At 72.6% G+C, this 111,435-nt stretch carries 110 protein-coding genes and 1 tRNA gene (2 of these 111 running past the window's edge); 39 read left to right on the forward strand and 72 right to left on the reverse strand.

All coding sequences use genetic code 11. The annotated features are described in order from the left end of the window. On the reverse strand, window positions 1–77 hold the 5' end (the start) of the coding sequence (locus tag BJ958_RS11255; protein WP_179726917.1) for a cupin domain-containing protein. The gene continues 337 nt to the left of window position 1, outside the view; the window shows 77 of its 414 coding nt (coding positions 1–77); it begins with the start codon at window positions 75–77; its stop codon lies beyond the left edge, outside the window. Between the two features lie 512 nt (window positions 78–589). On the opposite strand from BJ958_RS11255, the gene BJ958_RS11260 reads away from it, so the two are divergent. After that, window positions 590–3,055 (forward strand): SCO7613 C-terminal domain-containing membrane protein, encoded by a 2,466-nt coding sequence (locus BJ958_RS11260; RefSeq protein WP_179726918.1) that lies wholly within the window; start codon window positions 590–592, stop codon window positions 3,053–3,055. Window positions 3,056–3,101: 46 nt separating this feature from the next. Then, window positions 3,102–3,593, forward strand: a complete 492-nt coding sequence (tpx, locus tag BJ958_RS11265) for a thiol peroxidase (RefSeq protein WP_179726919.1) — start codon at window positions 3,102–3,104, stop codon at window positions 3,591–3,593. A gap of 16 nt (window positions 3,594–3,609) precedes the next feature. Here tpx and BJ958_RS11270 read toward each other — a convergent pair whose 3' ends face one another. Then, complete coding sequence (locus BJ958_RS11270) at window positions 3,610–3,912, reverse strand: MGMT family protein (RefSeq protein ID WP_343052641.1); 303 nt, start codon at window positions 3,910–3,912, stop codon at window positions 3,610–3,612. A gap of 358 nt (window positions 3,913–4,270) precedes the next feature. Continuing rightward, window positions 4,271–5,479: an adenylyltransferase/sulfurtransferase MoeZ gene (gene moeZ / locus BJ958_RS11275; protein WP_343052642.1), complete on the reverse strand. Its 1,209-nt coding sequence runs from the start codon at window positions 5,477–5,479 to the stop codon at window positions 4,271–4,273. Window positions 5,480–5,643: 164 nt separating this feature from the next. Between moeZ and BJ958_RS11280 the strand changes: the two genes are divergently transcribed. Genes BJ958_RS11280 through BJ958_RS11295 form a run of 4 tightly spaced genes read left to right on the forward strand, consistent with a single transcriptional unit; the run spans window position 5,644 to window position 7,849 of the window. Beyond that, window positions 5,644–6,294, forward strand: a complete 651-nt coding sequence (locus BJ958_RS11280) for a TetR family transcriptional regulator (RefSeq protein ID WP_179726922.1) — start codon at window positions 5,644–5,646, stop codon at window positions 6,292–6,294. Window positions 6,295–6,343: 49 nt separating this feature from the next. Beyond that, complete coding sequence (locus BJ958_RS11285) at window positions 6,344–6,574, forward strand: DUF3107 domain-containing protein (RefSeq protein ID WP_179726923.1); 231 nt, start codon at window positions 6,344–6,346, stop codon at window positions 6,572–6,574. 56 nt (window positions 6,575–6,630) lie between these two features. Beyond that, window positions 6,631–7,449 (forward strand): protein phosphatase 2C domain-containing protein, encoded by an 819-nt coding sequence (locus tag BJ958_RS11290; RefSeq protein WP_179726924.1) that lies wholly within the window; start codon window positions 6,631–6,633, stop codon window positions 7,447–7,449. A 28-nt stretch (window positions 7,450–7,477) separates the two neighbouring features. Then, on the forward strand, window positions 7,478–7,849 hold the full coding sequence (locus tag BJ958_RS11295) for a hypothetical protein (protein WP_179726925.1): 372 nt from the start codon (window positions 7,478–7,480) through the stop codon (window positions 7,847–7,849). An 8-nt stretch (window positions 7,850–7,857) separates the two neighbouring features. Here BJ958_RS11295 and ligD (BJ958_RS11300) read toward each other — a convergent pair whose 3' ends face one another. Then, window positions 7,858–8,775, reverse strand: coding sequence for a non-homologous end-joining DNA ligase (gene ligD, locus BJ958_RS11300; protein WP_179726926.1), 918 nt, complete (start codon window positions 8,773–8,775; stop codon window positions 7,858–7,860). Further along, window positions 8,775–9,704, reverse strand: a complete 930-nt coding sequence (gene ligD / locus BJ958_RS11305; RefSeq protein WP_343052643.1) for a non-homologous end-joining DNA ligase — start codon at window positions 9,702–9,704, stop codon at window positions 8,775–8,777. Before ligD (BJ958_RS11305) ends, ligD (BJ958_RS11300) begins: the two co-directional genes overlap by 1 nt. Before the next feature lie 35 nt (window positions 9,705–9,739). On the opposite strand from ligD (BJ958_RS11305), the gene ku reads away from it, so the two are divergent. Continuing rightward, entirely contained in the window at window positions 9,740–10,639 is a 900-nt protein-coding gene (gene ku / locus BJ958_RS11310) for a non-homologous end joining protein Ku (RefSeq protein WP_179726927.1), read from the forward strand. 211 nt (window positions 10,640–10,850) lie between these two features. After that, the gene (locus BJ958_RS11315; protein ID WP_179726928.1) at window positions 10,851–12,134 is read left to right on the forward strand and encodes an HNH endonuclease signature motif containing protein; all 1,284 of its coding nucleotides are present in this window, start codon (window positions 10,851–10,853) and stop codon (window positions 12,132–12,134) included. A 59-nt stretch (window positions 12,135–12,193) separates the two neighbouring features. Here BJ958_RS11315 and BJ958_RS11320 read toward each other — a convergent pair whose 3' ends face one another. Together BJ958_RS11320 and BJ958_RS11325 are read right to left on the reverse strand one after the other, a co-directional pair. Beyond that, the gene (locus BJ958_RS11320) at window positions 12,194–14,026 is read right to left on the reverse strand and encodes an FHA domain-containing protein (protein WP_179726929.1); all 1,833 of its coding nucleotides are present in this window, start codon (window positions 14,024–14,026) and stop codon (window positions 12,194–12,196) included. Between the two features lie 5 nt (window positions 14,027–14,031). After that, window positions 14,032–15,351: a protein kinase domain-containing protein gene (locus BJ958_RS11325; RefSeq protein ID WP_179726930.1), complete on the reverse strand. Its 1,320-nt coding sequence runs from the start codon at window positions 15,349–15,351 to the stop codon at window positions 14,032–14,034. Between the two features lie 106 nt (window positions 15,352–15,457). Between BJ958_RS11325 and BJ958_RS11330 the strand changes: the two genes are divergently transcribed. Both BJ958_RS11330 and BJ958_RS11335 read left to right on the forward strand, forming a co-directional pair. Continuing rightward, on the forward strand, window positions 15,458–16,159 hold the full coding sequence (locus tag BJ958_RS11330) for a vWA domain-containing protein (protein ID WP_179726931.1): 702 nt from the start codon (window positions 15,458–15,460) through the stop codon (window positions 16,157–16,159). After that, window positions 16,156–17,037, forward strand: a complete 882-nt coding sequence (locus BJ958_RS11335) for a protein phosphatase 2C domain-containing protein (protein WP_179726932.1) — start codon at window positions 16,156–16,158, stop codon at window positions 17,035–17,037. Before BJ958_RS11330 ends, BJ958_RS11335 begins: the two co-directional genes overlap by 4 nt. A 10-nt stretch (window positions 17,038–17,047) precedes the next feature. Here BJ958_RS11335 and BJ958_RS11340 read toward each other — a convergent pair whose 3' ends face one another. Together BJ958_RS11340 and BJ958_RS11345 are read right to left on the reverse strand one after the other, a co-directional pair. Further along, window positions 17,048–18,610 (reverse strand): hypothetical protein, encoded by a 1,563-nt coding sequence (locus BJ958_RS11340; protein WP_179726933.1) that lies wholly within the window; start codon window positions 18,608–18,610, stop codon window positions 17,048–17,050. 2 nt (window positions 18,611–18,612) lie between these two features. Next, window positions 18,613–19,425: a protein kinase domain-containing protein gene (locus BJ958_RS11345; protein ID WP_179726934.1), complete on the reverse strand. Its 813-nt coding sequence runs from the start codon at window positions 19,423–19,425 to the stop codon at window positions 18,613–18,615. A gap of 149 nt (window positions 19,426–19,574) precedes the next feature. On the opposite strand from BJ958_RS11345, the gene BJ958_RS11350 reads away from it, so the two are divergent. Genes BJ958_RS11350 through BJ958_RS11360 form a run of 3 tightly spaced genes read left to right on the forward strand, consistent with a single transcriptional unit; the run spans window position 19,575 to window position 22,930 of the window. Continuing rightward, complete coding sequence (locus BJ958_RS11350; RefSeq protein ID WP_218865704.1) at window positions 19,575–21,191, forward strand: FAD/NAD(P)-binding protein; 1,617 nt, start codon at window positions 19,575–19,577, stop codon at window positions 21,189–21,191. A 37-nt stretch (window positions 21,192–21,228) separates the two neighbouring features. Next, entirely contained in the window at window positions 21,229–21,663 is a 435-nt protein-coding gene (locus tag BJ958_RS11355; protein WP_179726935.1) for a hypothetical protein, read from the forward strand. A 1-nt stretch (window position 21,664) separates the two neighbouring features. Then, window positions 21,665–22,930 carry an FHA domain-containing protein gene (locus tag BJ958_RS11360; protein ID WP_179726936.1) on the forward strand — a complete coding sequence of 422 codons (1,266 nt, stop codon included), beginning with the start codon at window positions 21,665–21,667 and terminating at the stop codon, window positions 22,928–22,930. On the opposite strand, the gene BJ958_RS11365 is transcribed toward BJ958_RS11360, so the two are convergent. From BJ958_RS11365 to BJ958_RS11380, 4 genes are all read right to left on the reverse strand, one after another. After that, entirely contained in the window at window positions 22,923–24,947 is a 2,025-nt protein-coding gene (locus BJ958_RS11365) for a cation:proton antiporter domain-containing protein (protein ID WP_179726937.1), read from the reverse strand. The two genes, BJ958_RS11360 and BJ958_RS11365, sit on opposite strands and share 8 nt — an antisense overlap. Before the next feature lie 317 nt (window positions 24,948–25,264). Then, complete coding sequence (locus tag BJ958_RS11370; protein ID WP_179726938.1) at window positions 25,265–26,335, reverse strand: ABC transporter permease; 1,071 nt, start codon at window positions 26,333–26,335, stop codon at window positions 25,265–25,267. Further along, window positions 26,332–27,231, reverse strand: coding sequence for an ABC transporter ATP-binding protein (locus tag BJ958_RS11375; protein WP_179726939.1), 900 nt, complete (start codon window positions 27,229–27,231; stop codon window positions 26,332–26,334). The genes BJ958_RS11370 and BJ958_RS11375 overlap by 4 nt, the downstream gene beginning before the upstream one ends. Before the next feature lie 60 nt (window positions 27,232–27,291). After that, complete coding sequence (locus BJ958_RS11380) at window positions 27,292–32,214, reverse strand: NAD-glutamate dehydrogenase domain-containing protein (protein WP_179726940.1); 4,923 nt, start codon at window positions 32,212–32,214, stop codon at window positions 27,292–27,294. Window positions 32,215–32,276: 62 nt separating this feature from the next. Between BJ958_RS11380 and BJ958_RS11385 the strand changes: the two genes are divergently transcribed. Continuing rightward, entirely contained in the window at window positions 32,277–32,759 is a 483-nt protein-coding gene (locus BJ958_RS11385; protein WP_179726941.1) for a DUF2505 domain-containing protein, read from the forward strand. 1 nt (window position 32,760) lies between these two features. Then, window positions 32,761–33,243: a DUF2505 domain-containing protein gene (locus tag BJ958_RS11390; protein WP_179726942.1), complete on the forward strand. Its 483-nt coding sequence runs from the start codon at window positions 32,761–32,763 to the stop codon at window positions 33,241–33,243. Here the strand turns inward: BJ958_RS11390 and BJ958_RS11395 are convergent. Continuing rightward, window positions 33,240–33,425, reverse strand: a complete 186-nt coding sequence (locus BJ958_RS11395; protein ID WP_179726943.1) for a hypothetical protein — start codon at window positions 33,423–33,425, stop codon at window positions 33,240–33,242. The genes BJ958_RS11390 and BJ958_RS11395 overlap by 4 nt on opposite strands. Window positions 33,426–33,442: 17 nt before the next feature. Continuing rightward, window positions 33,443–34,915: a wax ester/triacylglycerol synthase family O-acyltransferase gene (locus BJ958_RS11400; RefSeq protein ID WP_273520545.1), complete on the reverse strand. Its 1,473-nt coding sequence runs from the start codon at window positions 34,913–34,915 to the stop codon at window positions 33,443–33,445. A 143-nt stretch (window positions 34,916–35,058) separates the two neighbouring features. On the opposite strand from BJ958_RS11400, the gene BJ958_RS11405 reads away from it, so the two are divergent. Together BJ958_RS11405 and BJ958_RS11410 are read left to right on the forward strand one after the other, a co-directional pair. Then, window positions 35,059–35,427, forward strand: a complete 369-nt coding sequence (locus BJ958_RS11405; RefSeq protein ID WP_179726945.1) for a hypothetical protein — start codon at window positions 35,059–35,061, stop codon at window positions 35,425–35,427. Next, the gene (locus BJ958_RS11410) at window positions 35,424–36,758 is read left to right on the forward strand and encodes a hypothetical protein (RefSeq protein ID WP_179726946.1); all 1,335 of its coding nucleotides are present in this window, start codon (window positions 35,424–35,426) and stop codon (window positions 36,756–36,758) included. Before BJ958_RS11405 ends, BJ958_RS11410 begins: the two co-directional genes overlap by 4 nt. Window positions 36,759–36,777: 19 nt before the next feature. On the opposite strand, the gene BJ958_RS11415 is transcribed toward BJ958_RS11410, so the two are convergent. Together BJ958_RS11415 and BJ958_RS11420 are read right to left on the reverse strand one after the other, a co-directional pair. After that, entirely contained in the window at window positions 36,778–37,977 is a 1,200-nt protein-coding gene (locus BJ958_RS11415; protein ID WP_179726947.1) for a nucleotide-binding protein, read from the reverse strand. Between the two features lie 16 nt (window positions 37,978–37,993). After that, window positions 37,994–38,605 (reverse strand): hypothetical protein, encoded by a 612-nt coding sequence (locus BJ958_RS11420; protein ID WP_179726948.1) that lies wholly within the window; start codon window positions 38,603–38,605, stop codon window positions 37,994–37,996. A 158-nt stretch (window positions 38,606–38,763) separates the two neighbouring features. Between BJ958_RS11420 and BJ958_RS11425 the strand changes: the two genes are divergently transcribed. Continuing rightward, complete coding sequence (locus tag BJ958_RS11425; protein WP_141797979.1) at window positions 38,764–39,015, forward strand: helix-turn-helix domain-containing protein; 252 nt, start codon at window positions 38,764–38,766, stop codon at window positions 39,013–39,015. Between the two features lie 4 nt (window positions 39,016–39,019). Here the strand turns inward: BJ958_RS11425 and BJ958_RS27810 are convergent, their stop codons facing one another. The 3 genes from BJ958_RS27810 to sigE are packed head-to-tail and all read right to left on the reverse strand — an operon-like array spanning window position 39,020 to window position 41,583. After that, window positions 39,020–40,432, reverse strand: a complete 1,413-nt coding sequence (locus BJ958_RS27810; protein WP_179726949.1) for a trypsin-like peptidase domain-containing protein — start codon at window positions 40,430–40,432, stop codon at window positions 39,020–39,022. 57 nt (window positions 40,433–40,489) lie between these two features. Further along, window positions 40,490–40,972: an anti-sigma factor gene (locus BJ958_RS11435; protein WP_179726950.1), complete on the reverse strand. Its 483-nt coding sequence runs from the start codon at window positions 40,970–40,972 to the stop codon at window positions 40,490–40,492. Further along, window positions 40,969–41,583, reverse strand: a complete 615-nt coding sequence (gene sigE, locus BJ958_RS11440; protein ID WP_246319036.1) for an RNA polymerase sigma factor SigE — start codon at window positions 41,581–41,583, stop codon at window positions 40,969–40,971. The genes BJ958_RS11435 and sigE overlap by 4 nt, the downstream gene beginning before the upstream one ends. A 183-nt stretch (window positions 41,584–41,766) precedes the next feature. On the opposite strand from sigE, the gene BJ958_RS11445 reads away from it, so the two are divergent. Both BJ958_RS11445 and BJ958_RS11450 read left to right on the forward strand, forming a co-directional pair. Next, window positions 41,767–42,423 (forward strand): O-methyltransferase, encoded by a 657-nt coding sequence (locus BJ958_RS11445; RefSeq protein WP_343052644.1) that lies wholly within the window; start codon window positions 41,767–41,769, stop codon window positions 42,421–42,423. A 104-nt stretch (window positions 42,424–42,527) separates the two neighbouring features. Beyond that, entirely contained in the window at window positions 42,528–43,490 is a 963-nt protein-coding gene (locus BJ958_RS11450) for an acyl-ACP desaturase (protein WP_179726952.1), read from the forward strand. A 9-nt stretch (window positions 43,491–43,499) separates the two neighbouring features. Here the strand turns inward: BJ958_RS11450 and BJ958_RS11455 are convergent, their stop codons facing one another. From BJ958_RS11455 to ileS, 7 genes are all read right to left on the reverse strand, one after another. Further along, window positions 43,500–45,074, reverse strand: coding sequence for a leucyl aminopeptidase family protein (locus tag BJ958_RS11455; RefSeq protein WP_179726953.1), 1,575 nt, complete (start codon window positions 45,072–45,074; stop codon window positions 43,500–43,502). Beyond that, a complete protein-coding gene (locus BJ958_RS11460; protein ID WP_141797973.1) occupies window positions 45,061–45,228 on the reverse strand; it encodes a DUF3117 domain-containing protein in 168 nt (55 codons plus the stop codon). The genes BJ958_RS11455 and BJ958_RS11460 overlap by 14 nt, the downstream gene beginning before the upstream one ends. A 114-nt stretch (window positions 45,229–45,342) precedes the next feature. After that, a complete protein-coding gene (locus BJ958_RS11465) occupies window positions 45,343–46,008 on the reverse strand; it encodes a DUF6278 family protein (protein ID WP_246319037.1) in 666 nt (221 codons plus the stop codon). Window positions 46,009–46,015: 7 nt separating this feature from the next. Further along, complete coding sequence (locus tag BJ958_RS11470; protein WP_179726954.1) at window positions 46,016–46,744, reverse strand: LOG family protein; 729 nt, start codon at window positions 46,742–46,744, stop codon at window positions 46,016–46,018. After that, on the reverse strand, window positions 46,741–47,838 hold the full coding sequence (dapE, locus tag BJ958_RS11475) for a succinyl-diaminopimelate desuccinylase (RefSeq protein WP_343052646.1): 1,098 nt from the start codon (window positions 47,836–47,838) through the stop codon (window positions 46,741–46,743). Before dapE ends, BJ958_RS11470 begins: the two co-directional genes overlap by 4 nt. Before the next feature lie 71 nt (window positions 47,839–47,909). Next, entirely contained in the window at window positions 47,910–48,296 is a 387-nt protein-coding gene (locus tag BJ958_RS11480) for a hypothetical protein (protein ID WP_179726955.1), read from the reverse strand. 145 nt (window positions 48,297–48,441) lie between these two features. After that, a complete protein-coding gene (gene ileS / locus BJ958_RS11485) occupies window positions 48,442–51,657 on the reverse strand; it encodes an isoleucine--tRNA ligase (RefSeq protein ID WP_179726956.1) in 3,216 nt (1,071 codons plus the stop codon). Between the two features lie 280 nt (window positions 51,658–51,937). Between ileS and BJ958_RS11490 the strand changes: the two genes are divergently transcribed. The 3 genes from BJ958_RS11490 to BJ958_RS11500 are packed head-to-tail and all read left to right on the forward strand — an operon-like array spanning window position 51,938 to window position 53,799. Then, entirely contained in the window at window positions 51,938–52,420 is a 483-nt protein-coding gene (locus BJ958_RS11490) for a DinB family protein (RefSeq protein ID WP_179726957.1), read from the forward strand. A gap of 7 nt (window positions 52,421–52,427) precedes the next feature. Next, on the forward strand, window positions 52,428–52,958 hold the full coding sequence (locus BJ958_RS11495) for a mycothiol transferase (RefSeq protein WP_179726958.1): 531 nt from the start codon (window positions 52,428–52,430) through the stop codon (window positions 52,956–52,958). A gap of 46 nt (window positions 52,959–53,004) precedes the next feature. After that, window positions 53,005–53,799, forward strand: coding sequence for an acyl-CoA thioesterase domain-containing protein (locus BJ958_RS11500; RefSeq protein ID WP_179726959.1), 795 nt, complete (start codon window positions 53,005–53,007; stop codon window positions 53,797–53,799). Here the strand turns inward: BJ958_RS11500 and BJ958_RS11505 are convergent, their stop codons facing one another. Beyond that, window positions 53,800–54,204 (reverse strand): hypothetical protein, encoded by a 405-nt coding sequence (locus BJ958_RS11505; protein ID WP_179726960.1) that lies wholly within the window; start codon window positions 54,202–54,204, stop codon window positions 53,800–53,802. A 58-nt stretch (window positions 54,205–54,262) separates the two neighbouring features. Between BJ958_RS11505 and dapD the strand changes: the two genes are divergently transcribed. Further along, window positions 54,263–55,201, forward strand: a complete 939-nt coding sequence (gene dapD / locus BJ958_RS11510; protein ID WP_343052649.1) for a 2,3,4,5-tetrahydropyridine-2,6-dicarboxylate N-succinyltransferase — start codon at window positions 54,263–54,265, stop codon at window positions 55,199–55,201. A 52-nt stretch (window positions 55,202–55,253) separates the two neighbouring features. Further along, window positions 55,254–56,141, forward strand: a complete 888-nt coding sequence (locus BJ958_RS11515; protein ID WP_179726962.1) for a VldE C-terminal domain-containing protein — start codon at window positions 55,254–55,256, stop codon at window positions 56,139–56,141. Here the strand turns inward: BJ958_RS11515 and BJ958_RS11520 are convergent. After that, window positions 56,134–58,041 carry an ATP-binding protein gene (locus BJ958_RS11520; protein ID WP_179726963.1) on the reverse strand — a complete coding sequence of 636 codons (1,908 nt, stop codon included), beginning with the start codon at window positions 58,039–58,041 and terminating at the stop codon, window positions 56,134–56,136. The genes BJ958_RS11515 and BJ958_RS11520 overlap by 8 nt on opposite strands. Window positions 58,042–58,104: 63 nt before the next feature. Between BJ958_RS11520 and BJ958_RS11525 the strand changes: the two genes are divergently transcribed. After that, on the forward strand, window positions 58,105–58,494 hold the full coding sequence (locus BJ958_RS11525; RefSeq protein ID WP_179726964.1) for a cupin domain-containing protein: 390 nt from the start codon (window positions 58,105–58,107) through the stop codon (window positions 58,492–58,494). Between the two features lie 11 nt (window positions 58,495–58,505). On the opposite strand, the gene dapC is transcribed toward BJ958_RS11525, so the two are convergent. Both dapC and fdxA read right to left on the reverse strand, forming a co-directional pair. Then, window positions 58,506–59,621: a succinyldiaminopimelate transaminase gene (gene dapC / locus BJ958_RS11530; RefSeq protein ID WP_179726965.1), complete on the reverse strand. Its 1,116-nt coding sequence runs from the start codon at window positions 59,619–59,621 to the stop codon at window positions 58,506–58,508. Window positions 59,622–59,639: 18 nt separating this feature from the next. Next, window positions 59,640–59,966, reverse strand: coding sequence for a ferredoxin (fdxA, locus tag BJ958_RS11535; protein ID WP_179726966.1), 327 nt, complete (start codon window positions 59,964–59,966; stop codon window positions 59,640–59,642). A 79-nt stretch (window positions 59,967–60,045) separates the two neighbouring features. Between fdxA and BJ958_RS11540 the strand changes: the two genes are divergently transcribed. Next, window positions 60,046–61,014 carry a GNAT family N-acetyltransferase gene (locus BJ958_RS11540; RefSeq protein ID WP_179726967.1) on the forward strand — a complete coding sequence of 323 codons (969 nt, stop codon included), beginning with the start codon at window positions 60,046–60,048 and terminating at the stop codon, window positions 61,012–61,014. On the opposite strand, the gene BJ958_RS11545 is transcribed toward BJ958_RS11540, so the two are convergent. After that, window positions 60,969–61,502 (reverse strand): GNAT family N-acetyltransferase, encoded by a 534-nt coding sequence (locus tag BJ958_RS11545; RefSeq protein ID WP_343052650.1) that lies wholly within the window; start codon window positions 61,500–61,502, stop codon window positions 60,969–60,971. The two genes, BJ958_RS11540 and BJ958_RS11545, sit on opposite strands and share 46 nt — an antisense overlap. Next, window positions 61,495–62,880: a cystathionine beta-synthase gene (locus BJ958_RS11550; protein ID WP_179726968.1), complete on the reverse strand. Its 1,386-nt coding sequence runs from the start codon at window positions 62,878–62,880 to the stop codon at window positions 61,495–61,497. The genes BJ958_RS11545 and BJ958_RS11550 overlap by 8 nt, the downstream gene beginning before the upstream one ends. Before the next feature lie 37 nt (window positions 62,881–62,917). Between BJ958_RS11550 and BJ958_RS11555 the strand changes: the two genes are divergently transcribed. Beyond that, entirely contained in the window at window positions 62,918–63,937 is a 1,020-nt protein-coding gene (locus BJ958_RS11555; protein WP_179726969.1) for a GDSL-type esterase/lipase family protein, read from the forward strand. A gap of 84 nt (window positions 63,938–64,021) precedes the next feature. Here the strand turns inward: BJ958_RS11555 and BJ958_RS11560 are convergent, their stop codons facing one another. Beyond that, window positions 64,022–64,852, reverse strand: coding sequence for a Bax inhibitor-1/YccA family protein (locus BJ958_RS11560; protein ID WP_179726970.1), 831 nt, complete (start codon window positions 64,850–64,852; stop codon window positions 64,022–64,024). Window positions 64,853–64,974: 122 nt separating this feature from the next. Further along, a complete protein-coding gene (locus BJ958_RS11565; RefSeq protein ID WP_179726971.1) occupies window positions 64,975–65,658 on the reverse strand; it encodes a class I SAM-dependent methyltransferase in 684 nt (227 codons plus the stop codon). Window positions 65,659–65,773: 115 nt separating this feature from the next. Between BJ958_RS11565 and BJ958_RS11570 the strand changes: the two genes are divergently transcribed. Together BJ958_RS11570 and BJ958_RS11575 are read left to right on the forward strand one after the other, a co-directional pair. Beyond that, window positions 65,774–66,388: a ClpP family protease gene (locus tag BJ958_RS11570; RefSeq protein ID WP_179726972.1), complete on the forward strand. Its 615-nt coding sequence runs from the start codon at window positions 65,774–65,776 to the stop codon at window positions 66,386–66,388. After that, the gene (locus BJ958_RS11575; protein ID WP_179726973.1) at window positions 66,385–67,020 is read left to right on the forward strand and encodes a ClpP family protease; all 636 of its coding nucleotides are present in this window, start codon (window positions 66,385–66,387) and stop codon (window positions 67,018–67,020) included. The genes BJ958_RS11570 and BJ958_RS11575 overlap by 4 nt, the downstream gene beginning before the upstream one ends. Here the strand turns inward: BJ958_RS11575 and BJ958_RS11580 are convergent. Further along, on the reverse strand, window positions 66,996–67,301 hold the full coding sequence (locus BJ958_RS11580) for a helix-turn-helix domain-containing protein (RefSeq protein ID WP_179726974.1): 306 nt from the start codon (window positions 67,299–67,301) through the stop codon (window positions 66,996–66,998). The genes BJ958_RS11575 and BJ958_RS11580 overlap by 25 nt on opposite strands. Window positions 67,302–67,373: 72 nt before the next feature. Next, complete coding sequence (locus BJ958_RS11585; protein ID WP_218865709.1) at window positions 67,374–68,045, reverse strand: TetR/AcrR family transcriptional regulator C-terminal domain-containing protein; 672 nt, start codon at window positions 68,043–68,045, stop codon at window positions 67,374–67,376. 106 nt (window positions 68,046–68,151) lie between these two features. Between BJ958_RS11585 and BJ958_RS29305 the strand changes: the two genes are divergently transcribed. Next, window positions 68,152–68,787, forward strand: coding sequence for a DUF4386 domain-containing protein (locus BJ958_RS29305; RefSeq protein ID WP_379145620.1), 636 nt, complete (start codon window positions 68,152–68,154; stop codon window positions 68,785–68,787). On the opposite strand, the gene BJ958_RS11595 is transcribed toward BJ958_RS29305, so the two are convergent. The 5 genes from BJ958_RS11595 to BJ958_RS11615 all read right to left on the reverse strand — a co-directional run bounded on the left by BJ958_RS11595 (window position 68,747) and on the right by BJ958_RS11615 (window position 71,161). Further along, window positions 68,747–68,820, reverse strand: a tRNA-Leu gene (locus BJ958_RS11595). The genes BJ958_RS29305 and BJ958_RS11595 overlap by 41 nt on opposite strands. A 16-nt stretch (window positions 68,821–68,836) precedes the next feature. Beyond that, on the reverse strand, window positions 68,837–69,403 hold the full coding sequence (locus tag BJ958_RS11600; RefSeq protein ID WP_179726975.1) for a peptide deformylase: 567 nt from the start codon (window positions 69,401–69,403) through the stop codon (window positions 68,837–68,839). Beyond that, window positions 69,400–69,924, reverse strand: coding sequence for a glycine cleavage system transcriptional repressor (locus BJ958_RS11605; protein ID WP_343052651.1), 525 nt, complete (start codon window positions 69,922–69,924; stop codon window positions 69,400–69,402). The genes BJ958_RS11600 and BJ958_RS11605 overlap by 4 nt, the downstream gene beginning before the upstream one ends. Before the next feature lie 47 nt (window positions 69,925–69,971). After that, window positions 69,972–70,571 (reverse strand): hypothetical protein, encoded by a 600-nt coding sequence (locus BJ958_RS11610; protein WP_179726976.1) that lies wholly within the window; start codon window positions 70,569–70,571, stop codon window positions 69,972–69,974. Continuing rightward, complete coding sequence (locus tag BJ958_RS11615) at window positions 70,568–71,161, reverse strand: RNA polymerase sigma factor (RefSeq protein WP_179726977.1); 594 nt, start codon at window positions 71,159–71,161, stop codon at window positions 70,568–70,570. Before BJ958_RS11615 ends, BJ958_RS11610 begins: the two co-directional genes overlap by 4 nt. Before the next feature lie 508 nt (window positions 71,162–71,669). Between BJ958_RS11615 and BJ958_RS28520 the strand changes: the two genes are divergently transcribed. After that, window positions 71,670–71,795 (forward strand): hypothetical protein, encoded by a 126-nt coding sequence (locus tag BJ958_RS28520; RefSeq protein ID WP_273520582.1) that lies wholly within the window; start codon window positions 71,670–71,672, stop codon window positions 71,793–71,795. A gap of 15 nt (window positions 71,796–71,810) precedes the next feature. Here BJ958_RS28520 and BJ958_RS28525 read toward each other — a convergent pair whose 3' ends face one another. From BJ958_RS28525 to eno, 5 genes are all read right to left on the reverse strand, one after another. Further along, window positions 71,811–73,181 carry a helix-turn-helix domain-containing protein gene (locus BJ958_RS28525; protein WP_179726978.1) on the reverse strand — a complete coding sequence of 457 codons (1,371 nt, stop codon included), beginning with the start codon at window positions 73,179–73,181 and terminating at the stop codon, window positions 71,811–71,813. A gap of 279 nt (window positions 73,182–73,460) precedes the next feature. Next, window positions 73,461–74,402: a Ppx/GppA phosphatase family protein gene (locus BJ958_RS11625; RefSeq protein WP_343052652.1), complete on the reverse strand. Its 942-nt coding sequence runs from the start codon at window positions 74,400–74,402 to the stop codon at window positions 73,461–73,463. Window positions 74,403–74,418: 16 nt separating this feature from the next. Beyond that, window positions 74,419–74,928, reverse strand: coding sequence for a DUF501 domain-containing protein (locus BJ958_RS11630; protein WP_179730126.1), 510 nt, complete (start codon window positions 74,926–74,928; stop codon window positions 74,419–74,421). Window positions 74,929–74,936: 8 nt separating this feature from the next. Further along, the gene (locus BJ958_RS11635) at window positions 74,937–75,536 is read right to left on the reverse strand and encodes a septum formation initiator family protein (RefSeq protein WP_273520585.1); all 600 of its coding nucleotides are present in this window, start codon (window positions 75,534–75,536) and stop codon (window positions 74,937–74,939) included. Window positions 75,537–75,553: 17 nt separating this feature from the next. Next, window positions 75,554–76,831 (reverse strand): phosphopyruvate hydratase, encoded by a 1,278-nt coding sequence (gene eno / locus BJ958_RS11640; RefSeq protein ID WP_179726979.1) that lies wholly within the window; start codon window positions 76,829–76,831, stop codon window positions 75,554–75,556. A gap of 139 nt (window positions 76,832–76,970) precedes the next feature. On the opposite strand from eno, the gene BJ958_RS11645 reads away from it, so the two are divergent. Beyond that, on the forward strand, window positions 76,971–77,366 hold the full coding sequence (locus tag BJ958_RS11645) for a DUF202 domain-containing protein (protein WP_218865711.1): 396 nt from the start codon (window positions 76,971–76,973) through the stop codon (window positions 77,364–77,366). Here the strand turns inward: BJ958_RS11645 and BJ958_RS11650 are convergent. The 7 genes from BJ958_RS11650 to BJ958_RS11680 all read right to left on the reverse strand — a co-directional run bounded on the left by BJ958_RS11650 (window position 77,356) and on the right by BJ958_RS11680 (window position 84,959). After that, window positions 77,356–80,082 carry a fumarate reductase/succinate dehydrogenase flavoprotein subunit gene (locus BJ958_RS11650; RefSeq protein ID WP_218865713.1) on the reverse strand — a complete coding sequence of 909 codons (2,727 nt, stop codon included), beginning with the start codon at window positions 80,080–80,082 and terminating at the stop codon, window positions 77,356–77,358. The two genes, BJ958_RS11645 and BJ958_RS11650, sit on opposite strands and share 11 nt — an antisense overlap. Then, a complete protein-coding gene (locus BJ958_RS11655) occupies window positions 80,079–80,861 on the reverse strand; it encodes an ABC transporter ATP-binding protein (protein ID WP_343052653.1) in 783 nt (260 codons plus the stop codon). Before BJ958_RS11655 ends, BJ958_RS11650 begins: the two co-directional genes overlap by 4 nt. Beyond that, complete coding sequence (locus BJ958_RS27825) at window positions 80,858–81,739, reverse strand: ABC transporter permease subunit (RefSeq protein WP_218865715.1); 882 nt, start codon at window positions 81,737–81,739, stop codon at window positions 80,858–80,860. The genes BJ958_RS11655 and BJ958_RS27825 overlap by 4 nt, the downstream gene beginning before the upstream one ends. After that, window positions 81,736–83,133 (reverse strand): ABC transporter substrate-binding protein, encoded by a 1,398-nt coding sequence (locus BJ958_RS11665; protein WP_179726980.1) that lies wholly within the window; start codon window positions 83,131–83,133, stop codon window positions 81,736–81,738. The genes BJ958_RS27825 and BJ958_RS11665 overlap by 4 nt, the downstream gene beginning before the upstream one ends. A gap of 11 nt (window positions 83,134–83,144) precedes the next feature. Continuing rightward, on the reverse strand, window positions 83,145–83,438 hold the full coding sequence (locus BJ958_RS11670) for a 4Fe-4S dicluster domain-containing protein (RefSeq protein WP_179726981.1): 294 nt from the start codon (window positions 83,436–83,438) through the stop codon (window positions 83,145–83,147). Beyond that, a complete protein-coding gene (locus tag BJ958_RS29025) occupies window positions 83,435–84,190 on the reverse strand; it encodes a UTRA domain-containing protein (RefSeq protein WP_218865717.1) in 756 nt (251 codons plus the stop codon). Before BJ958_RS29025 ends, BJ958_RS11670 begins: the two co-directional genes overlap by 4 nt. A 145-nt stretch (window positions 84,191–84,335) precedes the next feature. Beyond that, on the reverse strand, window positions 84,336–84,959 hold the full coding sequence (locus tag BJ958_RS11680; protein WP_179726982.1) for a TetR/AcrR family transcriptional regulator: 624 nt from the start codon (window positions 84,957–84,959) through the stop codon (window positions 84,336–84,338). A 68-nt stretch (window positions 84,960–85,027) separates the two neighbouring features. Between BJ958_RS11680 and BJ958_RS11685 the strand changes: the two genes are divergently transcribed. After that, window positions 85,028–85,954, forward strand: coding sequence for a sterol desaturase family protein (locus BJ958_RS11685; RefSeq protein WP_343052654.1), 927 nt, complete (start codon window positions 85,028–85,030; stop codon window positions 85,952–85,954). Continuing rightward, window positions 85,903–86,883 carry a hypothetical protein gene (locus BJ958_RS11690; protein ID WP_179726983.1) on the forward strand — a complete coding sequence of 327 codons (981 nt, stop codon included), beginning with the start codon at window positions 85,903–85,905 and terminating at the stop codon, window positions 86,881–86,883. The genes BJ958_RS11685 and BJ958_RS11690 overlap by 52 nt, the downstream gene beginning before the upstream one ends. A gap of 15 nt (window positions 86,884–86,898) precedes the next feature. Here the strand turns inward: BJ958_RS11690 and BJ958_RS11695 are convergent, their stop codons facing one another. Further along, window positions 86,899–87,600, reverse strand: a complete 702-nt coding sequence (locus BJ958_RS11695; RefSeq protein ID WP_179726984.1) for a ferritin-like fold-containing protein — start codon at window positions 87,598–87,600, stop codon at window positions 86,899–86,901. Between the two features lie 255 nt (window positions 87,601–87,855). On the opposite strand from BJ958_RS11695, the gene BJ958_RS11700 reads away from it, so the two are divergent. Then, entirely contained in the window at window positions 87,856–89,328 is a 1,473-nt protein-coding gene (locus tag BJ958_RS11700) for a DEAD/DEAH box helicase (RefSeq protein WP_179726985.1), read from the forward strand. Window positions 89,329–89,728: 400 nt separating this feature from the next. On the opposite strand, the gene BJ958_RS11705 is transcribed toward BJ958_RS11700, so the two are convergent. From BJ958_RS11705 to BJ958_RS11715, 3 genes are all read right to left on the reverse strand, one after another. After that, window positions 89,729–90,574 carry an exonuclease/endonuclease/phosphatase family protein gene (locus BJ958_RS11705; RefSeq protein WP_179726986.1) on the reverse strand — a complete coding sequence of 282 codons (846 nt, stop codon included), beginning with the start codon at window positions 90,572–90,574 and terminating at the stop codon, window positions 89,729–89,731. Window positions 90,575–90,680: 106 nt separating this feature from the next. Further along, window positions 90,681–91,421, reverse strand: coding sequence for a L,D-transpeptidase family protein (locus BJ958_RS29030; protein ID WP_179726987.1), 741 nt, complete (start codon window positions 91,419–91,421; stop codon window positions 90,681–90,683). A 5-nt stretch (window positions 91,422–91,426) separates the two neighbouring features. After that, window positions 91,427–92,218 carry a ParA family protein gene (locus BJ958_RS11715; protein ID WP_179726988.1) on the reverse strand — a complete coding sequence of 264 codons (792 nt, stop codon included), beginning with the start codon at window positions 92,216–92,218 and terminating at the stop codon, window positions 91,427–91,429. Between the two features lie 38 nt (window positions 92,219–92,256). On the opposite strand from BJ958_RS11715, the gene BJ958_RS11720 reads away from it, so the two are divergent. After that, on the forward strand, window positions 92,257–93,018 hold the full coding sequence (locus tag BJ958_RS11720; protein WP_179726989.1) for an SDR family NAD(P)-dependent oxidoreductase: 762 nt from the start codon (window positions 92,257–92,259) through the stop codon (window positions 93,016–93,018). A 2-nt stretch (window positions 93,019–93,020) separates the two neighbouring features. On the opposite strand, the gene BJ958_RS11725 is transcribed toward BJ958_RS11720, so the two are convergent. The 6 genes from BJ958_RS11725 to BJ958_RS11750 form a co-directional block, all read right to left on the reverse strand. After that, entirely contained in the window at window positions 93,021–93,629 is a 609-nt protein-coding gene (locus BJ958_RS11725; protein WP_179726990.1) for a MarC family protein, read from the reverse strand. Beyond that, window positions 93,626–94,498: a PHP domain-containing protein gene (locus BJ958_RS11730; protein ID WP_179726991.1), complete on the reverse strand. Its 873-nt coding sequence runs from the start codon at window positions 94,496–94,498 to the stop codon at window positions 93,626–93,628. The genes BJ958_RS11725 and BJ958_RS11730 overlap by 4 nt, the downstream gene beginning before the upstream one ends. 32 nt (window positions 94,499–94,530) lie before the next feature. Next, window positions 94,531–96,186 (reverse strand): bifunctional lysylphosphatidylglycerol flippase/synthetase MprF, encoded by a 1,656-nt coding sequence (locus BJ958_RS11735; protein WP_179726992.1) that lies wholly within the window; start codon window positions 96,184–96,186, stop codon window positions 94,531–94,533. 93 nt (window positions 96,187–96,279) lie between these two features. After that, the gene (locus BJ958_RS11740; RefSeq protein WP_179726993.1) at window positions 96,280–98,235 is read right to left on the reverse strand and encodes a CASTOR/POLLUX-related putative ion channel; all 1,956 of its coding nucleotides are present in this window, start codon (window positions 98,233–98,235) and stop codon (window positions 96,280–96,282) included. A gap of 79 nt (window positions 98,236–98,314) precedes the next feature. After that, on the reverse strand, window positions 98,315–99,010 hold the full coding sequence (locus BJ958_RS11745) for a DUF6758 family protein (RefSeq protein WP_179726994.1): 696 nt from the start codon (window positions 99,008–99,010) through the stop codon (window positions 98,315–98,317). A gap of 61 nt (window positions 99,011–99,071) precedes the next feature. Further along, window positions 99,072–99,632 (reverse strand): histidine phosphatase family protein, encoded by a 561-nt coding sequence (locus tag BJ958_RS11750; protein ID WP_179726995.1) that lies wholly within the window; start codon window positions 99,630–99,632, stop codon window positions 99,072–99,074. Window positions 99,633–99,980: 348 nt separating this feature from the next. Between BJ958_RS11750 and BJ958_RS11755 the strand changes: the two genes are divergently transcribed. Next, window positions 99,981–101,159, forward strand: coding sequence for an MFS transporter (locus tag BJ958_RS11755; RefSeq protein WP_179726996.1), 1,179 nt, complete (start codon window positions 99,981–99,983; stop codon window positions 101,157–101,159). Here BJ958_RS11755 and BJ958_RS11760 read toward each other — a convergent pair. From BJ958_RS11760 to BJ958_RS11790, 7 genes are read right to left on the reverse strand one after another with little or no spacing between them, the layout of a single operon-like run. Continuing rightward, window positions 101,122–101,697, reverse strand: coding sequence for a hypothetical protein (locus BJ958_RS11760; protein WP_179726997.1), 576 nt, complete (start codon window positions 101,695–101,697; stop codon window positions 101,122–101,124). The genes BJ958_RS11755 and BJ958_RS11760 overlap by 38 nt on opposite strands. Window positions 101,698–101,701: 4 nt before the next feature. Continuing rightward, window positions 101,702–103,354, reverse strand: a complete 1,653-nt coding sequence (locus tag BJ958_RS11765; RefSeq protein WP_179726998.1) for a choice-of-anchor P family protein — start codon at window positions 103,352–103,354, stop codon at window positions 101,702–101,704. After that, window positions 103,351–104,058, reverse strand: a complete 708-nt coding sequence (locus tag BJ958_RS11770; protein ID WP_179726999.1) for an ABC transporter ATP-binding protein — start codon at window positions 104,056–104,058, stop codon at window positions 103,351–103,353. The genes BJ958_RS11765 and BJ958_RS11770 overlap by 4 nt, the downstream gene beginning before the upstream one ends. Continuing rightward, on the reverse strand, window positions 104,055–104,870 hold the full coding sequence (locus BJ958_RS11775; protein ID WP_179727000.1) for an ATP-binding cassette domain-containing protein: 816 nt from the start codon (window positions 104,868–104,870) through the stop codon (window positions 104,055–104,057). Before BJ958_RS11775 ends, BJ958_RS11770 begins: the two co-directional genes overlap by 4 nt. A gap of 1 nt (window position 104,871) precedes the next feature. Continuing rightward, window positions 104,872–106,830 carry an ABC transporter permease gene (locus BJ958_RS11780; RefSeq protein WP_179727001.1) on the reverse strand — a complete coding sequence of 653 codons (1,959 nt, stop codon included), beginning with the start codon at window positions 106,828–106,830 and terminating at the stop codon, window positions 104,872–104,874. A gap of 6 nt (window positions 106,831–106,836) precedes the next feature. Continuing rightward, window positions 106,837–108,312, reverse strand: coding sequence for an ABC transporter substrate-binding protein (locus BJ958_RS11785; protein WP_179727002.1), 1,476 nt, complete (start codon window positions 108,310–108,312; stop codon window positions 106,837–106,839). After that, a complete protein-coding gene (locus tag BJ958_RS11790; RefSeq protein WP_179727003.1) occupies window positions 108,312–109,808 on the reverse strand; it encodes an ABC transporter substrate-binding protein in 1,497 nt (498 codons plus the stop codon). Before BJ958_RS11790 ends, BJ958_RS11785 begins: the two co-directional genes overlap by 1 nt. A gap of 132 nt (window positions 109,809–109,940) precedes the next feature. Here BJ958_RS11790 and BJ958_RS11795 point away from each other — a divergent pair, with 132 nt between their 5' ends. Continuing rightward, window positions 109,941–110,432: a DUF6174 domain-containing protein gene (locus BJ958_RS11795; RefSeq protein WP_179727004.1), complete on the forward strand. Its 492-nt coding sequence runs from the start codon at window positions 109,941–109,943 to the stop codon at window positions 110,430–110,432. 19 nt (window positions 110,433–110,451) lie between these two features. Here the strand turns inward: BJ958_RS11795 and BJ958_RS11800 are convergent, their stop codons facing one another. After that, window positions 110,452–111,435: the 3' portion of a MaoC/PaaZ C-terminal domain-containing protein gene (locus BJ958_RS11800; RefSeq protein ID WP_179727005.1), read on the reverse strand. The gene runs 66 nt beyond the window's last position; only the last 984 of its 1,050 coding nucleotides appear in the window; its start codon lies beyond the right edge, outside the window; it ends in the stop codon at window positions 110,452–110,454.

Raw genomic sequence — 111,435 nt, forward strand, 5'->3', positions numbered from 1 at the left:
CAGGTCTGCCGGTACCACCCGCCCTCGGGGTGTGGCTGCAGGTCGAGCTGGACGGCGAGAGGTGGACGGTCGGCCATGCGCCCAGTCTGCCGGGAGCGCACCCCGGCCAAAAAGGTGAAGGGCCCTCGTGAGTATGAGTCACAAGGGCCCTTCGGGTGACCGGTACTGGTGACGCTCCCGGTCGACCACCCGGCTGCTGCGATCCCGCGAACCTCGTCACCCGGCTCGCGCGGCCGGCGTCCCCGTGAGGGGCCGCCTCGCTCCGACCCGAAGGTCTCGGCCTGGCCGGCTGGATCGATGCCTTCCGGCTGATCCCGCTCTCCCGGAGGAGTGCGTGGGAGAAGTTCTACGCCCGTCCATCGCCGCGCCACAAGGGGTTCTGCCCAGGTTTTTCGAGGGTTTCTCGTCATCCACCGGTGCGCGGCGTGTCGTCCACAGGTCGCCCGGTTGCTGTCCACAGGACGACCGCTCGTCGTCCCCAGATGGTGGGCAGGCCTGTGGACAAACCGGGCCGCTGAGTACCGGCACTCAGACGGGACTGAGTGGCTGCCTGCTGCCGGACGAGTACGCGGGATGGCGCAATGGAGCCATGCGCTACGCCGACCCGCTCCTGTGCCCCGACTGCCGCTCCGGTCTTCCCGCGGGCGCCCCCGTGTGCCCGACCTGCCACCTGCTGGTCCGCCACCCGCTGGCCGTCGAGCTGTTCGGCGCCCTCCAGCGGGCCGACGGGCTCCTCGCCCGGCTCCGCACGGCGAGCGACGCCGTCCACGCCGTGCCGAGCTCGCCGGCCGCACCGGTGCCGGCCGGGAGCGCGCCGGCGGCCGGGCTGCCGACGTACCCGGCTCCCCCGCCGGCGCCGCCCAGCCCCGCGGGCGTCTCGTTCGCCTCGGTCCCGAAGATCCTGCTCGGGCTCGGGGCGTTCTGCCTGCTCGTCGCGGCGGTGATCTTCCTGGCGGTGTCGTGGTCGACGCTCGGCGTCGGCGGACGGACCGCCGTGCTCGCCGGCCTGACGCTCGCGGCCGGCGCCTCCGCCCTGCTGCTGCACCGTGCCGGGCTGCGGATCGCCGGGGAGTCCCTGGTCGTGGTGGCGCTCGGGATGCTCGCCCTCGACGTCGTCGGTGCCGGCACCGCCGGCTGGTTCGGCGACGCCGGAGCCGCTGCGATCGCCTGCGCCACGGGCGGCGTGGTCGCACTCGCGGGCGTTGCGCTCGGCCTGGTCCGCGTCGCCGGCCGGCCGCGCCTGGTCGCACCGCAGGTGATCGCCGGCATCGGCATCGTGGTCGGGTACGCCGGCGCGGTCGGCGCCACGGACCACTGGCTCGTCGCTGGTCACGTCGTCACCGCGGTGGGCGTCGCCGTCGTGCTGCTGGCCCGGCGCGTCGACGCCCCGGTCCTGCTCTGGAGCGGCGCCGGCGGGTCCGCCCTCACCTGGCTGGGCACCGCCGGCGCCGGGTTCGTCGAGTCCGTCCTGACCCCGGACCTCCACCAGCTGTGGGCCGACGGCTCGGGCTGGTCGCTGCTCGCCAGCGCCGCCGTCCTCCTCGTCCCCGGCGCCGTCGCGCGGCACCACGACCTGCTCCTCGCCGGCGCCAGCGGCGCCGCGATGCTCGTCACCGTCGTGCTCACGCTGCCGTGCGTCGACACCGACGCCCGCACGGTCGGCCTCGTCGCCCTCGGTACGACGGCCGCCTGGGTCCTCGCGCTCGGCGTGCTCCCCCGGCCCGTCCGCGTCATCGCCTTCGCTCCTGCCGGGGCCGGGTGCCTGGTGCTGCTGGCCCTGGCGGCCGAGACCGCCGGCACCGCGCTGGACCGCTGGAGCCGGGTGAGCGACGTCTTCGACCGGTCGTTCGGCGTCCGGCTGACCTCGCCCGACGCCGCCACCGAGCCGCTGCTGCTGGTGCCCTCGCTGCTGACCGTGCTCGCGTGCGTCGCGCTGGTCGACCGCGACCGCGCCCGGCGCTCACTGCCTGGCTGGGCTCGCGTCGCGGGCGTGGTGACCGGGCTCGGCGCCGCCACCACCGTGGCGTCGTACGACGTCCCGCTGGCCGCGCCCGTCGCCGTCCTCACCGCCACGGCGCTCGGCGTTCTCGCACTGTCCCTGCTGACCGCCGGCGCCGAGGCGACCGCGTGGGCGCTCGCCGGCTCTGCGGTGACGGCCGGGGTCGCACTGGGCGCGCTGCCGAGCGACGGCCTGGTCCTCGCGAGTCTCGCGCCCCTCGCGGCCGCTCTGACCGGGATCGCGGTCGCGGGTCGGCAGCCGGCCACCCGGGTCGTGGCCGGCGTCGGGGCGCCGGCCGCCCTCGGTCTCGCGACGGCGGCCGCCGCGATGGTGGTCGCCGACGACGCCGCCTGGGTGTCGGTGCCGGTGCTGCTCGCCGTCGGGGTGCTCGCGCTGGCACTTCCCCGCCTCGAGGTCGAGCTCCCTGCGGTCGCGGTGGCGGGCCTCTCCCTCCCCGTGTCGCTCGTGACCGCCTCGGACACGGGCGGCTACGCCGCGCTGTGGCTGACCGTCGCCGGCTGCCTCTTCGGCGCCACCGCCCTGCTGCACGAGTCCCGCCGCGGCTGCGCGGTCGTCGGCACCGCCCTGCTCCTGCTGGCGAGCTGGGTCCGGCTGGCCGACCTCGAGGTGAGGGCGCCGGAGGCGTACACGCTGCCGCTCGCCGTCGGCCTGCTCGGCCTGGGCGCCTGGCGGCTGCAGCGCTCGACCGCCGTCGGCACCCTGGAGGCTCTGCTGCCCGGGTTGCTGCTGGCGACGATCCCCTCGCTGCTGTGGGTGTTCGGAGACCCGGTGTCGCTGCGGGCGCTGGCGCTCGGTGCCGGCTGCCTGGTGCTGACGGTCGCGGGGGCGACGATGCGCTGGAGTGCCCCGCTGGTGGTGGGCGCGAGTGTCGGTGCCGCGGTGGTGCTGCGCGAGCTCGGGCCGTACGCCGGGGAGTTCCCGAAGTGGGTCTGGATCGGCCTGGCGGGCGCGTTGCTGACGGTCGTCGGCATCACCTGGGAGCGTCGGCTCCTCGACGTCCGCCAGGCGGTCGGCTTCCTCGGCCGGCTCCGGTGATGGACGGGGTGGCGGAGGGCTCGTGGCGACCTGCTAGACAAGACGCATGGCTACCACTGCACTCGGGGGCAACCCCGTCAACACCGTCGGCGAGCTGCCCGCCGTCGGCTCCGCCGCCCCGTCGGTCTCCCTGGTCGGCGCGGACTTCGGCTCCGTGACCCTCCCGGAGGGCCAGCGCACGGTCCTCAACATCTTCCCGAGCATCGACACCGGCGTGTGCGCCGCGAGCGTGCGGAAGTTCAACGAGCTCGCCGCGGGCCTCGAGAACACCGCCGTCATCAACGTCTCCCAGGACCTGCCGCCGGCCCTCAACCGGTTCTGCGGCGCCGAGGGCATCGAGAACGTCCAGGTCGGCTCCGCCTTCCGCTCCTCCTTCGGCGAGGACTACGGCGTGAAGATGACCGACGGCAAGCTCGAGGGCCTGTTCGCCCGCTCGATCGTCGTGCTCGACGCCGACGGCACGGTGCTCCACTCACAGCTCGTCCCCGAGATCGCGACCGAGCCCGACTACGACGCCGCCGTCGCGGCGCTCGCCTGATCCACCCCGGCCGGGGCTAGTCCCCGGTCTCCGGGTCCCAGAAGGCCCGGCGCATGTCGAGGGCGCCGCTGCTGTTGCGCAGCGGCGTCCCCTCGGCGAGGTAGTGCTCGCGGGCCCGGTCGTCGTGGCTCGGTGGGAGCGTGCCGTCGGCACGCACGACCCGCCACCACGGCACCGGGCCGCCGTACCTCGCCATGACGGACCCCACCTGGCGCGGTCCTCCTCCGGCGACGGCCGCCACGGCGCCGTACGTCGTCACCCGTCCCGGCGGGACCTGCTCGACCAGGTCGAGCACCCGCTCGACGTATCCCTCGTCCACGACGCCGATCATGCCGTGGCGCCGGACACGCAGAGAGCCCCGTCCGGTCCGAACGGGGCTCCCGATGCTCCCTCGGTGCAGCCCGGGTGCCCGGGCGCCCTCCGATTGGTGCGACGCGGCAGCACGGCCGCGTGCCAAGAACAACGACGACACCGCGTCGCGGTCACGGCCCGCACCTCGACCGCGGGGTGCCGGCGACGAATTTCCGCCGCGACCCTTGCGTGGCACCACGATCTTCGTGTGGGCTACGTCCCTGCGCCGGATCGTTCGCAAGCGCCGGCGCTGCTCGGGCCGGGGACAAGAACGGGCCCCGCGATCCAGGAGGATCGCGGGGCCCGTTCGACGTGCCGGGCTGTGCTCAGTAGCTGGGCTGGCTCGGGTCGATCTGGTTGACCCAGGCCACCACGCCACCGCCCACGTGGAGGGCGTCGTCGTACCCGGCACCCTTGACGATCGCCAGGCACTCGGCCGAGCGGACGCCGCTCTTGCAGTGCAGGACGACCTGCTTGCCGGAGTCGACCGGCGGCAGCTGGGCGAGGGCGGTGCCGTTGAGGAAGTCGCCCTTGGGGATCAGGACCGCGCCGGGGATGTGGTTGATCTCGGCCTCGGCGGGCTCGCGCACGTCGATCAGGACGAAGTCGCGGCTGCCCTCCTCCTTCTCCTTGATCATCGAGGCGAGCTGGGTGACCGAGATGGTGGCGTCGACGGCGGCGTCGGCGGCCTCCTCGGAGATCGCACCGCAGAAGGCGTCGTAGTCGATCAGGCCGGTGACGGTCGGGTTCTCACCGCACAGCGCGCAGTTGGGGTCCTTGCGGACCTTCAGCTTGCGCCACTCGAGCTCGAGTGCGTCGTAGATGACCAGCTTGCCGATGGCCGGGTCGCCGGCGCCGATGAGCAGCTTGATGGCCTCATTGACCTGGATCGAGCCGATGCTCGCGCACAGCACGCCCAGCACGCCGCCCTCGGCGCAGGAGGGGACCATGCCCGGCGGCGGCGGCTCCGGGTAGAGGCAGCGGTAGCACGGGGCGTCGTCGGCCATGGTGGGCGCGAAGACCGAGGCCTGGCCGTCGAAGCGGTAGATCGAGCCCCAGACGTAGGGAATGCCGAGGAAGTACGCCGCGTCGTTGACCATGTAGCGCGTGGCGAAGTTGTCGGTGCCGTCGACGATCAGGTCGTAGCCACGGAACACGTCCATGACGTTGTCGTTGTCGAGCCGCTCCTCGTGGAGGACCACGTTGACGAGCGGGTTGATCTCGAGGATCGACTCCTTGGCGGACAGGCCCTTCGGCTTGCCGAGGTCGGACATGCCGTGGATGACCTGGCGCTGCAGGTTGGACTCGTCGACCTCGTCGAACTCGGCGATGCCGAGCGTGCCGACGCCGGCCGCGGCCAGGTAGAGCAGCGCCGGGCTGCCGAGGCCGCCGGCGCCGATCACGAGCACCTTGGCGTTCTTGAGGCGCTTCTGACCGTCCATCGCCACGTCGGGGATGATCAGGTGACGGCTGTAGCGGCGGACCTCGTCGATGGTCAGCTCGGCGGCCGGCTCGACCAGCGCGGGAAAGCTCACGGTGTTGCTCCTCGAGTACTGCAGGTGGATTGGGGGTCCAGGGCGGAACGCCCGGGCGGCCCCGGGTTGTTCCCTCGACCCTGCCATGGTCCCTGTCCGGTCCAGGGGCCGGGCGCCACGTCCCGCCATCCGGACCCCGGCTACCAGCGAGTAGTCTCGTGTCCGTGGTGACCGAGCAGTACGACCTGGACGAGCCGCGGCCGCGCGGCGTACGACTCCCGCGGCGTGAGCGACGCGCTCAGCTGCTGTCCGCTGCCCTCGAGGTCTTCGTCGCCCAGGGCTACCACGCCGCGGCGATGGACGACATCGCCGAGCGGGCCGGGGTCTCGAAGCCGGTGCTCTACCAGCACTTCCCCGGCAAGCTCGAGCTCTACCTCGCGATCCTCGACGCCGCCTGCGACTCGATCATCGCCAACTGCCGCAAGGCGCTCGACTCGACCCACGACAACAAGCAGCGGGTGGCGGCGACCATCGACGCCTTCTACGCCTACGTCGGTCACGACACCGGTGCCTTCCGGCTCGTGTTCGAGTCCGACCTCACCAACGAGCCCGCCGTCCGCGGCCACATCGACCGGGTCACCACCGAGTGCGCCGACCTGATCGCGACGGTCATCGCCGAGGACACCGCCCTGCCGCCCGCAGCCTCCCAGCTGCTCGCCGTCTCCCTCGTGGGAATGGCCCAGGTCAGCGCCCGGTTCTGGCTGACCGAGAACGAGGGCGCCATGGCCGGCCTGGGCCGCGACGAGGCGACCGCCCTGGTGGCGGGACTCGCGTGGCGCGGCATCCGGGGCTACCCCAAGACCGACGAGAGCTGACCGACCAGCCTCTGGCTAGGCTGGCGTCCCCACGAACGAGGAGTGTGACATGACCGTCGAGGTCAAGATCGGTGTGCAGAACACCGCCCGTGAGCTGGTCATCGAGACCGACGAGTCCAACGAGGCCGTCGCGAAGCTGGTCGCGGACGCCATCGCCGCTGCCGACGGCGTGATCACGCTGACCGACACCAAGGGCAAGGTCACCGTCGTCCCGGCCGCCAAGCTCGCCTACGTCGAGATCGGCCGCAGCACCGCCGGTCAGGTGGGCTTCCGGAGCTGACGCTCCCGGGAACTCCGGCGCCCCTCCCGGGCGTTGAACAGGCACGACCCCGGGAGGTGAGCACCCTGCTCCAGTTCCGCTTCGCCGCGCGCAGCGAGACCGGTCGCGTGCGCACCAACAACGAGGACGGCGGCTTCGCCGGCCCCTACCTGCTCTGCGTGGCCGACGGCGTCGGTGGCGCCGAGGCCGGCGAGATCGCCTCGGCCACGACGTCGTACGTCGTCAGCGCGCGGGCCCTGGCCCACCCCGGTCACGAACCGGCGCGGCTGCTCGGGGCGGCCACCCGCGAGGCGCACGCCCAGCTCGCTGCCGGGATCGCCGCCGACCCGCGGCGCACCGGCATGGCGACGACGCTGACCGCGGTGCTGACCGACGGTGTCCACACCGCGCTGGCCCACGTCGGCGACTCGCGGGCCTACCTGCTGCGCGACGGCGAGCTGAGCCAGCTCTCGCACGACCAGACCCTGGTGCAGTCGATGGTCGACGACGGGCAGCTGACGCCGGCCCAGGCCGCCGCGTCGCCGTACCGCAACGTGGTGCTGCAGGCCGTCGACGGCGAGCACGTGCCCGACCCCGACCTGCTCATGCTGGACCTGCGGCCGGGCGACCGGCTGCTGCTGTGCAGCGACGGCCTGAGCGACGTCCTCTCCCCCGCCGCGATCGCGCTCGGGCTCGGCCTCGACAGCAGGTCCATGGCGGTCGACCGGCTGGTGCTCGCCGCGCTCGACGGCGGCAGCCGCGACAACGTGACGGCGATCGTCGCCGACGTCGTCGACGCGCCGCCGATCTCGGCCAACGGCCAGGTGCTGGGCGCCGCGATCGACCTCACGAACGTGGTCGACCCGGCCGCCGTACGCCCGCTGCGCTCTGCCTGACGTCCGTCCCTGGCCCTACACTGGAGGCGTGAGCGCGAAGCGGTCCTTCGAGTACGCGCGCCTGTGGGTGCCGCTGTACGACACTGCCGCGCTCGCCGTCCTCCGGCCGGTCTACCTGATCGAGGCAGCCGACGGCTTCGAGGGCATCGCCGCCGAGAAGAACACCACCCTGATGGGCCTGTTCAACGAGCTCGGCCGGGCCGGCTGGCGGATCGACACCACGGCGCAGCGGGTCGAACACCCCTCGCCGGAGCTCCAGTTGCTCATCGATGCCACCCTCGACGAGGCCGACCACGCGATGGCCCCCGACGAGGTGGCGCACGCGGTCGGCTCGGGTGGCGATCCGGCGGGTGCGGTCACCGAGTTCGACGTCTACCCGATGCGGCGCCGCCACTCCTAGCGGTCGGCTCAGGCGAACAGGTCGCCGTACTCCTCGACGCGCTCCAGCACCTGGGTCGGCGTGAACTGGTCGAGCCCGAGCGGGTCCTGTGCCCCCTCGGCGACCTCGTCCCACCCGACGGGGGTGGCGACCTGGGGGCGCGGGGTGCCCCGCAGGGAGTACGGCGCCACCGTGGTCTTCGAGCCGGCGTTCTGGGACCAGTCGAGGAACACCTTCCCCCGCCTGCGCGCCTTGGTCATGGTGGCGGTGACCAGGTCGGGACGGGCGGCCTGGAGCTCCTCGGCGATCTCCTTGGCCAGCTCGCTGGTCTCGGCCGACGGCAGCGGCTCGGCGAGAGGTGCGTACAGGTGCAGGCCCTTGCTGCCGCTGGTCACCGCGAGGGCGTCGAGGTCCCGCTCGGCGAGCGCCTCCTGCACCAGCAGCGCGACCTGGCAGCACTCGTGCAGACCGGCCGGCTCGCCGGGGTCGAGGTCGATGACGATCCGGTCGGCGCCGACCGGCTCGTCGTCCTCGTCGACGGTCCACTGGTGGACGTGCAGCTCGAGGGCGGCGAGGTTGACCGCCCAGACCAGCGTCGGGAGGTCCTCGATGATCGGGAAGACGAGGGTGTCGCCGTGCCGGCTGGGGCCACGGCTGCCGGTGGTGGGCACCTCGGCGGTGCGCACCCAGCTCGGGGTGCCGCGCGGTGCGTTCTTCTCGAAGAAGCTCAGGTCGCCGACACCGTGCGGCCAGCGGATCCGGGTGACCGGGCGACCGGCGAGGTGCGGCAGCAGGACGGGTGCGATCCTCACGTAGTAGTCGAGGACCTCGCCCTTGGTGGTGCCGGTGCTCGGGTAGAGCACCTTCTCCAGGTTGGTCAGCCGCAGAGTGCGGCCCTCGACGTCGACGTGGACCTCGGTCTGGGGGTGCTCGGCCTTCTTCGGCATCACAGGTCCTCGGGGCTCAGATCGGTGCGCACGCCCTGGTACGACGGCTGCCGGAGCCGCTCGTAGCCCAGCCCGTGCGTGTCGACGTCGACGACCACGACCGGCTCCACCCACGTCGTGCCCTCGGCGTCGACCCGCGGCACCTCGTCGGCGAACGGGCTGGAGGCGCGCGCGAGCGGGGACAGCAGCGCGGCGAGGGCGCGGGACTGCTTCGGCCCGATGCCGCTGCCGACCCGGCCGCGGTAGGCGAGCCCGCCGGCGGTCGGCTCCCCCACCAGCAGCGCGGCCAGCCGGTCGCTCGTGCCGACCTGCGCGCGCCAGCCGCCCACCACGAACGACCCGCGGTGCCGGTGCGGGAACTTCAGCCAGTGGTGGCTGCGCTCCCCCGGGCGGTACGTCGAGTCGCGGCGCTTGCTGACGATGCCCTCCAGGCCCTGGGCGCGGGTGGCCTCGAAGAGCATGGCGCCGTCGTCGTACTCGACCGGGACCTGCCAGCCGGAGCGAGCGAGGTCGAGGCCGGCGAGACGGCGACGCCGCTCGTCGAGGGGGAGGCCACAGAGGTCCTCGCCGTCGAGGCGGAGCAGGTCGAAGACCATGTAGGTCGCGGGGATCCGGGCCGCGAGGCGCGCGACCGCGGCGGCGTTGCGCACGTGCATCCGCTCGGCGAGCACCCGGAAGTCGGGGATCCCGCGCTCGTTGAGGGCGATGATCTCCCCGTCCACCACCAGGTCGCGCACGCCGGCCGGCGGCGTGACCAGCTCCGGCCAGGCCGGGGTGATCCGGTTGCCGTTGCGGCTGGTGAGGGTGACCGCGCCGCCGTCGAGGGCCGCGAGCGCGCGGACGCCGTCCCACTTGACCTCGTGGCACCACTCCTCGCCCCGCGGCACGTGGGTGCCCGCGGTGGCGAGCATCGGGCGGAGGTCGGGCACGCGCCCATCATGCCGGTACCGCGTAGGCTCGTCCCATGCGTGCGATCTGGAAGGGGGCCGTGTCCTTCGGCCTCGTCAGCGTGCCGGTCAAGCTCTACAGCGCGACCGAGAGCCACGACGTCTCGTTCCGGCAGGTCCACGCCAAGGACGGTGGCCGGATCAAGTACCAGCGGGTGTGCTCGATCGACGGCGAGGAGGTGCCGTACTCCGACATCGCGAAGGGCTATGAGACCGAGGACGGCGAGATGGTCATCCTCACCGAGGACGACATGGCCAACCTGCCGATGACCTCCTCGCGGGAGATCGCGGTCGAGAAGTTCGTGCCGAGCGACCAGATCGACCCGATGCTCTTCGAGAAGTCCTACTACCTCGAGCCCGAGGGCACCGGCGCCAAGCCGTACGCACTGCTCCGCCAGGCGCTGCTCGACGCCGACCGGATGGCCGTCGTGACCGTCGCCCTGCGCCAGCGGGTGACCACCGCCGTGCTGCGGGTGCGCGACGACGTGATCGTGCTGCAGACCATGATGTGGCCCGACGAGATCCGCAAGCCGGACTTCACCGTCGAGACCGGCGAGGTCAAGGACGCCGAGGTCAAGATGGCCCACATGCTCGTCGAGACCCTGTCCGGCGACTTCGATCCCGACGAGTTCGAGGACGACTACGCCGACGCGGTCCAAGCCGTCGTCAAGGCGAAGATCGAGGGCGGCGAGGTGCAGCGCACCGAGACCTCGGCCAAGACCGGCGGCGAGGTGGTCGACCTGCTGGCCGCTCTGCAGCGCTCCGTCGAGGCGGCCAAGTCGTCGCGCGGCGAGACCGAGGAGAAGCCGGCGGCGAAGAAGGCGCCCGCGAAGAAGGCGCCCGCCAAGAAGGCCGCGAAGAAGACCGCCAAGAAGGCTCCCGCCAAGAAGACCGCCGCGAAGAAGAAGGCCAGCTGAGCCCCTCGGTTGCTTAGCCGGTCGGGTTCCGAAAGGGCAGCGACGAGAAGGTGGGGAGGTGGTCGGGTTCCGCGGTCGGGCTGCGGTCCCGCAGGCACATTCGTGACGGTCGGTGACGTCGCTTCTCCACACCCCGGGAATCGAGTTTCCCCTGTCCCCAGGCGGGTTTCCGGCGCTGGATTGTGTCGGGGGTGGGTGGGAGAATTCAGTCATGGATCTCGGAACCAGGCCCCGTTCGACAGCCCCGGTGCTGTCACGGTTGAGCGCCGGGATCCAGGCCCGCAACCAGCTCCTCGTCGAGGAATGGGCAGCGATCGTCGAGTGGGCCGGCGACCACATCGTCACCGGACCCGAGGGTGCCGCGACGATCACCGAGGGCTACCTCGACACCGGCGTGCCGATCGCCGGGGCGGGTGCCCCGCTGGTCAGCGAGTTCGCGTTGATGGAGCTCGTCACCGTCCTCGGGCGCACCCCCGACAGCGGGAAGGCCTACGTCGGGCGGGTGATCGAGTGCGCGTGGCGGCTCCCCAACGTCTACGAGGCGGTCGTGGCGGGACGGTTGGCTCCGTGGCGTGCTGAGCGGATCGCGGACCTCACCCGGGGTCTTGGTGCTGAGGCGGCGGGGTTCGTGGACCGGCAGCTGTGGAACGCCTCCGGCATCGGGTGGGCCCAGCTCGAACGCCTCGTCACCGAAGCCGTGCTCCGCTACGACCCCGAACGCGCCGAGGCCGACCGGGCCAAGGCTGCCGACCACCGCCACTTCGACCTCAGTGACGTGGACGAGCACGGCCTGGTGCACCTCGACGGGCTGATGGATGCCGCCGACGGGCACGACCTCGACCAAGCCGTCGCCCGTCGCGCGGACGTGCTGGGCCGGTTGGGTGACGAGAGCTCGTTGGACGTGCGCCGGTCGAAAGCCGCTGCCGAGCTCGCCCGGCAGGACCTCGCCCTCGACCTGCTGGTCCCGGACCCCGCCACCGGGGAGGTCGTGGCGACCGTCCCCGGTCGCAAGGTGGTCCTGAACGTGCACGTCACCGACACCACCCTTGCTGGCCGGAACCCGGTCGGGCGGTGGGACGAAGGCCGCTGCCCCGTCACCACCGGCCAGATCCGCGAGTGGCTGCGTTCGAAGAGCACCACGATCATCGTGCGGCCGGTCATCGACCTCGCCGACCATCTCCCCGTCGGCTCCTACGAGATCCCCGACCGACACAAGACCCGGGTCGCGTTGCGTGACCACACCTGCCGCTTCCCGCACTGCGCGCGTCCCGCGACCCGGTGCGACATCGACCACCACCAGCCCCACGGCCAGGGTGGCCCGACCTGCCCCTGCAACCTGGTGCCGTTGTGCCGGCGGCACCACCGCGCCAAGACCCACTCAGCCTGGCGTTACGACACCCCGGCGCCGGCGACCTATGTGTGGACCAGTCCCAGCGGGTTCCGGTTCCGGGTCGACCACCGCGGCACCCACCCGGTGCACCCACCCGACCGGTAGCGACCCCGCCCCACCCCCCGCAGGACTCCACGTCTGCGGGGGCGGTGGCACGTCCGCGTTCAGTCGGTCTCGGCCTCGGCCTTCTCGATCAGGTCCTTCACGGTGTCGATCGACCGGATCCGCCCGCTCGTGACGGTGCTGCCCTCGTCGGCGAACAGCGAGGTCGGGATGCCGATCAGCTCTCCGTCCTCGTTGATGGCCATGCCGCCGGAGTTGCCGGGAGCGATCCGGGCGTCGGTGTCGAGCTCGGAGCGCGGCCCCAGGTCGGGGTCGTCCAGGACGGTGGAGATGACGCCCGTGGTCACGGTGATCGACTTGCCGTCGCCCGCCACCGCCGGGAAGCCCAGCACCTTGACGCTGTCGCCGGCCCGCAGGTCGCCGGAGCTGCCGATCGGGACGGTCGGGAGGTCCAGCTTGCCGTCGAGCGGCTTGCCGTCGGCCTGCGCGTAGATCTGCACGACCGCGGCGTCGAGGTTGCCGTCGGCCTCGACGACCCGGGCCCGGTAGGCGGCGGGCGCGTTGGTGTCGGTCATGCCGTCGGTCAGCGAGATGAGCAGGTAGTCGGGGTTGGCGATGCGCACCTCGTCGCCGTACTTCTCCGCGAGGCCGGGAGCCTCGGGCTCGGCGACGTGGGCGTTGGTGAGGATCAGGCCGTCGGAGCGGATGATCGAGCCGGAGCCGTGGTAGGTGCCGGTGCTCGAGGGGTCGTCCAGGCTGTGGCTGTCCGCGGTGATCTTGACCGTGGCCGCCTTCGCGGCCTCCAGGACGTCGGTGCCGCCACCGTCCCTCCTGACCGGCTCGTCGCGGCCCACCAGGAACGCCACCCCGATGGCCCCCGCGACCAGCAGCAGTGCCGCGGCGATGCCGCCGAGGATCGCGAGCCGCCTGCCGAGCCGGCGCCGCGCGATCCGCCGCTCCTCCTCCGCGGCGGACAGGATCGGCACGAGGGTGAGCTCGGGGCCGGCGACCGGGTGCCCGAGGCGCAGCCCGAGCCGTTCGTCGAAGCGGGTCGTGGTGACCCGGCGCCCGTCGTGGAAGGTGCCCTCGTTGGAGAGGTTGGTGTAGGTCCAGCCGCCCGGGACCGGGTCGATCCGGCCGTGCACCCGCGAGCAGGCCGGGTCGCCGATCACGACGGTGCAGTCGCTGCGCCGCCCGACGGTGATCGGGGTCGGGTGCCGGAAGCGGTGCTCGCGGCCCTCCGCGACCAGGAGCAGGTCGGGGCCCGTACGTGGCGCGGGTCCGGCCCCGGGCGGGCCGGATGGGCGCGGCATGGCGAGGATCTGGGTGGCGTCGTTGCCCGAGATCGCCGGCGGCAGCCCGGGCGCGGCGGCCGGGCGGGCGCCGGGGGCAGGCGCCGACGGCACCGGCACGCCCGCGGGCGGCGCCCACGGTGACGGCGTGCCCATCGGCGGGGTGGCCGGCGGCGGCATCGACGGGGGCATCGACGGGGGCATCGACGGGGGCATCGACGGGGCCGGCGCCACCGGGAACGGCGGCCGGGTCGCCTCGTCGACGACGTACGACGGCGCGGCCGGCGACGAGGGGGTGGCCGGCGGCGCGGCGGGCGCGACGGGCGTGGCCGCGGCGACGTCGTACTCCTCGGCGGGGATGATCGCCAGGGTGGCCCCGGGGGCGGGCGGGCCGCAGCGGACCGTGACCCGCCGCTCGATCGGGTACTCGGTGACCCGCTCGTCGTCGACGTACGTGCCGAACTGGCTGCCGTTGTCGACGAGCACCCAGCCGTAGTCGCTCGCCTGGAGCTCGGCGTGCTGGCGGGAGACCGAGCCGGCGGTGAGCACGACGTCGGCCTCGATGGCGCGCCCGATCCGGTAGACCTGCTTGCCCTCCAGACGCAGGACCCGGCCGTCGACCTCGACGACGAGTGCGGACACGACGCTCACCCCTGCCCGTCGGGCGCCGGTCGGCGTACCTGCACCGTGGCGTTGCGGATCTGGATCCGGGCGCCCGCCACCAGCTCGATGGTGCGGTCCGGCTCGAGAAGGAAGTTCTGGCCGCCCGGGTAGGCGACCGGCCAGGAGAAGTCGGAGGCGTTGTACAGGCCCCAGCGGTCGCGGGCGTCGGGGTGCTGGCGGACCTGGCCGAGCACCTGCGGGTGGTCGACCCCGGAGGTCAGGTGGTCGGAGCGGATCGTGGTCTGCGGGCCGACGGCGACGGTGCGGCGCCCGACGTGGAGCAGGTACGGCGGGCGGACCTGGGTGCCGTCCTGCCAGCAGGTCACGCTGTCCTCGCCGGGGCTCCAGAAGTTGGTCGTGCCGCAGGTCGGGCAGGCCAGCATGCCGTCGCGCAGGCGGTCGAGCGCCTTGATCCACTGTCCCTCGGTGACCCGGGCGCCGGGGTTGTCCATGCCGTCGACGAACGCCTGGACGAACAGGTCGCGCAGGAACTGCGGGTAGATGTTCCAGTACTGCTGGACGATCTGGGCGGGCCTGTTCTCGGCGCGCGTGGGATGCATGCAGAAGAGCGGATCGGTGCCGAAGTGCGTCATCAGCCAGTGCGCGTCGCGCATGCCGGCATCGGTGCGCGCGCCCTCGAGCGGGTGGCCGAGGAAGAGCGAGTAGAAGAGCAGCACGGCCAGCGAGTGCCGGTCGGTGTCGGTGTTGGGCAGGGTGCGGTACGTCGTGTCGCGGACCACCTCGGGCGCCATGAAGTAGGGCGTCCCGAGGACCCGGCCGGTGCCGTTGTCGATCCCGACGTTGTCGTTGTCGCAGATCAGCACGTCGCCGTTGCCCGGGTCGAAGAAGACGTTGCCGAACGAGATGTCGCGGTAGCACAGGCCGCGGGCGTGCAGCCGCAGGAAGCTGTAGCTGAGCTGGCGGCACAGCTCGATGATCGAGGCGAAGGAGACGTCGAGCGGCTTGCCGTCGCGGTCGGCGTTGAGCAACAGATAGCTGAGCTCGAGGTAGCGCGGGTGCCGCAGGTGCATGACGTAGCCGAAGCTCGGCTCGGTCCCGACCCGCGCCATGCTGAGCGGCCACAGGAACCGCTGGTGCGGGGAGCCGATCTCGACGAGCTGCTGCATCTCGTCGTACTGCTGGGCGGTGGCGCTCTCGGGCTTGTACCACTTGAGCGCCAAGGGCTCGCCGGAGTCGCGGCGCACCTCGAACACGTAGCCCTGGCCGCCCTGGCCGAGCAGGGACGTCACCCGGGCGCGCCCCAACGGCCCGAGGTCGACCTCGACGCCCTCTGCCAGCACCATGGGTGTGACCGACCTCCGTTATCGCGTTCCCTGACCCGTGACAGGCTATAACCTGAACAGTTCGGGGAGAGTTGAAACCCGACGCCCTGGTGGAAGGAGGCCCGCGATGAGCGACCGGCTCGGTGGCGCCCTGGCGCGCAAGCCGCTGCACTTCATCTTCGTGCTCGACGTGTCGGGCTCGATGCTGCGCGGCGGTCGCATCCAGGCGCTCAACAACGCGATCACCGAGGTCCTGCCCCACCTGAAGGACGAGGCGCGGGCCAATCCGCACGCCGAGATGCTGATCCGGGTGCTGGCCTTCGCCAACGAGCCCCAGTGGATCATCGAGGAGCCGACCCCGGTCGACCAGATCCACTGGAAGCGGCTGGAGGCGGTGCCGCGCGGGTTCACCGAGCTCGGCAGCGCGCTGCAGACCCTCGCCGGTGCGCTCGACCACCTCGACGAGTCCAACAGCGCGTTCCCGCCCGCGATCATCCTGGTCTCCGACGGCCGCCCCACGCAGAGCAGCGGCGTGACCTTCGCCGAGGGCCTGCAGGCGCTGCTCAACAACCGCTGGGGGGCGACCGCCGTACGGCTGGCCCTCGGGGTGGGCCGTGACGCCGACATGCACTCGCTGCGCCGGTTCATCGGCGACGAGGACGTGCCGCTGCTGCGTGCGGACAACCCCGAGCAGCTCGTCGAGTACATCGTCTGGGCGTCCAAGGCGGCCAGCAAGGTCGCCTCGCGGCCCGTCGTCGGTCCCGGCTCCGGCGTGACCGCGGTTCCGCCGAGCCCGATCGGCGACCCGATCTGGAGCACCCTGGGATGACGGACCGGCCGGACGCCGATCCGGTGTGGACCACCCTGTCGGGTACGACGATCGGCTCGGTCCACGTCCGCGACCAGCTGCCGATCCAGGACGCGGTCCTCACCTGGAGCGACCAGGCGCTGGGCCACGCGGTGATCGCCGTCGCCGACGGGCACGGGCACAAGTTCCACTTCCGCAGCGACACCGGTGCGGCGCTGGCGGTCGTCAGCGCGGTCGAGGAGCTGCGCCGGGTCGTGCCCGAGCTGACGGCGGCCGACGAGTCCGCCCGCGACCGCGTGTCGCAGGCCGGCGCCGCCATCGTGGAGACCTGGACGGCGAAGGTCCGCCACCACCTCGAGGCGAACCCCTACTCCCCCGCCGAGGACGAGCTGGGCGCCTCCGCCGACCCGCTGCGGGCCTACGGGTCGACCATCCTGGCCGCCGCGGCTGCCGGCGACGTGATGGTGTTCTTGCAGATCGGCGACGGCGACTCGGTGCTGGTCTCCAGCGACGGGGCGGCCTCGCGGCCGCTGCCCGAGGATCCCGACCTCGACGGCCTGCACACCAGCTCGCTGTGCCAGCCGCGCCCCCTCGACGCACTGCGCGTCGGTGTCGTCGACGCGGCCGCCGACCGGGCGGCCCTGGTGTTCTTGTGCACCGACGGCTTCGGCCGCTCCCGGGTCGACGCCCAGGGCTGGTGGCGCCAGACGGGTGAGCAGCTGCTGGAGTTCGCCCGGGCCCGCGGCCTGGGCTGGGTGCGCGAGCAGCTGCCCGAGTGGCTGGCCGAGCCCGCGCTGATCGGTGGCGACGACACCACGATGGCGCTGCTGGTCCGCAACGACGTCGCCGGGATCGACCGCCCGGACCTGGCCGACACCGTCCCGGTGCCGGAGGCCTGAGCCGGCTGGATCAGTTGTCGGAGGGCCACCACTTCTCGAGGCCGTCGAGGTCGCCCTCGAAGTTGCGGGCGACGCCGTAGCAGTAGCAGTCGTCGGCGTTCCAGTCCCAGTAGATCGTGGCGGTGTCGCCGGAGCTGTCGAGGTAGGCGTAGTAGCCGCCCTCGGTCGGCCCGTCGCCGAAGCGCCAGGTGCCGCCGCCGCCCTGGGTGCCGGCCTGGTCGTACTGCTTCTTGTAGTACCTGCGGTCGGCCTTCATCTGCTTGCGGGTGGAGTAGCGGCCGACGCTGACGATGATCCCGCTGTCGTCGGTCTCGCAGCTGCTCTCCTCGGTCTCGCCGGTGAAGAAGGTGCGCTCACGGGTGCACTTGGCGACGTCCATGTTGATCTTGATGAACTCGATCAGCTTGGGGTGGGCCGGCGCGGTGGGCTCGGTGACGCGGGGCGAGGTGCTGGTGAAGCTGGCGACCACCGCATCGATGGTCGCGGTGCCCTCGCCCTCGAGGAGCGCGGACTGCTTGGCTCCCTGGCTGTCCCAGTAGACGACGGCCGGGTCGGTGGTGCCGCCCCGCTCGGGGTCGTACTCATAGAGGGCGGTGGCGCCGTTGTCGGCGCTCATCGTGCCGGCCCGGTAGTCGAAGCGGGCGGTGCGCGCCGCGGTGAACGCGTCGTCGTCCTCGTAGGTGACCAGGCGCAGCGTGCCGGTGCTGACCGTGCAGGTCACCACCTCGCTCTCCCCGTCGCCCGGCTTGCCGGCCTTGCAGTCGGTGACACCGGCCGAGATCTTGCTGGCCAGGGTGCCGTAGCGCTCGTCGAGGGAGGCCGCGTCGACCTTGACAGCGGGCTCCTTCGGTTCGCTGGACTCGGTCCTGCGCGGCCCGGGGTCGTCCCCGCCCCCGCTCAACGCGATGACACCGGCCACGCCGCCGCCGACCACGACGACGCCCGCCACGGCGGCGGCGACCCAGATGCCGGCGCCCCGCCTCTTCGCCGGCGGGGTCGCGAAGCCGGCGGGCGGGGCGTAGCCGCCGGGCGCCGGGGAGTACGACGCCGGCGCGGTGTACGGGTTGGGTGCGGAGGTCGGCCCGGAGGTCGGGAGCCCGGTCGGGGCGACGGTCGGCTGCGGGGGCGCGGGCGGCGCCGGCGGCCAGGCGGTGGGCGGGGGTGACTGGTACGGCGGCCCGGACGGCGCCACGGTCGGGGGCGGCAGCTGGCCGCTGGCCGGGCGGCTGGACCGGTAGCGCAGCACGACGGCGGCGGGGACCGCGCCGACGGCGTACCCGAGCACGGCGGCGGCCCAGCTCGACGCGGCCTGGTCGTCACCGCCGCGGTCGCGGGCCAGGCGCAGCCCGGCCTCCTCGACGGCGCGGGCCGGGTCGGCGCCGCCGTCGATCATCTCGCCGAGCGGGTTGAGGACGCCGAAGCGCACGGCGTCGACGAGGAGGTTGATGTCGCCGGTCGTCGCCTGGTCCTCGGCCAGGACGTCGTCGAGGACGCCCCGGAAGCCCGTGGCGTCGTCGAGGATGCCGCGGCCGTGCTCGTTGACCAGCTCGCGCAGGACGTCGTGGAGCTCCATCCTCAGACCGCCGACCCCAGCTCGGCGCCGAGACCGGCGATGCGGTCGGCCACCTCCGCGGCGGTGCGCGGGCGGGCGGCGACGTCGGCGGCGAGACAGGCCTCCACCAGCTCGCGGGCGGCCGGTGGCAGGTCGGGCGACAGGCTGGGCTGGGAGGCGAGGATCGAGCGCACCAGCAGCAGCGGCTCGGTGTCGCGCAGCTCGCCGTAGACGCCGGAGCCGGTGATCGCGAAGTGCAGGGTCGCGCCCAGGGACCAGATGTCGCTGGCCCGCGAGGCCTGTGCGCCGAGCATGATCGCGGGGTCGGTGAACTCCAGGCCGATCTGTCCGAGCCCGGTGGTCACCATGCCCGGCGACAGCAGCTGGGAGAGCCCGAGGTCGGCGAGGCGGCCGCCGTCCTCGGCCAGCAGCACGTTGGCCGGCTTGATGTCGCGGTGCGCGATCCCGCGCTCGTGGAGCGCGTGCGCGGCCAGGGCGGCGTCGCGGACCGCGGCCACCCGCTGCGCCGTGCCGATCTCGACGTGCGGCCGCTCGAGGGAGCCGAGCGGCAGGAACTCCATCGCGTAGTAGAACGCCCCGCCCTGCCGGCCGGCGTCGTAGACCGCGACCAGCCGGTCGGAGTCGGCGACGCTGAAGTGCTTGAGCTCGCGGGTCGCACGGCGGAAGGCGTCGTCGGAGGTCGGTCCGGCGATCACCTTGACCACCACCTCGCCGGCCGGGATCCCCAGGCGGGCCGGGGCCGTCGCGAGGTAGTTGGTGCCGTAGTTCGACTCGCCCAGCGGGCGCACGAACTCGTAGTCTGCGATTCCCTGCACGCGGATCCTCCAGCGCCTCGTCGTCCAGCCGGTGCATCGGCCCGGGTCCAGCATGTCACGCGAACGCCGCCGGCAGCAGCGATTCCCCCGGCACGGAAGGGGTAACCGGTGTAGCGTTCCGGACGCCGTCAGCGACCCAGGAGGCACCGTTGATCGACCCCACCGCGGCATCCGTGGTCCCGACCACCGATCCCTCGACGTACCTGCCCGCCCAACCGATCTCGGGCGACCTCAACGACCAGCTGCTGCAGACGGACTTCTGGACCGACGACATGGTCGCGGCCGCCGGGATCCCCATCGTCGACGTCCCGTTCGTCACGATCGGCGGCGGCATCGGCAGCTTCGTGACCGTCGACTACCTGCGCATCGCGGGCGTGCCGACCTCGCAGATGCGGGTGCTCAGCACGCTCGACTTCCCCTGGCAGACCTACGAGTACCTCACCCGGGTCTCGCAGGTCCCCCGCCCCGAGCGGATCCGCTCCGACTCGGCGTCCCGGCCGGACAACATCTGGGGCTTCCCGTCGTACGGCTTCGCCGAGGGCGTGCGGCACTTCAGGCCCAAGGTGCTCTGGCAGCTGTTCAGCGAGCCGATCTTCGAGGACTACTACACGCCCAAGGCCGGCAACGTCTTCGAGCAGCTCGAGCGCGAGGCGAAGCGGATCTCGTACGACGAGATGCTGGTCAAGGGCCTGGTCCGCATCGTCCGGCGCCGGTACGGCGGCGGGTACTTCACGATCCTGACCCCGCCCGAGGGCGCCTCGGCCACCAAGCGGGTCGCCTTCCGCTCGCAGTACGTGCACCTGGCGGTCGGCTACCCGGGCCTGAAGTTCCTGCCGGAGCTGCAGCGCTACCGCACCGAGAACAACGACTACCGCCACATCGTCAACGCCTACGAGGCCCACGAGCACGTCTACGAGCGACTGGTGCAGACGCCGTCCACGGTGCTGGTGCGAGGCGGCGGCATCGTGGCCTCGCGCATCCTGCAGCGACTGATGGACGACCGCGAGAAGCACGGCGCGCAGACCAGGATCGTGCACCTGTTCCGCACCTACATCCACGGCACCAACGACGGCTACGGCAACGAGGAGGACCAGCGCCCCGGCGGTGGCCGGACCCGGGTGACGATGCGTCGGCGCGGCGGCGACGGGTGGGCCTACCAGGGGTTCAACTACCCGAAGTCGGTGTGGGGCGGCCAGCTCAAGGCGCAGGTGCGCAACCTGGAGGGCGAGCAGCGCGCCGAGCTCTACAAGCGGATGGGCGGCACCAACACGCCGTACCGCAAGAGCTGGCAGCGGCAGATGAAGCAGGGCCGGCGCGAGGGCTGGTACACCTGCGTGGTCGGCACCGTCGACGAGATGCGGCCCAGCGGCGAACGGATCCTCAACCAGGTCCGCACCGCGCAGGGCGTCGTACCGCTGGAGGTCGACTTCGTCATCGACTGCACCGGCCTCGAGGCGGACATCGCCGAGCACCGGCTGCTCAAGGACCTGCTCGACCACGGCGGCGCCAGCCGCAACCCGGTCGGCCGGCTCAACGTCGACCGGAACTTCGAGCTGATCGGCACGGCGTCCGGCGGCGGCGTGATGTACGCGTCCGGCGCGACCACGCTGGGCGGCTACTTCCCCGGGGTCGACACCTTCCTGGGCCTGCAGGTCGCGGCGCAGGAGATCTACGGCGACCTCAACAAGCGCGGGTTCTGCAAGCGGATCGGGCCGGTGCGCTCGACGCTGCAGTGGTGGAAGTGGCTCGCCGGGAGCGCCCCGTGAGCCGGCTCGTCGCGACGACCCAAGGAGTGAGTGCCTGATGCTGCCCACCCTCAACGGCCGGATCCAGACCCGGATCTTCATGCTCGTCGTCTTCGGCGGGCTGATCACGCTGGTGCTGACGCCGATCCTGCCGGGCGACCCGGACTACCGCACGACGTACCTCATCCTCGCGGCCGTGCTCGTGCTCGGCGTGCTCTGGGAGCTCGTCTACCACGCGATCCAGCAGCTGCGGTGGGAGAAGGACTGGCCCACCATGTTCGGCCTCATCACGGCGCTCAACGAGGGCGCGCTGGTCTGGCTGCTGCTCGACCTCGAGCTCGTGCCCGGCATCGACTACCCGTACGACGGCGTGCCGTTCTGGGCGTTCTTCATCGACTTCTCGGTGATCTGGCTCGTCATCTGGATCTGGACCAACGGCCCGATGCGAGTCCCGTTCATCCGCTGGCGCTTCTTCGGTGGAAGGATCATTTGAGATGACGCACACCTCGGCAGACGACTGGACCGCGGCGACGGTGGTGCCCGGTCCCGGCGGCGGCACCCTGGCCCGGTTCGGTCCGGTCGTGCTCCTCGTCGGGTCCGACGACCCGGAGGTCGTGCGGCCCTACCTCGAGCACGCGGAGATGGTGGCGGCCAACGGCGGTCAGGGGCGCCAGCTGATCCGCGGGTTCGCGCTGATGCTGTCGACGTCGATCGACCAGTCCCCCGGCTTCGCCGCGATCGCGCCGCACACCACGGGCCTCGCGGTCTTCGTCGACGGCGACGTCGTGGTGAGCGTCGACGGCGAGGAGATCAGCGGCGCGCAGTCGCTGGCCTGGGTGGAACGGCTGATCCCGTGGCCGGTCACCTCGGTGTCGGCCGCGCTCCCGGGCGCTGCTGCCCCGGCGGAGGGGACGGCGTACCGGCTCGACGGTGGGGTCGTGCCCGCCGGGGGCTTCCTGGTGCCCACCACCGGCGGTACGCCGGCCGAGCCGGTCCTGCGCCCGTCGACGCAGGTGCGCGCGCCGCAGCCGCCGCCGGACGTCGAGGCACCGCCCGTCGTGGAGCCGGTCGTGGAGCCGGTCGTGGAGCCCGTCGTCGAGCCTGTCGTCGAGGCACCGCCCGTCGTGGCACCGGTGGCCGGCCGGCCACTGCCGCCGACCCCGGCCGACGAGCACGTGAGCTTCCAGTCGGTGCTGATGAGCGACGTCGAGGACGACGTCGACGACTTCGAGCCGCTGCCGATCGTCGAGGATGCCGCCCAGGTCCACGACGACCACGCCCACGAGCAGGTGCGCGGCGTCTACTGCAAGAACCAGCACTTCAACGACCCGCGCGTGCTGTTCTGCGGGATCTGCGGGATCAACATGGTCCAGCAGACGCCGGTCCTCGTGAACGGGCCGCGTCCGCCGCTCGGCGTGATCGTGCTCGACGACGGCGCGGTGTTCCAGCTGGACACGCCGTACCTGCTGGGTCGCGACCCGGCACCGGACGAGCGGATCGTGGCAGGCGAGTTCCGGCCGCTGCCGATCATCGACCAGTCCAACCAGGTCTCGCGGGTGCACGCCCGGCTCGAGCTGCGCGGCTGGGACGTCGTGCTGGTCGACAACAACTCGACCAACGGCACCTACGTGCACCTGCCGAAGACCCCCGACTGGGTGCGGATGCCGCCCGGCAGCGAGCAGGTCCTGGTGCAGGGCACCCGGGTGCGGATCGGGCACCGCACGCTGGCGTTCAACACCCACGCAGGCGCCGTCAGCTGACGACGGTCGCCTCCGCTGCCAGCGGCACGGCCGCGAAGTCGACGGGGGCGGCGTCGAGCTCGGCGCGGACCCGCACGGCTGCGGTGCTGGCGTCCAGGGCCCCCACCACCACGGGCGCGGCGGCCAGCGGATCGGCGTCGGCGCCCGGGTCCGCGAACCGGACGCCCCGCGCCTCCAGCGCCGCCCGCGCGCCCGCCTGGCGGCGGCCGCCGTCGCCGCGCAGGTCGAGCGTGGTGCCGCGGGCGAGGGCCAGCCGGGCGCCGTGGACGAGGGCGGCCTCGCCGTTGCTGCCGGCGCTCCAGTCGACGACGACGGGCGCGTCGGGCTCGGGGGTCGTCGTACCGCTGGCGACGACCACGACCGGCGACTCGTTGGCGGCCACGACGGCGGCGAGCGACGGGTCGTCGGACCAGGCGACCAGGCCCTGCGGGGCGAGGGCGCCGATCAGCTCGACCAGGTCCTGCTGCACGTCGGCGCTCGGGTGGGCGATGACGCGGACGGGGACGCCGAGCTCCTCGCCCCGGTGGACGAGCACCTGCTGGCGCTCCATCGAGGCGGCCATCTCGGCGAGGTCCAGCGAGAGGCCGCTGCCCACCTCGAGCGGGCGACCCTGCGGGGTGAGGTCGGCGAGCACGATCTCCGCGGGCCGGGCCCCGGCCAGGGCGGCCACCGCCAGCTCGACGGGCAGCCGGTTGTCCTGGCCGTCGCGGGCCAGGACGAGGATCCGGTCGACGGCCTCGTCGCCGAGCGCCGCGCGCTCGGCCTCGGCGATGTCGCGGGCGACCCGGCGCTGCGGGTAGACCAGGCCCAGCAGCGGGCCGGTCATCACCGTGGTGACCAGGGCCATCACCACCATCATGGTGAACAGCTCCTGGCTGAGCAGGCCCTTCTCCAGACCGACGTTGAGGATGATCAGCTCGGTCAGGCCGCGGGTGTTCATCAGCAGGCCCAGGGCGCTGGCCTGCCAGTGCGGGACCTGCTGGAGCCGCGCCCCGACGTACGCGCCGACGTACTTGCCGACGATGGCGACGGCGAGGATGGCCAGCATGGGCACGATGTGCTCGGTGCCGAGCCCCTGGATGTTGACCTTGAGGCCGGAGAGCAGGAAGAAGACCGGCAGCAGGAGGAGCACGGAGATCTGCTCGAGACGGACCAGGATCTCGTGGCGCAGGGCAGCGGCGTTCTCGTGCGGGATGATCGCGCCGAAGAGGAAGGCGCCGAAGATGTAGTGGATGCCGAGCACCTCGGTGGTCGCCGAGAAGAGCAGCATGCCGACCAGCACCACCGAGAGGATGGTCGGCGTGAGCTCGCCGGCCTTCTGGTACGCCGTGGTCAGCCAGCCCAGTGCCGGGCGGACGACGAAGACGGCGACGAGGACGAACGGGATCGCCAGGTAGATCGCCCAGTGGGGCAGGTGGCTGTGCTCCCCCTCGACGCCCGCGATCGCCAGCACCACCGCCAGCAGCGTCCAGGCGATGATGTCGTCGCTCGCCGCGCAGGCGAGGGCCAGGCCACCGGTCTCGGTGCGGTGCATCCGCCGGTCGGTGAGGATCCGGGCGAGGACCGGGAACGCGGTGATCGACATCGCGGCACCCATGAACAGCGCGAAGGGCCAGAACTCCGCGTCGGCCGGCTTCAGCGCCTCGGTGGCGCCACTGCTGACGAACAGGTGCGCCAGGCCGATGCCGAGGGCGAACGGCAGCGCGATCGACGTCAACGACACCGAGACCGCGACCTTCTCCCGGCCGCGGACCAGGGAGAGGTCGAGCTCGAGCCCGACGACGAACATGAACAGCACCAGTCCCACCCGTGCCAGCACGTCGAGGAACCCGCGCTGGTCGACCGGGAACAGGTCCTGGCTGAGCTGCACCCCGAGCAGGCTCGGACCCAGCAGGACGCCGGCACCGATCTCGCCCACGACGGGCGGGATGCCGATCCGGGCGACGGCGGCGCCGGCGAGTCGGGCGACGACGATGATCAGCGCCAGGAGGGCGAGGAGGACCGCGAAGTCGAGCACCGTTGCAGCCTATTGCGTCGTGAGCCGCCAGTCCTGCGGTTGAGGCACGGTGAGCGGCGGGCGGCTCAGCGCCGCTGTAACACGTGGTTCGCCTCTCTTCACGCCCGGCCGCCGCTGTAACACGTGGTTCGCGTACCTACCAGCCCCCTGACCCCTGTTCCAGACCCGTGCAGCAGCCATTTCGGGTGGTCTTGTGGCGGGTAGGTGCGCCAACCACGTGTTACAGCGGACAGACGGCTGCTACAGCGGCGAACCACGTGTTACAGCGGCTCGCCCGCCGGAGGACGACGCCGCCCGAACCCGCGCGAGGTCTCGCCTCAGGTGGTCTCCCAGCGGAACAGCCGCGCTGCCAGCAGGGTGACCACGACGGCGAACCCGGCCAGGATCCCCAGGGGTACGAGGGCGGCTGCCGGTCCCTCGCCGCGGACCATCACGTCGAGCATCCCGGAGTTGAAGTGCTTGAGCGGCAGCAGGTCGGAGAGGCGCTGGAGCCAGGCCGGGGCTCCGTCGAGCGGGAAGAACGAGCCACTGAGGAAGGCCATCGGCAGGACCAGGAAGTTGGCGAGGTTGACCGCACCCTCGGTGGTCTTGGCGAGGGCACCCGCGAGCAGCCCGATCGCCATGAAGCACAAGGTGCCGACGGCGACCAGCGGGACCGACATCCACCACGAGCCGGTCAGGGTCAGGCCGAAGGCCGCGGCGCCGAGGGCCAGGAAGATCGCGAGCTGGCCGAACGCGATCATCAAGGTGACCGCCACGCGGGCGGCGACGATGGTGCCGGTGCCGACCGGGGCCAGCTGGAGGCGGCGCAGCAGCTTGGACTGGCGCCAGCCCTGCAGGGTCGCGGCAGAGCCGAACGCCGCGCTCATCGCGACCGCCCAGCCGAGCAGGCCGGGCGTGACGAACTGGATGACCGAGAGCGACTCGTCCTCGACCCGCTGCGCCGTGAAGGTGTACGTCGGCGGCCGGCCGGTCGCGGCGACGTTCGCGCCGTCGACGAACGCCCGCAGGGTCCCCTGGGTGACGGCGGCCTTGACCTGGTCGGTCTGCGTGTAGTGCGCGACCAGGTCCTCGCCTCGCTGCTCGATGGCGACGTCGGCATCGCCCTTGCGGACCTTCTCGAGGGCCGCGTCGAGGTCCTGGGTGCGGTCGACCTCGAAGGTCTCCTCGAACGCCTTGGCCGCGCCGCTGGGCAGGTCGTCGACGAGCGGGACCGCACCGACCTGGATCAGGTCGACCTTCGACTGGTCCTGGTTGCCGAGGATGCCGCCGAACAGGACGAGGAACATCAGCGGGAAGACGACGGCGAAGAAGACCGCCGCCTTGTCGCGCAGGAAGCCGCGCAGGATCGCGACGGAGAGGGCCCAGAAGGGCGAGTGACGGGTCATGCGCGGTACGCCCGCCCGGTCAGGGAGAGGAAGACGTCCTCCAGGGTGCCGGTCTGCACGGTGACGCCGTCGAGGTGGTCACCGGCCGCCAGCGCGCCGATGACGCCGGCGGGGTCCCGGGTGACGAGCACGACGCCGTCGACGTCCTCGCGGGTCTCGGTGACGCCGGGGATGGCGCCGGCCTGCTCGGCGGTGAGCGCACCGGGTGCGACCCGGATCCGGGCCGGGGCGTCGAGCCCGCGGACCAGGGCGGCCGGCGTGTCGAACTGGAGGATCCGGCCGTGGTCCATGACCGCGACCCGGTCGCAGAGCACCTCGGCCTCGTCCATGTAGTGGGTCGTCAGCACGACCGTGCGGCCGCTGTCGTTGATCGAGGAGAGCAGGTCCCACAGGTTGCGCCGGGCCTGCGGGTCGAGCGCCGCGGTCGGCTCGTCGAGGAAGACCAGCTCCGGGTCGTGGACCAGGGCACAGGCGATCGACAGGCGCTGGGCCTGGCCGCCGGACAGGTCCTCGACCCGGCTCTCGGCCTTGTCGGTGAGCCCGACCCGCTCGAGCCACCCGTCGGCGGTGGCGCGGCCGACGCCGTACAGGCTGGCGAAGGTGCGGATCTGCTCGCGGGCGGTGAGCCGCTCGAAGAAGGACGAGGCCTGGAGCTGGACCCCGATGCGGGGCTGCAGCCGCGGGTTGCGCGGCCACACCGGCTCGCCGAGCACCTCGACCCCACCGGCGTCCGGCTGGCGCAGGCCCTCGACCATCTCCAGGAGCGTGGTCTTGCCGGCGCCGTTGGGTCCGAGCACCCCGACGAACTCCCCCTCGGCGACGTCGAGGCTCACTGCGTCGACGGCGACCAGGTCGCCGTAGCGCTTGGTCAGTCCGGTCACGTGGATGGCAGTCATCGCGACCGACCCTAGCCGTTCGTGGTGAACCTTCGTCGAAGCCGAGGGGGGACGAGCTCGTCAGGACAGCAGGCCGCGCACCACCCGCAGACCGACGGAGACCTTCGCGATGTCGGTCGGCTCGTCCGAGCAGACCGCGCTCAGCGCGCCGATCGCCTTGTCGACCACGCCGCCGGCCTCGGTCTCCCAGGCCGCGACCCGCCGGGCGGCGGCCTCCATCGGGTCCTCGACGGCGTCGAGGTCGCCGGTCGCCTCGAGGACCTGGGCGGTGAGCTGGGCGTGGACGGAGTACAGGTCGTCACGCAGGGCGGCGCGGGCCATCGTCTGCCACTGGTCGGCACGCGGCAGGTCGACGATCCGGCGCTGCAGCACCGACAGGCCCAGCCGCTCCCCCAGCGTGAAGTGGACGCGGGCCACCTCGGCCGGGGTGAGGCCGTGGCTGTCGGCGATCTCGACGACGTTGAGCAGCGTGTAGGCGACGTCGAAGGACGCGACCCGGCTGGCGAGGTCCTCGGGGACGTCGTAGCCGACGAGAAGCTCCCGACGGGCCTCGTACGCCGCCAGCTCGGTGCCGGTCAGCAGCTGGGGCAGCTCGAGCATGGTCGCCTGCACCGGCGCCGCGAAGAAGTCGACGTTGCCCTGGCTGTCGAGCGGGGGCCGCCGGTTGGTGACCAGCCACCGCGAGGCGCGCTCGACGAGGGTGCGCATCTCGACGCGCATCCGGGTCTGCACGGCCGCGTCGAGGACGTTGTCGTACTGCTCGAGCTCCCGGCGCAGCGCGAGCGAGCCGAAGATCTCCCGGGCCACGAAGTTGGCACGGGTGAGCTCGGCCGGCGTGGCGCCGGTCTCGCCGGCCAGGCGCGGCCAGTAGGTCATGCCGGCGCCGTTGACCAGGTCGTTGACCACCTGGGTCACGATGATCTCGCGGCGCAGGGGGTGGGCGGCGACCTGCTCGGCGAAGCGCTCCTGGACCGGCTTCGGGAAGTAGGCCTGGATGTCGTTGTCGAGGTACGGGTCCTCGGGCAGGTCCGAGGCCAGCAGCTCCTCGGCGAGCACGATCTTCGTGTACGCCATCAGCACCGCGAGCTCCGGCTGGGTCAGCGTGGCCCCGGCCTCGATCCGGCGGGCGACCTCACGGCTCGAGGGCAGCGCCTCCAGCTCGCGGTCCAGCAGGCCCTGCGACTCCAGGTCGCGCATCCACTGCTCGTGGACGTGCAGCAGCGAGACCGCGTTGCGGGCCGCGTTGGCGAGCGCGATGTTCTGGTCGTAGTTGTCACGCAGCACCAGCTCGGCGACCTCGTCGGTCATCGAGGCCAGCAGCTCGTTGCGCTGCTTGCCCGTCAGGTCGCCGTCGGCGACGATCCGGTCGAGCAGGATCTTGAGGTTCACCTCGTGGTCGGAGGTGTCCACACCGGCGGAGTTGTCGATGAAGTCGGTGTTGATCCGCCCGCCCTCGAGGGCGTACTCGATCCGGCCCTGCTGGGTGAAGCCGAGGTTGCCGCCCTCACCGACGCACCGCACGCGGAGCTGGCCGCCGTCGACGCGGATCGCGTCGTTGGACTTGTCGCCCGCGTCGGCGTGGGTCTCGGCGGCCGCCTTGACGTAGGTGCCGATGCCACCGTTCCAGAGCAGGTCGACGGGTGCGAGCAGGATCGCCCGCATCAGCTCGGCCGGCGTCAGGTGCGCGACGTCGTCGGCGAGCCCGAGCACCTCGCGGACCTCGGGGCTGATCGGGATCGACTTCGCGCTGCGCGAGTAGATGCCGCCGCCCTGCGAGATCAGCGACCGGTCGTAGTCCTGCCAGCTCGAGCGGGGCAGGTCGAAGAGCCGCTGCCGCTCGGCGTACGACGCCGCGGCGTCGGGCGAGGGGTCGAGGAAGATGTCGCGGTGGTCGAACGCGGCCACCAGCCGGATGTGCTCGGAGCACAGCATGCCGTTGCCGAACACGTCGCCGGACATGTCGCCGATGCCGACGACGGTGATGTCCTCGCGCTGGCAGTCCACGCCCATCTCGCGGAAGTGGCGGCGCACGGACACCCAGGCGCCCTTGGCGGTGATGCCCATCGCCTTGTGGTCGTAGCCGACCGAGCCGCCGCTGGCGAAGGCGTCGCCCAGCCAGAAGTGGTAGTCGGCCGAGACGCCGTTGGCGATGTCGGAGAAGGTCGCGGTGCCCTTGTCGGCGGCGACGACGAGGTAGGAGTCGTCGGCGTCGTGACGTACGACGTCCGGCGGCGGCACCGTCTCGCCGGCCACCAGGTTGTCGGTCACGTCGAGCAGGCCGCGGATGAAGGTCGTGTAGCAGGCCACGCCCTCGGCCAGCCACGCCTCGCGGTCGCCCGGGTCGGGCAGCTGCTTGGCGTAGAACCCGCCCTTCGCGCCGACCGGCACGATCACGGTGTTCTTGACCATCTGCGCCTTGACCAGGCCGAGGATCTCGGTGCGGAAGTCGTCGCGCCGGTCCGACCACCGCAGGCCGCCGCGGGCGACCGCGCCGAAGCGCAGGTGCACGCCCTCGACGCGCGGCGAGTACACGAAGATCTCGAACCGGGGCCGGGGCTCCGGCAGGTCCGGGATCGCCGACGGCTCCAGCTTGAGCGAGAGGTAGGGCTTGGGGGCGCCGCCGTCGGTCTGGAAGTAGTTGGTGCGCAGGGTCGCCCGGATGTGGGTGAGGTAGGAGCGCAGGATCCGGTCGTGGTCGAGGCTGACCACGTCGTCGAGCGCGGCTCGCACCTTCTCGACCAGCTTCTCCTCGCGGGCCGCCCGGTCCTGCTCGACGGCCGGGTCGAAGCGCACCTCGAAGAGCGCCACCAGCAGCTGGGCCAGGTCGACGTTGTCGACCAGGGCCTGCTCGATGGAGTCGACGGCGAACGGGCTGTTGCCCTGCTTCATGTACTTCGCGTAGGCGCGCAGCAGCATCGCCTGGCGCCAGGTCAGCTGGGCACGCAGCACCAGCCGGTTGAAGCCGTCGACCTCGGTCTGGCCGTCCCACATCGCCCGCATCGACGCGGCGAACAGCTCGCGGGCGTGGTCGGGCAGCGCCTCGCCGTACCGCAGGCCGAAGTCGTAGATGTGGGTGACCCGGTCCAGGCCGGTGAGGCCGTAGGGGCGCTCGTCGACGACCTCGACGCCCATCGACGCCAGCATCGGCAGCACCGCGCTCAGCGACAGCGGCTCGCCGACCCGGAACATCTTGAGCCGGGCCTCGCCGTCGGCGGCGTCGACCTCGGCGTAGAGCGACTGGTCACGGCCGTCGTCCCCGCGGATCCCCTCGATCCGGCCGAGGTCGACCGCGGCCGTGCGCGGGGTGAAGTCCTCCTTGTAGGCCTCGGGGAAGGCGTCGACGTAGCGGCGGCCGAGCAGCGCGCCGACCTCCTCGCCGTACTCCGCGATCACGGCCTGCAGGAAGTCCTCCTGCCACGAGCGGGACGCCTCGACCAGGCGCCGCTCGAGGTCGACGACGTCGATGTCGTCGGGGATCAGCTCGCCCTTGGGCAGGTGGACGACGAAGTGCACCCGGGCGGTCGTCGACTCGTTGATGCTGACGTTGAACTCGACCGAGTCGGGGCCGATCCGGCCCTTGCCGATCTGCTCGGTGAGGATCTCGACGAACTTGTGCCGGACGCCCGTGTTGTAGCGGTCGCGGGGCAGGTAGACCAGCACCGAGAGGTAGCGGGCGTAGGTGTCGCGCCGGATGAACAGGCGCACGGCGCGGCGCTCGCGCGCCTGCATGGCCGCCTCGACGATCGGGGCGAGCTCGTCGACGGGCGTGTGGAACAGCTCGTCGCGCGGGTAGGTCTCGAGGGTGTCGAGCAGGGCGGCACCGTCGTGGCTGCGGGCGTCGTACCCGCTGCGCTCGAGGACCTCGTCGACCTTCTCGCGCAGCAGGGGGATCCGCAGCAGCGACTCGGTGTAGGCGGCGCTGGAGAGCAGGCCGAGGAAGCGGCGCTCCCCCACGACCTCGCCGTCGGGGCCGAAGGTCTTCACGCCGACGTAGTCGAGGTACGCCGGACGGTGGATCGTGGAGCGCGAGTTGGCCTTGGCCAGGACGAGCAGCCGCTTCTCGCGGGCCTTCGCCTTGACCGCGTCGGGCAGCTTGCCGAACGCGACCGAGGTGTCGCCCTCGGAGGGGTGCTCGCGCAGGATGCCGAGTCCGCTGCCGGGGACCGGCCGGAGCACGTCGTCATCAGGTCCTCCGTCCACGGAGACCCGGTCGAGGACGTACTCGCGGTAGCCGAGGAAGGTGAAGTGCTCGTCGGCGAGCCAGTCGAGGAGCTCGGCGGCCTGCCGGATCTCCGCCGCCGGGAGCGGCGGCGGGTCGGCCTGGAGGCCGGAGACCACCTCGGCGACCCGCGCCTGCATCCCCGGCCAGTCCTCGACGGACGCCCGGACGTCACCGAGCACGCGCAGGCAGTCGGCCACGACCTGCTCGGCCGTGTCGTCGTCCTCACCGCTGAGCCGGCCGATCTCGATGTGCATCCAGGACTCGCGGATCGCGCCGTCGGCGGGTGCGGTCGAGCCGGAGGACACGGGCTCGGCGGACAGCAGGCGGCCCGCCTCGTCGCGGCGTACGTCGAAGGTGGGGTGCACGACGGTGCGCACGTCGTGGAGGCCGCGGGAGAGCTCCATCGTCATCGAGTCGACGAGGAAGGGCATGTCGTCGACGACGACCTCGACCACCGAGTGGCCACCGGCCGACCAGCCGTTCTCGGCCACGGTCGGGGTGTGCACCCGGACCTTGGCCTGACCCGGCGTGCGCTCGAGCGCGAGGTGGTGGTGGGAGGCGAAGGCACCGTAGACGTCGAGGTCGCTGCGGGCCGCGAGCTCCTCGGTGGCCACGTGCCGGTAGTAGGCCGGCAGCAGGGCTGGGAGCGCCTCACGGGGCGGCGCCCCTGATCCCTTCGCGGGTCCGGCCGCCGCTGCAGCCTGCTCGAAGATACGGTCCCGGTCAGCCCCCTGTGCCGAGGGCAGCGTCGTCGTTGACACAGCTCGACCCTAGGACCTCGCCGTCACGCCTCACAACCGAGCGATGCGACATGATGTCTCGTATGCGATACACCCGAGAGCTCGCCTACGACGCCCCGCCCGAGGAGGTCTTCGCGATGCTCGCGGACCCCGCGTTCCGGGAGAAGGTCGGCGCCGCCCAGGGCGTCGTGTCCATCGACGTCACCCTCACCCCGGCCGGGGCCGGCTTCACCCTGGTCAGCGACCAGGTGCAGAACACCGCCGGACTGCCCGCGATCGCCAAGAAGATCGCCGGCGACACCACGCAGGCCGTCATCACGGAGTCGTGGAAGGACGCCGGCTCCGGCACCATCGAGATCACCGCCCCCGGCAAGCCCACCAGGGCGACGGGGACGATCCGGCTCTCGGCCGCGGGCGGCGGCACGACGTACGTCCAGGAGCTCGACGTGGTCGTCAAGGTGCCGCTCATCGCGGGCAAGCTGGAGAAGCTGATGGCAGACAACATCGACGCAGGCCTCACGACCGAGCATGCTGTGGGCGTGGCCTGGCTGAAGGGAGACCGCTGAGATGGCGACGAAGCTGAAGCACGAGATGACGTACGACGCCCCCGCGATCGAGGTCGCGGCGATGCTTTCCGACCCGGTGTTCCGCGAGACGGTGTGCCGCAACCAGCGCGCGACGTCGTACAGCGTCGAGATCGAGGGCAACGTCGACGCGAAGGCCGTGCGGATCGAGATGGAGCAGCCGACCGACAAGGTGCCGGCGTTCGCCAAGAAGTTCATCGGCGAGACCACCACGATCGTGCAGACCGAGACCTGGGCGAGCCCGCTGAAGGCGAGCGTGACCGTCGGTATCCCGGGCAAGCCCGGAGAGATCAACGGCAGCGCGACGCTGGTCGAGGTCGACGGCGTCACCAAGGAGACCGTCGAGCTGGAGATCAAGGTCAAGATCCCGCTCGTCGCCGGCAAGATCGAGGAGCTGCTGGCCAAGCTGCTCGGCAGCGCCCTGCGCGCCGAGGAGCGCACCGGCAAGGAGTGGCTCGCGAGCTAGGGCGCGCCTCCCACGTCGTCGTGCCGGGGCTCGTGCCCCTCCGCCGCGTCGAGGTCCTCGTCGGCCTCGGCGCGGCGGCGCACCGCGATCACGATCCCCAGCACGAGGAACGGCCCGAACGCGAGCACGATCGTGGCGATCTGCTCGACGGGGTGCAGGGCACCGAGATGCAGCGGGATCACGGGGCCCATGGTCCCACTCAGTCCTGCTTGTCCTTCGCGGACCCCTTGCTGGTGGACTTCGTCGTACGACGCCCGCGGGGCGCGCGCTGCCGGCTGGCCGAGGACAGGTCGATCAGCTCGTCGAGCGCCTCGCGCAGGCAGGCGCCCAGTACCTCTGCGTCGGGGATCCAGTCCCGGTCGGCGGTGATGCCGTAGTAGACGCCGCCGTCGTAGGACGTCACGCCGATCGCCAGGGGGTGCCCGGGCGTGAGCGGCGGGACCGGGTAGCTGGCGAGCATGCGGGCGCCGGCGGCGTACAGCGGGGCCTGCGGCCCGGGGACGTTGGTGACCGAGAGCTGGTAGCCGCGGCGCAGCTCGACGGAGGCGACGCGCGAGCCGATGGCGTGGAAGGTGGTCGGCGCGAAGCCGGCGATGCCGGCGAGCCGGTTGGCAGCCACGCTGCGGCCGGTGTCCTTGTGGGCCTGGAAGGAGTAGGACACCTGGTGCAGCCTGACCACCGGGCTCGTCTCGCCGATCGGCAGGTCGACGAAGTGGGCGGCGATCTGGCTGCCGAGAGAGGTCGCCTCGAGCTCCTCGTCGATGACCGAGACAGGGACGACGGCGCGCACCTGGCGCAGCCCGCCCATCGACTCGGAGCGGGTCATCAGCCAGGCCCGGAGGGCGCCGGTGACGGTGGCGAGGATGACGTCGTTGACGGTGCCGCCGTGGGCCTCGCGGATCCGGCGGTAGTCGGCCAGGCGGGTCTCGACGGTGACGACGCGACGCTGCTGGGAGAGCGGGCCGTTGATGACCCCACGCGTCTTGGGACGGCGACCGGTCGCCGCGGCGAGGAACGAACGCGCCCGCTCGCTGCGCTGGTCGGCAGTGCGGGCCAGGGCCCGGGAGCCGGTGCGGACGGTGTCGAGGAGCTCGCCCGGGTCGGTGAGGTTCTCGCGCACGGCCGTGGCCAGCAGGTTGGCCGGGTTGGGCGAGCGGCGCGGCTGCCAGTCGTCGGGCTCGAGCGCGCGCGCCTCGGGCTGCAGGTCGAGCAGCAGCTGGCCCAGGTCGACGGTGTGGACGCCGTCCACCAGCGCCTGGTGGGTCTTGGAGAGCAGCGCGACCCGGCCGCCCTCGAGGCCCTCGACGAAGTAGATCTCCCACAGCGGGCGGGTGCGGTCGAGCGGTCGGGACACGATCCGCGAGACGAGCTCGAGGAGCTGGGCGGAGGTGCCGGGCCGCGGCAGCGCCGAGCGTCGTACGTGGAAGCCGATGTCGAACTTCTCGTCGTCGACCCACACCGGGTTGGCGAGGTGCCCCGGCACCGCCTGCAGCCGCTGGCGGTAGCGCGGCACGAACGCGATCCGGTCGCGGATCAGCCCGACGAGACGGGCGTGGTCGAACGCGTCCGGGCCCTCACCGGGATCGAAGATCTCGATGGTCGCGTTGTGCTGCGGGGTCTCCGCCGACTCCTGCTCGAGGAACGTCAGGTCCCGTGGGCGTACCCGATCCACCACGTGGTTCCCCAACCTCTCTGGTCGGATCCCTGAAGCCGACGCCCAGCCCCATCCGGACGTCTTGGGATCACATGAGATTCTGGCAGACGACATCGATCATCCGTGGATTCGTCCGCGGATGTTCTGCGACAGGAGGAACCATGCAGCGGCTGCCACGGCGTGCCCTGGGTACGGCGCTCGCCGGGATCGTGCTCCTCGCGACCGTCACGGCCTGCGGGTCCGACGACAAGGCGGGCTCGACGGACGAGGTCGTCACGGTCGACATCACGGTCGAGAACGGCGAGATCAGACCGTTGGGCGACCGGGTCGAGGTGGCGGCCGGCCAGCCGGTCGACCTCGTCGTCACCGCCGACACCGCCGGCTCGCTGCACATGCACTCCGACCCCGAGCAGGAGTTCGCCTACGACGTCGGGACCAAGACGTTCCCGATCACGATCGACCGCCCGGGCGTGATCGAGGTCGAGTCGCACGACCCGCCGCAGATCATCGTCCAGCTCGAAGTCCGATGACTCCACTCTCCGGCACCGTCGAGGCCCACGGCATCGGCGGCCAGGCCGACCTGCCGATCTCGCTCGAGCTCGCCGTGTCGGGGGCGGTCGCGGCGCTCGTCGTCTCCTTCACCGTCCTCGTCGTCGCCTGGCAGCGTCCGCGGTACGACGGCGGCGCCCACCCCGGTCGCCCCGCCCCCGCCTGGCTGGACCGGGTCACCGGTTCGGCGGCGTTCCCGGTGGTGCTGCGCCTGGTCGGCATGGTCGTCGCACTCTTCACCGTGTTCACCGCGGTGCTCGGCCAGAACACCCTGACCAACCCGTTCTTCGGCATCTTCTACGTGTGGTGGTGGGTCGGCCTGGTCTTCGCCTCCGCGCTGCTCGGCCCGGTGTGGCGCGCGATCAGCCCGGTCCGCACCATCAATGCCGGCATCGCGAAGCTCGCCGGCAGCGACCCCGACGAGGGCCTGGTCCGCTACCCGGAGTGGCTGGGGCTGTGGCCGGCGGCGCTGGGCCTGTTCGCGTTCGTCTGGCTCGAGCTGGCCTCCACCCATCCGACCGAGCTCGGCAGCGTGCGCCTGTGGTGCGCGGTGTACGTCGGCGCGATGCTCATCGGCGGCGCCGTCTTCGGCAACCGCTTCTTCGAGAACGCCGACCCGTTCGAGGTCTACTCCTCGCTGGTCGCGAAGCTCTCGCCGTGGGCCCGGGTCGACGGCCGGCTGCTGCTGCGCAGCCCGCTGGCGAACCTGTCGACCATCCCGCCCACGCCCGGCCTGGTCGGTGTCGTCGCCGTCCTCTTCGGCAGCACCGCCTTCGACTCCTTCGCGGAGTCGTCCTTCTGGGTGAAGACCTACCAGAACGCCTCGGTCAGCAAGTTCCTGCTCGACAACGTCGCGCTGGTCGCCTTCTGCCTCACGGCGGGGCTGCTGTTCAGCATCGGCAGCGCCCTGACGCCCTCACGGGCCGACGTACCCCGCCGTCAGCTGGCCCGTCACTACGCCCACTCGATCGTGCCGATCGTGCTCGGCTACATCGTCGCGCACTACCTGACGCTGTTCATCGACGTCGGCACGCAGACGCTCGCGCGCGCCAGCGACCCGCTGGGCAAGGGCTGGGACATCCTCGGTACGGCGGCCGTCGAGCCGTCGTACTGGTTCTCCTACCACCCCGAGGTGCTGGCCACGATCAAGGTGCTGGCCGTCGTGGTCGGGCACGTGGTCGCCGCCGTCGCCGCGCACGACCGGGCGCTGAGCCTGCTGCCCAAGCGCGACCAGGTCACCGGCCAGCTGCCGCTGCTGTTCGTCATGGTGGGCTTCACCGCCGGCGGGCTGTTCCTGCTGTTCAGCTCCTGACGGAGGGTGCCCGACGACGTCATGCGGGCGATCCCGCCATCGCATCGAGCAGCCGTGCGACGGCCCGGGTCAGCGCGGACTCCCCGGACTCGACGAGCAGCCGCCCGGCGACCAGCGCCCGGTCGACGGCGGCCTGGTCGTCGGGCAGGAAGTGCACGCCGAGGTGGGCTCCGAAGCCGGTCAGCATGGCGACCACGTCAGCCTCGCGCCACCCCAGGGTGGCCCGCATCCGGTTGACGACGACGCGCACCCGCGGGTCGGGGACGTGCTCGTGGAGGTCGGTGAGGGCACGGGCCAGCCGGGCCAGCCCGACCGGGTCGGCGGAGCCGACGAGGACCACCTCGTCGGCGACCTCGACGGCCTCGCGGGTCAGCCCGTTGCGCTCGGGACGGGCGGTGACCTCGCCGAGGTCGGGCTCGAGGCTGAAGCCGGTGTCGAGCACGACCTGGCCGTCCTCGCGGGCCCGCTCGACGATCGCGGTGAGGGTGCCGGGGCGCAGCTCGACCCAGCGGTCGGGCCGGGGCAGCCCGGTCAGCACCCGCAGCTGGTCGGAGAGCCGGCGCTGCACGGTGACGAAGCGGTCGTCGAGGGTGCCGGCGCCCACCAGGCGGGCCGCCGAGAGCAGCCCGGAGACCTCGTCGAGGACGCCCAGCTGCTGCGCGACCGCGCCGCCGTGGGGGTCGGCGTCGACGAGCAGCGTGGTCAGCCCGCGGCGGGCGAGCTCGCCGGCCAGGGCGCTCGCGAGGGTGGTGCGGCCGGGCGCTCCCCCGGCTCCCCACACGGCCAGCACCCGGCCTGCGGGACCACCCACCGGCCGGGGTGCCGGGTCGAGGAGCGGCGGGGCGTCGTAGGACGGGACGGGGTGGGTGGGATCGGCCGGCAGCGCGGCGACCAGGTCGGCGAGCTCGGCGACCCGGTCGGCGGCCAGGACGGCCGCCACGCCGATCCGGGCCGCCCGCGGTTGCGCGAGGTCGGGATCGGGAGCCACGCCCACCACCCGGACGCCGTGCTGCAGCAGGTCGTCGACCACGCCGTGGTCGAGCCCGGGCAGGTCCGTCGCGACCACGGCCACGTCGGCCTGGCCGGTACGGGCCGCAGCCATCAGGTCGGCGACGTCGACGCACCGCTTGAGCAGCACGGTCGCGGGGTGCTCGTTGAGCGTGGTCAGGGCGCGCGACTCCCACGCGGCACCGGAGGAGACCAGCAGGACGACGCTCACGCCGGGCACGGCGGCCTCACGAGCGCTCCAGGATCCGGATCACCGGGTCCTGCAGGGTGCCGAGGAGCAGCTCGAACTGCGCCGCCCGGTCGTCGTCGACCGCGACGACCAGCTGGCGTGCGCCGGTGACGGCGAACGTGTCGTCGTACGCCGGTGCGGCGACGACGGTGACACCGCTCAGTGCGGGCCCGTCGGCCTTGTCGGTGCCCGGCTGCGAGCCGTCGGTCAGCCACACGTCGACAACGGAGCCCGCAGTGACGTCGGGCGGCACCCGGTTGGGGTCGACCTCGAGCGGCACCCGCAGCATCGCCTCCTCGTCGGCAGGCCCGACGGCCGAGCGGGCCAGGAGCTCGCCCTCGCCCACGGCACGGACCAGGACGAGGTCGTCGGGCACGGGGTCGTCGGCGTTGAAGTAGCGCTCCAACGTCGCGTCGTCGGTGAAGCGGACCCGCTGGACGACGAGGTCGCCGGCGGCGACCGGCGTACCGGCGCCCCGCTCCCCCGTCATCGCCCACACCGTCACGGTGTCGTCGGCGGCCGCCATGAGCCGAGCTCCGAGGACGACCGAACCGGTCACGAGCAGCACGCCGAGCCACAGCCGGGGATCACGCCAGACCGGCCGCGCCACGCGTTGTGCGGGCGGAGGGACAGGCGTGCCCACGGAACTCCCGAGATCCCGAGTCACCGGGACATCATGCAGTGCGAACCGCGCGGCGTCACCCGGCCGTCCACAGGTGCCCCGTGGCCCGGGCTGCGGAGCTCGGTGCCGGATGCGACGATGGGGCCATGCCCGACCGTCCCGGCCAGCCCGGCAGCCCGCGGTTCCTGACGCTCGCCGACGTCGCCGAGGTGCTCAACACCTCGAGCGCGCAGGTCTACGCGCTGGTCCGCCGCGGCGAGCTGCCTGCCATCAAGATCGGCGGGCGCGGGCAGTGGCGGGTGGAGGCCAGCCGGCTCGAGGACTACATCGCGCAGCAGTACCGCCACACCGAGCAGTACGTCGCCGAGCACCCGTTCGTGGAGTCCGAGGTCGACTGACCCGCTACCCCTCCTCGCCGTCGAGGGTCACCTTGACCTTCTTCTCCTTCGCACCACGGGTGATCGTGAACTCGATGGTCTGACCGGGCTGGTAGGTCCGGATGGCGACGATCAGCGCGGTGCCGTCGGCGACCCGGCTGCCGTTGACGCGGGTGATCACGTCGCCGCGGTGGAGGCCGGCCTTCTCGGCGGGGCTGTTCGCGATGATCTCGTCGAGCTCGGCCCCTTCGCCGGACGGCTGGCCGCCGGTCTTCACCTTGGCGCCGATGACGGGGTACTGCGCCTTGCCGGTCTTGAGGATCTGGTCGGCCGTGACCCTGACCTGCTCGACCGGGATCGCGAAGCCGACGCCGATGTTGCCGGCCTCGGAGTCGACGGATCCGCCGCCGGCCGTGGCGATGGCGGAGTTGACGCCGATCACCTCGCCCTTCTGGTTGACCAGCGGGCCGCCCGAGTTGCCGGGGTTGATCGCCGCGTCGGTCTGGATCGCGTCGATCCAGGACGAGTCCTCGGCCGTGGAGCCCGTGGTGACGGGGCGGTGCAGGTAGCTCACGATGCCGGAGGTGACCGTGTCGGGCAGGTTCAGCGGGGAGCCGATCGCCACGACCGGCTCACCGACCTGCAGCTTGGCGGCGTAGCCGAGCTTGGCGGGCTTGAGGTTGTCGTGCTTCTTCACGTACAGCACGGCGAGGTCGTAGATGGGGCTGCGGCCGACCACCTCGGCGTCGTACCGGTTGCGGTCGTGGTCGACCACGACGATCGGCCCCTTGTCCTTGGCAGCCTCGGCGACGACGTGGTTGTTGGTGACGATGTGGCCGTCGCCGTCCATGACCCAGCCCGAGCCGGTCGCGCCGGCGGCCTCGCCGCCGTACTCGGCGATGATCTGGACCGTGCTGGGCAGCACGGCCTGGGCGACGTCGGCGACCGAGCCGGGCGCCGCCAGCGGCGGGTCCTTCTCGAGGTCGACGCCGGCGAGGCCGTCGCCGGAGTAGCCGGGTCCGGACGGGGAGTCGGCCGAGATCTTGTCGTAGGCCAGCGCGCCGAGCAGGCCGCCGCCCAGGCCGACCACCAGCGCGATCGCGGCCACGACGGGGATCACCCAGCCGGCTGGCCTCGTGCCGCGCTCGGCGCTCGGCGCGGGCATCCGCACGGTCAGGTCGGGCGCGGCGGGAGGAACCGGCCCGGGCGTCGGCGGGGGCGGCATCAGCGACGGGGCGAGACCCGGCAGTGGCGTCGTCGGCTCGGGAGCCGCGTCGGGGAGCGGCGCGACGCCGGGCGACGGCGGCGCCCACTGGGTGTGGGCCGGCTCGGGAGCCGGCTGGGGCTCCGCGGTGGTCTCGGACGACGGCACGTCGAGCGGCGCCAGGGGCGCGAGCGGCTCGGTGGGCTCGTGGTCGGGGTCGTGCGCGTCGGTCACGGGACCATCATGTCCGATCGCACCACACCGGCCCGCGACAGGGACGCAGGCCGGTGGTCAGGGCAGCATCCGGCGCAGCGGCACCGTGTCGAACGGTCCGTGCACGGGGATCCGGGCGGTCCCGGTCGAACCGGAGGGCGACGGCACGGTCTTGTTGATCTGGGTGACCGGGGGCCGACGGTCGGCGGGCGGGGCGGACCCCGGTGCGAACCCCAGGGCGAGCACGCCGAGCATGGCCGCACCGATGGCGCTGCCGCCGATCATCACCGCGCCCGTCGTACGACGACTCGGTGCGTGCCGCTCGGGGCCGAGCAGCGCCTCACCGGGAGGCATGCTGAGCAGGGAGCCCTTGAGGTCGGAGGACGCGCCGCGCTCGGCGCCGCACAGCCCGGCGAGCCGGGTCTTGACCCAGCCCTCCCGCTCGACGAGGTCACGGCAGGCGTGGCAGGCGTAGACGTGGGCCCACGCCTCCTCGGTGTCCCGAGCCGAGAGCTGTCCGTCGAGGAGCGCGCTCACCCGGTTGCCGAGGTGGCCGATCACGTCGCGACTCCCCCGCCGACGGCGAGCGGCGCGGGCCCGGCGTACCGGGTGCGACCGGCCGCAGGGGCCCGGTGGGCGAGCGCGGAGCGCAGCAGCGCGCGCCCGCGGTGGATCCGGGAGCGGACGGTGCCGAGCTTGGCGCCGAGGATCTCGGCGATCTCCTCGTAGCTGAGACCCTCGATGTCGCACAGCACGACGGCGGCGCGGAAGTCCGGGGGCAGGGCGGCCAGGGCGGCCGCGACGTCGTCGTCGAGCATCTGGTCGGCGTACGCCAGGTCGGGGGCGGGCGAGGCGCTCGCGAGGCGGGCGGCACGCTCGTCGGAGAGCGCGTCGAAGCGGATCCGCTGCTTGCGGCGGGCCTGGTCGAGGAACAGGTTCGTGGTGATCCGGTGCAGCCACCCCTCGAACGTGCCGGGGGTGTAGGTGTGCAGCGAGCGGAAGACGCGCACGAAGACCTCCTGGGTGAGGTCCTCGGCGTCGTGGCGGTTGCCGGTCAGGCGCAGCGCCAGGCGGTAGACGCGGTCGGAGTGCTCCTCGACGATGGTTCCCCAGTCCAGGTCGGACTGCCCCTGCCCCGTGGGCTGGGGACGGGGATCGACGGGCTCCTTCATGGTGGCCTTCTTCCGCTGGATCCTTGCCAACTGCATTGGTGCGGCCTGGCTCCTCTCACGGTAGGGGTGGGAACTGAGCGTTCCCTGTGAACTCCCCAATCATTGGCCCCAACGATCGGCGACGAGCGGGTGTTCCCGGCGACGTCCACGGTCCCGGGGCTCCTCCACACTAGGCTGGCCCCCGTGGCTCCGACACCGATCAACGCGACCAGCTGGACCTTCGCCGACACCTACGTCGGGGAGGACGACGTCCTCGCCGCCGCGCGCACGCGTGCCGAGGAGGTCGGCGTGACCCCGATCGGCGCCGGCACCGGAGCCACCCTGCGCTTCCTCGCCGCGGCGCTCGAGGCGCGCGCCGTGGTCGAGATCGGCACCGGGACCGGCGTCTCCGGCGTGTGGCTGCTGCGCGGCATGCGCCCCGACGGCGTGCTGACCACGGTCGACGTCGAGGCCGAGCACCAGCGCCTGGCCAAGGAGTCGTTCAAGGACGCCGGGTTCGCCCCGCAGCGGGTCCGGACGATCGCGGGCTCCGCGCTCGACGTGCTCCCCCGGCTGACCGACGGCCACTACGACATCGTGTTCGCCGACGGCGACAAGCGTGAGTACGGCGCCTACCTGTCCGAGGCACTGCGCCTGCTCCGCCCCGGCGGCGTGGTCGCGTTCGACAACGCCCTGTGGCACGACCGGGTCGCGGACCCGGCCCAGCGCGACGACGAGACGGTCGCGATCCGCGAGCTGGTGCAGCAGGTCGCGGCCACCGACGGCCTGGTCCCGGCGCTGCTGCCCGTCGGCGACGGTCTGCTGGTCGCCAAGAAGGAGTGGGTCCCGGAAGCGGACTGACCGGGCCCGCCGCGGCCCGCTCGCCCCTCGCCGGGCAGTGGGTCGAGTGGTAGGAAGGGGGGTGAGCCTCGGCCCCCGAGCCGGCCGGGAGAAACGAGTGCGCCATGACCAGCACCGGGACCACCGCGCCGCAGCACCTCCTCGAGGACCTCGAGCCCGTCGTCGCGACCAACCTCGACCGGCACCTCGCGATCGCGCAGGAGTGGCACCCGCACGACTACATCCCCTGGAGTCGTGGTCGTGACTTCGCGATGCTCGGCGGCGAGGACTACTCCCCCGAGCAGTCCGAGCTGTCGGACGTCGCCAAGGCGGCGATGTTCACCAACCTCCTGACCGAGGACAACCTGCCGTCGTACCACCGCGAGATCGCCACCCGCTTCGGCCGCGACGGTGCCTGGGGCACGTGGGTCGGGCGGTGGACCGCGGAGGAGAACCGGCACGGCATCGCCCTGCGCGACTACCTCGTCGTGACCCGGGGCGTGGACCCGGTCGAGCTCGAGCGGGCGCGGATGGACTACATGACCACCGGCTACGACTCAGGCGACAAGACCGCGCTCGAGGCGGTCGCCTACGTCTCGTTCCAGGAGCTCGCCACGCGGGTCTCGCACCGCAACACCGGCAGGGCCACCGGCGATCCCGTCGCGGACGCCCTGCTCGCGCGGATCGCCAAGGACGAGAACCTGCACATGATCTTCTACCGCAACATCGTCGCGGCGGCGCTGGACATCGCCCCCGACGAGACCATGCGCGCGATCGCCGACGAGGTGATCGGCTTCGAGATGCCGGGCGCCACCATGGCCGGGTTCCGCCGCAGCTCGATGATGATCGCCAAGGCGGGCATCTACGACCTGCGGCTGCACCACGACGAGGTGATCATGCCCGTCCTGCGCCACTGGGACGTCTTCGGCCGCTCCGGGCTCGGTCCCGTCGGCGAGCAGGCACGCGAGGAGCTGGGCACCTTCCTCGCGGCACTCGACGAGCAGGCGACCGCCTTCGTCGACCGGCGCGCGGAGCAGCGCGCCCGGCAGGCGGCGGGCTCCGGGGAGCCACAGGTCATCGTGACCTGAGCGTGGCTCTCAGCCGATGCCCGCCACCGGGTCGGCCGAGCCGAGCCACGACAGCAGCAGCCGGGAGCCGAAGCCCGAGGGACCGACGGTCCACTCGTGCCACTCCTTCTCCACGTCGCCGACCGAGGCGATGTCGAGGTGCGCCCACGGCACGTCGCCGACGAACGGCTGCAGGAACAGCGCGGCCGTGATGGCGCCGGGGCCGCCGGGGTCGTTGGACGCGTCGGCGACCTTCGAGGCGAGCTTGTCCTCGTAGCCGCGGTAGAGCGGGAAGCGCCACAGCGGCTCCCCCGACCGGGCGCCGGCGGTGTCGAGGGCGGCGGCGAGGGCGTCGTCGTTGGCGAACAGGCCACCGACCTGCTGGCCGAGCGCGACCTTCACCGCACCGGTCAGGGTGGCGACGTCGACGACGACGGCGGGGTCGAGCTCGGCGACGGCGTATGCCAGGGCGTCGGCGAGGACCAGCCGGCCCTCGGCGTCGGTGTTGCCGACCTCGGTGGTGCGTCCGCCGCGGTGGGTGATCACGTCGCCGGGGCGCAGCGCGCTGCCGGAGATGGCGTTCTCGGCGGCGGCGACCAGGCCGATCACGCGGACCGGGCAGTCGACGTCGGCGAGGGCGGCCATGGTCGCCAGGACCACGGCACCGCCGGTCATGTCGCGCTTCATCGAGCCCATCGAGGCGGCGGGCTTGATGGACAGCCCGCCGGTGTCGAAGGTGATGCCCTTGCCGACGAGGACGACGACCGGGAGCTTCTTCGCCGCGCGGGCCGAGACCCCGGCCGGGGTGTAGTCGAGGCGGATCAGGCGCGGCGGCGTCGCGGAGGCGGCGCCGACGGCGAGGATGCCGCCGAAGCCGTCGCGGGCGAGGTCGCGCTCGTCCCAGATGCGTACGTCGAGGCCGCTCGCCTGCGCGATCTCCTCGGCCTGCGTGGCCAGCCAGGCGGGGTTCTTCAGGTTCGACGGGACCGTCGCCAGCAGCCGGGAGCGCCAGCCGGCGCCACCGAGGGCCACGGCGCGCTCCAGGGCGGCGCGGTCGGTGCCGGCGGCGGACAGCACCACGCGGCGCACGGGCTGGTGCTCAGGGCCGGTCGAGCGCCAGTGGAAGACGAACGAGCCGAGCATGGTGCCGGCCACGAACGCCTCGAGCGCGATCGGGTCGTCGGGCGAGGTGTCCTCGGCGACGGCCGGGATCGAGGTGACGACGGCGGCGCGGTCGCGGGCGGCCCTGGCCATCGCGGCGCCCGCACGGCGCAGGTCGATCGGGCGAGCAGCGCCCACCCCGACGAGCAGCACCACGCGCAGGGCCGGGTTGCTCGGCGTACCTTCCGGCACGGGAACGACCGCCACCTCGGCGCTGGCGCCGGTCAGGCCGTGGACCTCGGCGATGCCCACGAGGTCCATGCCGAGCTCGTCGGCGAGCTCCGCGGCACCGGGGCCGAGCAGCAGGCCACCGTCGTCGCCCGGCAGGACCGGTAGCGCGACGACGTCGACGCCCTTGATGGAGCCGGGGAGCAGCTCGCTCGCAGCGAACTCGGGAGGTGAGACCTGACCCGGCAGGACCGGGCCTGCGTCAGCCGATGACATTCTGGAGCGCGTCGCCCAGAGCGGCAGCCTCCTCGGCGTTGAGCTCGACCACGAGCCGGCCACCACCTTCGAGCGGGACGCGCATCACGATGCCGCGACCCTCCTTGGTGACCTCGAGCGGACCGTCGCCGGTCCGAGGCTTCATCGCCGCCATGCGGCACCCCTCTTCCACTACCTCTGCGATCCGCCGGAGCCCTGTGCCACCGACTGTGCGCAGGATCATTATTCCCCATGCCCCACCAGCAGCGCAGTCGAGGGAGGATGCTCGTCAGCGGTCGGCGGTCAGCACGCCGTCCACGAAGTCGATGACGCTGTCGTGCTCGTCGCCGTCGAAGCGCGCCATCGCGCGGCCGATCGGGTCCTCGACCCGGCCCGACGGCAGCGTCACGACCGGCACGCCGTCGGACCCGCTGCGGGTCGACCAGGCAGCACCGGGCACGGCCCGGACCAGGACCTCACCGAGGTACGCCCCGGCTGCCCAGACCTCGGCCTGGTCGGCCGCCGGTCCGTGGCCGGGACGGCGCGACCACTGGTCGAGCGAGGACTCCACCTGGTCGACGCTCTCGACGGAGAAGTCGAGGATGTCGGTGCCTGCGGGGTGCTCGGCCGCCCACTTCTCGGCGATCACGCGGACCAGGCCGGTGGGTGCCGGCCCGCTGTCGGGTACGACGTCGGGACGCTCGCCCTCCATCTCGCGTGCCAGCCGCGAGAGGAGCAGGTCGACCTCCGACATCCGGTAGCCGCGCAGCGCGAGGGAGAAACGCACCCGCCGCAGGTCCTCGGCCCGCACGGGGCGGGCGGCGGGGACCAGGGCGTCCGGCCGGTCGTCGTACGCCGGCGCCATCGGCTCCCCACGCCCCGAGGCGAGCAGTGCCACCCCGCCCATCGCGAGCACGATGAGGACGGCGAACACCCACATCATCGGGTGGGACATCGACACCTCAGCCGTGCTTCTCGCGGGCCGCGACCATCAGCGCCACGGCCTCGTCGACGTCGTCGGTGAGGGTGAGCATGTCGAGGTCCGCCTGCTTGATGCGGGCGTCCTCGAGCATCGAGCCCTGCATCCAGTCGAGCAGGCCCTGCCAGTGCTCCACGCCCATCAGCACGATCGGGAACTGGGTGATCTTGAGGGTCTGGGCGAGCGTCATCGCCTCGAACAGCTCGTCGAGGGTGCCCAGTCCGCCGGGGAGCACGACGTAGCCCTGGCTGTACTTCACGAACATCATCTTGCGCACGAAGAAGTAGCGGAAGTTGAGCCCGAAGCCGACGTAGTCGTTGAGCTTGGCCTCCCAGGGCAGCTCGATGCCGAGGCCGATGCTCTCGCCGCCGGCCTCCGTCGCACCCTTGTTGGCGGCCTCCATCGCGCCGGGTCCGCCGCCGGTGATGACCGCGAAGCCGGCCTTCACCAGCGCGCTGCCGACCCGCACCCCGATGTCGTACGCGGGGTGCGTCGGCGGGATCCGCGCCGAGCCGAACACGGAGATCGCGGGACCCACCTCGGCCAGGTCGTTGAACCCCTCGACGAACTCGGCCTGGATCTTCAGCACCCGCCAGGGGTCGGTGTGGACCCAGTCGGCGTCACCGGTGGTGTCGAGCAGCCGCTGGTCGGTGGTGGATCCCTCGGGACGGCCCGCGCTGGGGCGAGGTCCGGGTCCGCTGCGCCTGGTCATGCCTGCTCCTCCTGGGGCTTGGTGAGCCACTGCCGCAGCTGCTGCTCGCAGCGCACGATCTGGGCAACCTCGACGTGCTCGTCCTGCTTGTGGGCCAGCATCGGGTCGCCGGGGCCGTAGTTGACTGCCGGCACGCCGAGCACGGTGAACCGGGCGACGTCGGTCCAGCCGAACTTCGGGGCGACCTGCCCGCCGACCGCCGCGACGAAGGCCTTCGCGGCGGGCCGCTCCAGACCGGGCAGTGCGCCGGGAGCGGTGTCGGTCAGGGTGACCTCGAAGCCGGCGAAGAACTCCTCGACGTACGCCAGCGCATCGGCCTCGGAGCGGTCGGGGGCGAAGCGGAAGTTGACCGTGACCACGCACTCGTCGGGGATCACGTTGCCCGCGACGCCGCCCCGGATGCCGACCGCGTTGAGTCCCTCGTGGTACTCCAGCCCGTCGATGACCGGCCTGCGCGCCTCGTACGCGTTGAGCCGGGTGAGGACCTCGGCCGCCCCGTGGATCGCGTTGACCCCGCGCCAGCTGCGTGCGGAGTGGGCCCGCTCGCCGCGGGTGCGGACCTCGACGCGCAGGGTGCCCTGGCAGCCGGCCTCGACGCCGGCGTTGGACGGCTCCATCAAGATCGCGAAGTCGGCCTCGAGCAGCTCGGGGTCGGACTCCCCCAGCAGCCGCAGGCCGTTGTAGAGCGACTCGATCTCCTCGGCCTCGTAGAGCACGTACGTCACGTCGTGGACCGGCTCGGTCACGGTGGCGGCGAGCCTGAGGATGACGGCGTCGCCGCCCTTCATGTCGCAGGTGCCGAGGCCGTGCAGGATGCCCGCCGCCTCGTCGTACCGGCTCGGGAGGTTGTCGTTGACCGGCACCGTGTCGAGGTGCCCGGCGATGACGACGCGGCTCGGGCGGCCGAGGTCGGTACGTGCCACGACCGTGTGCCCGCGCCGGACGACGGTGAGGTGCGGCAGCGTCCGGAGCGCGGCCTCGACGGCGTCGGCGATCTCCTGCTCGTCGCGGCTGACCGACTCGACGTCGACCAGCTGGCGGGTCAGGGTGATGACATCAGTGGTCAGGTCGAGCTGGGTCGGTGAGCCGGGCACAGGTGACAGTCAACCAGCGTGCCGGGCAGCACCGGCCGACCGGTGCCCGTGTCGCTGTGGCCCGACCCGGCTCAGGCGCTCTCCTCGCGGGCCCAGCGTCGCTTCGGCTTGCCGACGTGGCGGCAGACGGTGCGAGTGATGTAGTCCCACGGGTAGTAGCGGTAGGTGCACCGGAACCTCCCCTGCCGGAAGGTCGTCCGGTATGCCTGGCACTCGCCGCCGGTGTCGTTGGCGTGGGCGCACTCGCTGCTCTCGTACTGTGCCTGCCCGATGTCACCGGCGTCGGCGATCAGGCGCTTCGCGAACCGGCAGGTCATCCCCTGTGCCTCGAGGACGTACTCGACGTCCTCGACGCAGGTGCGTCCGGCCGCCCGGGCGGGCGCGGCGACGACGGACAGGGTCGCGCCGACGAGCGCGGTGAGCACGGCGAGCTGGATCCAGCGCACGAAGGTCCCCATGCGGCGGACGCTAGCGGATGCGTCCGCGCGGTGTCCGGCGTTCGCCGCGGGCGAGGGTGTGCATACGGACGTCGTCGGGCGGATGCACGACGGCCGGCCGTGACCTGCGAGGTCATGACCGGCCGTCGGCTCGATCAGCCGCCGCTCAGGCGAGTGCGACCGCGATGGCCGCCTTCTCCCCGTCGCCGACGACGACCTCGGTGGCGCCGGCGGGCGCCTCCTCGGCCACGGCGTACGACGTCGCGAGGGTCTCCCCCGCGATCAGAGCCTCGTGGGCGCGAGCCGCGGCGAGCACGGCCGCGGTGCCGGAGACCACGAGCTCGATCCGGTCGGTGACCTGGAAGTCGGCATCGCGTCGCGCCTGCTGGACGGCACGGACCAGGTCGCGGGCCAGGCCCTCCTCGGCGAGCTCGGGGGTGACGACCGTGTCGAGGACGACGAAGCCACCGCCGGGCAGCATGCCGGTGGCGGTGCCCTCGGCGGCGTCTCCGGCGACGGTCTCGAGCGTGTACTCGCCCTCGACCAGCGCCAGCCCGCCGGCGACCACGGCACCGGACGCGTCGACCGACCAGTCGCCGGACTTGGAGCCCTTGATGGCGAGCTGGACGTCCTTGCCGAGGCGGGGACCGGCGGCCCGGGCGTTGACGGAGAGCTTCTGCTCGACGCCGTAGCCGGCGGCCTCGTCGGAGTCGGCGCCCACGAGCCGCACCGACTTGAGGTTGAGCTCGTCGGCGACGATCGCGGCGAACGGCTCCAGCGCGGCCGGGTCGGACACGACGACGGTCAGGCCGGACAGCGGCAGCCGGTTGCGCAGCTTGGCGGCCTTGCGCAGCGCGGACGTGGTCGAGCAGACCTCGCGGACCTCGTCCATCGCCGCCACGAGGGCGTCGTCGGCCGGCAGCGCGGACACGTCGGGCCAGTCGGCCAGGTGCACCGAGCGACCTCCGGTCAGGCCACGCCAGATCTCCTCGGTGGTCAGCGGCAGCAGCGGGGCGACGGCCCGGCAGACCACGTCGAGGACGGCGGCGAGGGTCTCGAACGCCTCCGGCTTGCCCTCCCAGAACCGCTCACGGGAGCGGCGGACGTACCAGTTGGTCAGCACGTCCAGGAAGGACCGGGTCGTCTCGCAGGCGTCGGCGATCGCGTAGTCGTCGAGCTCGGCGGTGAGCTTCTCGACGTACTGCCGGGTCTTGGCCAGCAGGTAGCGGTCGAGCGGGTCGGTCGAGTCGGTGCGGCCGGTGGCGGTGTACTGCTCGGCGTTGGCGTAGAGCGCGAAGAAGTACCACGTGTTCCACAGCGGGATCATCACCTGGCGCACGGCGTCGCGGATGCCCTGCTCGGTGACGACCAGGTTGCCTCCGCGCAGGATCGGCGAGGCCATCAGGAACCAGCGCATCGCGTCGGCGCCGTCGCGGTCGAAGACCTCGGAGACGTCGGGGTAGTTGCGCAGCGACTTCGACATCTTGTTGCCGTCGGAGCCGAGCACGATGCCGTGGCTGATGCACGACGAGAACGCCGGCTTGTCGAACAGCGCCGTGGCCAGGATGTGCAGCGTGTAGAACCAGCCGCGGGTCTGGCCGATGTACTCGACGATGAAGTCGGCCGGGAAGTGCTGCTCGAACCACTCGGAGTTCTCGAACGGGTAGTGGACCTGCGCGAACGACATCGAGCCCGAGTCGAACCACACGTCGAGGACGTCGGCGACGCGGCGCATCGTCGAGCGACCCGTCGGGTCGTCCGGGTTGGGGCGGGTCAGGTCGTCGACCCAGGGCCGGTGCAGGTCGGGCTGGCCCTGCGCGTTGAGCGGCAGCCGCCCGAAGTCGCGCTCGATCTCCTCGAAGGAGCCGTAGACGTCGATGCGGGGGTACGCCGGGTCGTCGGACTTCCACACCGGGACGGGCGAGCCCCAGAACCGGTTGCGGGTGATCGACCAGTCGCGGGCGTTGTCGACCCACTTGCCGAACTGGCCGTCCTTGATGTGCTCGGGGACCCAGCGGATCTCCTGGTTGAGCTCCGCCATCCGCTTCTTGAACGCGGTGACCTCGACGAACCAGCTGCTCACGCCCTTGTAGATCAGGGGCTCGCGGCAGCGCCAGCAGTGCGGGTAGGAGTGGTCGTAGGTCTCGCGGCGCAGCAGCACGGTGCCGGGCGTCACCGCACCGGTGCCGGCCTTGAGGTCGTCGATGATGTGCGGGTTGGCGTCGAAGACCAGCATCCCGGCGTACTCGGTGACGGGTGCCGTGAACCGGCCGTCCTTGCCGACCGGCATGACCGCCTCGATGCCCTCGCGGTCGGTCACCTCCTTGTCGACCTCACCGAACGCGCCGGCGCTGTGCACCAGGCCGGAGCCGTCGGTGGTGGTGACGGCCTCGTCGGCGGCGACCACGCGGAAGGCGTTCTCGTGGCCGGCGAAGTAGGAGAACGGCGGGGCGTAGGTGAGGCCCAGCAGGTCGGAGCCCTTGCCCCGCCAGGTGATCGTGGGCTCCTCGCCCAGCTCGCGGGCGTAGGCCGACAGCCGGGCCTCGGCCAGCACGAACCGCTCGCCGTCGTGCTCGACGACGACGTAGTCGATGTCGGAGCCGACCATGACCGCGAGGTTGCTCGGCAGGGTCCACGGGGTCGTGGTCCAGATCAGCAGCTTGGCGCCCTGGAGCTCACCGGGGGTCGTGACGTCGAAGCCGACGGTGACCGCGGGGTCCTGCCGCATCTGGTAGACGTCGTCGTCCATCCGCAGCTCGTGGTTGGACAGCGGGGTCTCGTCGTTCCAGCAGTAGGGCAGCACACGGAAGCCCTCGTAGACCAGGCCCTTGTCGAACAGGCTCTTGAAGGCCCACAGCACCGACTCCATGAACTCGGGGTTCATGGTCTTGTAGTCGTTGTCGAAGTCGACCCAGCGCGCCTGGCGGGTGACGTAGTCGCGCCACTCACCGGTGTACTTGAGCACCGACGCCCGGCACGCGTCGTTGAACTTGTCGATGCCCATCTCGACGATCTCGTCGGTCGTCTTGATGCCGTTGAGGCGCATCGCCTCGAGCTCGGCGGGCAGGCCGTGGGTGTCCCAGCCGAAGCGGCGCTCGACGCGCTTGCCGCGCATCGTCTGGTAGCGCGGCACGATGTCCTTGACGTACCCGGTCAGCAGGTGACCGTAGTGCGGCAGGCCGTTGGCGAACGGCGGGCCGTCGTAGAAGACGAACTCGTTCTCGCCGTTGGCGCCGGGGTCGCGCTGCTCCACGCTCGCACGGAAGGTGTCGTCCTCGGCCCAGTAGGCGAGCACGCCCTCCTCGATGCGGGGGAACCGCGGCGAGCTCGGGACGGCACCCTGGCCGGCGGTCGGGTCGGTGGTGACCTTCGGATAGGTCATCGGGCTTCGGTCTCCTGCGTCTGGGATTTCGTTGGTTGAGCTTGTCGAAACCCAGGGACGATCCTCAGGACCGCGGTACCACCCTGCTTGTCCCGCTCGGGGACCACTTCGTTCACGGCTGTGACGGGCCTGCCCGCCGGGTTCTACTGACCCCCGCCGACTGGTGGTGGCTTTCTTCCCGGAGCTCGCCGCTGATGACGGCTCGAACGCTGTGCGCCAAGCGTACGGCGAGCGGCCGCCGTAGGGGAAACCGGATTGCGCGCTGGCCTACGGTGAGCCCATGACCGGCGAGCTGGCGAACCTGCGCGAGTACCTCACCCACTACCGCGAGACCCTGGAGCGCAAGTGCGCCGGGCTGACGCCCGAGCAGCTGGCGACCCGCTCGGTGCCGCCGAGCTCGATGAGCCTGCTGGGCATGGTCCGGCACCTGGCGCGGGTGGAGCACTTCTGGTTCCAGCGGGCGCTGGTCGAGGTCGAGGGCGAGCGGCTGTACGACGACGGGGACGCCGGGTTCGCCGTCGTCGAGCCGACCGAGGCGGCGGTGAGCGAGGCGTGGGCGGCCTGGCGCCACCAGGTCACGCTGGCCGACGCGTGGCTGGACCGGCTGACCGACGAGGGCCTGGGCCAGGTGGTGACCTTCCGCCAGGGCACCGAGACCTCGAGCATCCGCGACATCCTGCTGCACATGGTCGAGGAGTACGCCCGGCACTGCGGCCACGCCGACCTGCTGCGCGAGTGCATCGACGGCGTCACCGGCGAGTGAGCCCGCGGTGACCGGCGCGACCGGCGAGACGGGCGGGACGGGCGAGCTGGCGAACTACCGCGACCACCTCGACCACTACCGCTCGACGCTGGAGCGGTCCTGTTCCGGGCTGGACCCGGTGCAGCTGGCGAGCCGGTCGGTTCCACCGAGCACCCTGAGCCTGCTGGGGCTGGTCCGGCACCTGGCGTACGTCGAGCAGGCCTGGTTCCGGCGCGCGCTCCAGGCCGACCTCGACGAGCCGCGCCCGTTCACCGACCCGGCCGACCAGGACCTCGACTTCAACGCCGCCGTCGGCACGCAGGAGTGCGTCGACGAGGCGTTCGCCGAGTGGCGCCGGCAGGTGGCCCGTGCCGATGAGTGGCTGGACGCCCAGGACGATGCCGCCATGGCCCGGGTCGTGGTCTACAACAGCGACGGCGCGACCACGCCCGTGCGCGACATCCTCGTGCACATGGTCGAGGAGTACGCCCGGCACTGCGGGCACGCCGACCTGCTGCGCGAGCGCATCGACGGCGTCACCGCCAGCCGACCGGCGTGAGCACCGCCACGTCGTCGCTGTCCCCGCGCTCCGGCACGATGGAGGGGTGAGCCACCTCCTCGACGACGCCGTGGCGTCGCAGCCCCTCGGCGACGGCGTGCACCGGGTCCACGTCACCGCCGACTGGAACACCGCGAACCAGACGCCGAACGGCGGCTACGTGCTGGCGCTGCTGCAGCACGCCGTGCTCCAGGAGTCGGCCCACCCCGACGCGCTGAGCATCTCGATCACCTACTTCCGCCCGGCCCTCCCCGGCCCGGCCGACATCCGGGTCCGGGAGGTCCGCAAGGGGCGCCGCGTGTCGACGTACGACGCCGTCCTGGTGCAGGACGGCAAGGAGGTCGCGCACGCCGTCGTCAGCACCCACGACTGGGACGCCACGGGGACGGTCGAGCACACGCCGCACGCCGCACCCGTCGTGCCGCGTCCCGAGGAGTGCGCCGACGCGAGCGAGCTGATCCCGGCCGGGATGGTGCCGATCCTCGACCGCTACAGCTACCGTGCCCCCGTCGTCGCCGGCTGGCTGCGCGGCGAGCCCAGCGGTGTCACCGAGTCGCTGTGCTGGATCCGCGCGGTCGACGAGCAGCCGGTCGACGCGCTGCTGGCCGGCGCGATGATCGACGCCTTCCCGCCGGTGACCGCCGAGATCGGGCACCTCGCCTCGGCCACCATCCAGCTCACCGTCCACTACCGACGGCGCCCGGAGACGGTGTGGGCGCTGGGTCACGTCGTGACCCGCCACGTCATCGCCGGCTACCACGACGAGGACGTCGAGCTGTGGGACGAGCAGGGCCGGCTGATCGCGCAGGGACGCCAGCTCGCGATCCTGGCGGAGGGCTGATCACCGCTCCGCGACGGTGATCGTCGAGCCCGCGTCCAGCGTGGGCGTGCCGAAGCCGACCGAGCCGCCGCGCTCGAGGGAGAAGGCGGTGCACGGGTCGGCCACGTCGAAGCCGCCGTCCTCGCCCTCCGCCGCCATCGGCCTGCTGGTCTCCAGCGCCACCTGGTCACCGTCGACCTGGACGACGGTGACGACGACGTCGTCGTACCCGACGAGGTCGACGGTGAAGGTCTCGCCCTCGTCGAGCTCGTGGGTCGTGACGACGGGCGCGGGCTGCTCGCGCGACCAGCCGCTCCAGCCCTGCACGGTCACCTCGAGGCGGACCGGTCCGTCGTCGCCGCAGCCTGCGAGCGGGAACAGCACGAGCATCAGGGGCGCGAGCAGGTGGCGGGGTCCGAGAGGCATGTCCGTCGGACGACGCCGACGCGTCCCCGGTTCCCCGCAGCACCTAGAATCTCCTCACGTGACTGCCGCTTGGGGCTTCGGCCTGACGACCTACGCCGCCGACCAGACCGTTCTCGACACCTGGTTCCCCGCCCCCGCGCTGGGCGAGAAGCCCGCCGACGCGCAGGCTCCCGCCGAGCTGGTCGCGCTCGAGGGCACCGACGAGGCGCGTGGGGTCACCCGCAAGGTCAACCTGGTCGAGATCGCCGACCTGGCCGCCGCCCCCGTTGACACCACCGATGTCTGGCTGCGCCTGCACCTGCTGTCGACGCGGCTGGTCCAGCCGCACGGGCAGAACCTCGACGGCATCTTCGGCCTGCTGACCAACGTGGTGTGGACCTCCGCCGGCCCGTGCGCGGTCGAGGGCTTCGAGCTCACCCGCCTCCGGCTGCAGGCCGCGGGCCAGCACGTCACCGTGTACGGCGTCGACAAGTTCCCGCGCCTGGTCGACTACGTCATCCCCGCCGGTGTGCGGATCGCCGACGCCGACCGGGTCCGCCTCGGCGCACACCTCGCCGCGGGCACCACCGTCATGCACGAGGGCTTCGTCAACTTCAACGCCGGCACGCTCGGCACCTCGATGGTCGAGGGCCGGATCTCGGCCGGGGTCGTCGTGGGCGACGGCTCCGACATCGGCGGCGGCGCCTCGATCATGGGCACCCTGTCCGGCGGCGGCAAGCAGGTCATCTCGGTCGGCCAGCGCTGCCTGCTCGGCGCCAACGCCGGCATCGGCATCTCGCTCGGCGACGACTGCGTCGTCGAGGCCGGCTGCTACGTCACCGCCGGCACCAAGGTCACCGTGCTCGAGCCCGGCCGGGACGCCCGCGTCGTGAAGGCGGCCGACCTGTCCGGCGCCAGCAACGTGCTGTTCCGCCGCAACTCCGTCTCCGGCACGATCGAGGCGGTTCCGTGGCAGGGCGAGGGGATCGCCCTGAACGCCGCGCTGCACGCCAACTGAGCGCGCTGCTCGCCGTACCGCCGCGTCACCACCCCCCACGCACACTGGTCCCGTGAAGCGCAGGGCCTGGGGCGTCGTCGTCGCCGTCACGGTCCTCGCGACCGCGGTGGCGATCGGCATCGGCGTGCTCCGGGCCACCGACGAGCTCGTGGGCGGCCCGAGCGGCGACTGCACGGTCACCGTCGGCGGTCACACCGTCGACATCAGCGGCGAGCAGGCCGAGAACGCGGCGCTGATCGCCTCGATCGCCGTCCGCCGCGGGCTGCCCGCCCGGGCGACGTCGATCGCGCTCGCGACGGCCTACCAGGAGTCGAAGCTGCAGAACATCGACTACGGGGACCGCGACTCGCTCGGCCTGTTCCAGCAGCGCCCCTCGCAGGGCTGGGGCACCCGCGAGCAGATCCTGGACCCGGAGTACGCGACCAATGCGTTCTACGACGCGCTGGTGAAGGTCGACGGCTACCAGACCATGGAGATCACGGTCGCGGCCCAGCGGGTGCAGCGCTCCGCCTTCCCCGACGCGTACGCCGACCACGAGGCCGACGGCCGCGCGCTGGCCTCGGCGCTGTCGGGCCACTCCCCCGCCACGTTCAGCTGCGACCTCGCCGGTGGCGCCCCGACCGCCGACGCCGAGCTCACCGGGACCGGGCTGACGCCGCGGGCCGACGCGGTGCGCAAGGAGCTGCTGAGGCACTTCGGGCGGCTGACCTTCGGCGAGAACCCGACCGGTGGCCGCGGCGTGGACGTCGTCGCCGCGCGGGGCAGGGCGGGCACCGTGCGGGGCTGGGCGATCGCGCACTGGACGGTCGCGAACGCCGCGCGGCTCGAGGTGCGCACCGTGCGCTTCGACACGATGGTGTGGACCGCCGGCCGCGACGGGTGGCGCCGGGACGACGCCGCCGCCGACCGCGACCACGTCCGCGTCGACGTGTTCAGGTGACCACCTCCCAGGTCAGCGGCACGACCGGGTCGGGCACGTAGCTGCAGCAGGCGCCGGTCCGCACGGCCCGGCTCAGGTGGCCACCGAGCTCGGGGTGCACCTCCGCGATCCGCGCCAGCGCGTAGCGCAGCGACCGGGTGACGCTGGTCCGCGCGCGCTCGGCGGTGCCGCCGGTGACCCGCGCGCGGCCGCCGAGGCCGACCGCGCCGGCGAGCTCGGCGAGCAGGTAGTCACGGTCGCGCTGGGCGAGCTGCCGCCGCGCCTCGTCGTGGTCGCGCTCAGCCTCGGCCAGGTCGTCCTCGACCTCGGCCAGCCGTCGGCGGTACGACGCCCGCGCCTCGTCGTCGAGCACCGGCAACCCCTGCTCGACCAGCCCGGCGCCGGCCAGGTCGAGCGCCGGGACCTCGCGGCCGGGGCTGGCCAGCAGCTGGGCGAGCAGCTGCACGCCCTTGAGGTCGGGCAGCCAGGCCTCGGTGCCGTCGTACCCCAGGCGCCAGCGGTCGCCGTCACGGACCAGGGTGGCGGCACGGCCGGCGCTCGGCGTGCCCCGGTCGCCCAGCAGTTCTGCCACCTCCGCTGCCCTGCCCACGGCGCCGAAGGACGCGAAGGCGGCGGCCGCGGCCTCCCACTCGAGCCGCGCCAGCTCCTCGTCACCGCACGCGCGGTGGGCGTGCCCGAGCACGAGTCGCGCGCACGCGGCGTCGTAGGGCGCCGCCAGGTCGGCCCACGCGGCGACGGCGGTCCGGGCGGGCCCGAGGGCCAGCGAGGGATCCGTGCCGAGCAGCGCAGCGCGGGCCCGGGCGAGGGCGGCGTCGGCGTGCAGGGCCGTGCTCGGGTAGCGGGCGACGATCCGCTCCAGCTCGGCAGCAGCGTGCTCGGCTGCTGCGGCGTCGGACGCGGCCACGGCGATCTCGGACTGAGCGGCGAGCAGCGGCACCAGCCGCAGGTCGCCGAAGGGCGGGCGCTCCTTCCACGGCACGTCCATCGGGTGCGCGACCTCGTCGCGCACCATCGCCGCCGCACCGGCGACGTCGCCGCGGGCCAGCCGCAGCAGCCCCAGCCCGGGTTGGGGTGACCAGGCGTGCTCGTGGGCCTCGCGGTAGGCGGCCTCGGCACCGTCGAGGTCGCCACGACGCAGCCGGACGTTCCCGAGCTCGACGAGCGGCCAGCCGTACTCGCGGCGCAGCCACGGACGCAGCTCGTCGCACGCCGCCAGCGCCTCCGCCTCGGCGGCGTCCGCCGGACCGGAGAACCGGAGCAGCTCGGCCCGGTGCACCCGGCAGCGGCCGTGGGTGGCACCGAACGCCGGGCCGTGCCGCCAGCGCTCCATCACGTCGGTCCACTCCCGGGCCCGGTCGTGGCGGCCGAGCCACAGCGCGGCGCAGATCAGCTCGCAGTAGACGTTGCCGGTGGTGAGCGGGTCGAAGGAGCCGGCCGCGAGGTCGACCGCCAGCTCGTCGAGCAGGTCGATCCCCTCGTCGACGTCACCGCGGTGGATGGCGAGCCGGGCCAGGGCGACCCGGCCCAGCCCGCGGGCCGGGTCGACGCCGAACTCCTCACCGAGGGCGACCGCCTCGCGGGCCGGTCCGAGGGCACCGTCCGGGTCACCGGAGAGGAACCGCTCGTAGGTGCGGATGACCGCGAGCAGCGCGTGCACCGGTCCCGGGTCGGCGTCGCCGAGCAGCCGGCGCACCCGCGCGGTCCAGCCCCGGACCGGCGCGAGCAGACCGGTCTCGCAGAGCAGGTTGAGCGCCACGAGGGCGCCGGCCCGGGCAGCGGCGCCCGTCTCGCCGGCGGCCAGGTGGGCGTCGTACATCTGCTCCCAGGCCGCGACCGCGCCCTCGAGGTCGCCCGCGGCGTACCGCTCGAGCGCCTGCCGCTCGAGGTCGTCGGGGGCCATGTCGCATTGTGACACCGGTTGTCACGCCTCAGGGGTGAACCGCTCCCCGAGGAAGGAACCGCCATGCACGTGAGGACCGACGACCTACCGATCAAGATGAACGCCCTGGGCGCCACCGCCCGCCACCTCGGCGACTTCGGCACCGCCCACGGCCCGCTCGCGGCCGAGCACCTCCGGCTGGCCGCCGGCGTCGACGTCGCGCCGCTCCTCGCCGGTCTCGACGACGGCCTGTGCTTCGCCGCGCACTGGGGCTACCTGGTGCGGGGTCGCGTCGTCGTGACGTACGGCGACGGCTCGACCGAGACCTGCAGTGCCGGCGAGGTCGTGCACTGGCCGGCCGGGCACACGGTGCGGGTCGAGGAGGACGCCGAGCTGGTGATGTTCAGCCCGGCCGCCGAGCACCTCGCCGTGATGAACCACATGCTGGGGGTGCTGGCGACGATCCCCGCCTAGGGACGGACTCCTCAGGCCGTGAGCCGCGCGGCCGCGGCGGCGATCCGCTCGTCCGTCGCGGTCAGCGCGATCCGGACGTGGTGGGAGCCGGCCGCGCCGTAGAAGGTGCCCGGCGCCACCAGGATGCCCTGGGCGGCGAGGTCGGCCACCATCTGCCAGCAGTCGGGGCCGTCGGGCCCCTTCGTGGTCCACAGGTAGAGCGAGGCCTCGGAGTGGTCGATCGTGTAGCCCGCGGCCTCGAGCGCCGCGCGGAGCGTTGTACGGCGCGCGCGGTAGCGCTCGTGCTGCTCCTTGACGTGCACCTCGTCGCCGAGGACGGCCGCCATGACGTGCTGCTGCGGCGCGGGCATCATCAGGCCCATGTTCTTGCGGACCGCGAGCAGCTCGGCGATCACGTCGCGGTCGCCGGCGACGAACGCACAGCGGTAGCCGGCGAGGTTGGAGCGCTTCGACAGCGAGTGGACGACGAGGATGCCCTCGGCCGAGCCGCCCGAGATGTCGGGGTGGAGGACGGAGCGTGCCTCGCCCTCCCACACGCAGTCGAGGTAGCACTCGTCGGACACGAGCAGCACGCCGCGCTCGCGGCACCAGTCGACGACCTTCTTGAGGTGCTCGTCCGGGAGCACCCGGCCCGACGGGTTCGAGGGCGAGTTGACCCACAGCAGCTTCGGCGTCTCGGGGCCGAAGGCGGTGAGTGAGTCGGTGGCGACGGCCTTCGCGCCGACCAGCGCGGCGCCGACCTCGTAGGTCGGGTAGGCCAGTGCCGGGTAGCCGATCAGGTCGCCCGGCCCGAGGCCGAGGTAGGAGGGCAGCGAGGCGATGAACTCCTTGGAGCCGATCAGCGGGAGGACCTGGTCGAGGCCCAGCCCGGTCACGCCGTGGGTGCCGGCGAGCCAGTCGACGACCGACTGCCGGACCTCGGGCGTGCCGATGGTGAGCGGGTACCCCGGGGAGTCGACGGCCGCCGTCAGCGCGGCGCGGGCGACCTCGGGCGTCGGGTCGACCGGCGTACCGATCGACAGGTCGACGATCCCGTCGGCGTGCTCACGCGCCTGCGCGGCGTACTGGGGCAGCTTGTCCCAGGGGAAGTCGGGCAGCCGGCCCGAGACGGCACCCAGTGTCACCATCGCGGTTCGGTCGGCCCCTCAGTGGTCCTGGTTCTGCGGCTCGAGCGCAGCGACGAACGCGGCGTCCTTGTCGATCTCGCCCATCTTGGCGGCACCGCCGGGCGAGCCGAGGTCGTCGAAGAACTTCACGTTGGCGTCGTAGTAGTCCTTCCACTCCTCCGGGACGTCGTCCTCGTAGAAGATCGCCTCGACCGGGCAGACCGGCTCGCAGGCACCACAGTCGACGCACTCGTCGGGGTGGATGTAGAGCATCCGCTTGCCCTCGTAGATGCAGTCGACGGGACACTCGTCGACGCACGCACGGTCCTTGACGTCGACGCACGGCTGCGAGATGACGTAGGTCATCGATTCCTCCTGAGACCAACGAGCGCGGATGCTCGACACGAAAGTGTTTCGTGTCGGGGCTCAGCCTAGTATCCCCGTCGTGCCCGACGCGTCAGGACCCCAGGAAAATGGACACGGACCGGGCCAGCACCTGCTCGGCCCCCACGTGGTGGGCCAACGCGTCGTCGTACGACGGCTGCTTCGCGGGGTGAGCGGGCCGAGCGGTGGACCGGCCTTCACCGACGTGCTCGGCACCTGCCTGTCGTGGGCCGACGGCGTGTGCGTCGTCCAGCCGGAGACGGGCGCCACGGTGAGCATCGAGATCGCCGACATCGTGTCCGGCAAGCCGGTCCCCCCGCGCCCCGCCGCCCGGCTGCGGGTCGGCGTCCGCGACGCCGAGTCGCGCACCGGCGGGCTGTGGACCACGGTCGACCGCGAGCCGCTGGGCGAGTGGGAGCTGCGCTCGGACCGCGCTCCGGTCGGCCGCCTGCTCAAACGGGCCAACTCGTGCCTGGCGATCGGCGATCCGGGCCGCCCGTTCCCCGAGGCGCTGGCCGCCGTCGAGGCGTTCTACGCCGATCGGGGCCGCGACCCACTCGTGCAGGTGGAGGCGGACTCGGCGGTCGAGGGGGCGTTCGCGGGGGCGGGCTGGCAGCGGCTGGAGTACGGCGAGTCGGACTTCCTGCTCGGCTCCGTGGCCCGCCTGCGACGCTCGCTGCCCCGCTCGGCGCACGACGTCGAGCTCTCCGCCGTCGGCGTTCGCGCGGTCGCGTCGGTGGACGCCGGTTGCGACCCGGTGGCCGAGGCTCGGGCCACCGTCGACGGCGACTGGGTCGGTCTGCACGCGGTCACCGTCGACCCGGCCCACCGCAGGCGCGGCCTCGCGACGGCCGTGGTCGGCGAGCTCCTCGGCTGGGCGGCCGAGCAGGGCGCGATGACGGCCTGGGTGCACGTCGAGACCGACAACCCCGGCGGGCGGGCGTTCTGGGAGGCGCTGGGACTCACCGCCCACCACACCTGCCGCTACTGGGCTCCCAGCTCCGCGAGCGCCTGGCCGGTCAGCCGGTAGGTCGTCCACTCGTCCATCGGGTGCGCGCCGAGCGACTCGTAGAACTCGATCGACGGCGTGTTCCAGTCCAGCACCGCCCACTCGACGCGCCGGTAGCCGCGCTCCACGGCGATCCGGGCGAGGGCGGTGAGCAGCGCCCTGCCCAGCCCCTTGCCCCGCTGGTCGGGCTGGACGAAGAGGTCCTCGAGGTAGATCCCCGGGGTCCCGGTCCAGGTCGAGTAGGTGCGGAACCACAACGCCATGCCGACCACCCGGCCCTGCGGGCCGCCGTCCTCGGCGACCAGCACGCTGGCCACCGGGTCGTCCCCGAACAGCCAGCGGTGCAGGTCGGCCTCCGTGGTCTCCACCGCGTCCGGCTCGCGCTCGTAGGCGGCGAGGGCACGGATCAGCCGGAGGACGTCGGGGACGTCCTCCGGCGTCGCCGCACGGACCGGCCCGGTCAGCCCGGCCAGCCCGGTCAGCCCGGCCAGCCCGGTTGCGTCAGCCACGCGCGAGGAAGTTCAGCAGGTCGTGGCGGGTGAGCACCCCGACCGGCTTGCCGTCCTCGTGGACCAGCACGGCGTCCGCGGACTCGAGCAGGGGCACCGCGGCCGTCGCGTCCTCGGTGGAGCCGATGGTCGGCAGCGCCGCCGACATGTGCTGCTCGACCGAGTCGGTCAGCTTCGCCTTGCCGGTGAACAGCGCGTCGAGCAGCGCCCGCTCGGAGACGGAGCCGGCGACCTCGGCAGCCACGATCGGGGGCTCGGCCCGCACGACGGGCATCTGCGAGACGCCGTACTCCTGGAGGATCTGGACCGCCTCGGCGATGGTCTCGTTGGGGTGCGTGTGCACGAGCGCGGGCATGCCCTTCGACTTGCTGCGCAGCACCTCGCCGACGGTCTGCGCCGGCCGCGGCTGGCCGGTGCTGAAGCCGTACTGGGCCAGCCAGTCGTCGTTGAAGACCTTGCTGAGGTAGCCGCGACCGGAGTCGGGCAGCAGGACGACGATGACCGCGTCGTTCCTGCCCTCGGCAGCGAGCTCCTGCGCGAGCTGGCGTGCGGCGTACGCGGCCATGCCGGAGGAACCGCCCACCAGCAGCGCCTCCTCGCGGGCCAGGCGGCGGGTGAAGGCGAACGAGTCGGCGTCGGAGACCTCGATGATCCGGTCGGCCACGCCGCGGTCGTAGGTCTCGGGCCAGAAGTCCTCGCCGACCCCCTCGACGAGGTAGGGGCGGCCGGTGCCGCCGGAGTAGACCGAGCCAGCGGGGTCGGCGCCGACGACCTGGACGTCGGCGTTCTGCTCCTTGAGGTACCGGCCGATGCCGGAGATGGTGCCGCCGGTGCCGACGCCCGCGACGAAGTGGGTGATCCGCCCCTCGGTCTGGCGCCACAGCTCGGGGCCGGTCTCCTCGTAGTGGGAGCGCGGGTTGTGCGGGTTGGAGTACTGGTCGGGCTTCCACGCCCCGGGCTGGTTGGCCAGCCGGTCGGACACGTTGTAGTAGGAGTCGGGGTGCTCGGGGGCGACGGCCGTGGGACACACGACCACCTCGGCGCCGTAGGCCTTGAGGACGTTGCGCTTGTCCTCGCTGACCTTGTCGGGGCACACGAAGATGCACTTGTAGCCCTTCTGCTGGGCCACCATCGCCAGCCCGACGCCGGTGTTGCCGGACGTCGGCTCGACGATCGTGCCCCCGGGCTGCAGGGCGCCGGATGCCTCGGCGGCCTCGATCATCCGGGTGGCGATCCGGTCCTTCACCGAACCGCCGGGGTTGAGGTACTCGACCTTCGCCAGCACCAACGGTCCGTCGGTGGGCAGGTCGAGGGAACGGTTGAGCCGGACCAGCGGGGTGTTGCCGATCAGCTCCAGCAGGGACTCGACGTACTCCATGCCCCCACCGTATCGGTGGATCCGTAGCATGGCGTGCGTGAGCAAGGCGTCCGCAGCCCGCAAGCTCGCCGCCGCCGCGCTGTACGGCGGGGGCGGGCTGTCTGCCCTCGGCGCCGGTCTCTACGGCGTGCTGTCCGCCGAGGCGAGGCTCGCCCGCAAGACGATCGGCCCCGCGCGGGACGAACCGCCGCCTGACGCGACCGGTTGGTACGGCCGCGGCCGCCCCGGACCGGCCATCCGGATCGCGGTCCTCGGCGACTCCAGCGCCGCCGGCTACGGTGTCGAGCGGGTGGAGGAAACGCCGGGCGCCCTGATCGGAACTGCCGTCGCCGAGCACGCCGACCGGCGTGTCTACCTGCGCGAGTTCTGCGTGGTCGGCGCCAAGTCCTCCGACCTCGCCGCCCAGGTCGACCGGGCCCTGCCGATCGAGCCCGAGGTCGCCGTCATCCTGATCGGCGGCAACGACGTCACCCACACCGTGCGGCCCTCGCACTCCGTGCGCGCGCTCGCGGACGGCGTACGCCGGCTGATCGCTGCCGGCGCCACGGTGGTCGTCGGCACCTGTCCCGACCTCGGCACCATCCAGCCGATCGCTCCGCCGCTGCGCCAGGTCGCACGGGCCTGGTCGCGCCGGCTCGCCGCCGCCCAGACCATCGCGGTCGTCGAGGAGGGCGGCCGCACCGTGTCCCTCGGCGACATCCTCGGCCCCGAATTCGCGGCCGCCCCGGCCCTGCTCTTCGGCCCGGACCAGTTCCACCCGTCGGCCGAGGGCTACCGGGCGCTGGCCGGCGTGCTCGTGCCGTCGGTGCTGGCCGCACTGGAGCCGACCGGCGAGGAGACGGGCCTCGAGGCCTTCCGCGGCGAGGGCGTCCTGCCCGTCACCCGCGCCGCCGTCCAGGCCGTCAACGAGCCCGGCACCGAGCTCGGTGGCACCGAGGTCGGCGGCCGCCGCGCCGGCGTGCGCGGCCTGTGGGTCGAGCTGCGGCACCGCCGCTCGCGCCGCCACGTCCCCGGCGAGGCGCCCGAGGAGCACGAGAGCGCCCCGAACCCGGCCTGAGGACTCGGGCTCCGGACGCACGACGGCCCCGGTCCCCACCGAGGTGGAGCCGGGGCCGGCGTGCGACGCGGGAGCGCCGAACCGTCAGTCCTGCTGGAGGATCGCGAGGATCCGCAGCAGGTTGGTGTAGATCCAGACCAGGCTGACGAGCAGGCCGAAGGAGGCCCGCCACGACTCGCGCTCCGGGAGGCCGTTGCGCACGCCCTGCTCGACGAAGTCGAAGTCGAGGATCAGCATGAACACGCCGAGGACCAGGCCGGCGATGGCGAAGACGAGGCCCAGGGCACCGTCGTCGAACAGGCCGAGCCCGTTGCCGAAGAGGCCGAGGACGACCTCGAGCAGGCTGAGGGCGACCATGCCGAACATCGCGGCGACCACGAAGGTGCGGAACTTCTGGCCGACCTGGATGTCGAGGACCTTGTAGGCGGCCAGGGTGCCGGCGAAGGCGGCGAAGGTGCCGATCACGGCCTGCACGATGATGCCGCCGCCGTAGACCGCGTTGAAGAGCTCACTGATCGCGCCGAGCGCGACACCCTCGGCCACGGCGAACGCCATGACCAGCCCGGGGCTGATGATCCGCTTGAAGGAGTTGACCAGCGACAGGAGGAACGCCGCGCCACCACCGATGGCGGAGGCCGCGAGCACGCTCGACGGGATGCCCGTCTCGGGGCTGATCGCCGGGGTGACCAGCCACGTGACGGCCGCGGCGACGATCGTGATGGCGATCGTGATGCTGGTCGACTGCACGACCGAGTCGATGGTCATCCGGCCCTGGCGGGTGGGTGCCTCGGGCGCCGGGTAGCCGGGCTGGGCGTAACCGCCGTACTGCTGCGGCTCGCCGAAGCCCTGGTAGGCCGCGGCTCCGGAGCGGTTGAACTCCTCCGAGCGCCGGAACACCGGGTTGTTGCTCTGCATGGTCTCCTCCGCAGGCTTGCGAGTCTGCCGGGCGGCCACGGTGGCTGCCCTCCACCTACAGTCTAGGTGTCTCGATGTCGGAGGAACGCACGACAACCGGGGAAGGTTCCCCAACCTGCCGATCAGGTACGACGACGCAGCCGCACCACCGTGTCGCGGACCAGCAGCGGGCCCTCGGGGGTGGCCTGCTCGCGCACGGGCGTGTCGGCGACCTCGACCTCCCAAGCGCCGTCCGGCCGGTCGGCGCCGAGCGTCGTGAGCACCCGGTCCGGCTCGAACATCAGGCCCGGTCCGTGGTCGTGGCGGGCGCCGGTGGTGACGTCGTCGGGGTGGTGCGCGGTGACGAGCAGCCGACCGCCCGGGGCGACCGCGCGGGCGATCCCGCGGTAGATCGCGGGGAAGTCCGGCAGCGGCACGTGGAGGAAGCTGACCGTCACCAGGTCGAAGGTGTGGCGGCCGGCGGGGCGCGGGTCGGCCAGCGCGTCGTAGAAGCCGACCTTGATGCGGTCGCCGACGCCCTCGTCCTCGGCGTGCGCGGCGAGCTTGCCGAGCGCCACCTCCGACACGTCGACGGCGGTCACCCGCCAGCCCTGCTTCGCCAGCCACACGGCGTCGCCGCCCTCGCCGCAGGCGACGTCGAGCGCCGTGCCGGGCGTGAGGTCGGCGACCTGCTCGACCAGGCGCTGGTTGGGCCGGCCGCTCCAGACGCGGTCGGCGCCGCCGTACCGCTCGTCCCAGAAGCCGGCGCTCAGCGCGTCCCGCAGCTCGTCGAGGGTCTGGTCGCGGTGGTGCTCGTGACGGTGCATGCGACCACTGTCCCGCTTCAGGTGGACATGAAGTCAAGCGCTGCTGTGGGCAGCGCCCCGCTGCCGTGGGCGGATCCGCCTTCTGCGCCCCGCGCCGGCCGTCGACAGTGGCGTCATGAGCGACGACAACCGACCCCGCACCTTCGACGACCGGGTACGACGCGAGCTGCTCCAGCAGCGCGTGCTGGTGCTCGACGGCCCTCTCGACGACGACAACGGCGTGCTGCTGGCCAGCCAGCTGGTGGCGCTCGCCGCCGACGACCCCGGCGCGGACGTCGCGCTGTGGATCCACTCGCCCGGCGGCTCCGTGCCCGCGATGCTCGCGATCCGCGACGTGATGCGGCTGGTGCCGTGCGACGTCGCGACGCTCGCGCTCGGCATCGCCTGCAGCGCCGGGCAGTTCCTGCTGTCCTCGGGGACCCGCGGCAAGCGCCGCGCGCTCCCCCACGCCCGGGTCCTCATGCACCAGGGCTCGGCCGGCATCGGCGGCACCGCCGTCGACATCGAGCTGCAGGCCCAGGACCTGCGCCAGACCCGCGACACGGTGCTCGCCCTCATCGCCGAGGACACCGGGCAGCCGCTGGAGCGCGTCTTCGAGGACTCGCTGCACGACCGGTGGTACTCCGCCCAGCAGGCGCTGGAGTACGGCTTCGTCGACGAGATCGTGGCGTCCTACGACGTCCTCGTGCCGCCCCGGCGCGCACCGCTGGGCCTGGGGGTCGGTCGATGAGCTCCTACCTGGTCCCCAACGTGATCGCCCAGCACCCGCGGGGCGAGCGGATCATGGACGTCTACTCGCACCTGCTCACCGAGCGCGTCGTCTACCTCGGCACGGCGATCGACGCGGGCGTCGCGAACTCGCTCGTGGCCCAGCTCCTGCACCTGGAGGCGGACAACCCGGACCGCGACATCCAGCTCTACATCAACTGCGAGGGCGGCGACCCGAGCGCGATGCTGGCGGTGCACGACACCATGCAGTTCATCCGGCCGCAGGTCGCCACCACCTGCATCGGCCAGGCGATCGCGGTCGGCGCCGTGCTGCTGGCCTCGGGAGCGGCGGGAAAGCGGTCGGCGCTCCCCCACGCGCGGGTCGTCCTGCACCAGCCGGCCGCGCAGGGCCGGGGCGCGATCCCCGACCTGATCCTGCAGGCCGACGAGGTGGTGCGGGTGCGTGCCGACATCGAGCAGATCCTGTCGCGGCACACCGGACAGGACACCGCGACGCTGCGGGCCGACACCGACCACGACCGGGTCTTCACGGCCTCAGCTGCGCGGGAGTACGGGCTGATCGACCACGTGATCGAGGAGCGCGGGCCCGCGGTGGTCGCAGCGGCGGGTCAGGCCGCGAGCGCGAGGGCGTAGGCCCCGCCGACCGCGACCGGTGCGGCGAGCGGGCGGAGGTCGCCGGCGACCGAGGTGGTGAGGTCGAGCAGCGTCGTGCCGAGGGCGCCGAGGACGGCCGCGATCATCTCGCTGCTCGGCTCCTTGACGCCGCGCTCGATCTCGGAGAGGTACTGCGGCGAGATGCCGGCCCGTCCCGCGGTCTCGGTCAGCGTCTCGCCGCGCTCCCGGCGCAGGTCGCGCAGCCGTCGTCCCACCAGGTCCCGCCACAGCGGCTCCGCCGCGTTCTGCTCCTCGGCCATGCCTCATCGTAGGTCGGCCGATCGGCCCGCCCGGGGCGTCCGGGAGGAGTTCTGCTCTGAGCAGAAGGCGGGTCAGCCGGACGCCCACCCGAGCGCGTGGAGGCGCTCGACTCCGTCGAGCAACAGGTCGAGGGCGAACGCGAACTCGGCGTCGGCATCACAGCCCGCGCCGGCGGCCGGCGCCGTGGTCGCCATCCGGATGATGGAGGGGTACGACGCGGCGTAGGTCGCCAGCGCCTGGGCGCGCGCTGCCGGCTCGTCCGGCAGGGGGGGCATGGGGACGACGTCGCGAGTGAAGCCCCACATCCGCACGCTCAGCGCGTGCATGGCGTGGTGGACCAAGTCGGCGGACAGCCCGCCGTCCAGCATGATCCCGATCAGGTCGTCCAGGTAGGCCAGGAGCGTCGGGGTCGCCACGACCCGGCTCTCGATGGCGTCCGGCAGCCAGGAATGTCGCCCAGCGACCTCGCGCGCGTCGAGGATCCGGCGACGCACGGCCCGTTTCCACTCCGGGTCCGGTGCGCCCGCGCGGATCTCGCCGACGACCCGGTCGACCATCGCGTCGACGAGCCGGTCGCGGTTCTCGAGGTGCTTGTAGAGCGCCATCGGAGTGACGCCGAGCAGCCCCGCGAGGCGCCGCATGCTGACGGCGTCGAGGCCGTCTCCGTCCGCCGTCGCGATCGCCGCGTCGAGGATCCGGTCGCGACTGAGGGCCGCGCGGGCCGGGGCGTTGGGGCTTGACACGTCTACACCGTATACCTACGCTCGTCGCTCCCGAGGTATACGCCGTACACCATGAAGGAGCACTGCCGTGAACCCACGTCATCGCCGGTACGCACGGATCGCCGGCGTGCTCTACCTCGTCACCCACGTCACCTCGGTCCTCGCCCTCGTCGCCTACGGCGACGGCCGTGACCCCGTCGCCGTCAGGGCCGGCATCGTCCTCGAGCTGGGCCTGGCCCTGGGCTGTGCCGGCACCGGAGTGCTGCTCGCCCAGGTCCTGTCGCCGTTCGGCCCCGCCCGGGCGCAGGCCTTCGCCCAGCTGCGCGCCGTCGAGGCGGCGGCGATCGTCGCCGGCACACTGCCCATGGCGGTCGTCGCCGACACCGGCCGCCCCACCGACGACCTCATCGCGCTCCACGCCGCAGCCTTCCTGCTCGGCCAGGGACTGGTGATCGGCGTCAACACCCTCGTGCTGGCGTCACTGCTCTGGTCGTCCGGGTTCGTCGGTCGCAGACTGGCTGGGCTGGGCCTCGTGGGCGGCTGCCTCGTCCTCGCCAGTGACCTGGCCCAGCTGTTCGCGCTCATCCCTGCGCGCGGCGCGGTGGCAGCGGGGTGCGCCGTACCCATCTTCGCCTTCGAGCTCTGGTTCGCGCTGACCCTCATCGCCGGGCGCGGGCGGCCCGCCCGCGCGTCAGCGGCCGCGACACACGGCGAGCTCGAGGTGCCCCCGCTGGGGCTCGAACCCAGACTGGGCCGCTTTTAAGGCGGCTTCCTCTACCGATTGGGATACGGGGGCCGTTCCTGCAGGACGCCTACAGGTAGGTCTGGCGAGGATAGATCGCGTGCGCGCCGGCGACCCGGTCGAGGAACAAGAACCCGTCGGTGTGGTCGATCTCGTGCTGCAGCGCCCGCGCCTCGAACGCATCGGTCGCGAACGACACGGTCTCACCCGTCCCCGGCAGCTGACCACGCACCGTCAGGCGCGACGCCCGCTTCACGTCGCCGGTGAGGTCGGGGACGCTCATGCAGCCCTCGCGGGCCTTCTCGTTGCGGCTGGACTCGACGACCTCGGCGTTGCACAGCACGAAGGTGCCGTGGCGCGTGCGGGTCTTGGGGTGCTCGGTGACGTCGACGCAGAACACCCGGACACCGACGCCGACCTGGTTGGCGGCGAGGCCGACGCAGCCGGGGCTGACCCGCATGGTCGCGACGAGGTCCGCGGCCAGCTGCACGACGTCGGCGGCCGTCGGGTCGACGTCGGCACCGCGAGCCGACAGCACCCCGTCCGGAGCCCGTACGACGTCCAGCACCCTGCCGTCGACGCCGAGCTCGGTCTCGGACCAGCCTGCGACCCGGGCGCTCCCCTGCTCCGACGTCACAGCTCGTCGGCCTCGGCAGGGCGCAGCGTGGCCGTGACACCGAGCCGCTCGGCCGAGGCGCGGATGGCTCCCTCGACCGCGCTGACGTCGGAGCCGGCCGGGAGGTCGAGCTCGGCGACGAGCAGGTAGAGGTCCCCCGCGAGGCGGGTGGTGAGGTCGGTGATGTTGCCCCCGGCCGCGGCGACCTCGGCGACGACGGCCGACACGATGCCCGAACGGTCGCCGCCGTGCACGGTCAGCACCCAGGCGCTGCCTCCGGCTGCGGGCGCGGGCGCGTCGGTCACCGGGCGGACCGCGACGTCGAGGTCGCCGTCGGCGGCGAGCGGCGCGAGGGCCCGCTCGATGGCCGCCGCGTCGGAGCCGCCTCGGCACAGCAGCATCATCGCGAAATGACCCCGCAGCAGGGTCATCGTGGAGTCCTCGATGTTGAGCCCGAGCTCCGCGAGGCCGGCCGTGGTGGCGGCGATGATGCCGGGACGGTCGTGGCCGAGGACGGTGACGGCGTACAGGTCGGTGCTCACGCCGGCATCATCCCAGCGGGCCCGGCCGAGCGCGCGTGGGGACCGGCTCAGAGCCGGAGGTCGAGCACGGCGCGGACCCGCGTGGACCCGGAGGTCAGCCAGAGCTCGTCGACCTCGACCGGCAGGCCGCGTGCCCGGAACCGGCCGTCGCGCGCGCTGTGGAGCGCCCGCCGCAAGGTGCCGCTCGCCAGGAAGGCGAGGTCCACTCCCCACGAGTCGGCGGGCAGCAGGACGAGGCCCTCGACGTCGACCTCACCCCTGCCGGTCGTCGTGGCGTCCAGGACGAAGCGACCCAGCTCGCTCTCGAAGGCCCGGTGCACGCCGCGCCCGGCACGGGACGGCTCGCCCGACGGCGCGCCACCCGACCGGGCGTCGTACAGCAGCGTCGCGTCGGACCAGTCGCGGTCGCGACGGGCCCCGTGCAGGCGGTCGAAGATCCCCCGCAACCGACCACCGAGCTCGGGCGGGGGTTGCTCCAGGGGCATCGAGGATGCGCCGTCGACGAACGCGAGGATCCACTCGACGCTCTCCAAGGTCAGCGGGTCACCCTCGGCGACGAACGACGCCACCGCCTCGGCCTCCCCGGTCCCCAGCCGCCCGTCGAGCCAGTCGACGAGCTCGGTGAACGTCGGCCGGACGGTCCTCACTCCTCCTCCATGATCATCCGCAGCTCCTGGAGGCAGCGGCCGCGCACCGGCCCGATGGTCGCGGCCGGGTGGCCGAAGCGAGACGCGACCGCCGCGTGCCTCGGCGCCGCCCCCTCGAAGTACAAGGCGACGAGGAGCTCGCGGCTCGTGCTGCCGAGGGCGGACAGCGCGTCGTGGAGCGCGGTGACCACCTCCCAGTCGGCGAAGGGGTCGGCCAGGGGGTCGACGACGGGCTCGTGCCCGTGGATGGTGCGGGTGCTCCACACGTGCCGGCGGGCCATGGTCATCAGCCAGGAGGCGAGCCGCAGGTCCTCGGGCAGCCGGTGGAGAGCGTCGAGCAGGGCAGCGAACGTCGCGTGCGTGACGTCCGCCGCGTCCTCGGCATCGAGCCCTCCGCGCCGGGCGACGGTGTAGACGAGGCGTTCGTAGCGCTCGACCACCTGCGCCCACGCGTCCCGCTCACCGCGGCGGCACCCCTCCAGGAGATCGGAGTCCGTCACCACGCCGTCGCGGCGACGCGGTGGCCCAGCGGCGCGGACCGCGGCCGGCTGCGTCGCGGCCCGCGTCAGCCCCTCACTCAATGTCGTCATGCTGTCCCCCAGGACATGAAGGAACGCCCCGGGCGCGCTCCGGCAATGAGAAACCGGGCCGCCGTCTCAGCCGTCCCGTCCTGGAGGAGCCTTGGGAACCGGGAGGGCCGGTGGCGGCCTCGGGTGCTTCGACGATAGGCGGCGGGCCCCGACGCCACAAGCGGTTCCGAACCGCGCGGAGGGGCCGCACGGAGCTACCGGACGGGACCGCGGAGGCCCCGTCCGTGGGAGCATCGCGGGCCGAGGTCGGCGCTCCCGCGCGACGCTCGTCGGCCCGCCGCGGCCCTCGCCGACCGCGGGACGCTACCTCGCGACGCACTGCCGACCACCGGGCCGGGCCGGCGTCCGCGCCTTCTCGGGCGCGGCGGCCGGAACGGGAGGCATCAGTTACCCGATGGGCATTCCGAAAATTGCCAGGATGTGACAACCTCGATGGCAAGTCTCGGGCCCCACCCCACGCACCACCCGGTCGCGACCTGCCGGCCGGACACCACCAGGAGATCCCGACATGAAGACTCGCAAGCTCCTCGCCGCCACAGCCGCCGCCCTCGCCGCGACCCTCGCCGCGACCCTGGGCGCACCGTCGACGGGCCCGTCGGTCGTGCTGGCCGACCGTCCCGCCGGCTGCTGCTGACCGGCTCCCGAGCGCCTAGGTCGAGCTGCGGACCGCGCGGCCCGCGCGGGCCCGCACGCGCAGCCCGCTGGCGCTGGCCGCCGCCTTGATGGCGGCGTGCGCCGAGGTCATCTCGCCCAGCAGCTCGAAAAGGTCCGCGAGCTCGCACCAGGCCTGCGCGACCCACCGGTCGGCCTCGGTACGCCGCGACAGCAGTCGTGCCGCCTCGTGGCACGCGGCGACGGCCTCGCGGTCGCGGCCGAGCTCGGCCAGCGCCTCCGCCTGCGCCATCGCGGCCTCGGCCGCCCCGAGCGCGGCCTCCTCCGGAGTGCTCGCTCGGGCCGCATCCGCGACCTCCAGCGCCGCCTCCGGCCGTCCGTCCATCACCAGGGCGCGAGCCAGGATCGTCTGGGCGTGCGCGACCTGGGCGAGCGACCCGCTGGAGGCCTGCAGCTCCTCGGCCGCCCGCGTCGCGTGCCTGATCGCGGCGGCCACGTCCGGCGAGTCGGAGCCGAGGTTCAGGCGTCCGAGCTCGAGCCGCAGGTAGGCGAGGTTGCGAGCGTCCTGGCCCTCCCCGAGCAGTGCGAGCGCCCGGTTCGCCAGGCTCAGCGCCGACTGCGTCTCGCCACGCTCGGAGTAGGCGATGCTCGCGTTCCAGTAGGCGGCACTGCGCGCGACGGGCGACGCCATCTCCTCGGCGAGCTCGATCGTCTCGGTGCAGATCCGCGTGGCGCGGCTGAGGTCACCGCGCTCGATGTGGGCGAGGGCGACCGTCATCACGAGCTGGACGGCCTCGTCGGTCCGCTCGAGACCGCCCTCGACGATGGCGGGCCTGATCCGGTCACCGACCTCGATGGCGAGGGCGAGGTCGCCCGCCTCGCGGTAGCAGCGGCTCAGCGCGATGCCGCACCGGATGGCCGCGATGCCGCCGACCTCGGCGAGCAGCGCCTCGAGCTCACGGATCGCGTCGTCCAGCTGGCCCATCGACTCCAGCGACCGAGCCAGGACGAAGCGCCCCTGGGCGATCAGGTCGGTGAGCGAGGCGCCCTCGGCGCGGCTGAGCGCTGCCCGGGCCTGGCGCTCGGCGTCGAGGGCCTCGCCGTTCTCCAGGGCGAGCTCGGCATAGCTCAGGCCGAGCCGGATCTCGTCGACCTCCTCGGCCGAGGCGCCGGTCAGCAGGTCCACGACCGGGAGCCCGAGCCGCTCGGCGAGGACGGTGAGAGCCGTCAGGGTCGGACGCCGGCCACCGGACTCGATGCGCGACACGTAGCCCACGGAGTAGGTCCCGGCGGCCAGGTTGGACTGGTTCATGCCGAGTGCCCGCCGGGCAGCGCGCACACGAGCACCGAGAACGACCGGGTCGACCGTCCTCAGCAGCTCCTCGCACCGCGTGTCGGCTTGACTCATCACCCAGAATACTAGGCGAATTCTCGGCCGTTCCACGGACAAATCTCGAGAAGTGTGCCGTTGGGGAGGCGGGTCGGTGTGGGCGCCGCGAGCCTCGCCGAGGGCGTCCTCGGTCGGGCGCACGGGACCCGCGGGAGGCTGCTCGAGCACCACTCCCGGGACCGCGTCGGGACGGTCGTTCGACGTCCCCGCGAGGGCCGTCGGACGGCCCGATCGCCCCTCGGAGGCCGAAAGTAAAATTTTCGGCGGAACGGTCGATCGGGCTCCCCCGCGCGGCGCTCACGCCACGAGCGACCAGGCGATCCCGTCGAGGATGTCGGTCTCGGCGACGACGATCTCGCCCACGGAGAGGCGCTGCAGCACACGGGCGGCGATGAGCGCGCCCGCGTCGATCACGTCGGCCCGCCCGGGATGCATCCAGCCCAGGCCACGGCGCTCGGCAACGGTCATCGTGAGCAACCGGTCGACCTGCGCCAGCACGTCGGGCACGGCGAGCACGCGCGCGTGGATCAGGTCGCGGTCGTAGGCGGCCAGGCCGAGCGTCCCGGCGGCGATCGTGGTGTTGGTGCCGGCAACGGCGATCACGGACCGGGCAGCGGCCGGGTCGACCGGGCAGGCGTCGAGCGCGGCGTCGATGTCGGCGACGACCGCGGCGATCTCGTCGGCGGTGATCGGGTCGTGGCGCACGTGCCGCTCGTGCAGCCGCACCGAGCCGATGTCCATCGAGTGAGCAGCGGTGGGTCCGGTCGCCGGGTCGCCGAGGATCAGCTCGGTGGAGCCGCCGCCGATGTCGACGACCAGTGCCGGGCCGTCCACCGCGACCGAGGCGGCGGCGAGCCCGCGGACCGCGCCGTCGAAGGCCAACCGGGCCTCCTCCTCGCCCGAGAGCACCTCCGGATCGATCCCGAGCCGGGCGTGCACACCGGCGGTGAACTCGGCGGCGTTGGCCGCGTCGCGGGTCGCGGAGGTCGCGCAGAACCGGATCCGGTCGGGACCCACACCGGCCTCGTCGACGATCGTGGCGATCTCGTCGATGGCCGCCCAGGCCCGCTCGAGCGCCTCGGGAGCGAGCCGACCGGTGGCGTCGACACCCTGACCGAGCCGGATCATCCGGCTCTCACGACGCACGCCGTCGGGGTCACCCTGCGGATCGCCGACGAGCAGCTTGATGGTGTTGGTGCCGCAGTCGATCGCGGCGACCGCGCCTCGATGGGTGCCCACCCGTTCCTCGCGAGCCCTACTCGGCGATCTCAGGGGACACGCACGGCCCCTTGGCCCACCACTCGCCGAGGATCTCCAGCACCTCGTCACCGAGGGGGTTCACACCGGGGCCGGCGGCAAGCGCGTGACCGGCGAGGACGTGGAGGCACTTGACCCGGTCGGGCATCCCGCCCGCGGAGATGCCCTCGATCTCGGGGACGTCGAACCCGCCCGCCGCACCGATGGCGGCGCGGTCGGCGAGGTAGGCCTCGTGCGCCGCCCGGTAGGCCGCCGCCAGCTCGGGGTCGGTGCCGAGCCGCTCCTGCATCTCGCGCATCAGGCCGGAGGCCTCGAGCGTGCCGATCCTCGAGTTCACCCGCGGGCAGGTCAGGTAGTAGGTCGTCGGGAACGGCGTCCCGTTGGGGAGCCGAGGCTCGGTGGCGACCACGTCGGGGTTGCCACACGGGCAGCGGTGCCCGATCGCGTGCACGCCGCGCGGAGGCCTCCCGAGCTGGGCCGCGATGACCGCCTCGTCGCTGCTGGTCATGGCGTCGCTCACTGCTCGAGGTCCTCCTTGGGAGCCTTGATCTCGTCCTTGGGGTCGCGCACCTTCGTCGGCGGGTTGCCGGCGATCTTCATGGAGTCCCACACGTCGTCGTACCAGACCCGCTTGTCGGGGTCGGCGACCTTCGAGGGATCGCCGAGCTCGGCCGAGGCGTCGAGCGGGTTGCCGTTGGCGTCGACCACGACGAACGGGGTCTCGCCCTTGGCGACGTAGCCGAACCGCGCCCGGGCCTGCTGGGCGACGTACGCCGGGTCCTCCCAGCGCTTCTTCTCGTCGCGCAGCTCGTCGATCTTGGCCTCGCGCTGGGAGATCTGCGCCTCGAGCGCGTTGATGTTGCCGCGCTGCTGCAGGTAGGCCCGCAGCGAGGAGGCGTAGGAGACGGCCAGGACCGCGAGGACGAGCACCAGGATCGCCGCGCGGCTGGTCAGCCGCGCCTTGTGCTGGTGCTCCTTGCGGGCCCGGACCAGGGCCGCCTCGCGCTCACGGGCGGCCTTCTTGCGCTCGGCCTTGAGCCGCTCGGCGTACCGCGGCCCGGACCGCCCCGAGACGGGGCGGCCGGGTTTGCGGGACGTACGGCGGTCGTCGGCCACGACGGTCTCCTGAGGACTCAGCCCTGGTAGCGCGGGAAGGCGCCGGCGCCGGCGTAGCGGGCGGCGTCGCCCAGCTCGTCCTCGATGCGCAGGAGCTGGTTGTACTTGGCGACCCGCTCGGACCGGGCCGGGGCGCCGGTCTTGATCTGGCCGCAGTTGGTCGCGACCGCGAGGTCGGCGATCGTGGTGTCCTCGGTCTCGCCCGAGCGGTGGCTCATCATGTTGCGGTAGCCGCTGCGGTGGGCCAGCTCGACGGCGTCGAGGGTCTCGGTGAGCGAGCCGATCTGGTTGACCTTGACCAGCATCGCGTTGGCCTGGCCACCGGCGATGCCGCGCTGCAGGCGCTCGACGTTGGTGACGAACAGGTCGTCGCCGACCAGCTGGGTCTTGGTGCCGAGCTCGTCGGTGATGGCCTTCCAGCCGTCCCAGTCGTCCTCGTCGAGGGGGTCCTCGATGCTGACGATCGGGTAGCTCGCGACCAGGTCGGCGTAGTAGGCGATCATCTCGGCGGCGGACTTCTTCTCGCCCTCGAACAGGTAGCCACCGTCCTCGAAGAACTCCGAGGCGGCGACGTCGAGCGCGAGGACGACGTCCTTGCCGAGCTCGTAGCCGGCCTTGGCGATCGCCTCGGCGATCAGGTCGAGCGCGGCGCGGTTGGACTCGAGGTTGGGCGCGAAGCCGCCCTCGTCGCCGACGCCGGTGGCGAGGCCCTTGTCCTTCAGCACGGACTTGAGCGCGTGGTAGACCTCCGCGCCGACGCGCAGCGCCTCGCGGAAGGTCGGGGCACCGATCGGCGCGATCATGAACTCCTGGATGTCGACGTTGGTGTCCGCGTGGGCACCGCCGTTGAGGATGTTCATCATCGGGACCGGCAGCAGGTGGGCGTTGGGGCCACCGACGTAGCGGTAGAGGGGGAGGTCGGCCGAGTCCGCCGCCGCGCGGGCGACGGCGAGCGAGACGCCGAGGATCGCGTTGGCGCCGACCTGGGCCTTGTTGGGGGTGCCGTCGGCCTCGAGCAGGGTCTGGTCGATCAGCCGCTGGTCGGCCGCGTCGAGTCCCTCGATGGCCGGGCCGAGCGCCTGGATCACGGCGTCGACGGCCTTCTGGACGCCCTTGCCGACGTACCGGTCGCCGCCGTCACGCAGCTCGACGGCCTCGAAGGCACCGGTGGAGGCGCCGCTGGGCACTGCTGCCCGGGCGAAGGACCCGTCGTCGAGGAGGACCTCGACCTCGACGGTGGGGTTGCCGCGGGAGTCGAGGATCTCGCGGGCTCCGACGGCTTCGATCGCTGCCACGTGTACTGCTCCTGGAGTCGGGGACGGGCTGTCGGCTCAGTCAGCCCACGCCAGCCTAGACCGCCCCGGGTGCGGTTCCCGGCAGCACCCACCGGGCGTGGGACACGGGCTGCCGCTCCCGCTGCGGCATGCTGTGGCCGTGGCCGCACCCGATCACCCCGAGGTGACCCCTCGCACCCGTCGCCGCCCGCACCGCGTGTACGGCGTGGGCCGGGACCCCGAGCACCGCGACTCGCTCGCCAACGAGCGCACCTTCCTGGCCTGGGTGCGGACCTCGCTGGCGCTCGTGGCGGGCGCGGTGGCCGTCAGCTCACCGGCCCTGGAGTTCTCCCTGACTGCACGCCTGGTGCTCTCGCTCGGGCTGGTGCTGGTGGCCGGCGTGGCCCTCGGCGTCGGCTGGCACCGCTGGACCCGCACCGAGATCGCGATGCGCACCGGCGGCACGCCGCCGGGGTTCACCGGCGGCATGGTCGTGCTCGGCGCGATCGGCCTGCTGATGGCCGGCGCGCTGGCGAGCGCGATCATCAGGCACTGACCGCCCGGGCACCGGTGAGCGCGAGCCGGGCGTGGGCACGGACGTCGGCGTCGTCGTCCTTCGTCGCGCGCTCGAGCACCTCGGCGACCTCGTCGTGCCCGGCGAAGGTGCCCAGCGCGATGACCGCGGCCTTGCGGACGTCGGCGTGCGTGTCCTGGGCCAGCACACCCAGCGGGCCGACGCCGTCGGACTCGGCGGCCGCGACGAGGCCGCGGGCCGCACCCACCCGGACCTGCCACTCGGGTGCGGCGGCGCCGGCGACGGCGAGTGAGACCAGCTCGGCTCCCCCACCGACGCCGGGGACGGCCTCGAGCGCGGCCGCGCGGACCAGGGGGTCGGGGTCGCGCGCCACCCGGGACAGGACCGGGCCGGCCGTGGGCCCACCGACGGTGCCGAGGCCGTGGGCGACGAGCACCCGCACCTCACGGGAGGGGTCGTCGGCGAGCCCGGCCAGGCCCTCGACGTCGTCGAGCGAGACGAGGGCCCGGACGGCCTGCTGACGCACCCGGGTCTCGGGGTCGCCGGCCGCGGCACGGAAGACGGTCCGGTCGCCCAACCGCAGCGCCCGCAGCACGTCGACCGCCACCGCCCGCGCGGCCGGGTCGTGCGCCCGGCAGGCGGCCACGAGCGCGGCCCGGCTGTCGTCGTCGGCCGGGAGCACCTCGACCAGCTCTCGCAACGCGGCCACGGCAGCACTGCGCACTCCCCCGTCGGGATCCTCCATCGCGCCGGTCAGCAGGCCGACCACGCCGGCCGGGACGACCTCGGTGACCACGCCGACGGCGGCGCGGCGGACCTGGGGGTCGGGGTCGGCGGTGAACGCGCGCAGGGTGGCGAGGTCGGGCGCCTGGTCGACCAGCGCCAGCAGCTCCAGCATCCGGGGCGAGTCGCCACCGGGCGTGGCAGGGGCCGCAGCCGCAGCGTGCCCCACGACGGCGGACACCTCGGGCTCCACGACCGCGATCACGGCGACGTCACGCGGGGCCGCGGCCGGGATGGCCACGTCCTCGACCGGGACGACGTAGTCGGCGACCGGGCGTCGCACGAACTCCATGGCGCCGTCGGCCCGGCGTCGGACGTTGAGGTGGAAGAACCAGCTGTCGTCGTCGCGGGCCGGCAGGTCGGCACGCTGGTGGTAGAGCCCCCAACGGGACTCCTCGCGGACCAGGGAGGCGCGGGCCGCGAGCTCGGCGCAGTCGCGGATGAAGTCGACCTCGGCACACCGCATCAGCTCGTGCGGGGTGCGGGCGCCCATCTGGTCGAGCTCGCCACGCATCCGGGTGAAGGTCTCGACGGCGATCTCCAGCTTCTTGCCGGTCTTGGGAGGTGCGACGTAGTCGTTGACGAAGCGGCGCAGCTTGTACTCGACCTGCGGCTGCGGCGGCCCGTCGGGGTTGCGCAGCGGTCGGTAGACGAGTGCGTGGGCGGCGGCGACCTGGTCGTCGGGCAGCGCGGCCCGCTCGGCGGGGAGGTTCGCCGCGGCGTCGGCTCCCGCGAGGTCGCCGAAGACGAAGGCGCCGATCATGTAGTTGTGCGGCACGCACGCGAGATCCCCGGCGGCGTACAGCCCGGGAACGGTCGTCCGGGCGTTCTCGTCGACCCACACCCCGGACGACGAGTGTCCGCCGCACAGGCCGATCTCGGAGATGTGCATCTCGACGTCGTGCGTGCGGTAGTCGTGGCCGCGGCCCGCGTGGAAGGTGCCGCGGGTCGGGCGCTCGGTGTGGTGGAGGATCCCCTCGAGCTCGGTGATCGTCTCGTCGGGCAGGTGGCTGAGCTTGAGGTAGATCGGGCCGCGGGCCGAGTCGATCTCCTCCTTCACCTCGGCCATCATCTGGCCCGACCAGTAGTCGCAGTCGACGAACCGGTCGCCGTCGGCGTTGACCTGGTAGCCGCCGAACGGGTTGGCGACGTAGGCGCAGGCCGGACCGTTGTAGTCCTTGATCAACGGGTTCACCTGGAAGCACTCGATGCCGCTGAGCTCGGCGCCCGCGTGGTAGGCCATCGCGTAGCCGTCACCGGCGTTGGTGGGGTTCTCGTACGTTCCGTAGAGGTAGCCCGAGGCCGGCAGACCGAGGCGGCCGCACGCGCCGGTGGCGAGGATGACCGCGCCGGCCGAGACCGTCACGAACTCCCCGCTGCGGGTGTCGAAGGCGGCGGCACCGACGGCCCGGCCACCGGAGGTGAGGACGCGGACCGGCATCAGCCGGTTCTCGATGCGCAGCCGCTCGCGGACCTCCCGCTTGCGCATGACGCGGTAGAGGACCTTCTTGACGTCCTTGCCCTCGGGCATCGGCAGCACGTAGGAGCCGGAGCGGTGCACGCGGCGCACCGCGTACTCGCCGTACTCGTCCTTCTCGAACTTCACGCCGTACTTCTCGAGGCGCTGCACCATCGCGAAGCCGCGGGTCGCGGTCTGCTGGACGGTGGCCTGGTTGACGATGCCGTCGTTGGCACGGGTGATCTCGGCGACGTAGTCGTCGGGCTCGGCCTTGCCGGGGATGACGGCGTTGTTGACGCCGTCCATGCCCATGGCGAGGGCTCCCGAGTGGCGCACGTGCGCCTTCTCGAGCAGCAGCACGTCGGCGCCCGCCTCGGCCGCGGTGATCGCAGCCATCGTGCCCGCGGTGCCGCCGCCGATGACGAGCACGTCGCAGGTCAGCTCGCGACGCTCGGCGAGGTCGGGGATCGCCATGGGGAGGGTGGACGTGCTCACGCGACGTGGGTTCCTTCCTGGATGGGGGCCAGCGACTGGGTGCGGCCCAGGCTGGCGATCAGCTCGGCCCGGAAGTCCGGGCCCGGCGGGCGATCGGTGTCCCGCGGGTGCTCGACACGGTGCTCGGAGACGACGCCCTCGCGGCCGAGGACGACGATCCGGTCGCCGAGCCGGATCGCCTCGTCGACGTCGTGGGTGACGAAGACGACGGTGCAGCGCGAGGCCTGCCAGGCGTCGATGAGCAGGCGCTGCATGGAGGCGCGGGTCTGGGCGTCGAGCGCGCCGAACGGCTCGTCCATGCAGATCACGCTGGGCTCGGTGGCCAGGGCGCGGGCCAGCTGGACCCGCTGGCGCATGCCGCCGGAGAGCTGGCCGGGCAGGCGGTCGGCGTACCTGCCGAGGCCGACACGCTCCAGCCAGTCGGTGGCACGACGGCCGCGCTCGGCGCGGGAGACCCCCTGGAGGGCGAGGCCGAGCTCGACGTTGCGACGCGCGCTTCGCCACGGCAGCAGCGCGTCCTCCTGGAAGACCAGGGTGCGCTCGGCGGCGGTGCCGCGGACCGGCCGGCCGCCGGCGAGCAGCTCCCCGGACAGGGGGCGGACCAGGCCGACCACGGCGCGCAGCAGGGTGGACTTGCCGCAGCCGGAGTGGCCGAGCACGACGAGGATCTCGCCGGGGGCGACCTCGAGGTCGACGCCCTCGAGGATCGCCTCGCCGGCGTAGCCGAGGGACAGGTCACGGGCCTGGACCGCGGGCACGGCGGTGGGTACGGCGCTCACAGGGACTCCTTCTGCGCGGACGAGAGCCACCGGGTCATCCGGCGGCCGACCAGCTCGACGACGCCCGAGGTCGCCCAGCCGATGGCACCGATCGAGAGCATCCCGACCAGGACGTGCGGGTAGTCGACGATCGTGTAGGCCTGCCAGGTCCGGTAGCCGAGACCGAAGTCGCCGGAGATCATCTCCGCCGAGATCACACAGATCCACGCGACACCCATGCCGACCGACAGGCCGCCGAAGACGCCGGGCACGATCCCGGGCAGCACGACGTTGCGCAGCACCTGGAGCCGCGAGGCACCCATCGTGAGCAGCGCGTCCTCCCACACCGTCGGCAGGGCGCGCACGGCGTGCCGGGTGCTGACCAGGATCGGGAAGAAGGCCGCGGTGGCGGTGATGAACACGATCCCCTGCTCGTTGGTGGGGAACAGCAGGATCGCCACCGGCACCAGCGCGATCGCAGGGATCGGACGGGCGATCTCCAGCAACGGTTGGAGCAGGTCGGCGAGCAGCCCCGAACGGGCCAGCAGCACGCCGAGCCCGATGCCGAGCACCGACGCGATCGCGAACCCGCTGAGGATCCGGACCACGCTCTGGAGCAGGTCCTGGTAGTACAGCGACGTCCCGAGCTGCACGCGGAAGGCGTCGAACACCTCAACCGGGCCCGGGATCCGGTTGAAGCGCAGCCACAGCACCACGTCGCGCTCGGTCAGCAGCTCCCACACCAGGACGGCGGCGGTGACCGACGCGAGCCGCAGGCCCCAGCGCCGGGCCCGGCGAGCAGCCTCGCCGGGCCGGCGCCCCCGCCGCGGGGTCGTGACGGGCACGAGCTGCGCGGGTGCGTGCGCAGTCGCGGCGGGAGTCTCGAGCTGAGTGGTCACCTCACGGCTCCGAGCGCCTGGTCGAAGGTGAGCTGCTTCGTGCCCGGGTGCGCCTTCGCGTACTCGTCACGCGACTCGACGGTCGCGAAGGGCAGCAGCTTCTCGCCGTCGCTCAGCCAGGTCATCCGGTCGGCGAACCATCGGGTGCCGGTCACCGCGTCGGGCACGTACGACGCGCGCACGGTGCCGCCCTCGGCCCGCACCGCGGCCACGTTGCGCAGCAGGCAGGCCGGGTCGGCCACCGGGCGCGGCTCGTCCTCGCCCTGGACCCACACCTCCCCGGCGACGCTCGCGTCGCCGACAGGCGTGCCGCAGACGGCGTCGGTGCCGGTGATGGCCGCGGCGTTGGCGGTCGTGGCCGCGCGGGCGTCGTACTCCTTGCCGAGGACCTTGCGCAGCGGGCCGTCGTCGACGAACGCGGCGAGGTCGAGCGGCTCCTCAAGGACGCCGATCTGTCGCAGGAACGGCACGTCGTGCTCCAGGGCGGCGACCTGGCTGTCCTTGATGGTGGTGTCGAAGGTCGAGATCCCGTTGCGGCCGTTGTACAGGTAGACCACCTCGACCGGGAGGCCGGTCGCCTCGGCCACGAGCTCGGCCGCCTCGACGGGATGCTGGTGCAGGTAGTCGGTCGCGTCCGCCTGGGCCGCGAGGAAGGCCTGGACCACCTCGGGGTGCTCGGACTCGAACTGGTTGCGCACGACCGTGCCGTGCAGCGTGGGCAGGTCGAGCCGGCCGCCGTCGTAGACGAGGCGCGCGTCGTCGCGGAAGGCGAGCAGGCCGGGCCAGGCGACGAACTGGGACACGGCGTCGACCGAACCGCCCTGGAGCGAGGAGGCGCCGACCGCGGGGTCCTGGTTCTCGACCTTGATCGCGTCGGGCGCCAGACCGGCCTGCTCGATGGCCTGGACGAGGGTGCCGTGGCCGGCGGAGCCGACGCTGGCGGACACCTCGCCACCGGCGAGGTCCTCCAGGGTGCGGACCTTCGAGTCGGCGCCGACCACGACGCCGTTGAGCGCTCCGTGCGGGTTGTAGCCGGTGACCGCGACCATCGACGTGCCGTCCTCCCCCGTGCCGGCACGGGAGCCGTTGATGAGCAGCGGGTAGTCGCCCATCGAGCCGATGTCGATCTTGCCGGCCACCATCTGCGCGGTGATCGGCGCGCCGGTGTCGTAGTCCTGCCACTCCACCCGGAGGTCCGGGTCGATCTTTCGCAGCCGCTCCTCGAAGTAGCCGCGCTCACGCAGCAGCGTGCCTGCGGTGACGGTGTTGATGGTCTTCGACTGGTAGCCGATGACGATGGTCTCGCCGCTCGCCTCCGCCCCGCCGACCGCGCACGCGCTGAGTCCCGGGGCGAGCAGGCCGAGGGCGGCGACGGCGCCAAGGGTCTTCTTCATGATCGGGTCCTTCATCGCAGCAGGTAGGGGATGTTGACGGTCACCGCGCCGGTCGGGCAGCGGTCGGCACACGGGCCGCAGTACCAGCACTCGTCGACGTGCATGTAGGCCTTGTTCGTCTCCGGGTCGATCGCGAGCGCGTCGAGCGGGCAGACCTCGACGCAGAGGTTGCAGCCCTCGATGCACTTGGCCTGGTCGACCTCGACGGCGACGTCGAAGCGCAGGTCCACGAGCCGGGGCCGGTACGACGCCTGCCCGGTCGCGGTGCCGTCCGAGGCGCCCTCCGTGCAACCGGCCCGGGTCATCCCACGACCTCCCCGGTCGGGCGCACGACGCTGCCGCGCATGGTCACCCGGTCTCCGCGGAACCGGATGAACTCCAGGTCGACCGGGCGCCCTCCGAGGTGCGCGAGCCGCTCCAGCATGAGCAGTGGCGAGCCCGGCGCGACGCCGAGCGTGGCCGCCGAGTGGCGGTCGGCGGCGACCGCCTCCATCACCAGGTCGGCCTTCTGCAGCCGCTCCCCCGAGAACTCCTCGAGCAGCGCGAAGACGTCGTTGCCGGTGAGGTCGGCGTCGAGCAGGCGCTCCCCGAGGTCGGCCACCACGTAGGTGAGGTCGAGCGAGAGCGGGACGCCGTCGACGAGGCGGCGGCGCTCGAGGTAGAGCACCGGGTCGCCGGGCACGATCCGCAGCCGCGCGGCGATGGCCTCGGGGGTCGGCACCAGCTGGGCGACCCGGACCTCGTTGACGACGGCGCCGTGGCCCACGAGGGTCTCGGCCAGGCCCTGCAGGTGGTCGATGCTGTGGGGGTACTTGGCCTCGACGGGCGTCGTACCGACACCGGGGACACGACGCAGCAGACCGTCCGCGTTGAGCAGTGCGAGCGCCTCACGCACGGTGTTCCGGGAGACCGCGAAGTCAGCCACGATGTCCGCCTCGCTCGGGAACGGGGCGTCGCGGAGCTCGCCGTGCAGAATCTGGAAGCGCAGGGCGTCCGCGACCTGGCGGGCGCGGTCCGCCCGGCAGCGGAGGTCGCCATCAGTGGGAGTGGTGGTCACGCCCGAAACTGTAGTTATTCGATTGACTTATCGAAAAGACGTTCCCGAAACGCCACCCGAAAAACTTCGAAGGGGCCGCTGACCTGCACAGATGCATTGCCCGGCAGGCGTTGCGCCACCTCCCCAGCGGGTCGCGGAACCCGGATCAGGCGTCCGGCGCCAGCCCGAACACCGCACCGAACAGCCGCTCGCAGCGGGCGCTCATCTCGTCGGGCGCCATCCCGGGGTGGTCGCACCACCAGGTCACCAGCGAGCCGAAGACCGTGCCCCACACCGTCGTCATCGCGTCGAGGTCGAGTGCGTCGTCGTCGCCGGACAGCGCGAGCAGCTCGCCGACGCCCTCGCGGGCCAGCTCCTCCAGGCGGCGCCGGTAGGCACCCATCAGCTCCCCGGGCCCGTCGGCGAGCGGCGCGGTCGGATCGGTGGCGACGCGCCAGGCCCAGGTGCGGCCGTCGAGGACGCGGAAGACGCCGTCGAGCGTCGCGACCGCCCGCGCCAGGCCGACGACCCCGAGCGCCGCGGTCCGCTCGATCTCGCCGATCAGGAGGTCGGAGGCCTCCCGCAGGCAGCGCTCGAACAGGCCCTCCTTGGAGCCGAAGTAGTTGTAGATGAGCGGCTTGGAGATGCCCGCCTCGTGCGCGACGTCGGCCACCGAGGTGGCGGCGAACCCGCGCTCGCCGAAGACCCGGCCGGCGACCTCGAGGATCTGCTGCTCGCGATCCGCGCGCGCGACGCCCTTGGTCCCGGAGCGGCGAGGCGACGACGTCATGCAGATCACCCTACCCAGCGAATTGACCCTGTAGTAACTTACCCAAGAGTCATATCGAAGGAGCTCCCGTGCACGACCTGCTCGACCCGATGAGGAACCCGGTGACCTACGCCGTCCCGTTCTTCGTGCTCAGCGTCCTCGTCGAGCTGGCGGCGCTGAGGTGGCTCGACCACGACGACAACGTCACCGGCTACTCCCTCAAGGACGCCCGCACGTCGATCTCGATGGGGATCGGCTCGCTGTTCTTCCTCACCGTCTTCAAGGTCGGCACCTTCGTCGTCTACTCCGCGGTCTCGACCCACCTGGCGCCGTACCACCTGCCCACCGACACCTGGTGGTACTGGGTCCTGCTGCTCGTCGTCCTCGACCTCGCCTACTACTGCAACCACCGGTTCGTACACCGGGTCAACATCGGCTGGGCGGCCCACCAGGCGCACCACTCGAGCGAGTACATGAACTTCGCGACGGCGCTGCGCCAGAAGTGGAACCCGTGGTTCGAGTTCTTCTTCTGGCTGCCGCTGCCGTTCCTCGGCTTCGCGCCGTGGACGCTCTACGTCGCGTTCTCGATCAACCTCGTCTACCAGTTCTTCGTGCACACCGAGACGATCGACCGGCTCCCGCGCCCGATCGAGCTGGTCCTCAACACCCCGTCGCACCACCGCGTGCACCACGGCTCCGACCCGGAGTACCTCGACAAGAACTACGCCGGGATCCTGATCGTCTGGGACCGGATGTTCGGCACCTTCCAGCCCGAGCGCCAGCGCCCGACGTACGGGCTCACCAAGCCGGTCGACACCTACAACCTGATCACGCTCGAGTACGGCGACTACGCGGCGATCGTCCGCAAGGTGCGGGCGGCGAAGGACTGGCGTGAGCGACTCGGCCACCTGTTCGGGCCTCCGGGCTGGACACCGCCGAGCGCGCCGGGCCTACCCTCCCTGTCATGCGCCGACCCCCACGCACGGCGATCGGAGCCCTCGCCGCAGCAGTCCTGATCGGACTCCTGCCGTCCGCGGCCGCCGACACCGGTGCAGGCGGCCCGAGGCTCAAGGGCTGCCCGGTGTTCGGTGCCGACAGCTGGTGGAACACCGACATCCGGGCCCTGCCCGAGCATCCCCGCAGTGCCCAGTGGCTTGCGCACATGTCGACCGAGCGCGACCTGCACCCCGACTTCGGCCCGTCGTTCGGCGAGGGCCCCGACTACGGCATCCCGATCACCGTGGTCCGCAGGCGGCACCCGCGGGTGCGGGTGCACTTCGGGTACGCCGCGGAGAGCGACCGGGTGCGGTACCCGCTCGGCGCCGACACCCGCATCGAGGGCGGTCGCAACGCCGACGGCGACCGGCACGCGATCGTCGTCGACCGCGACCGCTGCCGGCTCTACGAGACCTGGTCCACCCGAGCGCGCAACGGTCGCTGGTCGGCCGGCTCGGGTGCGGTCTGGTCCCTGCGCTCCCACCAGCTGCGCCCCGACGGCTGGACCTCGGCCGACGCGGCCGGCCTGCCGATCCTGCCGGGCCTGCTGCGCTGGTCGGAGGTGCGGTCGGGGCGGGTGCGGCACGCGATCCGGTTCACGACCGACCGCACCGCCCGGGAGCACCTGTGGCCCGCCCGGCACGACGCCGGCTCGGCCGACGGCGCGGCGTACCCGCCCATGGGCGCGCGGTTCCGGCTGCGCGCCGACTTCAGCACCGACGGCTTCTCGCAGCACGCGCGCACCGTCATCGAGGCGATGAAGACCTATGGCCTGGTCCTGGCCGACAACGGCTCGCCGTGGTACTTCCAGGGCGAGCGTAACGCGCACTGGCCGAAGCGGCTGATCGCCGACCTCAAGCGGGTCCCGGCCTCGGCCTTCGTCGCCGTGGACAGCTCCTCGCTGATGGTCGCGCCGGACTCGGACCAGGCTCGCCCACCCGGTTCGTAGCGGGACGCGGCGGGGTCAGGCCTCGAGCCCGAGCTCGGCCATCCGGGCCATGTGCCGCTCGGTGAGCCGGGTGAACATCCGGCCCATCGCGGCCAGGTCGAGACCGGGTCGGTCGACGCCACCGGCGAGCAGCGCGGTGAGGGCGTCGCGGTCGGCGGCGACCCGCTGGGCCTGGGTCAGCGCCTCCCCCATCAGGCGGCGGCCCCACAGGGCCAGCCGCCCGCCGAGCCGGGCGTCCTCGGCGATGGCGGCACGGACGCGGTCGACGACGAAGGTGGCGTGGGTGCCCTCCTCCATCGAGGAGACGACCAGGTCGCGGGTCTCGGGGTCGAGGTAGGCCGCGATCTCGCGGTAGAAGTCGTTGGCGAGCCCGTCGCCGACGTACGCCTTGACCAGGCCCTCGTACCAGTCGGCCGGGGCCGTGTGCAGGTGGAAGGCGTCGAGCGGCTCGCGGAACGGGACCATCGCCTCGAACGGGTCGGCGCCGAAGGCACGGATCCGGTCGTGGAGGGCGTGCACCTTGGTCAGCTCGCCGCTCGCCATGGTGGCGAGGTCGACCTTGTCGGCCAGGCTGGGCGCCAGCTTGGCGTCCTCGGCGAGGCGCTCGAAGGCCGAGATCTCGCCGTACGCGATCGCGCCCAGCAGGTCGACGACGGCCTCGCGGTAGGCCGGGTCGTCGTCGGCGGAGGTGGGGGTCGCGGCGGCGGATTCAGCCATGCGCTGAGCGTACAAGTAGACTCGATCACGGTGAGAGCCTGCCCGCACCCTCACGGGAGCGTCGCCGGCCCGCCCGGGCACCCGCCCACGTATGTGCGCGGCTGAGTGTGAACAGCCGCATTGATCTGGCGCCATGCCGACCGGCTGACGACACTCACGAAAGCGAACAGAACACTGACTTCCAACGACACCACCGCTGCGTCCACCACCGAGACCGACGCGGCGGCGGCCCCCACGTTCCGTGACCTCGGCGTGATGCCGAAGATCTGCGACGCGCTGGAGCGGGCCGGGATCACCCACCCCTTCGCCATCCAGGAGATGACCCTCTCCGTCGCGCTGATGGGCACCGACCTGATCGGCCAGGCGCGCACCGGCACCGGCAAGACGTTGGCCTTCGGCATCCCGGTGATCCAGCGCAGCGTCGCCCCGAGCGACCCCGACTACTCCGAGCTGCCCCAGGGCAAGCCCCAGGCGCTGATCGTGGCCCCGACCCGCGAGCTCGCGATCCAGGTCTCCAGCGACCTCGAGATCGCCAGCCGCGACCGCGGGCTGCGCGTGCTCACCGTCTACGGCGGTGTCGGCTACGAGCCGCAGATCGAGGCCCTCGAGACGGGCGTCGACATCGTCGTCGGTACGCCGGGCCGCCTGATCGACCTGGCCAACCGCAAGGTCCTCGACCTCTCCCACGTGCACGCGCTGGTCCTCGACGAGGCCGACGAGATGCTCGACCTGGGCTTCCTGCCCGACGTCGAGAAGCTGCTCCGGCTCACGCCCGAGACCCGCCAGACGATGCTGTTCTCGGCGACCATGCCGTCCGCGATCGTCGCGCTGGCCCGCATGCACATGCGCCACCCGATGAACATCCGCGCCGAGTCGTCGTACGAGAACGCGACGGTGCCCGCCACCGCCCAGTTCATCTACCTGGCCCACGACCTCGACAAGCCGGAGATCCTCGGTCGCCTGCTGCAGGCCGAGGACGCCGACAAGATGATCGTGTTCACCCGCACCAAGCGCCAGGCCCAGCGCGTCGCCGACGACCTCGTCGAGCGCGGCTTCAAGGCCAGCCCGCTGCACGGCGACATGGCGCAGGTCGCGCGCGAGAAGGCGCTGACCAAGTTCCGCGAGGACAAGATCAAGGTCCTCGTCGCCACCGACGTCGCCGCCCGCGGCATCGACGTCTCCGGCGTCAGCCACGTCGTCAACTACACCTGCCCCGAGGACGACAAGACCTACGTCCACCGGATCGGCCGCACCGGCCGCGCCGGCGCGTCGGGCATCGCGATCACGCTGGTCGACGCGACCGACGTGCACCGCTGGAAGATGATCAACAAGGCGCTCGACCTGCCCTTCGACGAGCCGCTCGAGACCTACTCGACCTCCGAGCACCTCTACCACGACCAGGGCATCGCCCCCGGCACGAAGGGCCGGATCGCTCCTCCGGCCCCGCCGGCTCCCAAGGGCGAGCGGTCCGAGCGCTCGGGCGAGCGGTCCGAGCGGCGGCCGAGCGAGCGCAACCGCACGCGCACCCGGACCCGCACCCGCGGCGGCAAGCCGGTCGAGGAGGGTGCCGAGTCGTCGGCCCCGGCCGCGAAGGCCGCCGAGGGCGGCGAGGGTACGCCGGCCGAGGGCGGCGAGCGTCCGGCCAACCGCAACCGGCGGCGTCGTCGCCGCAGCAGCGGTGCCGGCAACAGCGGCGCCACCGCCACGGCGGAGACGCCGAGCGCCTGAGCGGGGTACCCGCACCAGAGCGAGAGAACAGAAGGAGCCCGGGCAGCGCCCGGGCTCCTTCTGCGTGCGTGGGGTCAGCCGGCCCGAGCTGGTCTCGTCGCGCCGCCCGCCGTTTCTGCACGGAGGAGCGAGCGAGGAACGAGCGAGCGGGGAAGGAAGAAACGGCGTTGGCAGGCGGCGCGACATGCGCTAGCGAAGCGAGCGCCCAGCCAACAGAGCCACCCACGCCGCACACCGGCCCGAGCCGGTCTCGTCGCGCCGCCCACCGTTTCTGCACGGAGGAGCGAGCGAGGAACGAGCGAGCGGGGGAGGAAGAAACGGCGTTGGCAGGCGGCGCGACATGCGCGAGCGAAGCGAGCGCCAAGACGAAGGAGCGGGCTCCTTCGGCGTGCGTGGGGGGTCAGGCGGGCTGGGGCTCGACCCAGACGTTGCCGACGACCACGGGGTGGTCGCTGATGCCGTTGTAGACCTTGGCGTAGTCGCTGAACTTCGTGCCCGTCCAGGTGGCGAGCATCCAGTCCGGGCCGGCCTTCGGCGGTACGGGGCAGGGGTTCTTCTTGGTGCCGCCGAGCGAGACCAGGTCGGTGGCCCGGGCGACGCGCTGGCAGAACTCGACGCGCTCGTTCATGTCGCCCATGACCAGCACCGGCTGGCCCTTGGCGCCGAGCCGCTTGATGAGCTTGATCTCACGCACGGTCGAGACGTCGCGCTCGTGCTCGAGGCCGCCGGGGGCGTTGTGGATCGCGACGACGTACAGGACCCGCTTGGTGGCACGGTTCTTGAGCTTGACCCACGGGATCGCGCGCATCTTGCCCATCGACGGGCGGTAGATCTGGCCCTTGTCGATCTCGTCGAACTCGTCGGTCTTCCAGGCGACCTGGATGGCGCCGCTGAAGTTGTCGAGGGTGCGGCGCGGCCAGAACTTGAAGCGCGGCAGGCGCTTGCGCAGCACCTTGAGCTGGGACTGGTGGACCTCCTGGAAGGCGACCACGTTGCGCTTGCGCTCCTGCACCTGGGTGGCCGCTGCGTTCGCGCGGCCGAGGCCGCCGGGGGCCATCGAGGCGGTGAGGATGTTGAAGGTCATCGCGCGGACCTCGAAGCCGCCGCCCTTCTGGGTCGCGGGGGCCGGGACCGGCTCCGGCGCGGCGGCGGACGCGGTCTGTGCGTGTGCCAGCGAGGCGCCGAGGGCGAGGACCAGCAGCGCGGTGCAGATCTTGACGAGGTGCTTTCCGTACGTGGCGAGCATCCGGGCACCCTAGGCAGAGGCCCCCCGGCAGGGGCAAATCGGCCCGGCCGCCGTCGTGGGGCTGCCGGTGCCTCCGTGGCGGAGGGGACTGCTGGGACGGTCGGGCTCAGGCCGTGACGACGACCGTGGTGCCGACGGGGGCGAAGTCCCACAGCGCGATCGCGTGGGGACGGTCCTGCCGGATGCAGCCGTGCGAGAGCGGCGTACCGAGCTGCGCCCGGGTCTGCACCGGCTTGCCGTCGTCGACCGGGATGGTGTGGAAGCCGATCGCGGCGCCCTCGTTGCCGTGGGTGAACCGGACGAAGTACTCCATGGTGCCGGAGTCGTCGACGCCGACGGCGTGACGGCTGCGGGAGTAGACGGCGTAGGTGCCGGGGTCGAGGTTGTCCTCGACGCTGCCCGAGACGCGGTAGGTGAGGGCGACGTCGCCGTCGCCGTCGACCAGCCAGACGCGCTGGCGGCCCTCGCTGAACACGATCCGGCGGCCGGTCCCCGAGCGGGCGGGCAGCTCGGTGGACTCGGAGAGCGCCGCGATCCGGGTGCTCGCGTCGGCCAGGTCGCCGGTCACCGGCTCGTCGGGCTCCGGGGTGTCCTTCGCGGTCGCCGCCGCCGGTGTGGTCGGGTCGGCGGCGCTCGTCGTGGCGCCGGGGCTCGCGGCGGCCGGCTCCTCCGGCTCGCCGGGGAGCAGGCCGAAGCCACCCGCCACCGCGACGACGGTCACGGTGAGGGCGGCGGCGACGGCGGTGATCCGGCCGTAACGCGGTCGCGCCGGCGCGGCGCGACGCCGGCCGGCGGGCTGCCGGGCGCGGTGTCGCCCGTCGTCGCGGCGGGCGGCGTGCTTCGACACCGCGCTCAGCGTGCCGATCGGGCGAGCAGGGAGGCGGCGACCTCGCGGTACGCCTCGGCTCCCTTGCTGGTGCGGCTGGTCGCGAGGATCGAGCGGCCCGCGGCCGGCGCCTCGGCGAACTTGATGGTCTTGGGGATCGGCGGCTCGATGACGTCGAGCTCGTAGGTCTCCGAGATGGTGTCGAGCACCGCGCGGGCGTGGTTGGTGCGGCCGTCGTACAGGGTCGGCAGGACGCCCCACACCGCGAGGTCGCGGTTGGTGAACCGGCGTACGTCGTGCACGGTGTCGAGCAGCTGGCCGACGCCGCGGTGGGACAGGGTCTCGCACTGCAGCGGGATGAGGACGCCGGTCGCGGCGGTGAGCGCGGCGACGGTGAGCACGCCGAGGGACGGCGGGCAGTCGAGCAGCACCCAGTCGTAGCTGCGCCCGCTCGCCTGGAGGTCCTCCATCACGCCGCGCAGGACGTGCTCGCGACCGGTGCGGGTCAGCAGGTCGGCCTCGGCCCGGGCGAGCTCGATGGTGGCCGGCAGCAGGTCGACGCCGTCGTCGGTCTCCAAGATCACCTCCTCGACCGCGGTGCCCTTGGTCAGCACGTGGTGCACCGACAGCTCGAGGTCCTCGGGGTCGATGCCGAGCGAGAACGTGAGGCACGCCTGGGGGTCGAGGTCGACCAGGAGCACGGACTGGCCACGCTCGGCCAGGGCCGCCCCGATCGACGCGACACTGGTCGTCTTCGCGACGCCGCCCTTCTGGTTGGCGACAGCGAGGATCGTGGGAGCCGCCTGCACGCTGTTCATCGGGACCATCATGCCCGATCGGGCCCTAGGGTTGCGGCATGCCCACAGCTCTCGTGACCGGCGCCACGGCCGGTATCGGCCTCGAGTTCGCCCGCCAGCTCGCCGGCCGCGGCGACGACCTGGTCCTGGTGGCCCGCGACGAGGCCCGGTTGGCCGCCGTCGCCGCCGAGCTGCGGTCGTCGTACGGCGTCGGTGTGGAGGTCCTCCCCGCCGACCTGACCGCGGCCGACGCCCTGGCTCGGGTCGAGGCGCGGCTGGCGGACCGGTCCGCCCCGGTCGACCTGCTGGTCAACAACGCCGGCTTCGGCCTCAAGGAGCGCTTCTTGGACAACCCGGTCGACGTGGAGCAGGCCCAGCAGGACGTGCTGGTGCGCGCGGTGCTGCGGCTGACCCATGCGGCGCTCGGCGGCATGGTCGAGCGTGGCCACGGCGGCGTGATCAACGTGTCGAGCGTCGCGGCCTTCCTCCCCCGCGGCACGTACAGCGCGGCGAAGGCCTGGGTGAACTCGTTCAGCGCGTGGGCGCACCAGGAGTACGCCGCCCAGGGCGTCACCGTGATGGCGCTGTGCCCGGGCTTCGTGAGGACCGAGTTCCACCAGCGCCTCGGCATCGACCGCGACGCGTCGGCCCCGAGGCTGCTGTGGCTCGAGCCGGACCGCCTGGTCCGCGATGCCCTCGCCGACTTCGACCGCGGCCGGGCGATGTCGATCCCCTCGAAGCGCTACAAGGCGATCGTCACCGCCAGCCGACTGGTCCCCCGCTCGGCCCTCCAGCGCCTGCAGTCCCTCGGCCGGAAGTAGGCCTACCCCTCGCCGGCGATGAACGCGCGGACGGCGTCGGCGACCAGCTGGACGGCGATGGCGGAGAGCAGGAGGCCGGCGATCCGGGTGACGAGCAGGACACCGCCGTCGCGGATCAGGCGCAGGATCGGGAGCGAGTAGCGCATCGCGGCCCACAGCGCGACGTGCACGCCGGCCACACCGAGGGCCACCGAGACGCCGTCGCCCCAGGAGCCGATGTCCTGGACGAAGAGCATCGTGGCCACGATCGCGCCCGGGCCGGCGAGCAGCGGCGTACCGAGCGGGACGAGGGCGATGTTGGCGTCCGCGGACGCGGTCATCTCGTCCTGCTTGCCGGTCAGCAGCTCGAGGGCGACCAGCAGGAGCAGCAGGCCGCCGGCGCACTGGAGCGCGGGCAGCGAGATGTGCAGGTAGTTGAGGATCTGCTGCCCGAAGAGGGCGAACAGCGTGATCACCAGGAAGGAGACGGCGACGGCCTGCCAGGCGGCGCGGCGCGCCGTGGCCGGGCTGCGCCCGGCGGTCAGGGACAGGAAGATCGGCACGGTGCCGACCGGGTCCATGATCACGAAGAGGGTCACGAACACCTCGACGAGGAGGACGCCGTCGATCATCGGCGGACCCCTCCCACGAGAGCGGTGGGCGAGCCGAGGTCGGCGGCCCGCTCGAGGAGCCGCGTCAGCTCGCCCCGCGAGGTGGTCTCGCAGCCGAGCTCGTGCCCGGTCTTGCCGGTGCCGTGGTGGTCGCTGGAGCCGGTGACGATCAGCCGCAGCCGCGAGGCGATCCCACGCAGCTGCCCCCGCTCGCCCCGGTCGTGGTCGAGGTGGTCGACCTCGATGCCGCCCAGCCCCGCCTCGGCGAGCACGGCGAACCCGGCCTCGTCGAGCACCGACGCGGAGCCGCGGCCCCACGGGTGGGCGATGACCGACACCCCGCGGGCGGCGGTGACCAGCCCGATCATCTCGACCAGGTCGGAGGCGTACCGGTCGACGTACGCCGGACCGCCGTCGGCGAGGTAGCGCGCGAACGCCTCGTTGCGGCTCTTCACCGCGCCGAGCCGCACCAGCAGGTCCGCGACGTGGGGGCGCCCGGTCACCCGATTGTCGGGGCTGACCTCCGCCAGTGCCTCCTCGGTCGCCGGGATGCCGAGCTCGCGCAGCCGGGCGAGCATCGACGGCACCCGCGCCTCGCGCCCCTCGACGATCCGGGCGAGCTCGGCCTGGAGCGCTGGGTCCTCCGGATCGGGGAGGTACGCGAGCAGGTGCACGCCCGAGCCGCGGAAGCGGGTGCTGACCTCGATGCCGCGGACCAGGCCGATCCCGGCCTCCTCCGCCGCGGCAGCGGCCTCGTCCCAGCCGGCCGTCGTGTCGTGGTCGGTGAGCGCCACGACCTCCAGTCCGGCGGCGGCGGCCTCGCGCACCAGCTCGGCAGGCGGGGCCGTGCCATCGCTGACGCTGGAGTGGGTGTGGAGGTCGATCGTCACCGTACGAGGCTAGTGGTCCCCACCCGTGCTCGTCAGGCCGCCGTGCGCTCGGTCTCGGGCCGCTCGACCTGCTCGACGCTCACCTGGGCCGGCCAGGCGAAGGGCGTGCCGGCCTCGCGAGTCCTCGGCGTGACGAGGTAGGCGACCAGGACCGCCGCGCCGATCCGGGGCAGCTCGCCCAGCGAGCGGTAGGTCAGGTGCAGGGCCTCGCAGCGTGGGGAGAACTTGGCCTTGAACGCGTGCAGCGACGCGAAGCCGTAGAGCGGTTCGAGCACGCGGGCCGAGCGCTCGAGACCGCGTTGCAGCCAACCCTCGGGCTCGCCCGCGCTCCGCGCAAGGGGCGCGGCCGACAGGGACACGACGCGCGCGCCCTCGGCCCGGAACGCCAGGCAGGACTCGGCGATGAGGAACTCGATCACCGGACGGAACCCGTCGTCGGGGCGCCGCATCAGGTCGAGCGTCCACCCGTCGATGCGCCCCTGCGCGCCGTGGACGGGCAGCCAGGAGAGGAACCCGTGCACCCGGTCGTCCGCGTCGAGGGCCAAGGCGACCCGCACCCGCGGGTCCATGGCGTGGTCGACGCCGCCGAGGGTGAACCCGAGCTCGGGGGTGCGCTGGCGCTGCAGCCAGGCGGCGCTGATCGCCCGTACCTGCGCGAGGATGCGCGGATCGGCGTCGGCGAGGACGACGAGCTCGAAGCGGATGCCGTCGCGGGCGGCGCGGTTGCGGGCGGTGCGCACGTCCTGCCACTTCTTGCCACGGAACTCCAGCGCGGGCAGGTCGAGCAGCGTGTCCTCGGCGATCTGCAGGCTGCGGCCGCCGACCGCACGGGCGACCGGTCCGGTGACGGCGAAGTGGCTGGGCACGAGGTGCTCGTCGGCGCAGAAGGCCGCGAACTCCGCGGCCGCGCGGGATCGCCAGCCCGGCGTACCGATCGGGTCGCCGAGGGCGAGCGCGACACCGAGGTGCCGGCGGTAGGCGAGGTAGCCCTCGCCGTGCGGGTCGTAGAGGTAGCGCACGCCGGGCCAGGTGGTCATCCAGGACAGCGTGCCGCCGCCCTCGCGGCGCAGGTGCTCGATCGCGCGGTCGCGGTTGACGACAGGGCGGTGCCGCGGCCCGATCACCGCCCCGATGGCCAGCCCGGCGGCGACGGCGACCAGGTGCACGACGTCCGCCAGGTGCCCGCCCAGGACGAGGGAGAGCACGACGTAGCCGACCAGGCCGGTGCGGGTGACCCGGCGGGCCGTCGTACCGAGGAAGGCGGTCATCACCGCGCCGACGGCGAGTGCTCCGCCGGACGGCCCGACGTCGCGCGCGTGCTGCAGCGACTCCGGGCCGACGGCGAGCACGAGGAGGCAGGCCGTCACGACGCTGCCGACCTGGGTGACGAGCCAGAGCAGTGCGGTGCGCAGCGAGCCGAGCCGCGGCTCGGCGTAACCGGCGCACAGCCCGAAGCTGAGCAGCACGGGCAGGTAGCACCAGGGCGCGATCGCGAGCAGCGCCCCGGTGAGCAGCGTCCCCCACCTGCCGGCGGCGAGCGGATCGGGGCCGTAGGCCAGGGCACGGCCCCAGTCGTGGTCGAGGACGTCGCCGCTGAGTGCGCCGGTCCCGAGGCCGACCACGACGAGGGTCAGCAACCCGAGCACGGTGAACGGCCGGCGGCGGAGGGTGGTTCGGAGGGCTGACATGCCTCCAGCCTCGCGGCACGGCGCGGCGTCGTCAGGGGCCCAGCGCCCCGGATCGGGGGTGGTGCCTGCACCACCCCCGGGTTCGGGACGTCCTCAGAGCTCGGCGAGCACCACGACCCGGTCGCCCGGCTCGGCGACCACGGTCTCGCCCTTGGCCAGGTTGACCGTCACGCCGACCCGCGACCCGGCCTCGGCCAGCCGCGGCGAGGAGAACCCGATCGCGGTCTCCCCCCGTCGGGCGGCGGCCGCGACGACGGTCGCCCAGCTCACCTCGCGCCCCGGCACGACGTACCACTCGGCCGGGCGCAGGTAGATCTCGCTGCCCTCCTCCTCGAGCAGGTCGTGGAAGACCGGCTCGATCCGGGCGTCCTCCGACAGCTGGGCCACCATCAGGCTGACGATCTCGCCGCTGACGACGACGTCGTCGATGTCGGCGACCTGCGCGAGCACGCGGTTGCGGTCGTCCATCATCTCGCTGATCACCGGCGTGCTGCTCTCGGAGCGGGCGAGGATGTCGCGCACGTGCAGCAGGGTGATCAGCGTCGTGGCGTCGGCCGCCTCGGGGTCGAGGTCGTCGGAGTAGCAGAGCACGATCACCTGGTCGCAGCCCGGCGGGACGTGCTCGTCGAGGACCGCGCGCCGGGTGGTGCCGGCCTCGACGACGGTGATCGTGAGGTTCGTGGTCGTCGGCACGCCGGGCGCGCCGTGCTCGGTCACCACGGTCAGCGTCGAGCCCGCAGCGGCGTACCGGTCGAGCTCGCGCAGGATGATCGGCGCCCGCTCGTTCCAGCCCAGCACGACGGCGTGCGTCGGGCGCGGCTGCTCCGGCACGTGGTCGGAGAACGCGTCCTCGGCGACCGCGGCGCCCGAGCGGGGAGCCGTCGCGAGGACGGAGTCGTCCTCGGCGATGACGACGAGCGACCGGTTCCCCACGACGGTGTCCGAGGCCGGGTTGAGTTGGACGCTGCTGCCCTCGGCGACGCCGATGACGGTCAGCTGGTCGTAGTGCAGCTGCGCGTCGGCGTACGTCGCCCCGGCGAGCGGGTGCTGCTCGAGGAAGTAGATCTCGTCGCCCTCGTAGTCGAAGAGCTCGCGGTAGACGGCGGCGGCGCCGGACTGGCGGGAGGTCTGGACGACGAGCTTGGCGACCGTCTCGCGGATGTCGAGCAGCGAGATGCCGCCCGGTCGGTCGCGGCCGATCAGCCGGGCGACCTCGAGGTTCGCCGGGTCGCGCAGCTGCGCGACGACCCGCGGGCCCTCGCCGACGGCGAGCAGGGAGCGCAGGGCGAGCAGCGCCTTGATCACGTCACGGTCCGGCTCGGCGCCGTCCCCGGACAGCACCACGACCGAGCGGGCCGACGTCGGGCTGACGATCGCGAGGTCGTCGATGTCCGAGGGGGCGCCCGACCGGCAGACCACGCGCGTGCCGCGCAGGTCGGGGACCTTGGCGCGGATCTCCTCCTCCATCTCGACCTTGTCGCGGTCGGCGAGCACCGCCACGACCGGCCGGCGCCGGCTCTCGTTGGCGATCGAGAGCTCGCTGATGACGGTGAAGATGGAGTCGGACCAGCCGAGGATGACCGAGTGGTCGCTCTCGAGCACCACGGACCGGCCGCGGCGCAGCTCGGCGATCCGGGCGTCGATGCCCGCCGCGATGACACCGATCAGGGCGCTGACGATGAACAGGCCAGCCACGGTGAGCACCAGCATCGTGAGGATGAAGGTCCAGCGCGCGCCGGTGTCGCCGGCGACCGTTCCCGGGTCGAGCGCGTGCAGCAGCGCCTGGAAGGCGGCCTCCCAGAACCCGATCCTGTCCCGGCGCATCCCCGAGACGATGTCGATGACGGCGAACACGACCACCAGCAGCACGGTGACGGCGAACAGCCAGGCCACCAGGGCCGGCGTACCGCGGGACATGGTGTTGTCGAACCCGTAGCGCAGCCGGGCCCGCAGGCCCGTGGGCGCGGTCCGGGTGCGGACCGTCATCTCGGATCGCTGCGCGATCGCCTCTGCCGTACGACGCCGCAGCGCCTGCGCGTTCCGCGCCATGCGGGCCTCCTCGTGGTCCGCAGGGGATGCTCTCGCATCGGGCCGCCCCGGCGAGCGGAAATCGCGAAATCCGGGACCGTCACCAGGCCGGTGCGGGTCCCCCGAACGGGAGAGCGACCAGCTGCGGGCCGGTGGCGGAGACGTCGCGCAGGATCCAGTCGTCGCGCAGCAGCAGGATCGCGGAGGCCGGGCGCAGCACCAGCCACAGCCAGCGTCCGCCGGCCTCACCGGCGAGCACGGAGCGGTCCCACTCCCCCGGCGACGTGCTCACCGAGACCGGCCACAGGCCGACGGGGTACTGGTCGACGCGCACCCGCACCGGCGGCGGGCCCTCGCCGACCTCGTGGCCCGGGTCGAGCAGCTCGGTGTCACCGGCGGCGGCGAGGCCGGCGACGCGCGCGCCGAAGCCGGTGCCGGGCTCCTCGCTGATCACCATCACGTCGACCGGTCCGTCGAGCTGGCTGGTGCCGGCCACGCATGCCATCGTGGCTCGTGGGGCGTCGCCGTCGGAGACGACGGCCGCGAAGTCGCTGACTGTCCAGCCCGGACCGAGCGGCCAGGGCAGGAAGGTCGGGAACGGCCCGACCCGCTGGAGGTGCGCGGCGAACTCCTCGTAGGTCGAGCTCATCGGTCGCCAGAGGGGTACGACGACCCCGTGGTCCGGGCACGACCAGCGCCCGTCGCCCACCTCCGCCACGGGCGCCGGGCAGCGCGGGCACTCCACGCGCACCCCGTCGGATCCGCCGTGGGGCGGACCGGGCTCATCGGTCGCCATGGTCGACACCGTGCTGTGCGACGGGCCGTTCGTCAAGCACCCGGGGCGACCTGTCCCGAGATCAGCTGTTCCAGCGCAGCAGGACCGGGGTCTCCCGCTCGTGGCCGAGCTCGGACAGCGTCGCCGTGTCGAGGCGGAACAGCCGCCCGTCGGCGACGGGCAGACCGAGCCAGCGGGCGGCCAGCGCGCGCAGCACGTGCCCGTGGGCGAACACCAGCACCGGTCCGCCCGCCGCCCGGATCCGGGCGACGACACGGTCGCAGCGGGCCGCCACCGCGGACGCCGCCTCCCCTCCGGGGCTCGGGTGGGTCCAGATCGTCCAGCCGGGGACCTCCTCGCGGATCTCCGCGGTGGTGCGGCCCTCGTAGTCGCCGTACCCCCACTCGAGGAGGTCGTCGCAGACCTCGGCGTCGGGGAAGCCCGCCAGCTCCGCCGTACGCCGGGCGCGCTGCAGCGGGCTGGTCAGCACCTCGGCGAAGGTGGTGCCGGCGAGCCGGTCGGCGAGGCCGCGAGCCACCTCCTCCCCCTCGGGGAGCAACGGCAGGTCGGTGCGGGACGTGTGCCGTCCCGAGACGCTCCACTCGGTCGCCCCGTGCCGGGCCAGGAACGCGGAATCGGCCATGCCGACATCCTGCCAGCCCACGCCCTCGGTCGACCGCCGGGCTGCGTGTGCGGTGGCGTACCAGGACATCCCGGACGCTGTTCGGTTCGTCGTTCCCGGAGTCGTCGTTTCGCCGAGGGACGCGGGGCTCCGGGCGCTGTAACACGTAGTCCGCCGCTGTGGCGGCCGCGTGTCCCCTATAACACGTGGTTCGCTCCTCTACCCGCCGCAAGACCACGTGGAACGGGGGCTGTGGGGGGCTGGTACAGGTGACACGGGGCGGGGAGGTACGCGAACAACGTGTTACAGCGGCGTGGGCGCGCAACGGTCTCGCACCTCACCGGACCGCGAAAGTGGCAGGATCCCGGCATGCCCACCCCCCTCCACCGCTACCGGCTCGCGATCGCGGCCGGGTTCGCCACCCAGGGCTTCGTCTTCATCGGCCTCACCACCCGGCTGCCCGACATCAAGGACCGCTGGCACCTCTCGGAGCTCGGGATCTCCGGGGTGCTGCTGGCGATCGTGCTCCTCGCTGGCGGCGGTTCGGTGCTGGCCGAGAAGCTCTCGGTGCGGGTGGCGAGCGCCCGGGTGCTGCGGTCAGGACTGGTGCTCGTCGCCGGCGGGGCGGCACTGATGCTCGCGGCGCCGGTCTGGCCGGCGTACCTCCTCGGGGTGGGGGTCTACGGCGTCGGGCTCGGCATGGTCGACGCGACCACCAACATGCAGGCGGTGGCCCTGGAGCGGCGCTACGGTCGCACCATCCTGCCGAGCTTCCACGGCGCCTGGACCTTCGGCGGCCTGCTCGGCGCGGCGGTCACCCTCGCCACGGCCGACGTGGACCTGCCCTGGACGGCGCTGATCACCGTGCTGCCGCTCGTCGTCGCGGGCGCGACCTTCCTGCCCCGCGACACCGGCGCCGCTCCCGCAGCGAGCGACCTCGCTATCCCCTGGCGGCCGATCCTGATGGTCGGCCTCGGCATGGTCGTCTTCTACATGGTCGACACGGCCGCCCAGACCTGGGGAGCGGTGTACCTCGACGAGGTCGTCGACGCCCCGTCGCGCTGGGTCGCCCTCGCGACGCTGCCCTACCTCGTCGCCAGCCTGCTGGTCCGCCTCGCCGGCGACTCCGTCGTGGAGCGGTACGGCGTCACGCCGGTGTTGCGCATCGGCGCCGTGATCGCCTGCGGCGGACTGGTCGTGGTCACCGCGGCGCCCACCTGGCCGGTCGCGGTCCTCGGCTTCACGCTCACCGGCGCCGGCATCTCGGTGGTGGCGCCGCTGAGCTTCTCGGCAGCCGCCCGGATCGCCGGCGGCTCGGTCGAGCGGGTGGACGCCGTGATCGCGCGGTTCAACCAGTTCAACTACGTCGGCGGGCTGCTCGGCGCGGTGCTCACCGGCGTGGTCGGGAAGGACGAGCTGCGGTACGGGTTCGTCGTACCGATGGTGCTGGTCCTCACGCTGCTCCCCCTCGCCCGCTGGTTCGGGAACCGCGCGGGCGAGGAGAGCGAGGTCAGCGCCGGGCAGTCGGCCGGCACACCCGGCACGTAGCCAGGTGCGCGTTGTCCTCGCCCACCGGGGTGAGGTCGTCACGGTGCGCGATCAGCGCGCAGTCGCGCCGGTGCATGGTGGTGCCACCACCGGCGACCACCGGGATGGCGCCCACGTCGTGACCGTGGTCGTCGGTGCGGGCCGAGGTCGCGGTCACCTCGGCGAGCACGAGCAGGGTGTCGGCGAGACGCTTCGAGGACTCGCGGCCGTCGGCGGCGATCCGGGCCAGCCAGGCGCCGAAGTAGAGGAAGCCGCCGACGAAGGTCAGGCCGAGGCCGAGCATGCCGCCGGAGACGACGTACGACATCTGGTCCCACTGGTACGGCGTGTTCGCGGCGCCGTACCAGCCGAGGATGATCACCACGATCCCGAGCGGGAGCATGATCGCGCCCGCCCAGAACAGCACGACCTGCAGCAGGGCGTAGTGGTTGTCCTTCAGCGGCGCGATGCCGGAGCGGCCCGAACCGCCGGCGTCGCCGGCACGGGGCAGCCCCTGCGTTCGGGCGGCACGGCTGGACGGGTTGGCTGCAGTGGTCATGGGCTCATGCCTTTCGAAGGTCGGGAAGGCCGCTGTCGAGGCCGTGGGGGCAGGAGGCGCCGATGCCGAGGGCCGCGGCCCCGAGCCGGCGGAACCACGACCCGGCGACGGCCGCGAGGGCGAAGGCGGCGACGAGGAGCATGCCGGGGATCGAGAACAGCTCGGGCAGGCCGGCGCCGGCGGGCGCCGCGTCCACCAGGTCGCCCGTCGGCGCGGCGCCTGCGGAGGGCGCGGCACCGACCGGGACCGGCGTGGCGGCCGACGGTACGCCGACCCCACCCGCCGCCGGAGCAGGCGCCTGGGCGGCGGCAGCCGGCGGGGCGGCCTCCGCGGCTGCCGGCGGCGGTGCGGAGATGTCGATCGGCGGCACCGTGTCGACCTCGGCGCGGGCGACGCCGAGCGTGACGACCACCTTCGGGGCGAGGTTGGACAGGCCGGACACGACGCCCTTGAGCGGGCCGGCCTGGGCCGGGATCAGCTCGCCGAGGACGTTGGTCGGCAGCGCCTTGAGCAGCGGGGAGAGGAGCTTGGTGTCGATCGTGATCCGCAGACCCTGCGACATGCTGGTGCCGGCGTCGCCGTCGACCGTGCGGACCTGCTGCGGGATCTCGATGGTGACGCCGAGCGCCTTGAGCGCGTCGAGCGGCAGCTGGTTGAGGCCGGGGATCGGGGTGGTCTTGCCCATCGCGATCGCGCCGTCGGGACCGATCCCGAACTCCTGGCCGGCGATCGCCATCGTGCCCCAGGTGGCGCTACCGGTCGCGGTGCCGGTGGTGCCGTCGGAGGTGGTCTTCGCGACCGTCTCGACGCCGCCGAGGGTGATCAGGCCGCCGAGCAGGCGGATCTCGCCGAGCGTGGCCCGGGAGACGCCGACGACCTTGCTGTCCTTGGCCTCCATCTTCGAGGTCGACACGTAGCCGTCGACGTCGATGAGGGCGGCCAGCTGGGGCGGCAGCCCCGGCGCCGAGGCCCGCGTGGTCGGCGCGCTCGCCGTACCCGTCGGCGCAGCGCCCGGGAGGCCGCCGCCGAGCCCACCACCGGTGAGCATCCCGGTCAGGCCGGTCAGCAGGTCCATCAGGCCGGACTTCTGTGACGGATCTGCCGTCGCGCCGTCGGGGCCGAGCACGGTCCCGTCCGGCGAGAAGCCGGTCTCCGCGCTCGCGGTGCCGTCGCCGGACGTGGTGGTCATGACCGCGCCGGGGATCGACTCGTCCTTCTGGGTGGGCGTGTCCCCGGGGTACTGCGAGTTGACCTGCATCGGGTAGCCGTTCTCGGTGAGCGGCGTCGGAGGCAGGCCGAGCTGCTCGCCGAAGGTCTTGAGCCCCTCACCCACCGGGTCGCCGGGCCAGAACAGGCTGGCCCGCCCCCGGGACTCGCCCGAGTCCGCCTTGACCTTGCTGTAGCCCATGTCGAACTCGACCTGCGCCTGCCCCGCGTCCACGGGGATCGGGATGCTCGGCTCGAACATCTCGACGCGGATCGGAGCCGACCAGGCCAGGGTGGTGTACCCGCCGTACGGTGCCGACTGGGTCGAGCCACCGTCGTCCGCCGAGGCCGGTGTGGCGGTGGGCCCGGCGGCCAGCAGGGCCAGCGAGCCGACCATGCCTCCCGCCACGAAGGTCCGGATCGTGCTGCGTGTCGGACGTGGTGACTTCATGCTGCCCCTCCCAGGATGACGTCGGCCATGGTCTCGAGGATCTCCCCGGGCTCACCGGTGGCCACGATGCGCCCGCCGCTCATCACGGCGGCGTAGTCGGCGACCTGCAGGGCGGTCCGCGCGAACTGCTCGATGCAGAGGATGGACACGCCCGACTCGGCGATCCGGGCGACGGTCTCGTAGAGCTCGTCGACGATCAGCGGCGCCAGGCCCATCGACAGCTCGTCGAGCAGCAGCAGCGCCGGGTCGGAGGCCAGCGCCCGCGACATCGCCAGCATCTGCTGCTCGCCGCCGGACATGGTGCCGGCGAGCTGGTGGCGCCGCTCGTGGAGTCGCGGGAAGTAGGCGTAGGCGGTGTCCAGGACGGCCGCGGCCGGCACGCCGGCGTACGACATCAGGACCAGGTTCTCCTCGACGGTCAGGTTCGGGAACACCGAGCGGCCCTCGGGGATCGTGCACAGCCCCACCCGCGCCAGCGCGTCGGACGCGGCGCCCTGGACGTGGACGCCGGCCAGGTGGATGTCGCCGGACGTCGCCTCCTTCTGGCCGCTGATCACCTTCACCAGCGTCGACTTGCCGGCGCCGTTGGGGCCGAGCAGTGCCATCACCGCACCGCGCGGCACGGACAGGTCGACGCCGCGCAGCACCTCGATCCGGCCGTAGGCCGCGTGCAGGTCGATGACGTCGAGGATCGGGACGCTCATGAGAGCACCTCCTCGATCGCCGGGATCACGCTGGTGCCGTTGCCGTTGCCGTTGCCGTTGCCGTTGTCGTTGTCGCTGTCGCCCTCGGCGTAGCCCAGGTAGGCACGCTGCACGTCCGGGTTGGTGCGGATGTCGGCGGGTGTGCCCGAGGCGATGATCTCGCCGAAGTCGAGCACGTGGATGTCGTGGCACACGCTCATCACCAGGTCCATGTCGTGCTCGACCATGAGGATCGAGCAGCCCTCCGCAGCGAGCTCGACGAGCAGCTCGCCGAAGGCGTCGGTCTCGGTCTCGTCGAGGCCCGAGGACGGCTCGTCGAGCAGCAGCAGCTGCGGGTTGCTGGCCAGGCACCGGGCCAGCTCCAGCAGCCGCGCGGTGCCGGTCGGGATCGAGTCGGCACGCTCGCCGGCGTACTCGGTGATGCCGACCCGGTCGAGCAGCATCTCGACGGAGACCGCGCCCCGCCGCCCGCCGAACCAGGCCAGCGGTCCGCCGTGGATCTCCTGGGCGACCCGGACGTTGTCGCGCACCGAGAGCGAGCCGAATGCCTCCAGTCGCTGGAAGGTGCGACCCACGCCGTGCCGCGCTCGCCGGTGGACCGGCCAGCCGGTGACGTCCCTGTCGCGGTAGCGGACCCGGCCCTTGGTGGGCTTCTGCAGTCCGGTGATCACGTTGAAGCAGGTCGTCTTGCCCGCACCGTTGGGGCCGATCAGGCCGGTGATCACGCCCCGGTCCGCGGTGAAGGTCGCCCGGTTCACGGCGGTCACGCCACCGAACCGGACCACGACGTCGTCGACCTCGAGCAGCGCCACCTCAGCCCACCTTCTCCATGTCCACCAGCGGTACGTCGACCGCCCCGTCCGAGCCGACCGCCTCGGCCCCGTTGCCACCCCGGGGCAGCAGCCCCTGCAGCCGGCCCTCGAGCCCGGGCGCGACCCGCGAGCGCACCCACCGTCCGACGCGGAACAGGTGGTTGGCGATGCCGTTCGGGTCGCGGCCCAGGAGCACGGCGCCGAAGCCGATCACGGCGAACAGCAGTCCGGCCATGCTCGGCGAGGCCGCCTGGAGCTCGGGCAGCAGCATCAGCGCCGTGCCACCCAGCAGTGCGCCGGTGACCGAGGTGGCGCCGAAGACGACGGCCAGCAGGAGGACGAGCAGGGACTGGAAGTAGAGGAAGTCGGCCGCACCGACGGTCCCCCGCAGGCCGGCGAACAGGCCTCCTGCGAGGCCCGCGACGCCTGCCGACAGCGCGAACAGGCCGACTCTGAACCAGCGCAGGTCCAGGCCGAGGGTGCCGCAGGCCGACGGGCTGTCGCGCATCGCGATGAGCAGGCGGCCCAGCGCTCCCCGCCTCAGCACGAGGAGACCGAGTGCGAGCAGCACGAAGGCGAGCACCATGAACCAGACGTAGGCCGTGTCCGAGCCGATCCGCAGGCCGAGGATCGAGAGCCGGTCGGCAGCGAGCGTGCCGTTGAACTTGAACGCGAACTCGGCGTTGAAGACGACCTTGTCCATCAAGACGGCGAAGGCCATCGTCGACAGCGCGAGGTAGAGACCGGTGAGCCGCAGCACCGGCAGCGCGACCAGGGCACCGACGGCGGCGGCGATGACCGCCGACAGCAGCAGCCCGAGGAGGTTGGGCTCGTCGAGCTTGGCGTAGGCGAGCGCGCCCACTCCGGCGAAGGTGAACTGCGCCAGCGAGACGTGGCCGCCGTAGCCGGTCAGCAGCACCAGCGAGAGCATCACCATCGCGTACGTCGCCGCGACGCCGATGAGCAGCACCTGGTTGGGCGCCACGACGTTGACGAGCAGCAGCGCCACGACCAGCAGCCCCGCACCGGAGCCGACCGAGAGCCGCATGGTCGGCACCGGCGCGGTGACGATGCCCTTGACCTGGCCGATGCGCAGCTGTGCCTGCGGCATCAGCACCACGATCGCGAACAGGAACAGCGCGGGGATGACCGGGCGGAAGGACGCGAGGAAGCCGTCGGTCGGCAGGTAGCCGACCGCCCAGGACTCGAGGACCCCCAGGATCATCGCGCCGGCGAAGGTCATCGGCAGGCTCTTGAGCCGCCCGAGCATGGCGGCGGCATAGGCGTTGATGACCAGCAGGGTCAGCGCGTAGTAGTCGAGCAGCACGACCGGCGTGAGCAGGATGCCGCCGAGCGCGGCCAGCGACATGCCGATCGCCCACGACAGCGCCGCGACCCGGTCGGGCTTGCCGCCGAAGAGCTTGAGCAGCTCGGGGTTGTCGACCGAGGCCCGCATCGCCGTTCCGATCCGGGTGCGGTTGAGCAGCAGGTAGAGGCCGAACGCGACCGCGATCGCGCAGAGGAGGGTGACCAGCTGGTGCGCGGTGACGAAGGTGTCGCCGACCTTCCAGCCGGTGCCGGACCAGAACGGCAGCAGCACGCGCGGCTCCGGCGGCCAGATCTGCTGGGCCAGGCCGATCAGGCCGACGAGCAGGCCGACCGTGACGACGAGCGCCACCGAGACCGGCCCCTCCCCCAGCCCGCGGGTGACGAAGCGCTGGATGAACCAGCCGATCGCCGGCGCGACGACACCGACCACCAGGACCAGCGACAGCAGCGTCGGCAGCCCCTGGCGCTGGGTGAAGTCCCAGAACACGAAGGCCAGGAACATGCCGAAGGCACCGTGGGCGATGTTGAACACCCGGGTGGTCGTGTAGGTCAGGACCAGGCCACTGGCCATGATCGCGTACGCCGCGCCCGTGAACAGGCCCAGCAGCGTGAAGGCGAAGAGAGAGCCCATCGGTGACTAGCCTCCGATCCCGGAGTCGACGACGTTGCCGCACATGTAGGTGCCGGGAGAGACCTGCGACCACTGACCACCGCTGTACTGGAGCATCTTCAGGCAGGGCGGGGTCGCCCCGGTCGAGAGGTTCATCGCCGTGTGGGCTCCGTTCCCGGTCCAGGCCGTGGTGGCGCGGACGGCGTCGACGAGGGAGGCGCGGGTCAGCTTGCCGCCGAGCGCCGTCGCCTTCTCCACGAACAGCCGGGCTGCCGACCAGGCGAACAGGCCGTAGTAGTTGGGGATCGCGCCGGGCTTCACCTGCTGCAGCCAGGACAGGTACAGCTGCACCTCGGGGTTGGCCTTGTTCTCGAACATGTCGTTGGGCGAGAAGACATAGGTGCCCTCGGCGACCGCGCCGGCCTGCTGGATGTAGCGCTTGTCGTAGATGGTCGGGTCCTGCATGTAGAAGTCCGGCTTGAAGCCCTGCTGCTGCATCGCCTGCTGGAGCTTCACGGTGTTCTGGTAGGGCCCGTAGTAGATGACGGCGCGGATGCCCTTGTCCTTCATCTGCTGGACGTACGGCGCGAAGTTGAACTCCGCGACGTCGATGCCCTGGACGTACTTCGCCGACCAGCCGGCGGCCTTCTCGTAGCCGGCCGCGAGGCTCTTGGCGTTGACCGGCGCGGCACCGGCGTTGATGTAGAGGAAGGCCGCGTTCTTCACGGCATCCGGGTACTTCGCCGCCAGCCACTTCGCGGCCGGGTCGGAGATCAGGTTGGTGCGGATCGAGTAGGTGCCGAAGCACGACTTGCAGGCCTGCCGCTCGGGGTTGACGATCGTCGAGCGGATGTCGGGGATGCCGCAGGAGCTGGCGGTGGCGGCGCCGCCGGAGTCGAAGGCCGACATCGAGCCGACCGCGGCGAAGGTGTCGCTGCAGGCCTTGATGTAGGCCTGCTGGTCGGCACCGGCGTCGGCACGGCTGTCGAGGTTGACCAGCGCGAGCTTGCGCCCGCAGATGGTGTTCTGCGAGTTGAAGTACTCGACGTAGGCGCGGGTCGCCTGCTGGGCCGACTCGAAGATGCCCGGCACCGGGCCGGAGATGTCGGAGACGTTGGCGAGGGTGATGGTGCTGTCGGTGATGCCGGTCTGGTTCTTGAACCCGTCGCACGAGCCCGCCTTGGCGGTACCGGTCGGCGCACCCTTGCCCTTCGACTTGCCGCCGCCCGTGGCGCCACCGGTCGCGCCGGCCGCCGGAGCGGCCGGGTCACCGGCGGTACCGGCTGCGGGTGCCTCGCCCGCAGCCGGTACGTCGCCCGCGGCCGGTGCCTCGCCGGCCGGGAGTCCGGTGTCGCCGCCGGCGCCGGTGGTCTCGCCCGTCGTGGCGCCCTGGCCGCTGGCCTTCGCGACGGTCGCCGGGTCGAGCTGGGAGCCACACGCCGTCAGGGCCAGCAGCACGAACGCGACGCCCGCGGTACGGCGGATCCGGGTCCGAGCGCCCATCAGCCGCTCACACCCGAGTTGACGACGTTCCCGCACAGCCAGGTGCCCGGCGAGACCTGCTGCCAGCGACCACCCTTGTACTGGATGATCTTCTGGCACTGCGGGGTCTCCGCCGTGCCCACCCGCATCGCCGCGTGGGCGCCGTTGTCGGTCCAGTCGTTGACCTTGCGCACCGCAGCGACCAGGGACTCGCGGGTCAGCTTGCCGCCGAGCGCGGTCGCCTGCTCGACGAACAGGCGCATGGCCGACCAGGCGAAGAGTCCGTAGAAGTTCGGCACCGCACCCGGCTTCACCTGGTTGAGCCAGGACAGGTACAGCTGGATCTCGGGGTTGGCCTTGTTCTCGAACAGGTCGATGGTCGAGTAGACGAAGGTGCCCTCGGCGAGCGCGCCGGCCTGCTGGACGTAGCGCTGGTCGTAGATCGTCGGGTCCTGCATGAACACGTCGGGCTTGAAGCCCTGCTGCTGCATGGCCTGCTGCAGCTTGACGGTGTTCTGGTACGGCCCGAGGTAGACCACCATCTTGATGCCCTTGTCCTTCATCTGCTGGACGTAGGGCGCGAAGTTGAACTCCGCGACGTCGATGCCCTGGAGGTAGTTGACCGACCAGCCCATCTTCCCCCACGCCGCCGCCTGGCTCTTCGCGTTGCCGACCGCGGCGCCGGCGTTGATGTAGAGCATCGCGACGTTCTTGACCGCGTCCGGGTACTGGCTGGCGAGCCACTTCGGCCCGGAGTCGGCGATCAGGTTGGGGCGCACCGAGTAGATGCCGAAGCAGGTCGAGCAGGAGGCCCGCTCGGAGGTGGTCATCGCGGCCCGGATGTCGGGGAGCCCGCAGCCCTGGGCGGTGCTGGCGCCGCCGGAGTCGAATGCGCCCATCGAACCGATCGCGGCGAAGGCCGAGCTGCACGCCTTGGTGTAGGCCTGCTGGTCGGCGCCGGCGTCGGCCCGGCTGTCGAGGTTGGTGATGGCGAGCTTGCGCCCGCAGATCGTGTTCTGGGAGTTGAAGTACTCCACGTAGGCACGGGCGGCCTGCTGGGAGGCCTCGAAGATGCCGGGGACGGGTCCCGAGATGTCCGCGACGTTGGCGAGGGTGATGGTGCTGTCGGTGATGCCGGTCTGGTTCTTGAACCCGTCGCACGAACCTGCCTTCGCGGTCCCCGTCGGCGAGCCCTTGCCCTTCGACTTGCCGCCGGCGTCGCCCTTGCCGGCGCTGCCGGTGCCGCCGGCACCGGCCGTGCCACCGCCCGCGGCCGGCGCTCCGGCGTCAGGCGCCGCTGCACCACCGCCGGAGACGTCGCCACCGGCGGCCGGGACCCCGCCGTCGGAGCCGGCGGCCGGGGCCGCGACGCCGCTGGTCTGGTCACCGCCACCAGCGCCGGACTGGCCGTTGACCTTCGCCACGGTCGACGGATCGAGCTGGGAGCCACAGGCGGACAGAGCGAGGACGACGGCGCCGACGCCGAGGAGGCGCCGCGCGCGCGAGTGTCGAGGCATGACCGTCCAACGAGCCTGCTGTGACCCAGGTCACGGGGCAAAATGAAACTTGTTTCAGTTTTGTCGGCACGGGCCGCGCGGCCCGCGGGGAACCGGGCGGGCGGGCCGCACGTCCGAGGCATCATGAGCACCATGCGACTGCCTGCCGCCGCCGTGACCGCTGCCCTCACCCTGCCGCTCCTGCTCGCGACGTCCGCGTGCAGCCACGAGTCGGACCGGGCCGCCGACCCGACCCCGGCCGCCGCGAGCAGCACCGCCACGGCGACGCAGAGCGCGACCCCGTCGTACCCGACCTTCGCGGCGCAGGACTACAGCTACCACCTCGAGGTGCTCTGCTTCTGCCCGCAGCTGGGCACCGTGGAGGTCGTCGTCCGCGACGGGAAGGTCACCGAGGCGACCTCGCTCGACGGCCCCCAGGCCGGCGTCGCTGCGCCCGACTTCGCCTGGCTGAGCATCGACGACATCCTCGCCCAGGCCCACGCCCCCGGGATCGCCAAGGCGAAGATCGACTGGCCCGACGGTCAGGACCACCCGGGCTCGGTCATGATCGACCGGATCGCCCAGGGTGTCGACGACGAGGTGACCTACACGATCAAGGACGTGCAGGTCACCCCGGAGGGTTGATCGCGAGGGACAGCAGGGATCAGCGCGGGACGAGGGCCCAGTAGTCGAGGTCGAGCAGCACGCCGGGGGCGTACTTGCCGTCCTCACCGCGCAGCGTCATCGACTCGTCGCGGCCCTTGGTCGCCACCAGCCGCAGCCGCAGCGCGCCCACACCGGGCGCCGAGGTCTCGGCCTTGTCGAGGACCTCCGACCAGGCGTAGACGGTGTCGCCGGCGAACGCCGGCGCGGTGTGCGCGCCCGCGTTGATCGCCGCGATCAGCTGCGCGTTGGCGAGGCCGTTGAAGGACAGGGCCCGGGCCATCGAGATGATGTGGCCGCCGTACACCAGGTTGCGGCCGTCGGGCCGCGCCTCGGTGTTGAAGTGCACCTTGGCGGTGTTCTGCCACAGCCGGGTGGCCTGCTGGTGCTCGGACTCGGTGAGCGTGACGCCGTCGACGTGGTCGATCTTCTCCCCGACGACGTAGTCGTCGAAGCGGTGCGACTCGCCGGCCGCACCGAAGTCGTACTCGCTGAAGTCGAGCCCGTCGGGCAGGACCAGGTCACCCGGCGCCACCACCGACGCCAGCTCGGGCACGACGGCCTCCGGCGCGGGGGCATCGAGGTCACGCTTGTGGACCATCACCCAGCGGGCCCACTCCAGCGCGACCTCCTCGCGCTGGTTGACGGCGGTGGAGCGGACGTAGACCACGCCGCTCTTGCCGTTGGAGTTCTGCTTGAGCCCGATCACCTCGGAGGTGGTGCTGAGCGTGTCGCCGGGCAGCACCGGGCGGTGGAACCGGCACTCGGCGTACCCGAGGTTGGCGACCGCGTTGAGCGAGATGTCCGGGACGGTCTTGCCGAACGCGATGTGGAACGCGATCAGGTCCTCGACCGGGTGCGGGTCGAGGCCGACCGACGCGGCGAAGACCGCCGACGACGGCACGGCGAACCGGGTCGGGTAGATCGAGCCGTACACCGCCCGGTCGCCCTCGGTCACCGTGCGCGGCGTCGCGTGCCGGATGAC

The sequence above is a fragment of the Nocardioides kongjuensis genome (assembly GCF_013409625.1).
Classification (GTDB): Bacteria; Actinomycetota; Actinomycetes; order Propionibacteriales; family Nocardioidaceae; genus Nocardioides; species Nocardioides kongjuensis.

What these genes read in the sequence shown, in the direction of transcription:
- BJ958_RS11260 (WP_179726918.1), top strand. Translation starts at nt 590, where the DNA reads ATGCGCTACGCCGACCCGCTCCTGTGCCCCGACTGCCGCTCCGGTCTT.
- tpx (WP_179726919.1), top strand. Translation starts at nt 3,102, where the DNA reads ATGGCTACCACTGCACTCGGGGGCAACCCCGTCAACACCGTCGGCGAG.
- BJ958_RS11285 (WP_179726923.1), top strand. Translation starts at nt 6,344, where the DNA reads ATGACCGTCGAGGTCAAGATCGGTGTGCAGAACACCGCCCGTGAGCTG.
- ligD (WP_179726926.1), bottom strand. Translation starts at nt 8,775, where the DNA reads ATGCCGAAGAAGGCCGAGCACCCCCAGACCGAGGTCCACGTCGACGTC.
- ku (WP_179726927.1), top strand. Translation starts at nt 9,740, where the DNA reads ATGCGTGCGATCTGGAAGGGGGCCGTGTCCTTCGGCCTCGTCAGCGTG.
- BJ958_RS11315 (WP_179726928.1), top strand. Translation starts at nt 10,851, where the DNA reads ATGGATCTCGGAACCAGGCCCCGTTCGACAGCCCCGGTGCTGTCACGG.
- BJ958_RS11325 (WP_179726930.1), bottom strand. Translation starts at nt 15,351, where the DNA reads ATGGTGCTGGCAGAGGGCGTCGAGGTCGACCTCGGGCCGTTGGGGCGC.
- BJ958_RS11330 (WP_179726931.1), top strand. Translation starts at nt 15,458, where the DNA reads ATGAGCGACCGGCTCGGTGGCGCCCTGGCGCGCAAGCCGCTGCACTTC.
- BJ958_RS11335 (WP_179726932.1), top strand. Translation starts at nt 16,156, where the DNA reads ATGACGGACCGGCCGGACGCCGATCCGGTGTGGACCACCCTGTCGGGT.
- BJ958_RS11340 (WP_179726933.1), bottom strand. Translation starts at nt 18,610, where the DNA reads ATGGAGCTCCACGACGTCCTGCGCGAGCTGGTCAACGAGCACGGCCGC.
- BJ958_RS11355 (WP_179726935.1), top strand. Translation starts at nt 21,229, where the DNA reads ATGCTGCCCACCCTCAACGGCCGGATCCAGACCCGGATCTTCATGCTC.
- BJ958_RS11360 (WP_179726936.1), top strand. Translation starts at nt 21,665, where the DNA reads ATGACGCACACCTCGGCAGACGACTGGACCGCGGCGACGGTGGTGCCC.
- BJ958_RS11370 (WP_179726938.1), bottom strand. Translation starts at nt 26,335, where the DNA reads ATGACCCGTCACTCGCCCTTCTGGGCCCTCTCCGTCGCGATCCTGCGC.
- BJ958_RS11375 (WP_179726939.1), bottom strand. Translation starts at nt 27,231, where the DNA reads ATGACTGCCATCCACGTGACCGGACTGACCAAGCGCTACGGCGACCTG.
- BJ958_RS11385 (WP_179726941.1), top strand. Translation starts at nt 32,277, where the DNA reads ATGCGATACACCCGAGAGCTCGCCTACGACGCCCCGCCCGAGGAGGTC.
- BJ958_RS11390 (WP_179726942.1), top strand. Translation starts at nt 32,761, where the DNA reads ATGGCGACGAAGCTGAAGCACGAGATGACGTACGACGCCCCCGCGATC.
- BJ958_RS11405 (WP_179726945.1), top strand. Translation starts at nt 35,059, where the DNA reads ATGCAGCGGCTGCCACGGCGTGCCCTGGGTACGGCGCTCGCCGGGATC.
- BJ958_RS11410 (WP_179726946.1), top strand. Translation starts at nt 35,424, where the DNA reads ATGACTCCACTCTCCGGCACCGTCGAGGCCCACGGCATCGGCGGCCAG.
- BJ958_RS11425 (WP_141797979.1), top strand. Translation starts at nt 38,764, where the DNA reads ATGCCCGACCGTCCCGGCCAGCCCGGCAGCCCGCGGTTCCTGACGCTC.
- sigE (WP_246319036.1), bottom strand. Translation starts at nt 41,583, where the DNA reads ATGAAGGAGCCCGTCGATCCCCGTCCCCAGCCCACGGGGCAGGGGCAG.
- BJ958_RS11450 (WP_179726952.1), top strand. Translation starts at nt 42,528, where the DNA reads ATGACCAGCACCGGGACCACCGCGCCGCAGCACCTCCTCGAGGACCTC.
- BJ958_RS11455 (WP_179726953.1), bottom strand. Translation starts at nt 45,074, where the DNA reads ATGTCATCGGCTGACGCAGGCCCGGTCCTGCCGGGTCAGGTCTCACCT.
- BJ958_RS11460 (WP_141797973.1), bottom strand. Translation starts at nt 45,228, where the DNA reads ATGGCGGCGATGAAGCCTCGGACCGGCGACGGTCCGCTCGAGGTCACC.
- BJ958_RS11465 (WP_246319037.1), bottom strand. Translation starts at nt 46,008, where the DNA reads ATGTCCCACCCGATGATGTGGGTGTTCGCCGTCCTCATCGTGCTCGCG.
- BJ958_RS11470 (WP_179726954.1), bottom strand. Translation starts at nt 46,744, where the DNA reads ATGACCAGGCGCAGCGGACCCGGACCTCGCCCCAGCGCGGGCCGTCCC.
- BJ958_RS11480 (WP_179726955.1), bottom strand. Translation starts at nt 48,296, where the DNA reads ATGGGGACCTTCGTGCGCTGGATCCAGCTCGCCGTGCTCACCGCGCTC.
- ileS (WP_179726956.1), bottom strand. Translation starts at nt 51,657, where the DNA reads ATGACCTATCCGAAGGTCACCACCGACCCGACCGCCGGCCAGGGTGCC.
- BJ958_RS11490 (WP_179726957.1), top strand. Translation starts at nt 51,938, where the DNA reads ATGACCGGCGAGCTGGCGAACCTGCGCGAGTACCTCACCCACTACCGC.
- BJ958_RS11505 (WP_179726960.1), bottom strand. Translation starts at nt 54,204, where the DNA reads ATGCCTCTCGGACCCCGCCACCTGCTCGCGCCCCTGATGCTCGTGCTG.
- BJ958_RS11520 (WP_179726963.1), bottom strand. Translation starts at nt 58,041, where the DNA reads ATGGCCCCCGACGACCTCGAGCGGCAGGCGCTCGAGCGGTACGCCGCG.
- BJ958_RS11525 (WP_179726964.1), top strand. Translation starts at nt 58,105, where the DNA reads ATGCACGTGAGGACCGACGACCTACCGATCAAGATGAACGCCCTGGGC.
- dapC (WP_179726965.1), bottom strand. Translation starts at nt 59,621, where the DNA reads ATGGTGACACTGGGTGCCGTCTCGGGCCGGCTGCCCGACTTCCCCTGG.
- fdxA (WP_179726966.1), bottom strand. Translation starts at nt 59,966, where the DNA reads ATGACCTACGTCATCTCGCAGCCGTGCGTCGACGTCAAGGACCGTGCG.
- BJ958_RS11550 (WP_179726968.1), bottom strand. Translation starts at nt 62,880, where the DNA reads ATGGAGTACGTCGAGTCCCTGCTGGAGCTGATCGGCAACACCCCGCTG.
- BJ958_RS11560 (WP_179726970.1), bottom strand. Translation starts at nt 64,852, where the DNA reads ATGCAGAGCAACAACCCGGTGTTCCGGCGCTCGGAGGAGTTCAACCGC.
- BJ958_RS11565 (WP_179726971.1), bottom strand. Translation starts at nt 65,658, where the DNA reads ATGCACCGTCACGAGCACCACCGCGACCAGACCCTCGACGAGCTGCGG.
- BJ958_RS11570 (WP_179726972.1), top strand. Translation starts at nt 65,774, where the DNA reads ATGAGCGACGACAACCGACCCCGCACCTTCGACGACCGGGTACGACGC.
- BJ958_RS11575 (WP_179726973.1), top strand. Translation starts at nt 66,385, where the DNA reads ATGAGCTCCTACCTGGTCCCCAACGTGATCGCCCAGCACCCGCGGGGC.
- BJ958_RS11580 (WP_179726974.1), bottom strand. Translation starts at nt 67,301, where the DNA reads ATGGCCGAGGAGCAGAACGCGGCGGAGCCGCTGTGGCGGGACCTGGTG.
- BJ958_RS11615 (WP_179726977.1), bottom strand. Translation starts at nt 71,161, where the DNA reads ATGACGACATTGAGTGAGGGGCTGACGCGGGCCGCGACGCAGCCGGCC.
- BJ958_RS28520 (WP_273520582.1), top strand. Translation starts at nt 71,670, where the DNA reads ATGAAGACTCGCAAGCTCCTCGCCGCCACAGCCGCCGCCCTCGCCGCG.
- BJ958_RS28525 (WP_179726978.1), bottom strand. Translation starts at nt 73,181, where the DNA reads ATGAGTCAAGCCGACACGCGGTGCGAGGAGCTGCTGAGGACGGTCGAC.
- BJ958_RS11630 (WP_179730126.1), bottom strand. Translation starts at nt 74,928, where the DNA reads ATGACCAGCAGCGACGAGGCGGTCATCGCGGCCCAGCTCGGGAGGCCT.
- BJ958_RS11665 (WP_179726980.1), bottom strand. Translation starts at nt 83,133, where the DNA reads ATGAAGAAGACCCTTGGCGCCGTCGCCGCCCTCGGCCTGCTCGCCCCG.
- BJ958_RS11670 (WP_179726981.1), bottom strand. Translation starts at nt 83,438, where the DNA reads ATGACCCGGGCCGGTTGCACGGAGGGCGCCTCGGACGGCACCGCGACC.
- BJ958_RS11680 (WP_179726982.1), bottom strand. Translation starts at nt 84,959, where the DNA reads ATGACGTCGTCGCCTCGCCGCTCCGGGACCAAGGGCGTCGCGCGCGCG.
- BJ958_RS11690 (WP_179726983.1), top strand. Translation starts at nt 85,903, where the DNA reads ATGCGCCGACCCCCACGCACGGCGATCGGAGCCCTCGCCGCAGCAGTC.
- BJ958_RS11695 (WP_179726984.1), bottom strand. Translation starts at nt 87,600, where the DNA reads ATGGCTGAATCCGCCGCCGCGACCCCCACCTCCGCCGACGACGACCCG.
- BJ958_RS11700 (WP_179726985.1), top strand. Translation starts at nt 87,856, where the DNA reads ATGCCGAAGATCTGCGACGCGCTGGAGCGGGCCGGGATCACCCACCCC.
- BJ958_RS11705 (WP_179726986.1), bottom strand. Translation starts at nt 90,574, where the DNA reads ATGCTCGCCACGTACGGAAAGCACCTCGTCAAGATCTGCACCGCGCTG.
- BJ958_RS11715 (WP_179726988.1), bottom strand. Translation starts at nt 92,218, where the DNA reads ATGAACAGCGTGCAGGCGGCTCCCACGATCCTCGCTGTCGCCAACCAG.
- BJ958_RS11720 (WP_179726989.1), top strand. Translation starts at nt 92,257, where the DNA reads ATGCCCACAGCTCTCGTGACCGGCGCCACGGCCGGTATCGGCCTCGAG.
- BJ958_RS11725 (WP_179726990.1), bottom strand. Translation starts at nt 93,629, where the DNA reads ATGATCGACGGCGTCCTCCTCGTCGAGGTGTTCGTGACCCTCTTCGTG.
- BJ958_RS11735 (WP_179726992.1), bottom strand. Translation starts at nt 96,186, where the DNA reads ATGTCAGCCCTCCGAACCACCCTCCGCCGCCGGCCGTTCACCGTGCTC.
- BJ958_RS11740 (WP_179726993.1), bottom strand. Translation starts at nt 98,235, where the DNA reads ATGGCGCGGAACGCGCAGGCGCTGCGGCGTCGTACGGCAGAGGCGATC.
- BJ958_RS11745 (WP_179726994.1), bottom strand. Translation starts at nt 99,010, where the DNA reads ATGGCGACCGATGAGCCCGGTCCGCCCCACGGCGGATCCGACGGGGTG.
- BJ958_RS11750 (WP_179726995.1), bottom strand. Translation starts at nt 99,632, where the DNA reads ATGGCCGATTCCGCGTTCCTGGCCCGGCACGGGGCGACCGAGTGGAGC.
- BJ958_RS11755 (WP_179726996.1), top strand. Translation starts at nt 99,981, where the DNA reads ATGCCCACCCCCCTCCACCGCTACCGGCTCGCGATCGCGGCCGGGTTC.
- BJ958_RS11760 (WP_179726997.1), bottom strand. Translation starts at nt 101,697, where the DNA reads ATGACCACTGCAGCCAACCCGTCCAGCCGTGCCGCCCGAACGCAGGGG.
- BJ958_RS11765 (WP_179726998.1), bottom strand. Translation starts at nt 103,354, where the DNA reads ATGAAGTCACCACGTCCGACACGCAGCACGATCCGGACCTTCGTGGCG.
- BJ958_RS11770 (WP_179726999.1), bottom strand. Translation starts at nt 104,058, where the DNA reads ATGAGCGTCCCGATCCTCGACGTCATCGACCTGCACGCGGCCTACGGC.
- BJ958_RS11780 (WP_179727001.1), bottom strand. Translation starts at nt 106,830, where the DNA reads ATGGGCTCTCTCTTCGCCTTCACGCTGCTGGGCCTGTTCACGGGCGCG.
- BJ958_RS11785 (WP_179727002.1), bottom strand. Translation starts at nt 108,312, where the DNA reads ATGGGCGCTCGGACCCGGATCCGCCGTACCGCGGGCGTCGCGTTCGTG.
- BJ958_RS11790 (WP_179727003.1), bottom strand. Translation starts at nt 109,808, where the DNA reads ATGCCTCGACACTCGCGCGCGCGGCGCCTCCTCGGCGTCGGCGCCGTC.
- BJ958_RS11795 (WP_179727004.1), top strand. Translation starts at nt 109,941, where the DNA reads ATGCGACTGCCTGCCGCCGCCGTGACCGCTGCCCTCACCCTGCCGCTC.